Consider the following 114,157-nt stretch of genomic DNA (forward strand, 5'->3'; position numbering starts at 1 on the left):
CATGTCTAGGTTAAAATTAAGTTGGGCCATTTTCCATTCCTCCAAATGTTTATCGTGGTTGAAAACATTTTATCACAAGGGATGGAAAAGGCCTTTTCCTATTTACACAATTATATGGACTTAATCTGGCATCCTGGTTGCAACCGCTCATACTTCCTCGCAAGCGATCATAACTTCAGACAAACGCTCATATTTCTTTACTAGCGATCATAACTCCAGACAAACGCTCATACTTCTTCGCAAGTGATCATAACTTCGAACAAACGATCATATTTCTACGCAAGCGATCATAACTCCGAGCAACCTCATACTTCTTCGCAAGCGATCATAACTTCGAGCATCCGTTCATATTTGACACCATGATGGATTTGGCCCTTCTTTTATCGGGGAGCATTTGGGAATTTCTGTAATTGCACTTTTCTAGTACCGTGAAAACAATAGTTACTGCTTTTTTCCGCAATAGGCGCAATGTTAAAATGTTAACCTACCGATAAACAGGTCACTTTCCTATATATCGATAAATAGGACCACCGGCTTTCCTTTTAGTGGAATATTCGCACCTGTTAAGAGTCTATTCCTCCTGTAATTTTAAAGTGGTTGAGCATTATTAATATCATTCGCATAAAACTCCCACTACTTTTCTCATCTTTCTGAAAATTTGATTTATGGTAGATTGAATATACCTACTAAGTTAGGTGCTTGTCTATCATAATAATTGGAGGGAATTAGATGAAGAAGTTTTCGAAGTTGCTTTTGTCTTTACTTGTGGCTGTGGCTTTCGTATTTTTGCCTGCTTCGGCGAATGCTGCTCCACCGAATCAGCAAGCCTCGCAAGCTATGGACAATCAAATCGTTAAAAAGATTGATAAAGAACAGATTTATGATCATGTGCATAAGTTATCTGTGGACATCGGTATTCGCGTTGCTGGGACGGAAGGAGAAAGACAAGCTGTTGACTATGTCGTATCCCAGTATGAATCATATGGCTTGGATGTGGAGATTCAGCCTTTCGAATTTCAAAGACGGATTGATGGTGAGCTCGTAACATTTACGTCCCATAATGTCATTGCGACTAAAAAACCACATAAAAATCACGCAACAGGGGAAATTCTTTATCTTGGTTCCCACCACGACTCCGTTCCTGGATCACCTGGCGCAAGTGATAATGCGTCCGGTGTTGGAGTGAATCTTGAGATTGCTCGAGTCATCAGTAACATGCCAACAACAACAGAGATTCGCTTCTTGACGTTCGGTGCCGAGGAATTTGGTTTATTAGGATCCAGACATTATGTATCCACCTTAACTGAAGATGAAAAGTCGCGCTCGGTAGGTATGTTTAACTTTGACATGGTTGGCAGTAAAAATGCAGGCGAAATGATTATGTTTACTGTGGATGGCGAAAGAAATATCATTACCAATACAGGCGCATCCGCGAGTTTAAGAGTTTACGACCTACTGACTTACGGGAAGGTTGGTCGAAGCGATCATCAACCGTTCCATGATGCCGGCATTCCGTCAGCTGTGTTTTCCTACGCACCGCTTGAGCCGGACTACCACAAACCAACAGATACTATCGATAAAATCAGCAAAGAAAGAATGGAAAACGTTGCGAAAACTGTGTCCGCTGCTCTTTATCAACTTGCACGGAAACAGACACCAGCCCTTGAAAACTCAAATGTCGCGCCGCAACCCGTAGAACCACCATTTGAAAACCGACCGTTGTAATTAAATTGCTAATTAAAGTGCCAGGCACCCAAACAAACATGAATGTTCGGGTGCCTGGCACCTATTTTGATACAGCCTTCAATTTCTCTTCCGTTTTTTTGATCCCGACCGGTGCGTCATTATGCCGGTCGAACCCCAGCCCATTGAACGTATGACTTACCTTTTCCAATAGCCTCTCCCCCTTGCCGATCGCCGCTGCCAAAGGGCCCGCCTCTTCCGTCGTCAGTTTCTGATACCAGGTCCCTTCCGGATAGACGATGACGGTCGGCGCGTCTTTGCACCGGCCTTGGCATCTTGTCCGCGCCGTATGCACCCGGTCGTCCAATCCTTGCTCCGTCAAAGCTTCCCGGATGGCTACTGTCATTTCTTCCCCCTGCTTCTTCAAACAACTCGAACCGTTGCAAATTAACACATGTGCGCAGGTTGTCGATAAATCCCATGTTGCCATTTTCATTTCCTCCCCGTAATTCATCTATCTTGCCACTAGGATAAAAGACCTTACTTGCAAGCAAATCGAGTTTTGTGCAAATATCCTTCAAGCGAATGCAGCCAAACAGTCCATGAGCGCAAGCAATTCCGTCTTATATGCAAGCAAACTGCAGCCGGCCGCAATCAACCGCTCTAAAACGTCTCCAACGACTTTCCGACCAAACAAAAAAACCCTATTCCTCCATCGGAAAAGGGCCTGCCAAACGAACCTATACACTTTTGCACAGATAATAATCCATGCCTGCAAAACAGGATCGTCCCGACTCTCACCCCCCGGAGATTGGAATCTTCGAGATGTCAGGTAGGTCTCCTGACTTGTGCTTCTTCCTACTTTGAGCCCTTCCCATGCAACGCGGCACAGTGGGTGATCCTCATTTCGTCGACACTTACAGTTGCGGGGACAGTTCCGGCATTGAACCGGATTCCCTATTAAGCTATGGATTAGCGCCTGACATCTCTTTATTATTCAATTTTTAATGGGTCTCGATGAATTGGATTTATTATAGCCGTATTGTTTATAAAAACGCAAGCTTCATTTTTTTGGTATTGACAATTGATCCACAGTTATGAATACTGTTGATAGATTGCCAAACCGAATAAACGATATGGGAAAAGGTACACGATCATCGTGTTTAAAAGGGAAGCCCGGTGTAAAACCGGCACGGTCCCGCCACTGTAATTTGGCCGTTTTCCGCAACATCCACTGTCTGTCAAGATGGGAAGGAGCGGAAAGCCATGGCCATAAGTCAGGAGACCTGCCTTTTCTAGCGACACTGCTTGACCTACGGGAAATGGGGAAGTGTTAGAAAGCTAATTTGCTAACCATTCTTTTTGCATGGATAAATTTGCGCTTCTAACCCTTTTTCGGTTAGAGGCGTTTTTTATTTCCTCTGGTACGTGATCTTTCATTGCGGCAATTGCAGAACAGAACAAGGAGACTACAAGGATGAAAAAATTAAGTATTTTAGGATTGCTGCTATTGCTGCTGGTTGGCGGCTGTGTGGATAAGGAATCCGCTTCCGCCAAACAAGAGTCGCTTTCCATCGAAAATAACGGGGTAGCGCTCCCGATCGGCGAGGTTCCGCAACGAGCGATCACGCTTAACCAGCATGTCACGGAAATCATGTTGGCACTCGGGCTGGAGGATCATATGGTCGGAACGGCTTACCTCGATGATGAAATTTTGCCCGAATACCAAGCGGCTTATGAAAAGATCGAAGTTCTTTCGGATACCTATCCTTCCAAAGAGGTGTTTGTCGGAGCAGATCCTGATTTTGCTTATGCCGGCTGGGCCAGTGCATTCAAAGAAGATAGCCTAGGGACACAAGCAGAATTATTGGACCAAGGGATCATTCCTTACTTGCACCAATCTTCTACCATCGTTGGTCCTACTTTGGATGATATTTTCACAGACATTGAAAATATCGGGAAGATCTTCCGCGTCGAGGATCGCTCTGCTCAGTTGATTGCCGATATGAAGCAACAAATTGACGACATTAAGAAAACCATCCCTCCTTCCGATGACAAGAAACGCGTTTTTGTATTCGATAGCGGAGACACTTCGGCGTTCACCGTCGGACAGAATTTCTTGAACGAACTGATTACGATGGCGGGCGGCACCAATATTTTTAACGACCTCGACAAGAATTGGGGCGAAGTCAGTTGGGAAAAAGTCGTGGAACGGAATCCCGAAATTATTGTCATCATCGACTATGGCGATACATCCGTCGATCAGAAAATCGACTTTTTGAACAGTGTATCCATGTTGGCCGACACGACTGCCATCCAAAATCAGCACTTCGTCATCGTCCCCCTTTCTGCAGCCGCGGAAGGAGTACGGATTCCAATGGCACTCGACACACTAGTCAAAGGATTTTACCATCAATCAAACTAAGCAGGATAGAACCGGATAGGAGCGAGTCCCATGTTACAAGAGAATCGCCTTAAAAAAGGAGGGTGCCAAAAGACCGTCGCCGTCGTGCCGATCTTTGTCGTCCTTTTCTTGCTCATGCTCGTCTCCATCACCTTCGCCGTCATTATCGGACCAGTTTCCATCCACCCTCTGACTGTATGGAAGATTGTGCTGAATCAATTGCCACTCCCCTCCCCATTATTTGATATAGACTGGGGTCGTCCCGAAGAACGGATTATCTGGGATATCCGCCTCCCCCGTGTGCTACTTGGCGCAGTCGTAGGAGCCGGGCTTGCGGTAGTCGGAGTCGGAATTCAAGCACTCGTCCGAAATTCCTTGGCAGACCCTTATATATTGGGCGTTTCCTCGGGCGCTTCAGTCGGGGCCACTGTCGTTATTTTATTCGGGGCGTTTAGCATCTTTGGCCAATATGCACTTTCTATAGCCGCTTTCGGCGGCGCCTTACTCTCCATCATTTTCGTTTATTTCATCGCGCATGTGGGAGGCCGCCTGACAACGACCCGACTCCTCTTGGCCGGGGTGGTTGTCTCGATGATTTTATCAGCGGTGACCAGTTTCATCGTCATTTCTGCACCCAATGAACAAGGGATCCGGAATGCGATGTTCTGGATGATGGGGAGTCTGGCAGGAGCCAAATGGAGTTATTTATTCATCCCGACTACGGCAGTCCTTGTCGGTCTACTATACTTATTGACCCGGTTTCGCGCCCTCAACTTATTGTTGCTCGGTGAAGAAACAGCAGGCACACTTGGAATCAGCGTACATCGGTTCAGGAAAGAGCTGATCGTGGTGACGGCCCTATTGACGGGAGTTATCGTTGCAGTCAGCGGAGCAATCGGCTTTGTCGGATTAATGATTCCGCACCTCGTCCGGCTGGTCATTGGAGCGGATCATCGGAAAGTGTTGCCGGTCAGCGCATTGGTGGGCGCCATCTTCATCATCTGGGCAGATGTGTTTGCCCGGATAGCGGTTGCGCCCGAAGAACTACCGATCGGCATCATTACAGCGGTATGTGGCGGACCTTTCTTCATCTGGCTATTGAGAAAAAGTGATTATTCCTTTGGAGGTGATGGATCATGACTGTTCTTTTAGATAATTTGACAACCTGTATCAATCAAGTCCCAATTACCCGTCACATTTCGATAGACGTCCAAGAGGGCGAATTCGTCGGCATCATTGGTCCGAATGGCAGCGGGAAATCCACGATCTTGAAATCGATTTATCGCGCCCTCCCCCATCAAAGCGGAAATATTAGCATCGATGACCGGGATATTTCCTCCCTATCGGCAAGAGGCTTGGCAAAGCAAATGGCGGTAGTCAGCCAAGAAGGAGCATTGTCATTCGACTTTACCGTCGAGGAAATGGTGCTGATGGGAAGGGCTCCCCATAAAAAATGGTTCGACTTGGATAGCCGGTCGGATAAGGACATCGTCGATCATGCACTGATGCAAGTCGGGCTTATCGATAAAAGAGAACGGGGATTTGCCACACTATCGGGTGGAGAGAAGCAGCGCGTCCTCATCGCCAGAGCCATTTCCCAGCAAGCCAAAATCTTAATCTTGGATGAACCGACCAACCATCTCGACATTCATCACCAACTGCAAGTGATGGATTTGGCCAAAAGCCTTCAGTTGACCGTAATTGCTGCTTTACATGATTTAAATATCGCTGCTACATATTGCAATCGTATTTACGTGGTGCATGATGGACAAATCGTCCGTTTCGGGACGCCCAAAGAAGTGTTGACCAAAGAAATGTTAGCTACGGTTTTTCAAGTGAATGCGGAAATTGAACGGCATGCGAAGACCGGCCACATCCGCATCACCTACCTTTCTGCATTTCCGACCCGCTGCGTTTAATTTCCTAAGGTAGGTTGACAATTGCGATAAAGTTATGAATACTGGTTATAGTTTACAAGTTCACTAAATTTCATATGAACGGGAAAAGGTGCGCCTTAGTTGCGCTTAAAAGGGAAGTCCGGTGAAAATCCGGCACGGTCCCGCCACTGTAATTTGGTAGTTTTCCGCAGAATCCACTGTCTCAGACGGGAAGGAGCGGAAAACGATGACCATAAGTCAGGAGACCTGCCTTTTCTAACAGCACTGCTAGACCTACGGGGAGATGGGGAAGTGTTAGATCTGCACGGTTTCGCACTGTCCATCTGTCGAAAACGAAAGCATTTCTAACCTTTTCCGGTTAGAAATGCTTTTTTTGTTTCTTTTATTCACAAAGGAGGATGCAATATGAAGAAAGGTAAGTTGATAGCAATCGGTTTTGGCCCTGGTCATGAGCTCCATATGACACAGCGGGCACGGGATGCTTTTGCGGAATGCGATATTATTATCGGCTATAAGACGTACGTCGAGCTGATCCGCCATCTGCTGACGCCCGATCAGAAAATTGTCAGTACTGGAATGACGGAAGAAGTGGGACGCGCACAGGAAGCCGTGAAATTGGCGGAAGCGGGCCATACCGTCGCGGTCATATCGAGCGGGGATGCCGGGGTCTATGGCATGGCTGGCCTCATTTACGAAGTGCTCGTCGAACAAGGATGGAACGAAGAGACCGGCGTCGAACTGGAAGTTGTCCCGGGCGTTTCTGCAATCCAAGCATGCGCTTCCCTTCTCGGCGCACCGGTCATGCATGATTCATGCACGATTAGCCTCAGCGACCATTTGACACCTTGGGAATGGATTAAAAAACGGGTGGAAGCAGCAGCGATGGCTGACTTTGTCATTGCCCTCTACAATCCGAAAAGCGGAAGAAGGACACGGCAGATCGAAGAAACTCAAAAAATCCTGTTGCAATACCGGTCGCCCCAGACCCCCGTCGGCCTTGTCAAAAGTGCTTACCGGGAGCGGCAAGACATTGTGATTACAGACTTGGAACATATGCTAGAACATGATATTGGCATGTTGACGACCGTCATCATTGGCAACAGCACGACCTTCCTGTATGACGGGAAAATCATCACGCCGCGCGGATACCAACGCAAATATACGCTAGGTGAAGAAAAACAGCCGTTGAAACCACACCAACGCCTGAAAGAAGAGAACGAGCCATGGGCGCTGCACGGCGGCGAAAAAGAGGAAGCCCCTATCCTAGAAGAAAAAAAAACTGAAATCATTCAAACCGAACCGGAAATCAACAACGTTTTGGAATTGGCCGAGCAAGCACTCGCTCAATTGGACGGAACGACACCGGATAAAGTCAGCTCCCTTTTCCAAGAACACCGCCTTTTCGAATTCACCGTATCACCCGGCGTGGCCAATAAAAAAATGTCTCCAAGCCAGCTCACCGCTTTGGCAGCAATTGTCGGTGAGGCGGGAGAAATCGAATATACTCCGGATCATGAATTCAAAATTTCATTGCAAACGGAAAACCCGGAAGAGATCACATCCAAATTAAAAAAAGAAGGATGGCTGCTCGCCCCTGCCGGTAATGTTGTGAAAGTGAAAGCTTGCGATTTTTGTGACGGAGACAAGCAAGACCCGATTCCCTACGCAGTAGAATTACGCGACAAGCTCGGCGGACTCAGTGTTCCCAAAGAATTGAAAATCGGATTCAACGGCTGCGGCATGGCGTGCTACGGAGCCGTGGCAGAAGATATCGGCATCGTCTATCGTCGGAAGAAGTTCGATGTCTTTCTCGGAGCGAAAGCGATGGGACGCAATGCGCATACAGGCGTTCCAGTTGTCGAAGGATTGGAGCCTGAAAAGCTCGTCCCTCTCATCGTGGCCATCGTCGAACAATTCCGGAACGAAGGATTGCCGAACGAGCGATTCTATAAATTCTTTAAGCGTGTACAAAATATCCAAGGATACCCGTACCAGGAAGTACCAACATTAGTCGTCCTGGAACCGGATCTTTGTTAACGGAGGAAAACAATATGAAAGCAATCTTATTTGTCGGTCATGGCAGCAAGGATCCAAATGGAAATGAGGAAATCCGCCAATTTGTGGATCAAATCAAACCTCGCTTCTCGGAACCGATCATCGAAACTTGTTATCTGGAATTTGCAGCGCCGGACATTTCACAAGGCATTGACCGCTGCATCGAGCGCGGAGCGACTTCCGTCAGCCTCATTCCAATGATGTTCTTGGCTGCGGGCCATTCGAAACTGCATATCCCAGCTGCCATCGATGAAGCGAAAGTCAAATATCCGGCTGTTACATTCACTTATGGACGCCCTGTCGGCATTCATAACCGGATTATCGACATGTTGGAAAACAGTTTGCGTGAGCAAGGGCTGACGAACGAAGTGGAAGATGCCATCATCCTGCTCATCGGCCGCGGTTCCAGCGATTCCGATGCCAACAGTGATTTATATAAAATCGGACGCTTATTATCCGAGCGTTTTGAGCACTTACCCGTCGAATCGGCTTTTATTGGTGTGACAAAACCGACCGTGGAAGAAGGCGTTGCCCGGTCCATTGCTTTAGGGGCTAAACAGGTTTTCCTTGTCCCTTATTTATTTTTCACAGGTGTCCTGATGAATCGGATGCACGATAAGTTTGCTGCACTGAAAGAACATTATCCATCCCATCAGCTGCATATGACCGATTATTTCGGCTTCCGGGACGAAGTGAAAGATGTGTTCCAAGACCGTGCCGAAGAAGCGTTGCTTGGCGCAGCCAAATTGAACTGTGATGTCTGCGAGTTCCGTCTACACGCGCTAGAGCATATGGACGTTCATCATCACCACCATCACGACCATGATCATGACCATGGACATGGACATCATCACCATCATCATGTCCACGAGGAGGTCACCCCTTGATCCTGTTTTTAGCGGGAACGAGTGATGCCCGGGAATTGGCGATCGAACTGAAAGAAAAAGGTTATGATCCCCTCACAACGATAGTGACGGAAAATGCAAGTTACGCCCTCTTGGAAGCGGGTCTCCGTGTCCATATCGGAAGGCTGACTGCTGATGAGATGGTCGCGATTATCCAGAAGGAACATATGAAAGCCATCGTAGACGCCAGCCACCCTTTCGCGGAAGAGGCTTCTAAAAACGCGATGGCGGCTGCGACAAACGCAGAAGTCCCCTACTTCCGATATGAACGCGAACAAATCGATCAGTATGATGATCGGGTTATCTCCGTTGCATCTTACGAGGAAGCAGCCGAAGTCGCATTAGAGAGAAAAGGCAACATCATGCTCACTACGGGAAGCAAAACGCTGGCGACATTCACTGAGAAATTGGTCGGTGTGGACGGTGTCCGCCTCATCGCTCGGATGCTCCCCCGTTTGGACAATATGGAAAAATGCGCAGCGCTAGGCGTCGAACAAAAAAACATCGTCGCCATCCAAGGCCCTTTCTCTTATGAATTGAACCGGGCGCTCTATCAACAATTCGACGTGACCTTGATGGTGACGAAAGAAAGCGGAAAAGTCGGGTCGGTGGATGAAAAGGTGGAAGCTGCCCTAGAACTTGGCATTCCCGTCATCATGATCCGCCGTCCGAAAATTGATTATGGCCAAGTCTATTCTTCATTCGACCCGCTTATGGAACAGCTACAAACGACATTGGAGGAGAGTTAAATGGATTTTCAAACAGAATTTAAACCGGTGACGATCCAACCGCGGGAAATTGAGGAATTGAGCTTTCAAATGATAACGGACGAACTTGGGGAGCACCCTTTTACACCGGAGCAATACCCAGTCGTCCAACGTGTCATCCATGCTTCTGCCGATTTCGAATTGGGAAGAAGCCTTGTATTCCATCCAGATGCGATCCGTGCCGGCATCGAAGCGATTCGAAATGGGAAACCGCTGGTCGCGGATGTCCAGATGGTGCAAGTCGGCGTGAGCAAACCGCGGATTGAGAAATATGGCGGAGATGTCCGTGTCTATATTTCGGATCCGGATGTCATGGCAGAAGCAAAAAAACAGAACTTGACCCGGGCGATCATCTCCATGCAGAAAGCGGTGAAAGAAGCGGAAGGCGGCATTTTTGCTATCGGCAATGCCCCGACTGCCCTGCTGGAATTAATTCGTCTCGTGAAAAATGGAGAAGCGCGCCCCGGACTTGTCGTCGGAATGCCCGTCGGCTTTGTATCTGCCGAAGAATCCAAAGCCGAATTGGCGAAACTCGATATCCCATTCATTACGAACATTGGTCGAAAAGGCGGCAGCCCTGTCACCGTTGCGGCGGTCAATGCCATTTCGCTCATGGCGACCCAACTCGATTGACATGAAGAAGCAAACGGAAGAGAAGAAAGAACTTCGGCACGGCTATACGACCGGTACCAATTCCACGGCAGCGACGAAAGCAGCTCTTCTTTCCCTCATTCTTCAGGAGCCAATTCTAAAGGTGACTGTCACCCTGCCGATTGGCGATACGGTCCCTTTTACGATGGATAAACTCTCGCTCGGCACGCAATCGGTTTCTGCGGAAATTATCAAAGATGCCGGAGACGACCCGGATGCAACGCATCTCGCCCGGATCATTTCAACCGTTTCCTGGAATGACGCACCCGGCATCGAACTGGACGGCGGAATCGGTGTCGGACGAGTGACGAAGCCAGGCCTCCCCGTTCCCGTAGGAGAAGCGGCCATCAACCCCGTTCCAAGACGGATGATTCTTCGGGCCGCACAGGAAATTTTAGATGAATACGGAATCGAACGGGGCATCAAAATCGTCATTTCCGTTCCGGACGGCGAGGAAATTGCCAAAAAAACATTGAATAGCCGGCTCGGTATCATTGGCGGCATTTCCATTCTCGGAACACGGGGAACCGTCGTCCCCTTTTCGACGGCCGCTTTCCGTGCCAGCATCGCTCAAGCGATTAATGTTGCAAAAGAAAACGGCTGTACGGAAGTCGTTGCTTGTACCGGAGGCAGAAGTGAAAATTTCGCTATTGAATTCCATCCCCATTTACAAGAAGACGCGTTTATCGAAATGGGTGATTTCATCGGCTTCACGATGAAGCAATGCAAAGCCCGGAAGATGAAAAAAGTGACGCTCGTCGGGATGATGGGGAAATTTTCAAAGGTGGCGCAAGGGGTCATGATGGTTCATTCCAAAAGTGCACCCGTCGATTTTAACTTTTTAGCCGATCTTGTGGAACAAGCGGGCTTGCCGCCGGAACTTGTCGAAGAGGCTCGCCATGCAAACACTGCGTCCCAAGTCGGAGACATCGTCAAGGCAGCAGGCAATACGAAATTCTTCACTTTATTGCTCCAGCGCATCGCGAAACATTGCTATGACGAAGTAGGCGGTGGTTTGGAAGTGGAAGTGATTGTCATTTCGATGAAGAAAGAAATTTTAGGAAGGGAGAGTTATCGTGGCGAAGAAAGCGATTAAAGTGATCGGCATTGGCGAGGCAGGACAAGACTCCCTATTGCCTATCTACAAAACATGGATCGAACAAAGTGAACGGCTCGTCGGCGGAGACCGGCAACTCGCCTTCTTCCCCGACTATGCAGGAGAGAAGTTATCCGTAACCGGCGGGCTTTCCACGGTGGTTGCCAATTTGCAGAAGGACGACAAAGAAACCGTCGTCTTGGCATCCGGTGATCCATTATTTTATGGGATCGGCGGTTACTTGGCGAATAAACTCGAGCACATCGAGATCTATCCGGCGTTAAGTTCCATTCAGGAAGCGTTCAGCCGCATGGGAGAATCTTGGCAAGACAGCCTTTTCCTCAGCGTTCATGGTCGTCCGATGACAGGCCTTGCCCAGAAAATCGATGGCCAGCCGAAAGTATGCCTGTTGACGGACCACAATAACAGTCCGCAAGCGATCGCCCGTTATCTCCTCTCGTTCGGAATGGATGAGTATGTTGCATTCGTTGCGGAAGCGGTTGGCGGACCCGATGAAAAAGTCGGCTGGTTTGATTTACATGAACTTCTCGACTATGAAGCGAATCCGCTGAACGTCGTCATTCTAAAGCGTGTAAAAGAAGCCCCTGTCTGGCCGCTCGGCATTCCGGATACCGAATTCAAACAACGGAAACCCGATAAAGGATTGATTACAAAAAAAGAGATCCGGGTGCTTAGTATCGGAGAACTGCAACTGACGCGGGAGAGCACCGTTTGGGATATCGGCGCCTGCACTGGTTCCGTTTCAATTGAAGCGGCGAAAATTTGCCGAGATGGCGCCGTCTTTGCCATTGAGAAAAATGAAGCCGACATGGACAATTGTCGGGAAAACTTCTCGAAATTCCGCACCGATGTCACACTGGTCCACGGAAAAGCGCCGGAGCGTCTCGATGAATTCCCCAATCCGGATGCCGTTTTCATCGGCGGCTCGGGTGGCGAGATGAACGAACTGCTCCACATCTGTTGCAACCGGCTGAAAGCGGATGGCACCATCGTCCTGAATGCGGTGACAATCGAAAACCTGCACAACGCGGTGAAGGCGTTCGAATCGGAAGGATTTGCCGTCAACATCACACTTGCGCAAATTTCACGCAGCAAACCGATTTTACATATGACACGCTTTGAGGGATTGAACCCTGTCTATATTATTCAAGCAAAGCGGAAGGAGACAGCACAATGCTAGGAAAAGTAATTGGTGTCGGCGTAGGTCCCGGCGATCCGGAACTCATTACCGTCAAAGCCTATCGGGTGATGAAAGAGGCCGATATTGTCGCATTCCCGAAGGCACGGAGAGGCAGCAAGAGCTATGCCCAGCAAATCATCGACCACTATATCAATCCGGCCGAAAAGGAAATGCTCCCCCTCGTCTTCCCAATGACCCGGGAACAGGACATTTTGGAGACGGAATGGACAAACGTTGCCAATCAAGTGTACGAAAAGGTCAAGGAAGGAAAAGACGTGGCGTTCGTGACGGAAGGCGACACGATGCTGTATAGCACATTCATGCACCTCATGCGCCGGATGGGACAGTTGTATCCGGAGGTGGAGTGCATCTCCGTCCCTGGCATTTCGTCCGTTAACGCAGCAGCTTCCCGTTTCAAGATGCCGTTGGCGGACGGCGATGAATGGTTTGCCATCATCCCCGCGACCGAAGACCGCGAGCAGATGAGAAAAGCACTACTCGACCATGATGCCGTCGCCTTTTTGAAAGTAGCAAAAGTGCTGCCGGAAATGATTGACCTGCTGGAAGAAATGGACTTAGTCGATAAAGCCGTTGTCACAACAAAAGTGACATCGAGCGAAGAACATGTCTGGCATGATGTCCGTGAATTAAAAACAGCCGAACTAAACTACCTATCGCTCATGCTCGTTCGGAAGTAAGGAGGGAATCCATTTGAATATCGAATCGAAAGTCTATTTTATCGGTGCTGGACCGGGAGACCCCGAATTGATCACCGTAAAAGGTCTGAAGTTACTGCAAACCGCGGATGTCGTCCTGTTCACCGACTCACTCGTTAATGAAAAGCTCATGGACGAAACGAAAGATGGCGCCCTCGTACTGAAAAGTGCCGGCATGGCGTTAGAGGAACAGATTGATATCATGGCGGGCGCCGTCGAGGAAGGAAAAAGCGTAGCTCGCATCCATACGGGAGATCCCGCCATTTACGGGGCGATCTTGGAACAGATGAGCAAACTGTTTCACCGTGATGTTTCATATGAAGTGATTCCAGGCGTCAGTTCCGTATTCGCATCGGCTGCACGTGCGGGTGTCGAGCTCACCGTGCCAGAACTGACGCAGACGGTCATCTTGACACGTGCAGAAGGACGGACACCGGTTCCGGAAAAAGAACAGCTCGTTGACTTGGCGAAGCACCATTGCACCGTCTCTTTATTCCTCAGCGCCACACTTATCAAGAAAGTCGTCAAATCCTTCTATGAAGCCGGCTGGGCGGAGGATGCCCCGGTGCTCGTCGTCTACAAAGCGACGTGGCCGGATGAAATCATTATCCGGACGACGCTCGACAAAGTCGATGAAGACATGCGCGCCAACCGGATCACCAAGCAGGCGATGGTCATTATCAGCCCAGCGGTCGATCCGAAACTCGTAGAGCAAGGCGGCTATGAATCAAAGCTGTATGATAAAACCTTTACGCACGGATTCCGCAAAGGAGTGGTGGTTGATGGATAATGTCGTCCTCGTCGCCATCACGAAACATGGCGTCCAGCTGATCCGGGAATTGAAAGAGAAAATGCCCACAGCCGATGTATATTATATGAGGAAATTCGCTTACGGAGATGAAGAGGAAAAAGGTTTCACTTTATTTGACGGCTCGATCCGCCTTTTATTGCCGGACATGTTCGCCAAATATGACGGCATCGTCTCGGTCATTTCCTTAGGTGCGATGGTGCGGATGATCGGACCCATCATGAAAAATAAAAAAGTCGATCCAGCCGTTGTCTGCGTCGACGACCGGGGCCAATTTGCAATCAGCGTTCTCTCCGGTCACGTCGGCGGTGCGAATGATCTAACGAATATTGTGGCGGAAAAACTCGGCGCCCTGCCCATCATCACGACTGCTTCCGACGTCCAAAAGACAATTCCTGTCGATATTTTCGGACGGGATTTCGGTTGGAAGATCGAGGACGAAACCCATATCGTCACCGCCAGTGCGTCTGTTGTGAATGAAGAGCCGCTTGTCGTGGTCCAAGAGGCTGGAGAACAGAATTGGTGGAAACATGAGCGGGCGATTCCTACGCATATCCAAATCGTCGACTCCTGTGAAGAGGCGTTGACAAAGGAATTCAAGGGAGCGCTCGTTATTACGGACCGGATCATCCCGGAACATATCGCTTCTCCCCTCTTACAAAATGGCGTCGTCTATCGGCCGAAGTCTCTTCACCTTGGAATTGGCTGTAATCGGGGGACGTCCGCCGAGGAAATTGAGGAAGTGATTTTATCTACCTTACAGGAACTTCAGCTTTCCATCCAATCCGTCAAAGGGATTTCGACCATTGATTTGAAAAAGGATGAAGTGGGACTGTTGGAAGTCTGCAAGAAATACGGCTTTGAATTCACCTACTATACACCAGAAGAATTGAATGCCGTTCCAATCGAAAATCCGTCCGAAACGGTGTTTAAATTTACGGGCGCGTATGGCGTCAGTGAACCCGCGGCGAAGCAGTCGGCCAAAGCGGATACATTGATCTTGGAAAAGAAGAAAAGCGGCAATGTCACGATATCGATTGCTCGGCAAACATTTGATGGGAGGGAACCGAAATGGCAACAGGACAAGTCTATCTCGTCGGCGCAGGACCCGGCCATGTCAAACTGATCACGGTACGCGGACTGGAATGTATTCAGCAAGCGGATGTCATTGTTTACGATCGATTGGCGAACGCGAAGTTACTGGAGCATGCGAAACCGGACGCGGAGCTTATTTATTGCGGAAAGCTGCCGAAACACCACACGTTACGGCAAGAGGAAATCAATGACTTACTTGTTGAAAAAGCCGCACAGGGACTGACCGTCACTCGGCTAAAAGGCGGTGATCCCGCTGTTTTCGGACGGGTCGGCGAAGAAGCCGCCGTTTTGAAACAAGCCGGGATTCCTTATGAAATCGTTCCCGGTGTCACTGCAGGAATCGCAGCCCCAATGTTCGCGGGCATTCCCGTGACCCACCGGGAACATGGCTCTTCATTCGCTATGATCACCGGCCATCTGCACGAAGGCAATTTTGTAGAGGAAAAATGGAAAGCCTATGCAACGGGGATTGACACGCTAGTCTTCTATATGGGTGTGCAAAATCTGTCCTATATTTGTGGTCAGCTGGTCGAGCACGGAAAAGATAGAACAACGCCAGTAGCCCTCATTGAATGGGGAACGTTGGAAAAGCAGCGCACCGTGACGGGGACATTGGAAACGATCGAAGCCATCGCCGTGGAAGCAGCCATTACCCACCCTGCCATCATCGTCGTCGGCACCGTCGTCAATTTGCGCGACACGATCCAATGGTTTGAAACCGAATCAGAAAAAGCCGTCCACTGAGGGCGGCTTTTTGCATTCTTCATAGCTTGATGACGAATATCCTTCACTTCTTATGAGTTATCCGTCACTTTCTTGGATTTATCCGTCACTTCGGGAAGGATATCCGTCAAGTTCACTATTTTATTCTCAATTCGGGACTTTGGGATCAAACCTGGTTGCCAAGCAACCCCTTATCGAATGAAATCCATAGTTCAATAATGAAAAAAAGACCGTCTCTAGATTCATTTAAGACAGTCTGTTATATGAGTTACTTTGCTACGACGCGATTCAATCCAGAAATGACACCCGCATGTACACCTTCATGCCATACGGTAAATTGGACGAGCGCATCGACCGTTTCCATCTTATGGTCGCGAATTTGCACTGGTTCAGGTAACGCATCGTTCAACTTTCCTTCCAACGCGGAAGTCACCCGCTGCTCCTGCTCTTTCAACGCATCCCATAATTCCTTATTGGATGGCGCTTCCGTCTCCCATTTCGCCGGACTAGACCCCGGTACAAATAATGGAAGCCACTCCGGATGGACAATTTCATAGCCAGGAACCGCTTTGGAAATGAAGCTCTCCATCACTGCGTAGATATGGCCGATGTTCCAGCGGATCGTATTGCTGAATCCTTCCGGTTGGACATCCCATGACGCTTCGGGCGATGCCTTGATTTGACCCAACGTATACATTCTGGCAAAGCTCAATTGTTTTAAAGTAGACATTTGAATCTTCCCCCTTTTCTTACTATCACTTTATCGCAAGTTGGGAGAGAATAAAAGCAAATGGCGCTTTGTCGCGTAGTTCTATTCAAGTTGGGCGAAATCATCGGTCCATTACCCAAAATGCCAGGCTACAGACTCTATTCGCGATCTTTGCGAATTGTAGCTGTACCTGGCATCACGGTTTCATTATCCAGCTAGCAAATTAACCGGAAATAAGATTACTTCTGGCAAATATGTAATAATCAGCAAGATAATGATAAGTATAATGATCTGTGGAACAAGATATTTGAACATTTTAGGGACGGTTATTTTACCTATGGAGGCAGTAACAAACAAACAGACTCCTAGTGGAGGTGTAACCATTCCAATCGTCAAGTTCACAGCAAGAATGATTCCAAAATGAATTGGGTCAATACCTGCTGCCAAAACTAATGGTAAAAATAGTGGTGTAAAAATAGAAACAGCACTAATTGTATCAATAAATGTTCCTGCAATTAATAAGATGACGTTAATGATCAGCAACAGTAGAATTGGATTTTCTGAAATTCCACCTAGCAAGTCAATCATCTGGTTCGGGATGCTATTAAATGATAGGAACCATACGAACAATGCGGCATTTCCAATTAAGAAAATAATGGTCGCAGTTGTTTTCGCCGTGCTTAGTAAAATACTCCATAAATCTTTGAATTCTAGTTCTTTATAGACGAATTTACCGATAATCAGTGCATATAACACTGCGATAACTCCGGATTCCGTAGCAGTGAACACACCCGAAATGATTCCACCAATAATGATCAAAGGCATAATCAAAGCTAAAACAGCATCTTTTGCTCCAACAAGGACTTCTTTAAAAGAGGCCCTTTCGGCTCTCGATCGATAGTTATTCTTCTTTCCGACATAATAACTATAAATCATTAATCCGATACCCATTAGTACCCCTGGGAATACACCTGCAATGAATAAGTCTCCTATGGAAACACTTGCTATGACCCCATATAGGATAAGGACAATACTGGGTGGGATAATTGGCCCTATTGTTGATGATGTAGCAACAAGACTTGTAGAAAATCGGATATCGTATCCTTCTTTATTCATAGCTGGAATCATCATTCCACCGATTGCTGCTGCCGCTGCAATGGCGGTTCCAGTGAGTGCCGAGAAGAACATACTTGCCAAGACAACTACCAATGCAAGACCGCCTGGAAGGTGACCGACCAGTGTTTGCGAGAATCTAATAAGTCTTTTAGAAATCCCGCCTTGTGTCATTAATTCCCCTGCCAATATGAATAGAGGTACAGCCACAAGGGTAAAACTATCAATTCCATTAAACATCCTTCGAGGAATATTGATCAAAAGATTTGGATCAGTCAACATAATCCCAAAAAACGATACAAAACTTAGAGCATATGCGATAGGGACCCTACATAATATCAGTACAAATAATAGGACTATTAACCAAGCCATTTGAACACCTTCTTAACATGGTAATACAACATGAACAAACTGCTAATTGGCAGCGCCATGTAGACATACCCTTTCTTAATCGGCAGAAAGCCTAAAATTTGGCCTGATTTTAAGTTATCCGAGACAAGCACAAATCCATAATAAATGAACACGACGATCATGGTGAGGACGACAGTATACGATAGAATATTTAACGCTTTCTGCATGTGAGCTTTCGCATTTTCAAATACGTCGACCGTTAAATGTTCAGAGTTCTTGAACGCCAATGCCGCACCGAACAGGATGCTATATACGAAGCTGATCATGACAACCTCTTGGGACCAACTTAACGGTTGTTTCAGTACGAACCTAAAGAAAACTTGTAAAAGTGTCAGACTAACTGTGATTGACAGACAAAACGTAATGATGAACTCTAGCAACTTCTCAATAAAATAATCCACTTTTTTAAGAAGCATAAGCTCACCTGCCTTTCCCGTTACTAGTTCTTATCGTCTTATTTTGCCGACATTTCTTCGATTAAATCTGATGGAACTTGATTTTCCAATGCTTTTTTCACATCTATTGTTGCTTCTTTAAATGCAGCACGATCCGGCTCTGTAAAGACAACGCCTTTTTCTTGCAATTCGGAGATGATTTCCTCATCTTGTTTCGTTAAGAAATCTCTTTGATATGTTGCTGCCTCGGCTACCGCTTCTTCTACCACTTTCTGTTGTTCCTCATTTAGCCCATTCCAAGCTTTATTGCTCATAATGACAACTGCTGGTGTGTAGTTATGGCCTGTTAAAGAGATATAGTTTTGAACTTCGTAAAATTTCATCGAATAAATGGATGCGAGCGGATTTTCCTGTCCGTCTACTAAACCTTGGTCCAAAGCAGAATATAACTCGGAAAATGAAACAGGGGTCGCATTTGCTCCCAATGCTTTCATATGCGCCTCCCAGACTGGAGCAGGCTGCACGCGGATTTTCATCCCTTTTAAGTCGGACGGCACATTCACTTCTTTTTTGTTATTCGTCAAGTGTCTGAATCCAACTTCCCAAAACCCAAGGCCCTTCATGTTTTTATCATCGAGTAATCCTAAAAGTTTTGCACCGGACTCACCATCTAATTTGCTGTAAACATGTTCTCTATCTTCAAATACATACGGAAGACCAAATAAGTTCATCTCTGGTACTGTATTAGCTAGCGAGCTATCTGCAGCAACGACTGTCATTTCAATCGTTCCATCCATAACTTGTTCGATAGCTTCCGCTTCATTACCGAGTGTAGAGTTTCCATGAACTTCGACTTTCATTGTTCCTTCCGACTTCTGTTCCACTAGATCAGCAAACTCTTTTGCACCAATTTGGTACTGGTGACTATCTGAGCCCGTGTGAGCCAATTTCAAAGTGATAGAATCCTTGCCCTTTGCCTCCCCATCGGTTGAGGATGATCCACCGGAACATGCTGTAACGATGGATAATACTAGCAGTAATGAAAATGTCATAATAAGTTTCTTCATCTAATATGCCCCCTTAAAGTCCTTGTTTGTATAAATGAGGTACTCGACTTGTAAATACCGGTACTTGTTTTCTTACACTCTTTACTTCTTCCACGTCAATCGCGACGGATAGGGATTCCTCATTTGTCGAGCCTTCAATTAATGTCTCGCCCCAAGGGTTGATAACCATCGAATTTCCGCCAAAAGTATCATTGCCGTGTGTCCCGACATTATTGCAGGATACAACGAACATCTGGTTTTCAATTGCCCGTGTAACCTGTATGTTTTTCCAATGGTGAAGGCGTGAAATCGGCCATTCTGCAACAACGAACAATACTTCTGCACCTTCCAACGCCAAAGGACGGATAATTTCTGAAAACCTTAAGTCATAACAAATAATGAGACCCATTTTAATACCATCGATTTCAAACACTTCGGGAACCTTCTTCCCACCCGCTAAATATTCCGGCTCATTTAACATAGGCACCAAATGCACCTTGTCATATTGATAAACGACTTCGCCAGCACGATCAATGACGACTGCCGTATTATAAACGTCCCCATCCACCTTAGTAGCGAATGACCCTCCGACGATGTTGATATTGTGAGCTTTCGCTAAATCTTGAAGGAATGGAATAACCGTTTTGCCGTCCTGATCTGCTTGTTGGTGAATTTCTTCTAGCGTATAAGAAGTTGTCCACATTTCCGGTAGAACAATTACATCCGGTTTAGTGTTCTCCACTTCTTTCTGGGTCCATTCTTTTACTTTCTGCATATTCCCTTCCGGATTCCCCGGAATGATCTCCATTTGATAAACTGATACTTTCATCTATTATCACTCCATCTCTAATCGACTAATGGCATATTCAGCATGGATTTCACTATTTCTTGTTTCATCAATAAATGACATTTTGAAGCCGGTTCCATATTTAAACCCATCCAAAAGTGGCACCGTTCCTGAGAAAACCACACTATTTTTCATAGCAGCCCCTTTTTTGCTTAGGAAATCCTTTATTTCATTCAGGGGGATGATTTCATTAATTTTGGCTCTCTGGTAATCAACCCATTCGTCGTTGACCATCACTTGCGAAGTAAGAATCAAATCGTCCCAGTGATTGACAACGTCCTTTAAATTCCAAGCTTTTTGCGCAAGTGGTTTATCGCAAATTTGTTTGGACTTATTAATATCAACTGTTTCTAATGAACGGTCAGTATGATCACTGCCGACAGTTATGTATACTTCATCCTCCGAATCCCCAAAAACTAAAACAATTTCAGCTTCACCGCTGGATTCGTTTCCTAACACTTGAATTTCTCCAGATTGATTTAAACTATTCCTACGCACTGGATAGAGCGTCGGAACCTCTTCAGGCCGTGGAATTCCTATTTTTTCAAGTTCGATAATATGTTCCATCGTCTTCTCTAGACTGCGTCCCGCGTATCCAATGCAGTACACATGGTCAATTTTCACTTGAGTTTCTGATCCTTCAACATTGAGTGGTAATAGTATGCTTTTCATAATTTCCTCCTATTGCGTTTGGCAACGCTTTCATCCAAACGACACATTATTTCCCTTCAACAACAACAATAGAATCGCTAGTTTTTAATAAATGATCCGTCATATATTGCTGCGCCAATGCCATGTCCTTGTTTTCTAGTGCATTAATAATTTGAAGGTGCTCCTCTACTACTTCTTCCATTCTTCCACTTTTGCCTAACGCCTGGTGACCAATTAACCTAGATAGGTCATAGATATTCAACAAAATATCGGCCAAAAGGTGCTGCTCCGAAAAATAAATAATTTTCCGATGAAATTTCTGATCCATTTCTATGAACTTTATTCGATCATTCTCTTCCATCGACTCTTTCTGTTTTTCAACGATGTCCTTTAAATAACTGATTTGAGCAGCTGTTATGTTTGGGAGCAATCTTCTTATGCCTTCTTTTTCAATAGTACGTCTTAGATAAATAATTTGCTCTTTTTCGCTCGGTGTGATTTCACGTACTTTTAACCCTTTTCTCGGTACAGACACTAATAGACCCTCTTTGAGCAAATCTCCGACTGCTTCACGGACGGGCGTTCTGGAAGTGTTGAGGGATTGGGCCAACATTGTCTCGGTTAGCAACTCATCCTTCTTGACGTCTCCATTGAAAATCGCAGTTTTTATTTGTTCATAGACAACCTCTTTCGTTGTTTTTACCCTTTCAATAGGGGAAATATTTAAATTGTTTTTCATAATGTCTCTCCTCTGTGTAATGTATACACTATACATAATACATTACACAGAGAGTATTGAACTGTCAATCTATTTATTCAATTCGGAGGCATCGCTATAATATAAAACTCCAGAAAAAAACGCCATTTCGTCTGAAAATAAACGAAATAGCGCTTTTTTAGAGGTAAGTGTACCTTAGCAATATGAATTTTTTATTGCCGCTTTTCACGGATTTGTATTTAGTCTCTGACTGGGTTTTCTTTCGGATTCAAATCATTCCATTTTTTGTGGACATCTTTATTGAATGTGTATGACGGCTGTTCCATCCCGAATTCCACAGACAGGTTGGGCTGACCCATTTCCTTGACCGATTCTTTTTTATTTTCATTGAATGCGGAAGGCTTGTTGGCACCAGTTTTCGTCAACTCATTTTTACGGAATACGTCCGAAACGTTCGAGTCAGAAGGATCCGAAAGCGGAAGTTCTCCGGAACGCACAATGCCTCTTGGCTCATAGTCCTCTTTGTTCGGATACTTATCTTTGTTCGTAATCATCCAACATTCCTCCTTTTCGAACGGCGAACCAAATTTCATCGATTTCGCCTTTCACATACTTTTCCTATTGTTTACTTTTCCCGTTTTTCTTCATTCCTAAACCTCTTTTTCGAAAAAAAGGTCATTTGAAACAAAAATAGCCCCTAATCGTCCTTTTACATAACTTGGGAGGTGCATTGAATGAAAAAAATAGCCGCTTTTGGATTGCCTTTTGCCAATATAGCCATCCTATTGTGGATTGAACAAGGGCTCCAGATTTCCTATGGTTGGAAAACGGCCGCCAAAATTGTTCTTTTCCTACTCATACCATTCTTCCTATTCCGACCGACGCGCCTTCCCTTTTTGCAGTTCAGTAAAATTGACCGAAAAAGCATCCTGATTTCCAGCGGGGCGGGAATCGGGATGCTTGCCATCATCGTTGGGACATTTAACCTACTACAACCCTTCATCGACCTCGAATCCTTGCGACTCGATTTAGAAGACCATGGTGTGAATAGTTTGATATTTCCCATTATAGCATTTTATATCTTGTTAGGGAACTCCTTTATTGAAGAATTTTTCTTCCGGGGGATTTTAACGGATCTACTACGGCAATCACGTTACCGTCTGTTATTGCCCTCCTTCTTTTTTGCCGTTTATCATATTGCCATTTTTCTCCCGTGGTTCACCCCACCACTTCTGGCGCTAGCCGTCGGTGGACTTTGGGCAGGGGGAATCATTTTTCAATTGCTGAATGAAAAGAGCGGGACCATCCTTCCCTCCTGGATTGTCCATATGTGGGCCGATGCCGGCATTTTGCTCATCGGTACGTACCTATTCTATTTTAAATGAAAAACGCGTTTGCCCATCCAAGCGGCAAACGCGTAGCCTATTAACTTACAACGGCAGCGCAGGAACCGTTACCGTCACTTTGAATAAATCCCCGTCAACCTCAATTTTCATTGTCCCCCCATGCAGATCGACAATCGATTGTGCAATGGCAAGACCAAGGCCCGAACCTTCCGTATGACGGGAGGTGTCCGCCCGTTTGAAACGCTCGAATAATTCATCCACATTTTCACCGAGCTCGTATTTCGTCACATTTTTCACGATAAACTCGGCATCGCTTCCCACTTTCCGGAGCGAAATATACACACGGGTGCCCGGCAACGTATATTTTATCGCATTGACAATCAGATTATCCAATACCCGCCACCATCGTTGCCCATCAACAGAGGCAATCAGAGGAAATTCCGGCAATGTCGTCCGGAAGTCCAATCCGGAATCTTCAATTTCAGCGGCATGTTCCGCGAGTGCCTGCTGCAGCAACTGTGTCAAATCCACACGCTGTTTCGCAAGCTCCAAATTTCCGCTCGCCATCTTCGACACGTCGAATAAATCCTCAATCAACGTTTTTAATCTCTGTGACTTCTTATCCAGAATGTCAACATATTTCATTCGTTCCTCGGAAGACAGCTCTTCATTTTTCAAAAGATCTGTATACGTAATAATAGAAGTAAGCGGCGTTCTCAAATCATGGCTCACATTCGTAATGAGCTCTGTCTTTAGCCGTTCGCTTTTCGCCTGTTCGCTCATGGAAATCCGGACGCCTTCCCGAACGTTGTTCAAATTGGCGGCATGTTTCGCCAGCGGGGATTTGCCCTCCACCTCGATTTCCTTCTGGAGCCTCCCCTCCGCCATCGCTTCTGTAGCGATCATGATTCTGTTCAGATAAGCGGCTCTCCGGACGTATATATAAATAAAAGGAAGACCCGCAAACAACACTAGCGGAATGTATACAACTAACAAGTACGGTGCAATCATCACACAGACGAAGCCGATCCCCGCAAGGAAAAAGCCGATCAGCAACAGGAACATTTGTGTACCGATTTTCCAGTTTACAAACATTTCTTGGAATGCCCTCAGGAACTTGGCGGTGTAACTGTTTGTCAGCTCCCGTTCGAGGGCCCCTTCCACTTTCAACTGTTCCCATATGGCGACGAGCTGAAAAGCGGCAGTTGCTAAAATTAGAATACAAAAAGCGATGATGATACCTAAGTTGATGATATTTCCTATGCCTAGACGATAAAAGAACCAGGAATAACGACTTTGAAAAATCTCCAACAAAATGGGGAGGAAAAGGATGGTGAACAGAAGAAGCCCCACTCGGAAGTCAATCTTCAACGCATTGTACCGATCAATTAGCCGACTCTTCGTGACCCATTCCTTTTTGAATCGGAGAAAAGTACCTACCGCAATCAAGGCCAGCACACCAAGGGTCCATAATATATACATCCCAATCTTCGTCCGGTTAAAATGCTGTACATCCCTTCCCAGATCGCCTTTCGTCAATGCGCTTTTCGGAACGATCACCGTCCCTTCGAACAAGCGGACAGGGGTTTTTGTCTGCGGCTGCGTGTCCATCGCCCTAGTTGCCGATGATGTAGAAACCTCATTCCGGAATGGACTGACTGCATACTCCCGAACTACTTCGGTTTGCTCTCCATACCTATTATTATCATAAGAAACGGTGCCCTTTTCATCCAGCTGGAAACCCTCTGCTTTGAAATATCCATTCTCCTCCATGAAGTCTCTTTGATAGGCGGCCGGGGCATTCATATCCCCCGCGGAGAATACTTCCCCCGTTTCAACGTCCTTCAATTCATAAGCGACCGGAAACGGCGGTCGACTTTCCAGGTTATTGAGATAATCCCTTAAATAGGATTCCAGCTCTGCTTCCTTCTCGGCGCGAACTTTCGCTTCCACATGGACATCATCCTCAAAATTTTGACGGATGTCCTCAATCTTTGCATCCCGTTCCTTCTCCAAAGTCTCTTTCAGTTTTTCGCTTTTGCCTGCTTCTGCATCGACAATTCGACCTTCATACTGCATTTCAATATTCTCGATCTGCTCGCTCAATGTGCCGTATCGGTGGCGATGCTCCTCAATTTCCGCTTTAGAAACGGAAATTCGCTTCTTCTCCGCTTCGATATTAATCGGATTCAAGACAATCGCCCCAAGACGTTTGTAAAAATCGTCCATTCTTATTTGGAAATCATCCTGGTCAAGATAACTTTTTCCGAGATATTGTGAGCCTACTTGGAAGTAGGTTAAGAGCGCTAGCAAGACAACAGCAACGGACGCCGACCACAGCAACAGGGCAATACCATTATTTTTCTTCATCATTACATACTCCCTTTGACTAAACGTGTAAAATAGGCAATGATCCGGGTTGTACGCTCAACGCCATCACTAACCAGGTCTATTATATGGGAAGAGCAATAGCCGATACTGAGCAGCGCAATAAAAATCGCAACGAGCGACCAGAACATGGCGCGATCATTTTTCGATTTTGTAACCAATGCCCCACACCACCTTCACGTATCTCGGATTTTTCGGATCTGCTTCAATCTTTTCACGGATTTTACGTATATGAACCGCCACGATATTTTCCGCATTGTACGCCTCTTCATTCCAGACGCGTTCGTATATCTCATTTATAGAGAAGACTCGCCCTGCATGTTTCATAAGCAATTCTGTAATTTTATATTCGATCGGCGTCAGTTTCACCGGTTTCCCATCCACGGTGACTTCCTTCGACTCTTCATCCAGAACAAGCCCATCAATTTCTATCTTCCGCCGCCCATCGTATGTACCCAACTGGACATAGCGCCGTAATTGCGACTTGACCCGTGCCATCAATTCCATCGGATGGAATGGCTTCGTCACATAATCATCCGCTCCTACCGACAGGCCATGGATTTTATCGGAGTCCTCCGCCTTCGCACTCAGCATGATGATCGGGATGTTCCGCGCCTCCCTAATTTTGAATGTCGCTGTAATCCCGTCCATATTCGGCATCATAATATCGAGGATCAGCAGATGGACTTCATAGGACGACAGCAGGTCCAATGCCTCTTTTCCATCCGCCGCTTTCAATACGTGATAGCCTTCGTTCTTCAAGTAAATTTCTATGCCGTCGCGGATATCCTGATCGTCATCCGCCACGAGCACTGTAAATGTTGTCATCCTCCGCACCTCGCTTTTCTCTTATGATACCAATTGTAATCGACGAATCTTAACTTTCCCCCATTGGAATTATGAAGAAATTCTTAAGAAGGACATTCACCCATCTTCAGACATATTTTAAGAATAAACCATAGGATGCTATAATGAGAGGAATTGAGAAAGTTCGGGGAAATGAAAGGAGAGTGCAAGATGCGGCCTTTAATTTTTTGGGTGGCACTCGGTCTCATCGGTTTAAGCTGGATCGCCAATTCCTTTTATGCCCATGCTCAGAAGCTGAATGAACCGATATTCCTGGAACAATATACAAAAGTGGAGGCGACCGAGGGGATGCCAGCCCTTGTCTTTTATTATCTGACCAATAAAGATGACAGAAGTTCCGCATCCGCCGTCAATATCGGAGGGGTGGGCGCGCATGTAAACGGAACCCATTTTTCTGATGAGCAGGACCGTTCCGACCTGAACATGCAAACGTTCACACACCATGCGCTGCGCAAGATGGAAGTGGAACTTCCCGATTATGTATTGGATCAATTGATAAAGGACGGAACGTGTACCTTTACAAAGATGACTGTCTATTTTTCAACGGGAGGGCAAATGGAGGCACCGATCGGGGCAATCATTCTGCAAGAACCCGGAGAAGAAACGGAACCCCTGTTGCATATGTCATCAGGCATTAATTCGGAATGGCGAGATGATCAGTTTCAAGCGGCGGAGCCACTTGTCATCGAGAAGTTTGAGATCATTCCCTTTGTGGAGGGGGAGACCATGATCAAGGTGGACCGAAACGTCCCATCCCAGAGTTCGGCTTTTGAATGGGAGCAACTGCCGGGAGTGAATGTTCAGCACTTGGAACTGCCACTTTCAATGGAGGCGGGTGACAACCTCTACGTGTATGCAAAAAGGTTGAATGGTTATATGGAACCGCTACTTTCCATTTCAGGAACCACCGACTCTGGGGAAGAATTCCATACCGGCATGTACAGCAGTTTTGCGCCACAACCCTACCTCACACAGGAGCAAGTCGATCAAATCATCCAGGAGAAGAGCAAAAAGGAGGCGCCTGCATCATGATCAAAAAAGCGATGCGAACCCTGTTCTGGGGCTATCTCTTCATCTTTTTCCGCGTGCAGATCGGCATCGATTGGCTAGCCGATCCAATCGGCTATATTTTAATCGCGTCGGCTTGTTTCAAGCTGTCCGAGTCGTATCCTGTTGCCAAGAAAGCGGGGATTTGGGCAACGATCGGCATTTTCATTTCATTGCCGGGAGTTTTCGTCAATCTATCGGAATCGCAAGTTGGACTTTGGGAACTTTATGCGTATGGATTGCTCGTCCTGAAAACGATTGTCGCCTATTATTTGTTCACCGCTCTTATAAGCATCGTAAAAACCTTTGATAACACATCTTTATTAAACAGGACGAACACCGTTTTCAAATTCCATATAGGCACTCATCTCGCTGTACTGGCCCTTGGCTCCTTTTCGATGAATGTCAACGGAGATTATTGGGTGACGGCAACAATCTTTCTGGGCCTACTTTTAATCGTCATGGATATCGCATTCCTTCTTCTCGTCGGCGCCGTCCGACGTACGGCCCCTCTTCGCCCTGTATTTTTAGCAGAGACGTAAATACGCGCTGATCAAGTCGGAGTTTCCGAATCAGCGCGCCCTTTCAAGGTCAGCACGAGAATACCTCCAAGCAACATGGAAATACCAATCCAAGATGTGATATCGAGCCGTTCACCGACGACTAACACACTTAAAACCGCTGCGGTGAGCGGTTCTGCTAGCGAAAGAGTGACAGCGGAAGAGGACGGGATGTGTTGTAACCCTTTTGAAAAAAGAATATAGGCGATTGTCGTCGTTGCAATGCCCAAGTAAACTACCGTCGCCACCCCGCGACCCGTCAAAAGCCCCTCTGTTTCGAAAATAAATAGAAAAGGCAGCAACATGGCCGCACTGACGGAAAAAATGACCGCAACCGAGGCAACGGCTTCCTCTTTTTCTAGGACGTCTTTATTGAAATACGTATAAAGCGCAAACAGGAGTCCCGCGCACAAAGAAAGGGAGACGCCGATCGGGTTGACGACCATCCCTTCATTATTAGAAAACAATAAAATGCAGCCCACGATGGCGAGCCCGGTCGCCATGACCCACACTCTGTTCGGATGGCGCTTCAATAACAACCATTCGATGATGCCCGAAAACATCGGCGCACTGCCGATCGCCACGACCGTTCCGATGGCCACGCCTGTCAACCGAATGGATGTGAAGAAGCATAGCTGGAAAATGGCCATCGCCAACGCCGCTAGGATGGTCGCTTTCCAAGGCCACTGGCGGAATCGAATTTTACGCATAAGCAATAGGATGATCAATAAAGTGAAGCCGCCAACTGCGAGTCGGGACGCTCCGACCGCCAAAGGATGAACGGTTTGAGGCATGAAGGTCTGTGCCGTTCCTGTCGTTCCCCAAAGAATTGCCCCGAGCAACACCGCAACGTACGAAATCCGTTGTGACAATGTCCTTTCCCCCTCTCTCCTATACTTAGAACATATCACATATATAGCCTGTCTGAGTAGGTGAATTCCCTTAGGATGCTCCGCGGAATGCACTCACAAGCAGAAAGTCTTAGTTTGCAAGCAAGCAGGCGGTGAGTGCAAGCAAACCAAGGTTTGGCGCAAGCAACTTATCCTATCTAGCAAGCAAATGGCGACCAAGTGCAAGCAAATCCAGACTACACGAAAAAACAGATCATCCACGAACGTTTCCGTCCGGTTGATCTGTTTTTCATTCAGGGAATTAAGCATCCGCCACAGTCTTATGGTAAAACGCGATAAAGTTCTGGACAACCTTGTCCAGAAAATCTACGGTTGCTTGATCCGTCATTTCCCCTGCTTCATTCATCTTATCCTTCACTGAGCCGATGAACACTTCATTGCCCGGTAAAATCAACGGGGCAAGCATAGGGTTTGTCAAGATTTGTCTCAAGTGGAGCTGTGCACGGACTGTGCCTAAAACGCCTGTTGAAGCTCCGATGAGAAAGGCCGGTTTCCCTTGCAGCACCAAGTCCCCTCGAGAACACCAGTCAATCGCATTTTTCAATGCTCCAGGAATAGAATAATTGTATTCCGGCACTGCGAATAAAACCGCATCTGAATCCTTTACGTTCGCTTTGAATGTTTGGACAGCAGGAGGCGGCTCATTTTCAATATCGATGGAAAACATGTCAAGATCGTTGATGAAGACAGGTGTAATCTCCAATTGCTCTGCATACCTCTTCCTCATAAACTCGACTACTTTCAAGTTGTATGACGTGGAACTTGTACTACCGATAATGGCTTTTATTTTGATAGTCATACTGCATACTCCTTTTATTCGTCATAGGAAATATCGTCCTTTATCCTTATCTTGCCCGGTTTCAAACAAAATACGCTTACACTTGGCGCTGTTCCAATAAAAGCAAATGTTCCTTCATGTCCAGTCCACCTCTGAAGCCGGCGAGCTTTCCGCTTTTCGCAATCACCCGATGGCATGGTACTGGAATCATGACGGGATTCGCCCCGATCGCCGATGCCACGGCCCGGACTGCGCTCGGTTTCTGGAGTCGCTCCGCCACCTGCGTGTAGGTGACAGTTTCTCCAAACGGAATTTGTTGCAAAGCATGCCAAACGGATTGCTGAAAAGCCGTTCCATGCAAATCGATAGGCAAAGCAAACACTGTTCGCTGTCCATCCAAATACTCCTTCAATTCGGTCACGTATGGCTCCAGTTCATTCGCTGCCTCCACTAGGTCATAGTGGGGCAAACGTTTATTCACCCATGCCGCCAACTCTTCAAGCGGTGCATCGGGGGAACCCACATAACAAAGCCCTTTTTCCGTAGCGGCGATGTGAAGCTTCCATCGGTCGTGCTGTAACAGTGTCCAAACTATTCTTTCCACATTTTCCATCCACTTTCCCTCCAAAAGATAGTAGTAACTGTAATGACTTGTGTTTTTGAAATCAAATCATATAAAGATTGTTTCTTTTTCGTGAAAATGGTAGTCAAAATATAAGCAAACATAAGTACATATATGAATACACCGACGAGGTAATAATGGATCGGAACCTCTCCAGCACCTACGTAAATCAGTCTGTACACAAGGTAATGTGACAATTCCCAAGGTAAAAACTTCAGGGCGGTGCGAAATATCATGCGAGGTACGGAGGGGGCATTCCCTTTTTTATCGACCACACGGATTCTCATTTTCTTCTTCCCGAACGACTGTCCACCTATCACTGAATCACTAATGATAAAGTAGAGAGAAACCGGCAATGTCACCATTACAAATCCTGCGAATTGAGCAGCAACCAGTGATCCTGTAAAGAGTTGCTGAAGGGATGGAAAGAGGAATACACTCACGAGAAATAGTGCAACTAAATAAACAAAAATGAGTATGTAATCAATCATGAAAGCTTTGAAACGTAGTAATAATGTGGCGTTCATTGGATGACCCCATCTCTGTTGAGTTTCATTCTGTTCCAATAAGCAACTTTCAAAATTGACCACAGCGCGAATGTGCACCTACATTCTTCCCGAAAATCAAAGCTTCAGAGATAAGTGTATTTAACCATTCCCATGTGTTTACAATCCAGAGGCTAATGCATTATCCAGTTCGTTCGTATTTGCTCTCTTGGTTACCGTTTGTATTTTTTACTGACATCCAATATAGAATCCCACCCAGCATCCAAAAGGGTTCCCAAAAAATCAGACGCCACATCGTTGCATAGCTACTTAAATCAAAGTCCAATATGTTCAAAGCTGCAAGTGAAATTGTAATGAAATTTAAGAAGCCATATAAGAACAGGAAAGCACCTGCTATGCGAATGACAATAGTAAAGATCTTTTCTAATCTATCATTTTTCCAAGGGTATAATAAGGAGAATAGCAATAGACAGCCCCCTAATTTCACAAAGCCTGTTAACCAGACAATTGGAACAAGCGAAGGATCTTTTTCTAGTGCCATTTTATATATTTGCCCCCCTAATGATCTAACCCCAACCATTCCACCTGTTGCCCAGTAGAAGCTCATCCCTGCGAAAATAAGTGTCCAGGCAATTCCAATATAAATATAGACTTTTCGTTTCTCAAGCAATTCAACACCTCAACTATCTGTTAAACTTTTTAACTAACTTTATTCTAAATTAACTGAACTCCTCGTAAATTGCTATTTTTATCCTTCGAGAACAACTGGATCTAACAATTCGAGCTGAAAAATTTAAAGAGTGACGTGAAAGTTTTTTTATAAATACACAATGATTACACATGAGTTATAATGAACTTGCAAACCCTATATCATATGGGGTTTCGAGACGTGGTTCGAAACCATCCCACGATAAAAAACTAGGAGGAACTATATAATGAAAGTCAAGACCTTAGCAACGAGCGGGATCATCGCTGCGTTGTATGTCGCTGTCACGTTTTTGGTGGCGCCATTTGGATTCACCAATATCCAATTTCGCGTTTCCGAGATGTTTAACCATCTCGTCGTCTTCAATAAAAAATACATTTTCGGTATTGTCCTCGGAGTCTTTGTCGCCAATATGTTATTTTCCGATTTGGGGCCAATCGACTTAGTGTTCGGTGTCGGCCATTCTATCCTCTCGCTGACCATTACCATTTTGGCCGGCCGCTATATCGCCAGCCATGGGAAACGGATGATTATCAATACACTCGTGTTCACTTTCACGATGTTCATCATCGCATTCGAATTACATCTCGTGCTCGGTTTCCCATTCCTTCTCACTTGGCTATTTGTTGCAGTCGGAGAATTTGTCGTCATGGCAGTGGGAATCCCGATTATGCTGGCGCTCAATAAACGATTGCAATTTGAAAAGTTGATCTAAATTCGCCCTGTGAAGGAGTCAATTCCTATGTATAAGACCATTTCAGAAACCGCCGAATACTTGGGTATGCCCGCCGAGCAAGTCGAAAAGTATATTTTGGACGGTCGGATTCGTGCAGTCCATGACGGTGAACAATTTCTCGTCAGTCAATCCCAGTTCTGCCAGTATTTCGAGCAGCTGGAAACAGCGAAGCAAATGATCGAAGACTATTGGAATGAACCACTTCCGCCTGACCTCGATATAAAGGACGAAGATTAAAGAAAGGGCTATCCGTGACGGCGGATAGCCCCTTTCCTTTTATTCTCGACTAATTTATTGTCTTACACGGAAATTAGGGCTTCTGCAACACTATTGTTACAATCCGCCATAATGCTTCTGTTCCTCCCTGCATTCTTTGCTTCATACAGACAGCCATCCGCGATTTCAATTAAACTCATAATATGCTCGGCATGCTCTGGATAGCTTGCGATCCCCGAAGAAATAGTCACTACTTCACCACAAGGACTAATAGTCGTCTCTAATTTCTTCCGTAATTGTTCTGCCACTTCGAAAGCCTCAAATTTTAAAGTGTTGGGCAAGAGTAATACGAATTCTTCTCCTCCAAACCGGCAACACACATCCTGTTCACGCGCTACAGCACGTATTTCTTTCGCCAAATATTTTAAAACTTCGTCTCCGACAGCATGCCCGTATGTATCATTTACTCTTTTAAAACGGTCAATGTCGAATAAGATGATGGAAAAAGATAGGTCTTCGGCAACCCATTTCTTTGTTTTTTCATCCATTGCTCGTCTATTGACTAACCCTGTCAACGGATCAACAGTTGATTGATGGATATAAAAGTTTACTTTGTCTTTGAAAAAGACAAGGCTCTTTACCAGTGCATTTTCCAATTGAATCGCTTCGTAATACCATGCTCTTACATTTTGAATTTCTTGAAGCTCGTTCTCCTGAGTGCTCGACTTCGCGTATTCCGCCAGTCTTTGCAACGGTGCGGAAATGAAGCGTGCCATTAAAAAAATGAGACCAATGGATATCAATAGCATCGGCAGCGTTTTAAAAATCATTTGATTTCGCAAATCGTTTGATGGCGCCAATGCCGCTTCCGTCGGCCGCTGGGAAATCACCCCCCACTTCGTTGTCGGCATATAGGCATATCCTGCGAGCATTTCTATGTTTTCCGTATTCGAAACCGCCTTCGCTCCACTTTTTCCATTCATAATGTCACTGACAACAGCGTTTTGTGGAACAACATCTCCAATTCGATCCTTGTTCGGATGGTAAAGGATTCGTCCCTTTTCGTCTACCACAAACACATAAGATCCATCCTGATAAAAATGTTCACCTAGTAATTCATTTAAAATATTTTTTTCTAATAAGTAAATGGATCCTCCTACATACCCTTGGTAAGTACCTTCACCGTCAAAAATCGGGTATGAAAGAAAGACGATCAGACGGTTCGTCATGGAGTTAAACGGCATAGAAATCATAGGTTTTTTCTCTGCCAAAGCTTGTCTACCGCCTGGCGAAGTCACTTGCTTTCCGACCACATCCAAGGTTTCCGGAGAGGCGGCAATAATTTCACCCATTGCTGAAGTGATGATAACCGAGTTGAATATATCCAATTGTTCAAACAACCGTTTCGCTTCATCCGCTAAGAGTGTACGGGCGTCACTTTGCTCTAAATAGTTCGCAATGTCTTTCGAACTATATTCTAATATTTGAAGTGTAGATTTCATATGATTATCCGTTGTTGTCGCAAGTTTTTGAGCATATACACGGTTCGTTTCCAATGTATTATCAATTAATATCTGCTGATTCACTTTATATCCTGAAGAAATACTGCTAAATAGGGTCAAAGCAACTGAGAATAAGGCAACGAGCAGAATTAAATACTTTAATGAGATTTTCACTTTTAGGTCTCCTCCATATAGTGAGAACGGCTACTCAATCTTTCTAGGGGAAATCATTTTCATTCCAATAGATGGTTTTTCTGGTTGTAAAGGAGTTTTGCATGTTCCCGAGTTTTACACATGACAAGTAACCCATTCCAGACTTGAAATGAGTACGATAACGTTACATCAGAGCTACCTACAACAATTGTGTCACGTTGCCAATGCGATCAATTAACTCATCACCTTTTTACAGTTTTATGAACCCTATTTACTATAACATAGTTATTTATTAGGTCAATACTCTCTACTTAAATTTTACAATATATAAGAACATAAGATATTTATAAAACTAAACTCCTGCCAATAACCGTATTTTACCTTTACTAGTATACATCTGGTTTAACATAAGATATTCACCTGACCTCAATTTTTAAAAGACGATGATGAAAAGGGGCTATCCGTGACAGCGGATAGCCCCTTTTCATCTTCATATAGATAATTCGTTGCCAAACCCTCAAAGGGTTGAACAGGTCGAACAGATTGTCGAACCGACGCTCGCTTGCGGGGAGAATCCTATTTTTCTGCCCGGTGTTATACCTCCATTTTGCCTTGTTTACTTAACAGCTGGGCTGTTGCCGATACTTGTTCAAGCATCGAATGGAATTCCTGGACACTTGCCGTATATTCCTCTGTTTGTGCGGCCACGTCTTGGACGGAATTATTGATCTTCAGTATATCTTGTTCCGTCAGCTGTAGCTGCTTTTGAATATCCTCTGCGGCGGTATTGCTATTGGCCGCCATTTTACGGATTTCGTCGGCCACGACGGCAAACCCTTTCCCGCTTTCTCCCGATCGGGCGGCTTCGATGGCTGCATTTAACCCGAGAATGTTCGACTTTTGGGCGATGCCTTTTACGTGCTCAATGATCCGTTCGATGTTTTTCATATTATCCTTCATCGTTTCAGATTGCTGGGACAACTCTTGCAACCTAGCGGCGGAAGTATCTGTCGCTTTCGTGATTTCTTCGGAGAAAGCCGTCATTTGCTCAATGACCTTGCTTAATTCATCCGCGCTTTTTCGTAGATCCTCAATCTTTTCATTGGAAGTGACCGCTGCCAAAGCACCAATTAATTGTCCATTTTCAAACAAGGGGATACAGGATGAAATATACGGAATCCCTAAGAAATTGGCGGGCACTTCCTCTCGAAGCTTTTTTCCGCTCTGCAACACCTTATACGTGGCGGCTCCCTTGTACTTCTCCATCTTTTCGCCGACTTTTAATTTCAAGTCAATTCTTTCTCCTGGCATATATCCGATGATCGTGTCTTTGTTACATAAAATCATACATGTGTCCTCTGGATAGGTTTGTTGAAAATAGGGCAGATTGTTTTTGATTTCTTCTAAAATCTGCGACACGTTTCTCCCCCCTTTAGTATGTTGAATAAATTTAGTTGTGCCACATTTCCTTATAAACTCTTTATCTGGTCCAATGAACGGCTTAGCATATCTTTAGCATCCCGTACCATTCCGTCCAATAGCTCTTTGACGGTTGGAATATCGGTAATAAGCCCTGAGACTTGTCCGCCATTAATAAACCCTTGCTTCATATCCCCGTCAATTGCACCTTGAATATGTTGTTTCTCTGTAGTCAGTTCATTAAATTGTTCCAATGTTAGCCCTTCATGTTCCCGCTTGAACAACTCTTCTGCGTACTCGTTTTTCAGCACTCGACGAACCCGTCCGACATTGCGGCCGATGATCATCGTTTCCGTGTCCGTCGCGTCGATCAGCCGTTGCTTGTAGACATCATGAACCTGCATTTCCTCTGTCGCGATGAGACGGGTACCCATTTGTACGCCGGAAGCACCTAAGACAAATGCTGCGGCCAGCCCTTTTCCATCTCCGATTCCTCCTGCTGCGACAACCGGGACCTTTACGTTCGCCGCAATTTGAGGAATCAATGTCAAAGTGGTCAACTCCAGGTTTGAATTAATGCCCGCCGCTTCAAATCCTTCTGCCACCAACACATCCGCTCCAGCTTGTTCCGCTTTTTTTGCATGTTTGACGGATGCCACAATGGCAATGACCTTGATACCGTTTTCATGAAGAAGCGGTATGTAGGGTGATGGATTGCCAGCCGATAATGATACGACCGGCACTCTACGTTTGATGACCAAATTGATCAGCTCATCCGTATGGGGCGTCACGCCGATGGCAATATTGACCGCAAAGTTTTTGGAAGTGCCGTTTTTGATTTCAACAATCTTCGCTTCAACCTCTTCAACTTCCGACGTACCGCAACCAATTGTCCCAAGTCCTCCTGCTTCCGAAACAGCAATTGCCAGTTTTGCGTTGCTAATATTACCCATCCCTCCTTGAAGAATTGGGTATTGGATGGATAGCAATGTACAGAGTTCATTCATATTAAAAAGCTCTCCTCTCTTAAGATCTTAGAAATGTGTTAGAATAGAATGATAAAATGCTTTTCTAGCAAACGGAGGTAATAGTGATGATTATTCCTTATAACGGTAAAGAAGCGGATGTACATCCAACTGTATTCGTCGCCCCAGGTGCCTACCTGATTGGTGACGTGACCATCGGGGAAGAGTCCACCATCTGGTTCAATTCAGTATTACGCGGAGATGAGGGCTCAATTACGATCGGGAAACGATGCAGCATCCAAGATAACTCTACCATTCATTTATATGAAGGCGCACCTGTGTTGATCGAAGATGAAGTGACAGTCGGCCACAACGTCATTCTTCATGGATGCACGGTAAGAAAGCGCTCTATTATCGGAATGGGATCTACCATTCTCGACAATGCGGAAATTGGAGAGGAATGTATCATCGGTGCTAATACCCTCATCCCTTCCGGAAAAGTCATCCCCCCTCGATCATTGGTTGTCGGTTCGCCTGGTAAAGTCGTCCGTGAACTGACGCAGGAGGATCTGGACCTAATCCAACTTTCCATCGATACCTATGTCCAAAAAGGCTATGACTTCAATGAAATACTAGGAACTGAAACAAAACAAGATTAACGAAAAAACCGGCAGCTGTATAAAGCTCCCGGTTTTTTCATCTCCCACTTTAAAGATGCGACAGCCCCGAAAGCGTGAGAGGTTATCCAGCCAGGCGTTGCCTTTAAGGCCATCCTATCGGACAATCATCGGATGATCGACCGCATCGTAAGATTCGTCTTTATGGCTGAGGTCATTATCTTTGCGAAAAACATCTTCGAAGAAACGGCTTGCGGGTTGGGCAAGCAGTTTATAATATTGACCGAATAATAGCGCTGCGTGGTTCCCGTTCCACATATCGGGAAGAAGTTCTTTCGGAAGGCCCGGATCTGTAAAGAGAAATTTTCGATATTCGTGAACAAGATTCGTTCTTTCGACGAAACATTGAGCATCCGTCATTTGACCGCTCTCCATTTTACTATTCGAGATGATATATTTTTTGCTGTACGTCGAGATGAACTCCTCGTACTTTTCCTCAATCTCTTCTAGCGGCCAACTTCGCTCCACGAGAGATCGGTCGGTTTGTGGGCCTTTATGCTCCGAAACAAAGAAATCGACATATTCGCTAATCTCATATTTCTCGATTAAAAGATTTACTTCCTTTTCCAGATTGTTTGGGGAAATCCAACAACCATTGGAAAAGCTTCCGAATCCGCTCCACAACAATTCCTTCCGGAGTTCATCCCGGATTTGACGCTTTTCTTCCGGAATAGTGTACATGAGCATCCGCCATTTCCCGTCCCACGCATGTGGATCCAACTTAAAGATACGAGACGCCGCTTCATCCATACGGGCTACTCCACGAGGGGTCAGGTAATAATAGCTCTTTTTCCCTTGCCTTTCGGTATTGAACCATCCCAATTTCATCATACGCGAAACAGCAACCCGCACGGACTGTTCATTATGACCAAATTCCTTCATCAGCCTGATTAAACTACCAATCCATATTTTGTTTCCATAATGACGAATATAGTCACCGAATATGGTGAATATCATTGATTGTGTATTTGAAATGGAACTAACCACGCTTTCTTCTGTTATTCTCCGTGTGTTTCCCTTCCATTATAACAATGCGGAAGATCGGTAGACAAGATTATCTACCCGTAAACACAGGCTTCCTCTTTTCGCTGAAGGCGTGAAGAGCTTCCATCCGGTCTTCTGTCGGAATGGTCAATTCATATGCTTTTGACTCAATCGCCAAGCCCGTCCGTAAGTCCGTATTCATTCCTTCGTTAATCGCGTATTTAGCCTGTTTAATGGCAACCGGTCCATTTTTCAAAATATTTTTAGCGAGCTCCTCGCAGCTGGAGAGCAGATTTTCCTTCTCTACCACTTGTAAGAGAAGGCCGAGTTCGTAGGCTTCGTCTGCAGTGAGTCGTTTTGCGGTAAAAATCAATTCTTTCGCTTTCATCTCACCGATTAGACGCGGTAAACGTTGAGTGCCGCCAGCTCCCGGGATAATTGCCCAGCTTGTTTCCGTCAATCCTAGCGTTGCCTCTTTTACTGCAATCGGGAAGTCACACGCCACCATCAATTCAAAACCGCCGCCGAGGGCATACCCATTGACAGCTGCGATTGTCGGTTGCGGCAATTCAGCAATGCTGTTGAAGACATCACGGATTGCTTTTACATTTCGTCTCACTTCTGTCTCGTTCAAGGTTTTCCGTTCTTTCAGGTCTGCACCTGCACTAAAAGCCTTTTCTCCGGCGCCAGTGAAAATGACGACTCGCACTTCCGGATCGATGGCGATGGAATCGGTCACCTCTTGCAGTTTTTGAAGCGTTTCATAGTTAAAGCAATTTAGCGCTTCTTCCCGATTGATCGTGACATAAGCGATATTATCTTTTTTTTCAAACAGAACAGGTTCCATGTTTCCACTCCTTATTAGAAAGAAGGGCTTTTCATTGGAAAAGCCCTTCAATGAAATAATTTATCTTATTCTACATCAGTATGCAGATTACCCACCGTTGATTTCCGCTCCAAATTTCATTTGCGACGAAAGCGCAGCGACAGGAGCAGGCGGACGCTTTCCGCGGGCGTTGCCTCAGCCAATCGAACAGCGAAGGGTTCGATTTGCCGTATTTCTGCGCACTTTGCAGAAATTTAGGCATCCTGCCGCCAAACGCTACGCTTTTTTGGCGCAAAGGCCGTTCTTCGTAACGACCTTCGCAGGAGTCGCCGCCTTCCACTCCAATCAACTAGTGTTGCTCTTACTCATAGGTCTTCTTTTGAATTAGATTATTCTTACACTTTCTCAACAATCGTAGCAATACCTTGACCGACACCAATACACATTGTCGCCAAACCATATTTCGTATCCCGTTTATTCATTTCATAAATCAGGGTTGTTAAAATACGGGCGCCACTTGCACCAAGTGGGTGTCCGAATGCGATAGCCCCGCCGTTCACATTGACTTTCTCCGTATCCAATTCCAATTGACGAATGCACTCCAATGATTGGGAAGCGAAGGCTTCGTTCAGTTCCACTAGGCCGATGTCATCCACTGTCAACCCGGCGCGTTGCATTGCTTTCTGGGAGGCATAGATCGGACCTAGGCCCATGACAGCAGGCTCCAGTCCCGCTGTAGCGCCGACTACGTATTTCGCTAACGGTTTCAAACCGAGTTCTTTTGCTTTGTCCGCACTCATGACGAGTAGAGCTGCAGCGCCGTCGTTCACTCCCGAAGCGTTGCCGGCTGTCACCGTGCCGCCTTCGAAAATAGGACGGAGTTTGCTCAATGTTTCCAAGCTCGTGTCTGGACGTGGATGTTCGTCCGTGTCCACGACGATTTCATTTCCTTTACGATCTTTATAGACGACCGGTACGATTTCATCTTTGAACGCATTTTCTTCCATCGCTTTTTTCGCACGGCGTTGGCTTTCTAAAGCGAATGCATCCTGTTCTTCCCGAGTAATATTGAAACGCTCCGCCACGTTCTCAGCCGTCTTCGGCATCGTGTCAGATCCGTACATCGCTTCCAATTTTTTGTTCGTGAAGCGCCAGCCGATAGTCGTATCGAACATTTTCATATCGCCGCGTGGAAAATCAGTTTCCGGTTTCCCCATGACAAACGGCGCGCGCGTCATGCTCTCCGTTCCACCTGCGATGAAAATATCCCCTTCATTCGCCATAATGGCCCGGGCAGCATACATAACAGCATCTAGGCCCGACCCGCATAAGCGATTGACTGTCGTTCCGCCGACTTCGATTGGAAGTCCAGCTAGCAACGCCGACATTCTGGCAACGTTCCGGTTATCTTCTCCAGCCTGATTGGCATTTCCAAAAACGACTTCTTCGATTTGTTCCGGCGGGAGATTCGGGTTACGATCTAACAATGCTTTAATGACGACAGCGCCCAAATCATCCGGCCTTATGGATTTCAATGCGCCTTTATATCTGCCGAACGGTGTACGGACAGCATCTACGATAACGACTTCTCTCATTTGTCACCCTTCTCCTTTTGTGTGTAATCATAGACCCCTTTGCCACTTTTCCGGCCTAGGCGACCCGCTTTGACATATTGCTCCAACAGTGGTGCAGGGCGATATTTTTCACCCAGTTTTTCGTGCATATATCTCAAGTTATTCAGACGCGCATCCAAGCCGACCAAGTCAACAAGCTCAAAAGGTCCCATCGGATAATTCAGACCTAATTTAATTGCCTTATCGATTTCTTCTGGAGTTCCGAGTCCTTCTTGCAGCATGTAAAACGCTTCATTTCCAACAAGCGCACTGATTCGGCTCGTGACGAATCCTGGGAACTCATTAATGACAACTGTCTCTTTACCCATTTGAATCGCGACTTGCTTAATCACTTCAGCAGTTTCATCGCTTGTCTCTAATCCACGGACGATTTCGACTAACGGCATTCTATGTACAGGATTGAAGAAATGCATCGCAATCGTCATTTCCGGGCGTTTCGCATAAGATGCAATTTCCGTCGGGCTCATCGTGGATGTGTTTGTTGCAAAATAGCAATGTGCCGGAGCATTCGCTTCAATTGTTTCAAATACAGCCTTTTTAATATCCGCAATTTCAGGAACTGCTTCAATGACAAGATCCGCTGTTTTGGCAGCTTCAGCCAGATCCGTTGCATAGTGGAGATTTTCACGGGCTTGGTTTGCCGCTTCAGTTGTAATCTTGCCGCGTTCTAATCCTTTGTCAAAAATCAGACCGATTTCCTTTTCGGCATTTTGCAAAGCATCTTGATTGATATCAACCATCGTGACGGAGTAACCGCCTGTTGCGCCGACGTAAGCGATACCTCTTCCCATGACGCCGGATCCGACAACTACAATATTCTTGATCATCAGTTTTCCCCCTATGTGTTGAATGAGCAAGGAACAGGTGACCAATCGGTCCCTGTTCCTTATCGCCCATTATAGTCCGAACGGATTTAGTGGACGTGCTCCATAATATGACATGATGCTCTTTGTTTCTGAATATAGGTCAAGTGTTTCAATGGCTAGTTCGCGTCCGAAACCGGATTGTTTATATCCGCCGAAAGGCGTGCCAGGGAACGCGGAGAATGGGCAGTTAACCATGACAATGCCCGCCTCGATCTGATTCGCCACGCGTGTGCATCTTGCCCCGTCTTTCGACCAGATGGCAGAGCCAAGACCGAATTCCGTGTCGTTCGCCAATTTGATCGCTTCTTTCTCATCGGAGAATTTCGAAACGACGACAACTGGTCCGAAGATTTCCTCGCGAACGACTTTCATGTCTTGTGTCACGTTGCCGATGATAGTTGGCGCATACCAGAAGCCATTTTCAAAGCCTTCCGGATGAAGTTGCTTTCCACCAGCAAGGATTTCAGCACCTTCATCGATCGCAGACTGAACATAGTATTTCACTGTATCCAATTGACTTTGGTCGATCAACGAACCAACATGTGTCTCTGGGCTCATCGGATCGGCTAGGACGATTCGATTTGTTTTTTCGATGAATTTCTCCATGAACTCATCATAGACGCTTTCGTGGATGTACAGACGTGATCTTGCTTCACAAGATTGTCCAGTGTTATTGAAGATACCGTAAATGGAGCCGTCTACAGCTGCATCGATATCCGCGTCTTCGAAAACGAGGTTCGGAGATTTTCCGCCAAGCTCTAGTGTGACGCGTTTCAATGTGCTGGAAGCACGCGCCATGATATCTTTACCGATTGGTGTAGAACCTGTGAATGCCACTTTATTCACTAGCTCATGTTCTACAAGGAAGTTCCCGATTTCAGAACCAGATCCAGGGACGATGTTAACGACACCTTCCGGAACGCCTGCTTCATGACAAATCTCACCTAGGATGATTGCTGTCAATGGAGTCAGAGATGCTGGTTTGATGATTACAGAACATCCTGCTGCGATTGCCGGTGCCACTTTCCAAGCAGCCATCATCAATGGATAGTTCCAAGGGATGATTTGGGCACAAACGCCAACCGGCTCTTTTTCCGTGTAGTTGTGGAATTGGCCAGGAACGTTATTGACAGAACCGCGGTGGCCAACGATTGCACCTGCGTAGAATTCGAAGTCTTCTATCGCTTGGTTGATTTGTCCTTGTGCCGCACCGATCGATTTACCTGTATTTAAAACTTCCAGTTCTACGAGTTCATTGAAGCGGCTGCGCATGATTGCTGCGATTTTGTTCAATACGCGTGCGCGGCGTCCTGTAGGAGTACGTTTCCATTTTCCGTTGTCAAATGCTGCTCTTGCTGCTTCTACAGCGCGTTGTGCATCCTCTTTCGTCGCTTTCGCAACTTCCGCGATCACTTCCCCAGTAGCCGGGTTGACGACTTTCGTACGTCCGCCGTCGCTAGCTTCCACTTGCTCTCCGTTGATGAAAAGCTTGTAAAAATCACGTTTCATGGATTGAGTTTCAACTGCTGTTTCTTGTGTCTTTGTCATGAAAAGTTCCTCCTCTTATTTTCCTTTATATACAGGTTTCCGTTTTTCCAAAAATGCCGTGACACCTTCACGATGATCTTCCGTCAGCCCTGCAATTCGTTGACCTTCCGCTTCCCTTTCCAAGAACGTTTCGAATGGAAGCGTCTCAGCATCTTTCAGACCGCGTTTAATTAAGCCAATTGCTTTCGTTGGCAGCGTTGCAATGCGTGCTGCAAAAGCAGTAACTTCTTCTTCCCAAGCTTCCTCGGCAATCTTACGGTTGGCCAGACCCCATTCAACAGCTTGGTCGGCCGTCACTTTCTCTCCAAGAACCGAAAGTTCTGTCGCTTTCGCTGGTCCAACCAAACGTGTTAGATAATACAAATTCCCCGAGTCTGGAATCAAACCGACATGAATGAAGGCATTCACTAAACTGGCACGCTCAGAAATCAGACGGAAATCGCAAGCAAGTGCGAGACTGAATCCAGCTCCTGCTGCCACCCCGTTAATCGCAGCGATAATCGGTTTTTCGCATTTTTCGATTTGCAAAATCATCGGTCCGTAATGGTCCCGCAATACCTGTCCCAAGTCCATGTCTTCGGTCACTTCCGAAAGATCCTGGCCAGAACAAAATGCACGGCCCTCTCCCGTCAGAACAATACAACGCACCGTATCGTCCTGAGAAGCCGACCGAATGGCATCTTTGATTTCATGGTTCATCTGGGCGATAAATGCGTTCAATTTGTCCGGCCGGTTCATTGTGAGCCATGCTACACCGTCTTTTATTTCATACGAAATCGTTTCAAACACGAAGCCGCACCTCCGTCATTTCCCTTTGTAATTCGGTTTTCTCTTTTCAATGAAAGCGTTCATGCCTTCTTTTTGATCTTCTGAAGAAAATAATAAATAGAAGTTCTTCCGCTCGTATTGCATTCCTTCATATAGTGAATAGTCAACGGCCTTATTCACCGAGTCTTTGATCAACCGAAGGGAAAGCGGTGGCATCTTCGCGATCCGGTTTGTGAATCGCAGAGCTTCTTCCCGCAGCAACTCCGGTGAAACGATCCGATTGATAGCTCCATATTTCAGCAGTTCTTCGGCTGGAATCCGTTCTCCCGTCCATAACCATTCGATGGCTTTCGCTCGGCCCACCAGCTTTGTCAACCGTTGTGTCCCCCCTGCTCCAGGCATGACCCCAAGGCTCACTTCCGGGAATGAAAACTCCGTTCCTCGTGCCGCGATAAGGACATCACAACAAAGGGCCAATTCAAATCCACCGCCAAATACGAAACCATGCACCGCACCGACGACAGGCTTTTTAATTAGCGCCAAACGATCCCAGTCTTCGAATTGGTTCAACAGCTCGAGACTCATGGAATCGGCTTCGGCCATCTCATCGATATCAGCACCTGCGGAAAAAGCTTTTCCTTTTCCTGCAATCAGGATGACGCGAACGTCGTCATCCCGATCAAATGATTGCATGGCACTCAAAATTTCACTTACCATTTTGCGATTTAATGAATTATATTGACGCGGCCGGTTGAGTTCAATGACACCAGTCATATTGTCAATCGACGTCTCTATGAACTCATAACCGCTCATTAGCTGTCCTCACCAATCATTAATGTTACTAGTTTCCCTGCAAAGCCCATCAAGTCTTTACCGGAAGCTTTTCCTTCGTCCGAACGAAGCCCTGCCTGAAGTGATTCCATATCATCGTAAATCATTTCGCACATTAAATAGTAGGGAGCTTCTCCACCCATTGGAGAACCGGTGAATTTTGTAACTTTCATTTCACGCAATCCCGGAATTTTTGCCGTGATCGGTCCGTGAACGTTGAAATAGTGTTCGTCGAATTCTTCCGTGTTTTCTGGATGTTTGTAAAGAGCAATCAGTTTAGCCATTTTTTCTCCTCCGTTTTACATTAATGTTGAAACAGGTTTCATCGCCTCGAAAGGGGTTTTGCAGCTTTTGCAATATAAAATGCTTCTGCAAGCAGTCGGGCCGAAAATATTGTCCATCGTCACATACGTCGATTCGCAATAAGGGCAATCCACATGCCAGGAACCATCTTCTTCGATGTGACGTGGCGGGGCAGCAATTCCAAACTCTTTCAACCCCGCGCGTCCTTGCTCCGTAACCCTGTCTGAAGTCCATGGCGGACTGTAAATGAAGTCTACGGTCACTTCATCCACTTCAGGAAGTTCTAAAACAGCTTTTCTAGTGTTTTCCCGAATGATCTCAAGTGCTGGACAGCCTAAAAATGTGGGCAACAAAATCACGGTTACGTGCTTGTTCTCCGTTTCGATCTTCTCTACCATTCCTAGATCCACAATGCTTACCGTATCAATTTCCGGGTCTTTGACGTTTCCGAGAATTTCTAGCACGGACTCAACCTTCGGATTTGTAGATAGTACCATTACGGACACCTCTTTCTAAGTTTGAAATTACCAAGCAGTCGCAGTGTCCAAACGATAGACTTCGGATAGAGTCGCGATAGCATCTTCCAAGTCTTTTGTATGCTCGCCATTACGGCCGTTCATTTCCGGTTTCTCAGGAATTGTCGGTAGAGCAATACCCAATTTTTCGAAAACAGGAGTAAGCGCAGCAATCCAGTTAGCTTTCAATTCTTCTTCCGATGCAATAAATCCTGCATTTACGATGTTTTCTTTTTGATCACCATAAGAAAACACATCGCCGAAATCCGGTACGACCAATTCAATGGCAGCCAGCATTCTTTTCTTCGCTTCTTCTGTCGAGCTTAACAATTGTTCGAACCATAGTTTCCAGTGCATCAAGTGGTAGTAAAGCTCCATATTTGCTTTGACGGCTACTTCCGCCAACGGCTCATAAGAACTTGAGCGCAAGGAATCGATTTTCACTTTTTTCGCTTGTGTGTAGAAATAGCTTCTTACCACGGTATAAGCCCAATCGTATTGTGGTGTATCCATGTAATACCCTTCTCCGTTCACACGCTCCACCAATACACTGTTGCTTCTCTCGCCGGCAGGACGTAGGTGAGCCAGGTCATCCGCTTTGCCTGCGCCAAGGTCTTCTAGTAATTTATAGAACATGGCGGCATGCCCCATTGTATCCTGTGTAATAGATGAGGAAGCTACGTCTTCCTCAATATGCGGAGCAAGGCCTAACCATTCAGATGCACGATATGAAAATAAGAAATCATCATCAGCCAGTTGGAATAGAAGCGCTTTCAACGCGTCATTTTCTTGTGCTGTCAGTACTTTTTCTGTATTACTCATTTCTTTCTTCCTCCCGCCCATGACAGTATTTCCTTCTCGTCTAACATGCCTTGTTCGTACTCACGCCATTTTTTACGAAGGTAGCCGTACCCTTTCGTTGTCCGGTAATCTTTATTATCTAATCGTTGAAGTGATAATCTTTCCTCTGGATTCATGGTGCGCACGTGCTTTTTATTGACTACCCAAATATCTACTACTGGCTCCCGGCGCATGAAGTTCTCTTGCGCCATCATGAGAGCCATGTCTTCATTTGGGGCCAATAAGTCGAATTGGTGTTGAAAATGGGATGTCGGCGTTCTTTTGCTGAACACTTCAAATTCTTGGTAAAATGTTTTCTCTGACATAGTCATCGTTCCTCCCTTAACGTCCTGTTAGTTTACTACCGCGGCTAACGCTTCGCGTACCCATGCGTTATTTTGATACGAAGAGCGTCGCAGGTTCAGGCGGGCTTGTGATCTTGGCCCTTGGTTGTTGATAATTTTCTTGAACTCTGCCCAGTCTGGCTGTTGATAGATCCACTCATTTTTCTCTTCGTCAAAACGGATTGTCGGGTCAGGAATAGTCAAACCAAGAGACAGGATCCGTGGAACATATTTATCTAGGAAGCTTTGGCGTAATTCTTCGTTCGTATTGATACGGATTTTAAATTTAACCATTGTGTCTTGTTTCGAGCTGCCTGTCGTCTCTTTGCTTGCAGGTCCAAAGAACATGAGAAGTGATGGCCACCAGCGGTTTAACGCATCTTGGATCATCGCCTTTTGCTCTTCTGTTCCTTCAGCGAGCGCCATGATGATTGCTTCACCGTGCTGCGCGTGGAAAACTTCTTCTGCACAGATTCGCTGTAATGCTTTTGCGTATGGTCCGTAAGAAGCACCTAACATGTTCGTTTGAGTAATAATAGCTGCGCCATCGACAAGCCAGCCAATTAATCCCGCATCTGCCCACGTTTTCGTATCCATATGGAAGACGTTATGGAATTTCAGATCTTCATTGAAAAGATCCTGCATAAGGTCGCCACGTGTTTTCCCGTAAGGTTTTAGCAAATCTTCCGCTACACGTAATAGAAGCTGGCCATGGCCCATCTCATCTTGAACTTTTGCCATGATGCCGAGTTTGCGGTAAAGGGAAGGTGCTTTTGGAACCCATTCTTTTTCCGGAAGCGCTCCCATAATTTCGCTGATACCGTGCATGGAAATCAATTTGATGAGTGCATTACGGTACTCATCCGGCATCCAATCATCCGCTTCAATCTTCTCTCCCGCTTCAAGACGCTCCATAAAGCGTTCCAATTTCTCTTCTTCTGTCATCGCCGTCAATGTAACCATTTTTCTTTTCCTCCTTCATATTGATTGTTTTCAATATGCCCTCACTTGGTATAACAACAATCAAACGACAGAGCTGCATATCGTTATATATAAGTTTAGTATAGTACATACAACCGCATAAAGCAAATGTATTCTGACAAATATACCGCCCATATTCTGTAATGCTTTCCAATCCGCCAGATAGAGATAAACCTAGATACTTAGTAGGTTCTCCAATGCTTTTCTCCCTTCCTGAAAGGTTATAGGGAGAGAAAAAGAGCATAGGAATCCCGCCTCTTTTTCAAAAGGCGGGTCCCAAGCCTAATTCATATTTCAAGAATCGCATTATTTATTAATTTCCAGTTATGGTTGCTTGCTTACACTTCTTCTAAAACAATCGGATGTTCTGCCACTTTAATAGAATCTGTCGGGCAGCCCTCTACTGCATCCTCCAGATCATCATAAAGATCCTCATCAACTTCGGCTGTCCCTTCGTTGTTGTCAAGATGCACGAATGCGAAGCCTTCATCGTCATATTCGAAAATATCCGGCGCACTCGCACCGCAAGCTCCGCAAGCGATACAAGTGGATTGATCTACAACTGTATATTTAGCCATATGGCCATATCCTCCTTTTTATGTGGAAAATGGATTATTGTCCGACTTTCACTTTTTTGTCTTCTTTTTGTTCCATAAGCGTTGTACTGTGAGTCGCTTGAACTTTGGCTGTCGGGTCAATGTAGACCTTCGCATTGCTTACCGCTGTTGGCGCTTCACCAAACCCACTAGCAATCAATTTAACTTTTCCTTCATACGTACAAATATCGCCCGCCGCGTAGATCCCTTCGATGTTTGTCTCCATTTTGGAATTCACGACGATGCTGTTCTTTTCAATTTCAAGGCCCCAATTGGCAATCGGTCCAAGAGATGAGACGAACCCATAGTTGACGATGACATCATCCACTTCCACTTCCTCTTTAAGCCCCTCTTTCACCTTCTCCAGGACGACTTTCTCAATTTTGTCTTCTCCGACAAATTCAACTGGAACGTAAGGAGTTTTTACTTCGACTTTCGAATTCATCAAGTTTTCGACACTCGCTTCATGCGCACGGAACTTATCGCGGCGGTGAATCAATGTTACTTTTTCCGCAATCGGCTCAAGCATGAGCGACCAGTCCACAGCTGAGTCTCCTCCGCCATAAACGTGGACGTTTTTGCCTGCAAACGAATTCAAATCTTTAATGAAGTAATGAAGATTCTTCCCTTCGTATTTCTCGGAATCCTCTAGACCCAGTTTACGAGGTTGGAACGCTCCATTTCCTGCCGTAATGATAATTGCCTTAGAATAATGGATTTCACGATTAGTCGTTAATTTAAATACACCATTTTCCAGTTTCTCTACTTCTTGAACATCTTGCTCAAGAGTGATAGTTGGCTCAAATTGTGACATTTGCTCGACCAGATTATCGATTAGATCTTGCCCACTGATTTTTGGGAAGCCAGCGATATCGTAAATGAATTTCTCAGGGTATAGAGCTGAAAGCTGTCCGCCCAATTGCGGTAGGCTTTCTATCAAGTTGACTGACATTTTTCGCATCCCAGCGTAAAAAGCCGTAAATAATCCGACCGGACCTCCTCCGATAACCGTTACATCGAAGATCTGTTCTTCCTGCATGAGAGAATCCCTCTTTTCAAAATTTTTGGTTTATAATCGTATCCTTTATTTACCCACGTATAACACAATTTAAACGATACGTTCATTTCTTGTGATATAAAGTATTTTAAACTATTCTTTCTTTACTGTCAACAATAGTTTCTGAAAACTCTCTGACATATTTATTTATTCCCTTCCTTATAAAGGGGTAGTTATTAAATGTCTTTATTTATGTGATTTAGATTAATTGACAGAATCTTATTCACTTTGGGAATTATTTGTGGTACGGTTTTAGAGTATAATATATCTATTTTCCTCCCGGCCGTTCAATTTATGTAGTGTATTATACGCTTGAAAAATAAGGAAGTGGGGTGTTTTATTTTTAAAAAATGGTATCGCTTACAATGATTCATATTATAAAAAGATAGGACGTGTATAAAATGACAAAACGGATAGATGAAACAGAGGTACATGAACTGCATTATGAGGAAATTCGAACCGTTCTTGAACAGGAACCGTATGCACAATATTTGGGTATGAAGCTGGTTGACTTTGGCCTCGGAACGGCGACTGCCGAGCTAGTGCCGACCAAAGATATGCTCAATGCACATAATACCGTTCATGGAGCAGTCCTATTCTCATTGGCCGATTATGTTTTTGCAGTGGCAAGTAATTCATACGGAAAAACTGCTGTCGGTGTAACCACGACAATGAATTTCATGTCTGCCGCCCTTGCCGGAGAAAAGATTACCGCAACGGCCCGTGAAGACAAGCGCAATCATCGTCTCGCTTGGTATACGATCGAAATCACCAATGGAAAAGACCTAATCGCCACAATGCAAGCGATGGTCTACCGGAAAAGTGAATATTTTGTTCCAGTGGAAGACTAATTTATTGCCCCTTGCCAGCAAGGGGTATCTTATTTTAAATAAGTTCCTTCTATTATAATAGGGGTTGTCCGAGAGAAGAATTCGAATGTAAATCTACTCGTAAGTCGGACTCCTGCTCATAAAACCGGGCAAGTGATCATATTTCCTGCCCAACGCTCATATCTTCCCGCATGCGATCATATTCCCTACCCAACGCCCACAATTCCCCGCTAGCGATCATATCTACTGCTCAACGCTCATATTCCCTCACGAGCGCTCATACCCATTCCAAAAAACGACTGTTTTCCCCAAATTAAAAACGAGGCGCTCGTTAAAGCGCCTCGCTTTTTTCACTTGATTGAATTACTCAAGAAAAGTCCACTTTCCGTCTTTGACAACTGCCATGACCAAACTGTCTGCTGTCAAACCGTTATGGTCTTGATCGGAGAAGTTGAATACGCCTGTCGTTCCAACCCAGTCTTTAACATTTGTTTCCAAGTAATCGCGGATGGATTCACGATCAGTTGCACCGTTCTTCAACGCTTCGACCACAAGCATGATATTATCATAGCCGTAAGAACCGAAGTTCGTTGGTTCGCTGCTATACTTCGCAGTGTACTCTTCGTAGAATGCGGAAATGACATCATATTGAACATCATCTGCTGGAATCTGGCTCGGGAATAGAAGTTTACCTGTCGGGATAACAACGCCTTCCGCTGCAGCTTCCGCCAATGTGATGAAGTTTTGGTTGGCAATTCCGTGGCTTCCGATGATCGGAAGTTTGACGCCTAGATCACGCGCGTTTTTCGCAATAACTGCCGGTCCAGGATTTGTTCCCCACACGATGATTGCTTCTGCACCCGATCCGTTGATCTTTGTCAACTGCGCACTCATGTCCGGATCTTGTGTGTTGTAGCTTTCTTTTGCAACAAGCTCAATTTTGTACTCATCTGCCATCGCTTCCATTTGCTCAAGGCCGCTGGAACCGAATGCGTTAGAGTCTGTAATTGTACCTACTTTGCTGATGCCTTGTTCATTCAAGTAAATGTAAACCCGCTCAACAGCGTGTCGGTCGGATTGAGGTGTTTTGAATACCCATTTCGACTCTTCTACTGGCTCGACAACATGTGTACTTGCTGCAGCCGAAACCATAGGTACTTGTAACTGCATGGCAATCCCTTTCATCGCCAAGCTTTCACCACTACCGGAAGAACCTAGAATCGCTAGAACTTTTTCGTCATTGATCAGACGATTGGCTTCTTGTGTCGCTTTTTCTTGGCTTGACTCGTCATCAGCAAGAATGATTTTGATCGGCACGCCGTTGATGCCGCCATCTGCATTGATTTTTTCTTCAATCAGTTTTGTTGCATTCCACTCGGGCTCGCCAAGCGGGCTATTTGGACCCGTTTTGGAATAAATCGCACCAATTTTGTATTCAGTAACTTCTCCGCCGCCTTCGCTGCCGCCTGTTGAACCGCCTTCTTCTTTCTCTTTACCGGCGCTTGAATCGTCTCCACTACATGCTGCGAGGAGCAAAGCAGTCAGGATAGCCATCAAAAATGGCAATAACAATTTTTTCATTCAAAATCCCCCATTTTAATGTACTGTGTGACCAAGATACGCTTCTTTAACTTCAGGATCATTTAACAATTCAGTGGATTTCCCGCTTTTGACAATCTCGCCATGTGAAATGACATAGCCTCTGTCGGCAATTTTTAGGGAAGCGTTCACGTTTTGCTCAATCAGCAGAACCGTCGTGCCAAATTCATCCCTTAAATCGCGAACCAGTTCTAACACGTCTTTTGCAATGATCGGAGCGAGTCCTAGTGTGGGCTCATCCAGCAAAAGCAGTTCCGGTTCAGCCATTACACCCCGTGCAATAGCAAGCATTTGTTGCTGACCGCCCGACATCGTTCCCCCAAGCTGGTCTTTCCTGTCTTTCAAAATTGGGAATAAATCAAAAACTTTCTCGATATTTTGCTCGATTTTCTTCATTTTTGATTTTTTACGGTGATGGTAGGCGCCAAGGTACAGATTGTCCAACACCGTCATCGTAGAAAACACTTGACGATGTTCAGGTACATGCACTAGGTGCTTTTCCACGACTTTTTCAGCTTCCATCCCCGTAATATCCGTGCCTTGATAAATCACCTTTCCGCCGGTTGGCTTCAAGAGTCCTGAAATCGTTTGCAATAATGTGGTTTTGCCAGCCCCATTCGCCCCTAACAGAGCCACAATCTCCCCTTTGTTGACAGATAGGGATACCTTGTCCAATGCTTGGATGGGTCCGTAACTAACCGAAAGATCAATGACTTCCATCAATTTTTCGCCGCTCATATCGCCTCCCCCACCTTTTCAGCTTCAGATTCATCTATATCAGCACCTAAATAGGCAGTGATAACCGCTTCATTCTCCTGTATCTCTTTCGGTGTCCCTTCGGCAATTTTCACGCCTTGATCCAGCACCACAAGCTTGTCACAGATGCTCATCACCAAATCCATGTCATGCTCTACGACGAGGACGGTAACACCCGAATCACGGACTTTTTTAATCAGTTCGCTCATTTCCAATGTTTCCTTATGATTCAATCCCGCCGCAATCTCATCGAGCAATAGAAGCTTCGGCTCCGTCGCAAACGCTCTAGCGAATTCCAAAAGCCTCAACTTCCCAAGAGATAGACTTGCCGCCTTTTGGTCATAGAGGTCTTCAAGGCCGAAAAACTCTAAATAACTCATCGCTTCGTCATACACTTTCCGTTCCCTTTTCGTCAAACCAAGCAACATGGAAGCCATTCCGAGTAGATCAGTTTTTGTTTTCATATGCTGACCAACCATCACATTTTCAATGACCGTCATATTTTTGAAGACCTGCAAGTTTTGGAAAGTACGTGAAATGCCCAATGGTGCAACCTGGAATGAAGGCAGCTTCTCAATCCGCTGTCCCTTGAAAGTAATCGTTCCTTCCGTAGGCGGAAAAACGGACGAGATCATATTGAACATTGTACTTTTCCCAGCACCATTCGGACCGATTAGTCCGACAATCTGTCCTTCCTGAACTGAAAAAGTCACATCACTATTCGCCACGACCCCACCGAATCTTTTTGTAATAGATTCCACTTGTAACAATTAAGACCGCCTCACTTTCAATCAAATACACTCTGACATCATTTCAATCGCCACTTACTAATCACGACTTTAGTAACCTTCCAATGCAGAGGAGTAGGGGAGAATAATCCTCCCCCTACTTTCCTCTATTTTAAAAAATCAATTTACAATTCTCGTTTTGCCGCTGCGACTTTAATCATTGATTTCTTACTGGATCGTTTAATCGCCAACGATTCAAACCAGTCAGCAATCGTAGGGAATAGACCACGTGGCAAGAAAATAACAACAAGCATCAAAATCAGACCGTAAATGACATGTTCGAAGTCACTTGTGATAAAAGGAAACTTTTCTCCAAGTGCGTGAACGACTATTCCGACTACTCTAATAAGCAAGGTCCCGATCAAAGCTCCCCAAACACTGCCACTTCCACCGAGAACGACCATTGCCAAGAATAAGATAGACGCATCAATCGTAAAGGCTGCAGGAGAAATACTATAACTCATATGAGCAAATAGCCATCCGGCTAGACCGGCAAACATCGCACTTAAAATGAAAATTTGCATCTTGTACTTGCCCGTGTTCACACCCATCGCACTGGAAGCAATTTCACTATCATGTATCGAACGGAGCGCGCGACCTACTCGCGAATGAACGATATTTAATGAAAGAACTAATACTACTAAGACAAAGAACCAAACTAGATAATAGTAAGGAACCCCTTGAGTAATGGACGTACCGAACAAATTAAGTTGTGGAATCCCGAAGAATCCCGATGCCCCCTTAGTTACCCCGCGCCATTCAACCAATAAAGTATGGACGATAATCCCCAAGGCAAGAGTCGCCATCGCTAGATAATATCCGCTCAAGCGAGACATCGTATAACCCATGATGAAGGCCAAAACGGCTGGCAGTAATAGAGCGACAGGCAAACTGATCCAAGGACTCCATCCCATCGTTGCCGTCAGTACCGATGTTGTATAAGCACCGATTCCGTAAAAAGCGGCTTGTCCCAACGAAATTTGTCCAGCGTACCCCATCAAGAGACCAAGCCCTATCGCGATAATGGCATAGATACCTGCAAAGGTCGCTTGGGTCAGATAGAAGGATTGCTTCACTACCATCGGGAAGACGAGGATTGCCAAAGCGAAAATGAGCACGCCTGACCATTTGGTCTGTTGAACACCACGAAGCTTCATTACAATCCTCCTTTTCCGACACTTTTTTCACCAAGAATTCCGCTTGGACGGATTAACAAGATCAATAGGATGGCCGAGAACGTAATTGCGTCTTTCATACCCGAGCTAATATACCCAGCTCCTAACGATTCCAACAAACCGATCAACAAGCCACCGACTACAGCTCCAGGTGCACTTCCAAGACCTCCAAGGATGGCTGCTGAAAACCCTTTGATACCCAACATGGCACCCATGTCATATGCAGGGAACATGATGGGAGCGATCGCAAGACCCGCCAATGCACCAAGCGCGGCACTTAATGTAAATGAAAGCGATGACATCCTTATCGGACTGACACCCATTAAACGAGCTGCCAACGGATTTACCGAAGAAGCTTGGAACGCTTTTCCAACCATTGTTTTATCAATTAGAATATAAAGAAGGAATACAACTAGCAACATGATCAAGACAACCCACATCGCTTGAGGAGTAATTGTCGCTCCTGCGACATTGATCGGCGTGTTTTCCGTGAAGGGAGCAACCCGTAATTGGTCCTTCCCCCACACCACACTCGCAATCCCGCGAATAAAAATAGACGCACCGATTGTCAGAATGATCAAACTGATTGCATCTGCGCCCTTTGCCCGTCTAATTAATATGAATTCCATAATCCAACCGAGAATGAGTACAAAGAAAATAGTGATGAAAAAAGCAAGCCAATAAGGAATGCCAGCCGTTGTCAAGGAGAACATCGTCAATCCGCCCAGCATGACAAATTCACCCTGCGCCAGATTAATCACTTTCGTAACACTATATATCGTTACGAAGCCGAGAGCGACAATGGCATAAATGCTGCCTATTGTCACTCCAGTCAACGTAAACTGTAGAAGATCCCCCATTTAATACACTCCTTTTTCTAAGGTGTCCTAATTAGACACCAATCGGGTTAGATTCCCGCTTATCAACTAAACGAATGGCCTTTCCTTCAGAGCGCGGAATTGTTTTTGGTGCATTAACGACTACATCCACGGAGATGAGGCATGTCGATTTCATTTGATGTTGTATTTTTTTCTTCAACGCAGCAATCAACGCATGATTTAGGTCTTCCTCTACCGTGGCATATAGAGTTGCGTCGCACTCGACATGTAGCTCGATGCCTTCCATAACCCCTTTTTGAATGCGGTGAATTTGATAAACAGGGAATAGTCCTTCAATTTTGAGTAGTTCTCTTTCCATTTCTGAAGGGAAAACGTTTACACCACGGACAATGAGCATATCATCCGTACGTCCTTTGACACGTGACATACGAGTCGTCGTTCTGCCACATTTACATTTTTCACGTGTAATGGAAGCAATGTCACCCGTACGGTAACGGATCACTGGCAACGCTTCCTTTTGAAGGCTCGTAAAGACGACCTCTCCACTTTCACCATCTGGCACCGGTTGAAGTGTATCCGGATCGATGATTTCAATAAAGAAGTGATCTTCCGCAATATGAAGACCATCTTGTGCTTCATGGCATTCCACTGCTACGCCAGGTCCCATAATTTCACTTAAGCCGTAAATATCAACAGCTTTGATATCCAATTTTTCCTCAAGTTTTGCACGCATTTCTTCCGACCAAGCCTCAGCACCGAAAATACCATATTTCAGCTCTGTCTCACGCGGGTTAATGCCCATGTCTTCCATTTTCTCGACAATACTTAAAATATAGGATGGTGTTCCGCAAATTCCTCTTGGTTTCAGGTCGTTGATCAACGTGATTTGACGCTCTGTATTCCCACCGGAGATTGGAACCGTTGCCACACCTAGCTCGTCTGCTCCTTGGTGAAGACCCAATCCGCCTGTAAACAAGCCATAACCGTATGCGTTATGGAATACATCGGACTTTTTTCCACCTGCCGCCACGATAGCTCGCGCCACAATAATTCCCCAGTTTTTCAAATCCTTTTCGGTATAGCCGACTATTGTAGGCTTGCCACTTGTCCCGGAAGAGCCGTGAATACGTGTAACTTCTTCAATAGGAACGGCGAATAACCCGTATGGGTACTGATCGCGGAAATCCTTCTTGATAGTGAAAGGTAGTTTTACAATATCATCTATAGTTTGAATGTCTTCTGGTTTAACACCTAGCTCATCAAATTTTTGTCTGTAGAACTCCACATTGTCATACACATTTTTCACCGTTGTCTTTAGACCGCTCAACTGCCACTCTTCCATTTGAGCGCGTGAGGCCGATTCAATTTCTGGATTGTACATAATAGCCTTTCCTCCCAATTGCATAGTAGTTTGGTCGCAATAAATATAACGAATAATAAACGAATTCGCTTTTGTCTGTAATATAAACATTAGATTAATACATAGTTTAGACAAAGTCAATACCAATTTCAGATAATTCTTTATTGGAAGTTATAGAGTGAAAGCACTTTCAAAGAGTTTCTAACTTTCTCTTTCCTGTTTAGTGGCTTGCTAGTATTGAGCATAAGTCCAAACGACCCTATAGCAACTTTATCAAGTATGTAGTTCTTTTAATCTGTTTTATAAAAATACGAAGTATATTCAAATAGTATTTTTCTAGTAAATAAAACGAAAACAAAAAGCGATTTCGAATGGGAAATCGCTTCTAGGATGAGGATGAGGATTATGCTTTTACAGCTGTAGCATTTTCAATTGCTTGTTTCAAATCGGCAATAATATCGTCTGCCGACTCCAATCCAACGGAGAGGCGGATGAGTTCTTCCGTTACACCGGAAGTTTCCAAATCTTCCGCACTGAGTTGCTGGTGTGTTGTCGAAGCCGGGTGTATAATGAGTGATTTTGCATCACCCACATTGGCTACATGGGACCAGATATTCACGTTATCAATGACTTTTCGGCCTGCTTCACGGCCGCCTTTGATGCCGAATACAATAATAGAGCCTTCACCGTGCTTCAAGTATTTTTTCGCAGCTTCATAAGACGGATGATCTTCCAGTCCTGTGTAAGTCACCCATTCGACGGCCGGATGCTCTTGCAAGAATTTCGCGACCTTCAGTGCATTTTCATTATGTCTCGTCACGCGTAGATGAAGTGTCTCCAGCCCTTGTAGGAAGTTGAATGCACTGTCCGGATCTAGGCAAGGTCCGAAGTCGCGTAGTAACTGGACACGTAGCTTCGTTGCAAATGCGGCGCCTGCCGTATCAATACCGTAGCGGAGTCCATGGTAGGTTTCATCCGGTTCTGTGAAACCTGGGAATTTTCCTCTTGTCCAGTCGAACTTACCCGCATCTACCGCTACACCGCCAATTGTCGTGCCATGGCCACCAATCCATTTCGTTGCGGAATGAATGACAACATCTGCACCGAACTCGATTGGATTACAACCATAAGGAGAAGCGAATGTATTATCTATTAAGAGTGGAATATCATTTTCATGGGCGACATTTGCGACCGCTTCAATATCAAGCACATGGAGGCTTGGATTTCCGATCGTTTCCGCAAACAACGCTTTTGTTTTCTCTGTAATGGCAGCACGGAAGTTCTCAGGGTCAGTCGCATCGACAAACTTTACATGGATGCCATAACGCGGCAAAGTGACAGCGAATAGATTATAAGTACCGCCATACAGATTGCCGGCCGCCACGATTTCATCTCCCGCACCCGCAATATTCAGAATGGAAAATGCGATGGCCGCCATGCCTGAAGATAGCGCGACAGCAGCAGTGCCGCCTTCCAAAAGGGCAATCCTCTCTTCAAATACCGAAACAGTCGGATTTGTAATACGTGTATAAATATTGCCCGCTTCTTGAAGGGCAAATAAATTTTGAGCATGTTCCGTATCACGGAATACAAAAGAAGTCGTACGATGGATCGGCACTGCTCGTGACCCTGTAACAGGATCAGGCTTCTGGCCTCCATGTAATAAGAGAGTTTCAGGTTGTAAATTTGACATCATTGATTACCTCCAAAATTGTAGTGGTTTAGATGGAATTACGGAGGCGGTAGGGGTAAGAAATAGAACAAAAACCCCCTTCGCTTAAGAAGAGGGTATGCTTTCGCTATTCCTCCCCTTATCTTTCAGACCGTTTGCACGAATCTGTAGGAAGTAGCACCTTTGCAAGTTGGCCTTGCCGGTTGCCGGGCATCGCAGGGCCTAGTCCCTCCGCCGCTCTTGATAAGAGTTGTGTATGTTTCAGTTTTCCATCTTGTGAAACAGTATAGAGGTTGTCCGCTTTCATTGTCAAGGGTTTATTTCAAATTTCTGAAACTTGCAATTGCTTAGAGATGGTATACTTTAGTTATTCGGATGATGGGGGAATGTTTATGGGAATTTGGCTATTCGGCATCTTGTTATGGGGGTATGCGATCGGGTGCTTGCATGGATCGGTCGTGGCTCAGAAACTATCCGGAGTTAATTTAAAAGAGACTGGCGTTAAAAATGCAGGCGCCTCCAACGCCACTATTGTACTAGGCAAAAAATTCGGCGCACTTGTCGCTTTGATCGATATTGGAAAGGGCGTTGTGGCCGTGTTGTTAGCGGGATGGGCCATCGGGATTGCCGATTTATCCGCGGGCGCCGGCTCCGCCTTGTTGTTCCTTGCTGGTGTGGCAGCGGTCCTTGGCCATGTCTTTCCGTTCCATATGGGATTCAATGGTGGGAAAGGGACCGCCACACTTATCGGGATTCTCCTCGCCCTTGATTGGAAAATGGGACTTATTGGTCTGCTTCTGTTCATCGTCGTCACTTTCATAACGGATTTCATTGTCTTCGGAGTATTGACGTTATACGTAGTACTTCTTTTTACCGCTTATTGGCTTGGTGGCGCTTGGACAGTCGGCTTGGCCATGTTGCTATTCGTCTTGGCCATTTGGAAGCATATCGAAAATTTCAAACGGCTGCGAAATGGAACGGAAAACCGGGTTTCAGCCGTATTTAAAAAGAAAAAAACAACATAGAAACCGATTCTACCTCGTGTTTTCAGGAGCGATTGTCTTATTAGGGCTTGAAATAACGAAATTAGTATGTTAGGTTTGAAAACAGAAAATTTATTAGAACTCTGTTAACATGTATAACCTCAATAATATGGTTTGAGGGTCTCTACCAGGAACCGTTAAATCCTGACTACATAAATAAATTGTAGTCGGGGTTTTTTTATGCCTAAAAATTTAACTACAGAGCATCTTACATAATATAGGAGCTGTTTCTCATGAATTTTAAAGTTTTCATACTGGCAGCATCCGCTATAACTGTAGGGTTGGTGGAATTGATTGTAGGTGGGATCTTACCTGTCATCGCGGAGGATTTACAGGTGTCCCTTCATACCGCTGGCCAACTTATTACCGTTTTCGCTCTTGTGTATGCCATTTCCGGTCCTGTCCTTTTATCGTTAACTGTAAAAATAGAGCGGAAGAAGTTGTATCTTATAGCGTTGACAGTATTTTTCTTCGGAAATCTAATGACTTATTTCAGTCCTACTTTTTCACTCATCATGGTTGCTAGGATCATTACAGCCATGAGTGCATCTTTAGTTATCATACTTTCACTGACCATTACATCTAGGATTGTAGAGCCGGTGCATCGGGCCAAATCTCTGGGCATTATCTATATGGGGATCAGCTCCTCGCTCGTGTTGGGAGTGCCGATAGGAATTGTCGTGACCGATGCGTTTGGCTGGCGTACCGTTTTTCTAGGGATAGCTGTTCTGTCGATCGGTTCCGCTGTATTGGTTTATACACTTTTGGAGAAAGTCCTCCCGGGTAAAATCTTACCGATATCCGCGCAGGTAAAATCCCTTGGTAATTTAAAAATCATGGGAGCACATTTAGCGATGATGTTCATGTTAGCCGGCCACTATACTGTATATGCTTATTTTACACCTTTTTTAGAAACCACTTTGCATTTCAATCCGTATTGGATCAGCATTAGCTATCTTCTTTTTGGAGTCGCAGCGGTAAGCGGCGGCGCACTAGGAGGAGCACTGGCTGATCAAATCGGATCGCCGAAAAGTATATTGATTGTTATTAGTTCTTTTGCTTTCATACTTGTTGCGCTTCCCTACTCTACGTTTTCCCATGCTGTATTTTTTGGTGTGATGATGGTGTGGGGCGCATTGAGTTGGTCTTTGGCGCCTCCTATGCAGAATTATCTTATCAGTACCGATCCCGATTCTTCCGATATACACCAGAGCTTAAATAACTCTGCCCTTCAGATTGGGATTGCCCTAGGCTCGGGTATCGGTGGAGCGGTATTGGAGCACACAGGTTCAGTTGTTCATACAGCCAGCGTAGGTGCTGGTGTCGTGGTAGTCTCACTCGTATTCGCTATTTTTTCGTTAGCTTTGCCTTCTTCAAAGAAAGCAAACGAAAGCTCCTCCATCCATTGATTGGACAACTACCAATCAATCCATATTTAGGAAAATAGATAAGGGCTGGCATAGAAATTTAGTTTTCACTAATTCTCTGTCAGCCCTCGTTCATTAAAAATCCATCCATATCTTGATAGCCGTTCCCAAGATGAGAACCGCTAAAATCCCTTGCAATACTTTCGTATTCATTTTCTGGCCGGCTTTCGCTCCGAGTGGCGCAGCTAAGACACTGGCAACAATCATGACAGCGGCAGGGCCATACAATACTTGATCGGTCACCACTTTCCCGATCGTCGAACCGATGGAGGAGATGAACGTGATTGCTAGCGAGGTGGCAATCGTCATGCGTGTCGGGATTTTCAATACGACCAACATGATCGGCACGAGGATGAATGCTCCGGCCGCCCCAACAATCCCTGCCCCGATTCCGACAAGGAACGATAGTGATGTCGCAAGCCATTTATTAAACGTCACTTCATCCGCAGGAATATCATCCAACCCTTTTTTCGGAACGAACATCATGACGGCCGCAATGGTCGCCAACATACCATAGACCAGATTGACCATGTTCTCCGACAACAAGTTCGAGCCGAATCCGCCGATAAAACTCCCGATCAGAACGCTGCTTCCCATGTAAAGGAGGAGTGTTTTATTGATCAACCCGCTTTTCCGATACGCCCAGACACCGGAAATCGTTGCAAAGAATACTTGGATTGCGCTGATCCCCGACACTTCATGGGCTGTGAAAGCCACCATTCCGAGCAAGGGTGGAATATAAAGCAGCATCGGGTACTTGATGATCGATCCGCCGATTCCTACCATTCCGGAAATGAAGGAACCGATAAACCCGATGAGAAAGATGGTGGTGATTAAAGCGAAATCCACTTCAAACTCCTCCTTTCATATGGTACAAAAAGTTGATCAGCCTTTTTGGATCCAAAACTTAAAGATGCCGCCCTCTTCGGATTGCTCCAGCAATTGGTGACCGCCCGATTTAGACCAGGCAGTCAAATCCGCCACCGACCCTTTATCCGTCGTATGGATTTCCAAGATGTCACCTTCCGCCATTTCCTTCATCGCCTTTCTGGCACGGACCACCGGCATTGGGCAAGCTAGCCCTTTTGCATCTAGAAATGTTGTTGAATTCATTTGTGTTCTCTCCTCTTCGTTTTTTATCGTACGGCACAGCGATTCGGGCCGATTTCCATTTCACGTTGCGTCTCCTCGTCAGGCGTGATTTTGCCCATATTCGTCTTCCGGATTTCCTGATATGCATTCGGCTGAGGAGGCAAGTTCTCCGTCACTAGCTTCCTAAACTCTGTTTCATTTTCGATATTCAATCCATGATTCTTTTCAAATAATGTGCCCAATCTCTCTGCGACACTTCCGTCATCATTCAATTCCTCGATAATCATGAAATGGGCAGGAAGGACGATGAGTTCTTCGGACAACTCCCTATACCGTTTATAGAGGGACTCCCGCAGATCACCGACCCAGTCTTCCGCCAATCCCGCAAGATCTGGACGCCCGATGGAATCGATGAACAGAATATCGCCTGACAACAAATACTTGTCATCTACCACGAACGAAGTGGAGCCAATTGTATGTCCTGGCGAATAAAGAGGTTGGATGGAGATCGTCGTTTTACCGATCAGAATATCACGGCCTTCTTCGAGCGGTTCATAGGCAAATGTCACTTCGCCCGCATCCTTTGGAGGAAGCCAATACGTACCGCCTACTTGCTCTGCAATTTTACGTCCTCCCGAAATATGGTCGGCATGCAAATGCGTATCAAGTACATGAGTGATCTTCGATTTCAATTTCTCCGCAAAGCTTGTAAACACATCAGTCATCCGTGTTGCATCGACGATTGCTGCTTCCCCGTTGGAGACGATCATATAGGAAAGACAACCTTTACCGATTCGGACAAATTGATACAATTCACCGCCATCCGTCAAATCACCGACTTTGACCGGTTGCAGATGTTCGCTCCAAGCCTTCATACCACCTTCCAAATAGAATGCTGTCCGTCCTTGTTCCGCAATCATCTCCGCTACCATGATGGAAGAACCCTCTTTGGCACAGACGACTACGATGTCCAAATCGGGCGAAAGCTGATCCATGATCCCTTCCACGCCATCCAGGAGATCAAAGTATGGGATATTGAGATGCCGGATTCCCTCCCCTTCGATTTTCCAATCTGCGAATGCGGCTGCATTCCGGACATCGAGAATGAAAACCGGCTCTTTATTTATAATTTTTCTCGCCATCTCACTTGTCGTCATAGGTTTAATTGACATATTTATATACCCCCTGTTGTATTGGATTATTGAATGGATTTTTCGATCGGACCGCTCCATGCAGTCATGCCGGGAAGAACGTTTTTCACATCTGTGAAGCCGGCTTCTGTCAATTTTTGCGCAGCCAAGTCGCTGCGGTTTCCTGTCCGGCAGACGACATAGAGCGTCTCTTCCTTCGGCAGCTTTAATGAAGCGGTCTCAAGGTCGCCCAATGGAATTGATAGGGCCCCCGGAATATGGCTGAACGCGTACTCGACTGATTCACGGACATCCAGGATGACAGGGCGATTGTTATTTTTCAAAATGGCTTGGAGTTCTTCATTTGACACGGTATGCGGATGACGCTGCTCCATCTTTTCTTCCTCACTCGATTTGCGAATATAGTGCTTCAAATGGCCATCTTCTTCGATGGTGCCTAAATAATGATGTCCTGAGCTCTCCGCCCAAGCTTTTAAATCCGCTATCGACCCTTTATCCGTCGCCTGAACCTCGATCACTTCCCCAGGTTCCATGCCTTTGACCGCTTTTCTCGTCTTCACGATCGGCATCGGACATGCCAACCCTTTTGCATCGAGGACTGCATTTGATTGAATCATTTCATCTTCTCCTTTAGGTATGCCCGTATGGGTATGTTGTAAATTAAAAAAATTTTTGTTTAAATAAATAGGTTGATGTTTCCGTCCTGCGCGTTGGCAAGATAGGCGGCAACCCCCGCGTATTCAATGCCGTCCATCAATTCTTGTTGATCCAAACCAAGAAGATCCATCGTCATCGTACACGCCACCAGTTTAATATCTTGTTCTTGCGCCAGCTCGATCAACTGCGGTAGCGTCATGGCATTATGCTTTTTTATGACATGTTTGATCATCTTCGGACCCATGCCCGCAAAATTCATTTTGGAAATCCCCATCTTATCTGCCCCGCGCGGCATCATTTTTCCAAACATCTTTTCCAAGAAACCTTTTGTTACAGGCATGGGCTCCTCTTTCCGCAGGGCATTCAATCCCCAGAACGTATGGAAAATTGTCACTTCATGATCATAAGCAGCCGCTCCATTTGCAATGATATAGGCAGCCATCGCCTTGTCATAATCCCCGCTAAACAATATGATGGTCGTCTTTTTCGTTTCTTCCAACCTGATCCTCTCCTCTATCTCAATTACCCCTATGGGTATATAGTTTTGTAAAAAAGAAAGAGTCTTCAGCGACTCTTTACTAAAAGATCTACTGCTTCCTTTACAATGTCCTCTTGGGTCCTCGCGTCAGCCTCATCCATATTTTGAATGCAGGAAATTAAATTTGAACTGACGATCACGCCAATCGTACGATCAATTGCCGAACGGGAAGCTGATAATTGTGTAATAACATCTTTACAATCTTTGTTTTCTTCCATCATCCGCAAGATGCCTTTGATTTGGCCCTCGATCCGTTTCAACCGATTCTTCACCTGATCGCTATATTCCATGTTATCAGCTCCTTTCTTCAGGTTCATGCCTTTATAGTATACCCCTCTAGGTATAATGTCAACTACAACGTTTGAGGCTGGGAATAGTTTTTCGATGAAAATTCGACCGGGGCATGCAGTTCCGGGGAAAGGCCATGACAGTTGCACAGTTTGTCTTCTGCCCCCCTGCTAATTCTACAAATAATACGGAATAACCTATCGGAGTTTTCTGCATTATTTTTCGGATTACTCAAACTATGGTATAATAATAGTTGACAACTTCCACAAATGGACTATGTTGTTGCCATCTTTCATGGTTTAGGGTTTGCCCCGGCCTTTTTTGCTAAAGATGAGATTAGACATTAGGGGGTATATGAATGGCCTTTCCACGCAAGGAAAAGGAAGTTTGCGATTTTGTAGCTGCACGCGAAATCGATGAAAAGATTTCATTCGTCCGTAATGATCATAAGGTTTTTGGCAAGATTTTCAAAATTTTGGAGAACTCCGTTATAGTCGAAATTTCGACGAACGATGCTGAACTGATCGGTGCCGCCTCCAATTTGACCGTTGTTTCCCATAAGAACTATTCTGTCGTTTCATGAAGAATTGAAGAGCCCGTCCGCTAAGTCGGACAGGCTCTTTTTTAGTTCCCTAACTATGGGTATGCTCATATTAAAACAAAAACCGGATGAATCCATACTCGATTGCTACCAAAATGATCGTTCCGCCCAATCCGGCGATGAGCGGCTTCATGCCCGCCCGCTTGAAGGCTTCCAATTTGACATTCAAACCGAGGCCTGCCATAGCCATCGCCATTAATACATAGGACAATGACACAAGCATCGAAGCGATTTGCTCCGGTACGATTCCCGTTGAATAGAATGCACTCATGGCCAGGAAACCGAAAATGAACCAAGGAATCGGCAGCTTTTTGATATTAAAAGTCTCTCCCTCTTGCCGATGCTTTTTTGTCATCCAGATGCCGACGCAAGCCGCCACGACAACTAGCAAAATGACACGCGTCAATTTGACGACTAATGCCAAATCGAGCGCCGCGGCGCCTCCCACGTCCCCTGCCGCCACAACATTGGCGATTTCATGGAGCGTGCCGCCTGCAAACATTCCATAAGCTTCACTGGATAGCCCTAACACTTGATAAAAGACCGAATAAAGGAAGGTGAAGAGCATTCCGAGAAGCGAGATAATCGCCACACTCACCGCTGTCTGTTCCGCTTTTGCCTTCATTTGGGACGAAACAGCCACAATGGCTGCGGCTCCACAAATTCCTGTTCCGCAAGCTGTCAAGAAACCGATCGTGTTATCGACTTTAAGCAATTTCGCCATGCCATACACCGCCCCGATTCCGATGATGACACTGCTCGTCGCCAATAAAAAGGCGGGCCATCCTGCCGCTGCGATATCACTTAGATTCAACCGCATTCCAAGCAAAATGATCCCCGCTCGCAATAAGATTTTTGATGAAAAATGAATCCCCGGCTCCCAAACTGTCCGGACCGGAAAAAAAGTATTCCATACAATTCCGATTAAAATTGCAAAGACTAACGGGCCGATCAATGATAAAAAAGGAAGCGAAGTGGCCAATTTTGCGATTACCGCAATGATCAGCGTCAGGCCGATACCTGTCCAATAACCTCTATTCATAGTAACCTCTCCTTCCCTTCCATGATAAAATGAATTCAATCATCAGTAAAATGAGTATTAGTGATAGAATCAATCAGCTATCCTGATAAAAGGAGGGCCCTCAATTTGCTGTTAGAAGAATTAAAAACCTTTATTACCGTTGTAGAACATCAAAACTTCACGAAAGCGGGAAAGGAGTTGAATTTGGCACAGCCGACTGTCAGTCTGCATATTAAAAATCTGGAACGCGAATTGAACGTCACCTTGCTCGTTCGCTCCAATAAAACCTTCCATGTTACACCAGAGGGCGAATTACTATATGAGCGCGCTATTCAACTGTTAAAACTGGCGGAGAAAACAAAAGAGGAAATCTGGTGGAAGCATTATGAAGTGAGCGGTCAACTCCGGATCGCTGCCAGCTATACAATTGGAGAATACTTATTGCCCGAAGTATTGACAAAGTTACACCAGAAATTTCCCCATCTGCAAGTCGAAGTGACCATTGAAAATACGGAGGATGTGGAGTCGGCTGTCCGTGAATTGCGATGCGATATCGGCTGCATCGAAGGAAGTGTGCCCGCTAGAGAATTGATCATCAAGCCGTTCATGTATGATGAGCTGATTCTTGTAGCGGTGAACACGCATCCACTGGCCAAACGGGAGCACGTCGATCTGGCAGATCTACAAACAGCCCATTGGGTGATGCGTGAAAAAGGGTCCGGTACACGGCAATTTACAGACTTTCTACTTCGCTCCATTGGACAAGTCAATCCATCGTGCACCATTTTCAGTTCCAATGAAGGGGTCAAACAGGCAGTCCTGAGCGGTCTCGGAATTGCCGCCATTTCGGTCTATACCGCAAAAAGGGCACTGGAACGAGGCGAACTCGTCCCACTCAAAGTAGATGTCGCCCCGCAAAAAAGAGTGTTCTCCACTTTACATTCTCCATTAATGGTTGAAAAACGACATGTCGAGGTGTTTGTTAAAGAACTGAAAGCGATGTATGGCGACTGAACCGATGAATTCTTTGCAGGATTTTCCTGCTATTTTCCGAAGCTCAAATGAATTGAGAAGGAGTTCAAATGAGCCGGAAATTGTTGTTGTACGCGGCACAGCTATCCGTTGCCGCGGGTAATGGTAGCCAAGTCGTCATATATTCCGTGAAGAGAAAGAATCTGATAACATAGAGGAATCATAATAATTTCAACAAAGGAGGAATGCAGCTATGAAAGAACAGCTGATTGAGCGGCTGATTCGATATGCCGAAATGGATACACAATCGGATGCGGATAGCCAGACGACCCCTTCTACACCGGGGCAATGGGATTTGCTGCACGAACTGGAGAAAGAATTGGTAGCCATCGGCATGCAGGACATCACCTTGGACGAGAACGGTTATCTATTTGCCACCCTTCCTGCCAATACGGAGAAGGAAGTGCCCGTCGCTGGATTTCTCGCACATGTGGATACCGCCACCGATTACACGGGAAAAAATGTGAATCCTCAACGGATAGACCAATACGATGGGACAGATATCCATTTGAATGAAAACACAATCATGAAGGTCTCTGATTTTCCCGAGCTTTCCCAATATATCGGGCATACATTGATTACCACAGACGGAACTACCCTTTTGGGTGCGGATAATAAAGCAGGGATTGCGGAAATTATTACGGCGATGGAATACTTGATTCAACATCCGGAGATTAAGCACGGAAAAATACGGGTGGCGTTTACGCCTGACGAAGAAATCGGACGGGGACCGCATAGATTTGATGTGGAAGCTTTTGGTGCGGAGTTCGCGTATACGATGGATGGCGGACCGCTCGGAGAATTGCAGTATGAGAGTTTCAATGCAGCCGGAGCGAAAGTCACCTTCCATGGGACGAATATCCATCCAGGATCCGCCAAAGGCAAGATGGTCAATTCACTGTTGATTGCCCATGAATTCCAAGCGGCGATGCCTGCGGATGAAATCCCCCAGGCGACGGAAGGGTATGAAGGGTTTATTCATCTCATGGAAGTGGAGGGAACGGTCGAGGAAACGACACTTCACTATATCATCCGCTATTTTGACCGCGAGCAATTCGAAGCAAGGAAACAACTCTTTGTAGATACGGTGAAAGAACTACAAGGGCGCTATGGAGAGCAGGCCGTATCCCTCGAATTGACAGATCAATACTTTAATATGCGCGAGAAGATTGAGCCGGTCATGGAAATCGTCGACATCATTGCGGAGGCGTTCAAGAAACTGGATATTGAGCCGAATATCATTCCAATCCGCGGCGGGACGGATGGCTCCCAGCTTTCTTATATGGGCATGCCGACGCCGAATATTTTTACGGGCGGCGAAAACTATCACGGGAAATACGAATATATCTCTGCTGATAATATGGTGAAGGCGACCCAGGTCATCATTGAAGCCGTAAAGCTTTTCGAAGCACGTTCCTAAGGGAGAGCAAATGAAAGCCATCTGGATTGGAATTTTGTCTTCCCTCTTCTTCGCGGTCACCTTTGTCTTGAACCGATCGATGGAATTGTCAGGCGGTAGCTGGCTCTGGAGCTCTTCGCTCCGCTACTTCTTCATGGTTCCTTTCTTGCTTGCGATCGTAGCGTATCGGAAAGGGTTAGGCGATGTCAAAAAGGAGATGTTTGCAAAACCCGCTCCATTTTTCTTATGGAGCTTCGTGGCATTCGTTCTCTTCTATGCGCCACTCACCTTTTCCGCTGCCTATAGTCCAGGATGGCTGCTCGCTGGAACTTGGCAATTGACAATTGTGGCCGGAGTCCTTCTAGCGCCGCTATTTACGATTGTAGTACGAACCAGTCAGGGAGAACGAAAAATCCGGCAACGCATCCCGATAGTGTCGCTCGGCATTTCGTCCATCATCTTTATCGGTGTCGTAATCATTCAGATTCCGAATGCGCAAACTGTGGAGGCACAGGCGCTATGGCTCGGGACCTTGCCTTTATTGATAGCCGCCTTCGCCTACCCGCTAGGAAACCGGAAAATGATGGACCTGCTCGGCGGACGGCTCGACATGTTCCAACGGGTGCTCTCCATGACGCTCATGACGCTGCCGGTCTGGATAGGATTTGCCATTTACGCCTTATTGACAGTAGGTCCGCCATCTTGGGGACAAGTGAGTCAATCCCTTATTGTCGCGGTAAGCTCGGGTGTCATTGCGACATCGCTGTTCTTCATGGCAACCGATCTCGTACGGAATGACCAAGGGAAATTGGCGGCTGTGGAAGCGACACAATCCACAGAGCTCATCTTCGCCATGATCGGGGAAATGCTTCTCCTCAGTCTCCCCCTGCCCGGCCCTGTATCGTTGGTCGGCATTTTCGTTATCATCATCGGCATGGGATTACATAGTTACCACACCTCCGTTGCGAAAAAGAAACAACCCGTCGTTGATGTGCACCCCGAAAGTTAGAGTCAAAATCTAACTTTCGGGGTGTTTTATTATGGTTAAATATGCAGATGATTTTAAAGCGATGGTGGTGCGTGAATATCTCGGAGGAACAATTGGATATAAGAGGCTGGCGGAAAAACATGGTGTAAAGTCGAAGAGACAGGTCATTGATTGGGTAAACGCATATAAGAAGTTCGGTATGGAGGGATTAATTCGTAAGAAAAGGGACGCGGTTTATTCTGTTCAATTCAAGCTGGATGTATTAAGCTTTATGAAAAGGACAGGCGCTTCGCTGGCAGAGACGGCACTTCACTTCGGATTGACGAATCCTTCGCTGATAAGGGATTGGAAGAAGAAATTCCTTAAAGGTGGTGCGGAAGCCCTGGACAACCCGAAAGGACGGCCATCCATGTCTGATAAAGCGAAAAACGTCAAGAAGAATCAGAAGCCAATACAACAGGATGAAATGACGCGTGAACAGAAATTAGAACGGGAAAATGAACTTCTCCGCTTGGAGGTAGAATACCTAAAAAAGTTGCGAGCTTTTCAGATGGATCCGGACGGCTATCTAGAAAAGCACAAGCGGCGCTATCATTCGAGCTCAAAGAAGAATTCCCACTGAAGGATATACTTCAGATTGTCGGCATTCCTGAGTCGTCCTACCACTATCATGTAAAACAAATAAAACGGGAAAATCCTAACCGAGGATTGGAGGAAACGATTCAATCCATATTTGATGAACACAACGAAAATTATGGGTATCGCAGAATTCAACTAGAATTGAAGAATCGTGGACTCGTAGTGAATCACAAAAAAGTGCAGCGCATTATGCGAAAGCTAGGATTGAAAGGAAATAAGTTCACCCGGAAATCACGTCGTTATAGTTCGTATAAGGGAACCATCGGTACAGTGGTGAAAAACCGGATTAACCGCCGGTTCAATACTACGATCCCATGTCAGAAACTGACCACGGATATTACAGAATTCAAGTGTTCAGATGGCCTAAAACTCTATCTTAGTCCAATGATGGATATGTATAATGGGGAAATTCTTTCGTATGGCATCAGTATGCGTCCAACGCTTGACTTTGTGATGAAACCCTTAGAGGAATCCCTTGAAATCGTAAAGAATACAAAATACCGGACTACGACCCACTCGGATCAGGGCTGGCACTACCAGCATGGAAAATGGGTTGCGACCTTAAAAGAACACAAAGTTTTCCAGAGCATGTCACGGAAGGGGAATTGTCTGGACAACGCCCCCATGGAAAATTTCTTTGGATTACTGAAGCAGGAGATGTATTATGGTGAACCGCTGCGGACATATGAGGAATTGAAAAGGGCTATTGAGGCTTATATTCAATACTACAACAACAAACGGATCAAACAGAAATTGGCTGGCATGAGTCCGGTTCAATACCGTCTTCACACCAGCCAACTAGCTGCGTAATCTAAAACTCTAACTTTTAGGGGTCACATCACGTTTAGATGCGCGCCGGTTGTTTCTTTTTGAATTAACCGTTAGTTTTCCCGGGAACTGTCATGGTTCCAGAGGAAACTGTCATGGCCAGCCAAACTGTCATGGCAATCTCCCAAACTGTAAGGACAATCCCGGGAACTGTCATCGCTCAGGTGGAAACTGTCATGGCTCCGGAGGAAACTGTCATGGCCCGGTCAAACTGTCATGGCATTCCACCATATAAAAAAAGAAAAGACCCCTTTGACAGGGGCCTTCCGTCGCTCAACCAGGTAACCTCCCCCCTGATACACTCTAGATGGTTTGCCCGACTTTCCAGGCAGGGAGCATATGATTCAATGGCTTATCTTCCCGGTACCCTAATACGTATTCAGCCTGCATAATCGTATGAATTTCACGTGTCCCTTCATAGATTACCGGCGCTTTTGAATTCCGCAAGAAACGCTCCACCGGATATTCATCTGAATAACCATATGCCCCGTGTATTTGTACTGCATCATCCGCTGCTTGATTGGCAAAATCGCAAGCTTGCCATTTGGCGAGTGAGGTTTCTCGAGTGTTACGCTTGCCCGCATTCTTTAATTCGCCCGCGCGGTATACAAGCAATCTACTCATCTGATAACCGGCTTCCATCTTCGCAATCATCTGCTGTACTAGCTGATGCTTGCCAATCTCTTTACCGAACGTTTCGCGCTCATGACAGTAATTCACGCTCGCTTCCAGGCAGGCCATAATTTGGCCGACAGCTCCCGCTGCAACAGTGAAACGGCCGTTGTCCAAGGCAGCCATGGCAATCTTGAATCCTTCCCCTTCTTTACCAAGCAAATTCTCTTTCGGCACTTTCACATCTTCAAAAAAGAGTTCTCCGGTATTTCCGGCACGGATTCCCAGCTTCCCTTTAATCGCTTTTGATGAGAACCCCTCCCAACTACGTTCTACGATAAACGCCGAAATCCCTTTATGCTTTTCCGAACGATCGCCCGTGTACGCAAAAACAATAAAATTGTCTGCAATGTCACAGAGGGAAATCCATGTTTTCTGACCATTGAGTATATAATAATCTCCCTCTCGTTTCGCGGTCGTTTCCATAGCCGCCACATCCGAACCGGCCCCGGGTTCCGTCAGACCGAAAGCCCCGATTTTCTCTCCCTTTGATTGAGGAATCAAATAGTTCCTTTTTTGCTCCTCCGTCCCCCATTGCAATAACGTCATGCTATTCAATCCCGTATGAACGGAAACAGCCGTCCGGAAAGCGGTATCCCCCCGTTCCAATTCCTCACAAACGATGGCTAATGAATTATAGTCCATTCCGCTCCCGCCATACTCTTCGGGAATACAAACCCCCATTAAGCCAAGTTCAGCGAGCTTTTTGAAAATCGCCGGATCGGATTGGCCTGCGCGATCCCATTCGCTGATATGCGGCATGATCTCCTTATCTACAAATCCCCGTACCGTGTTACGCAACATCTTCTGCTCTTCTGTAAATGTGAAATCCATATCCATTCTCCCTTTCGTTTTTCGGAAATGTAAAAAGCCAATTCAAATAGACTACAGGCATGCTGGAGTCAAAATGAACTGGCTTCATGTCTACGTTTCAAACCCCGGCTAAGGGCTTTTGCAGACTAGGCAGAATTTGGCTTTTTAAATTTCTCTTAGTGATCATGCGTAATGAACGTGGCTGCGTTTCTGCATGATTAGTTATTACTCATGTTAGTACAACCAAGTTCATTTGTAAATACATAAATCTGATTTATTCAAACATTTCGTTTTTAATGTTTATGATTCTCGTATTGTTTATGTAAATCTTTCAAGGCCGAAACTAAGGCATTGGTCGCCTTGCCCAAGTAATGACTTTTTATATCCTTAATCGGCTTTTCAATACCATCCTGCAAGCTATGCCCTCTCAATATTTGTTGAAAAAAATCCCTTCCATGGTGCGTTGCCAATGTGCAGCTTGCCGTCACAATCACGCCGTATTTCTTATCAATTTCTGCTGTAATCGTGAGTGTTTCATACATATTTTGAGCCGCCATCCCAGAGGGAAGTCTCGCATGTCCAGCTATAAAAACTGTATTCATTTCCATCATCCCTTTCTCTATCTCTAAAATTATAACATCCCGATATCTGAAAATACTGTAATTATGCTCTAAATAAAGAAATGCCATGATCCAACCGATATTCTGGCTGGATCATGGCTTATTTCATTCATACACCCCTAGTATTTCAACGGCCTCTTCAGCTAAAGACGTGTCGACCGCTTTGTCAAAATCAATCTCTCCTCGGATTGCCCCGTTTGCCTTATAGGTTTCGTATTGCTTTTTGATGTCATCCACGAACATCCTGCCATTGGCATCGAGTCCTGTGACATTCACTTGATCCCATAAAGCCGGATCTTTCAAGGCTGTATGCTTCACCATGATCTCGACGACTTCTTCCTTGCCGATGCCTTTGAAGAACGCATCGTTATAATCCCGGACACCCTTCAAATAGGCAGCCATGAAGCGCAACGACACGGAATCATTGTCCATGAACTTCGGTGAAGCGAGAACCATCGCGATTTGCGATTCAGGTGCATAATCTGTTGCATCCTTGAATCGATGGTGGAACCCTTTCGCGACTCCTTGTGCGATGAGCGGCTCAATATTGAGGGCTGCATCGATCGTTCCGGATTCAATCGCGCCCAACATTGCCCCAAAGTCCGCGATATGGACATATTCGACGTCTTCTTCTGTCAGGCCGGCATGTTTCAACATCTCTTCGTAAATATATCCATCAATGGAGTTACGGGAGGATACCCCGATCTTCTTCCCTTTGAAGTCTGGATAATCCTTGATCTCATCAACCATATGATTCCCAATGACGAAAGTGAAATAGGATTTCCCCGGCATATTATGTCCTTTATCCGCTATGATGCGTACGTCGATTCCTTGGGCGATGGCGTTGAAGAAAGATGCGGTCGACACGCCGCCTGCGATATCCACTTCTCCTGCAGCAAGGGCTGGCAACATATCATCACTATTCGCGAAATCAGCAAAATCCACTTCGATATTCATTTCCTCAAAATAGCCTTTTTCCTTCGCGATATAGAATCCCGCACCCGATGCTGCCCCGTCTTCTGCAATCAGGATTTTCACTCGCTCTTCCAACGGTGTCAGTTCACCCGATGCTGGATCCTTAGCCGGCGTTTCCTGCGGCGGTGCAGGGTCAGGTGTTGCTGGTTTCGGTTGAGGCTCCTTCTGCGTACAGGCCCCTAGGATCAGAATCAACCCGACAACCATTGTCAACCATCCATGTTTCAACCACTTTGTCACGTCATCTCTCCTCTTCACGCTTTTTCTCGTCTTGACCGTTGCACTTCATCTTGTAAATGTTGCCAAATATCAACAAATCGGCCGGCCATCACCGGATCTTTTCGAATATCCTCCATCTTACGGGGGCGAGGCAGATCAATCTTAATTTCCTCCACAATCCGGCCTGGCTGTGAACTCATCAACAGGATTCGATCGCTGAGCAGCAATGCCTCGTCAATGCTGTGAGTGATGAACAGCACCGTTTTCCCGGTTTCAGCCCAAATCGACAATAATTCTTCCTGCAAAATGAATTTGTTTTGCTCATCCAATGCAGCAAACGGTTCATCCATAAGCAGAATTTCAGGATCATTGGCGAATGCCCGCGCGATGCTGACCCGCTGTTTCATCCCACCTGAAAGTTCTTTCGGATAAAGGGAAGAAAATTTTTGTAACCCCGTCTTTTTGAGATAATAGTCCGTCCGTTCTCGTATGAGCTTCTTCGGCAAATGGCGCATTTTCAGACCGAATGCTACATTTTCTTCTACGGTGAGCCATGGGATGATCCCCCGTTCCTGGAACACCATGGATTGGAGCGGCCGATCCTCGCCTGCCGTGGCAATGGAAAAATCTCCAATGCTTGGATTTTCCAAACCCGCCAAGATCCGCAGCAGCGTCGTTTTGCCACAGCCGCTCGGACCGACGAGACAGACGAATTCTCCTTCATCAATCGTCAGGTTGATGTTATCAAGGGCTGTGACACTCCCCTGCTTTTTATAGAAGGCCTTGGTCAAATTCCGTATTTCAATCTTTGGTTTCCTTCCCATCCGCTCACCTCCATGGCAAGATCTTTTTCTGAATTCCCCGAAGAATTAATGAAAACAAATACCCGAAAAACGAAATTAGAATGAGGCCCACATACATTTCCTGGAGAAGGAATGCTTTATACGACACCCATATCAAATAACCGATCCCCGAAGTCGCCCCCATCATTTCTGCGGCTACAATGGTCAGAAGCGCAATTGCCTGCCCCATCTGAATCCCTTCCAGCATGACCGGCATGGCGCCAGGCAGCGCAATTTTCCAGAAAAAGCTCCACCGGCCGGCCCCGTAGTTTTGAGCCACATCCAAGTAGATCTTGTCGATGTTAATAACACCAGCCGCTGTATTGATGACCACCGGAAAAAACACACTCCCCGCAATCGTCACGACTTTTGACAAGTCACCGATGCCGAATAAAATGATGATAATGGGAAGCAACGCCAGGGTGGGGATGGGCATGAGTGCCATGACAATGGGGGAAACAAAATGCCGGATTGGCGAATACAATCCCATCAGCAATCCAATGATTACGCCAGGAATGACGCCAGCCAGGAACCCGGCAAAGATCCGGTACAGCGAGACCCCGATATGGCCGACCATTTCGCCACTTGTCAACATCTGCAAAAAAGTGCTCAATATTGCGGATGGCGGCGGGAAAAAGCGGATATCAATCAAGCCGGTCCTCGACAAAAACTCCCATAACAACAGGAGAAAAATGGGAGAGGCAATCGTCAACATCCGTTTTAACCGCTCTTTCGTTTGCTTTTGTTTCCACTCCCGCTGTTCGATTTCAAATGGATCATATCGCACAGCCATCTTCTCTTTTTTCAACGTTCACCACCTCTTCATATAAATTGTATGTATATGCCTAGCGAAGTGTGTTGGGCACTACCGCAGAGACGAGCGATTTCGACAGGATTTTAATATGTTTTGGCGTGTTGGTTGGACGACATTTTTTAGTTTGTTGGACAACTCGAGGGGTTCGTTGCACACCAAGTGCGATTCGTTGAACATCTCCGACACTTCGTTGGAAATGAATCCCTATTTCATTTCCACCAAAAAAGCCGTTCCCCGGCCAGCAGAACTGACTGGGGAACGACTTCCCTCTTTACGATTATCCGCGCCACGCACTCATGCCGCCTTTGACATTTGTGACTTTGACAAAGCCCGCTTTTTTCAAGACACCCGCGGCTTGGGAACTGCGCATGCCGCTTTGGCAAATGACGACAACTTCTTTCTCTTTGTCCAAACTGCCCAATTGCGATTTCAATGCTTGGAGCGGGATGTTTTTAAACTCTTTAATATGCCGCCCCTTGTATTCCGTCGGTGTCCGTACATCGACAAACTGCTTCGTTTTGTCTTTAAGTATCTCTTTCAGCTCGTCGGTGGATAAAGTCCGGACGCCTTTGGTCGGCATCATCCGCCAGGCGAAAAAGCCGATGATGAGCAATATGAAAATCCATTCCATCCGTAGTTTCCCCCTCTCTTATTGCACAACCGGCATGCCGGCTGTTACGTACGCGTTATAGCCACCCGCCATATGTTTGACCGTGTAAAATCCGCGCGCTTTCAACACACTGGCCGCAATTGCGGAACGGGCTCCGCTTTGACAATGAACCAACAACTTCCGATCATCCGGCACATCGAGTGTACGCAATTTTCCTAGGAATAAATGCGTCGCCTCAGCCAGATGGCCTGCTTGCCATTCCGCATCATTGCGGACATCGATGACGAACGCATCGGAATCCTTCCTCTCTCCGACGAACTCATCGACCGACAACGTTTCGTAAGTCGTTAATTCCATCCCCTCTAAAGCAGCAGGATCGACAAACGCTTCGATTTGATCCAACCCGACGGATTGCAATGCTTGTTTCACGTCGGAACGTGTCTTTTCATCTGCAATGACGAGAAGTGCTTCATCGTATTTCACAAGCCAACCTGCCCAATTCGTGAATGATTTATTGAACGGGATGTTGATAGAACCTTTCACTAAGCCTTGTGCTGCCACATCCCCTGCCCGCGTATCCAAAATCAAGCTATTTTCCCCAATAGCTTGCTGTAAAGAGACCAAATCGGAAATTACTTTCGGTTCTTCTCCATCCAGAATAGCCGGACCGATTTTATTCACCTTTTTCATCTGTGCAAAGTAAACTGGAGCTTCCGGTTGGTCTTTCAATAATGCTTTTACAAATGTCTCTTCATCCTCAATTTGCATCGCCCAATTGAAATTTTTCTCATAGCCGACCGTCGAAATCGGCACGGCGCCAAGCGATTTTCCACAAGCCGAGCCCGCTCCGTGCCCAGGCCAGACGATCAAATGATCCGGCAATTGTTTGAATCGTTGTACCGATTTAAACATATCCCGAGCACCGCTATCCGCCGTACCCTCCATGCCAGCCGCTTCTTCCAGTAAATCCGGCCGACCGACATCTCCTACGAACACAAAATCTCCTGTAAACATGCCCATCGGCCCTGTCGCTCCTCCACCGCGATCTGTTAGGAGAAATGAAATACTCTCCGGGGTATGTCCAGACGTATGCCATACTTCAAAATCAACGTTCCCGATGGAGAAGGTGGAACCCTCTTTCACCAGTTCGGCATCAATGCCATCTGTGTATTCATATTTCCAATTGGCGTCACCTTCATCGGACAAGTACAGTTTGACCCCGTGCTCCACCGCCAACTGACGCGCGCCAGAAACATAGTCCGCGTGAATATGCGTATCCGTTGCCGCCGTCACACGAAGTCCTTCATCCGCTGCGGCCTCCAAAATATGACCGAACTCGCGTGGCGGATCAATAATGATCGCCTCTCCCGTCCTTTGACAACCGACCAAATATGAGTTTTGTGCCAAGTTCTTATCTGTAAATGATGTAAAAAACATATATACCCCTCCCGGTTTCTTTTTCTTACACACAATATACCATAGGGGGTATATATCCGCAAGTAGTATTACAATCTTAGCCATATGTTCATGTTTTCCGATGGGGCTATTAACTTTTGACGAACTCATTTTCCACGCAACCATTTTAACACCTGTCAACCGATCATATTTCTACGCAAGCGATCATAACTTCTAACAACCGCTCATATTTCCACACAAGCGACCATAACTCCTCACAACCGCTTATATTCCCCCACAAGCGATTATAACTCCTCACAACCGCTTATATTTCCACGCCACCGCCCATAACTTCTAACAACTGCTCATATTCCCCCACCAAAATAAAAAAAGCATCCCATTACAGGATGCTGTTCAAATCAAAAACCCATTCTTTTTCGCTTCAAACGTCAACTCTTCGCGGAACTTCGGGTGAGCTATCGCAATTAATGCTTTGGCCCGCTCAGATAGGGACTTGCCATAAAGCCGGGCGATCCCGTATTCCGTCACAATATTATCCACGTCATTTTTAGAAGTAGTCACAACCGAGCCAGGCGCTAGGAAGGGCTTGATCCGTGAAATCGTATCGTTTTTCACAGTCGAATGCATGCACACATACCCCTTGCCGTATTTGGAGAACCGCACCGCCCGGGCAAAGTCAGCTTGTCCCCCAGTTGACGAATAATAGCGGCCGCCAACTGTTTCCGAAGCACATTGGCCATACATGTCCACTTCTGTCGTCGCATTAATAGAAACCAAATTCTCTTCTTTCGCAACTTCCCGTGGGTCATTCAACATGCCGACCGGCAAAAATTCGACCGATGGATTATTATGGATAAAATCGTACAGCTGCTGTGTCCCATATGCAAAAGTGGCTACGATTTTCCCTCTATTGGTGAATTTCCGAGTCCCATCCACTGCTCCTGCCGCTACCAGATCAATGATGCCATCTGTCAACATCTCGGTATGGATGCCCAAGTGCCTGCGATCCTTCAACATCTTCATGACCGCATTCGGGATAGCACCGATCCCGATCTGCAATGTATCACCGTCTTTAATATCCGCTGTCACAAATTCTGCAATTTTTCGGTCTTTCTCTTCGATGGGAGGTGATTTTGCTTCCTGTAGTATTTCGTCATGTTCCACAAACCCTGCAATTTGGCTGATATGGATCTGGTTTTCCCCAAACGTCCGTGGCATATGCTTGTTGACCTCTAATATAAATGGCACTTTTCCGATAAAATCGGCTACATAATCTGCTTGAGTTCCTAACGAGAAATACCCATGCTCGTCCATCGGAGAAGCTACCGCCATGACCATGGACAGCTTTGTCGTCTTCTTTAAGATGCGAGGCATTTCATGGAACACATTCGGCACTAGCTCAATTGTGCCTTGTTCATAAGGCTTCCGATTCACACCACTTAAGAAGTATGATACATGTGACAAATGGTTTTTCATCTCGCCCCACATATAATCCCGTTGGCGAATGGGCAACATCTGATGAACTCTTACATTGTCCAACTTGCGATAATTTTTCTCTAATATATCCAATAAAAGAACTGGTTCCCCTGCCGCTAAAGGAAGGATGACATCCGCCTCTTTGTCAATTAACCCGATCACTTCTTCCACATTCAATCGCTTCGTCATTACCTTACCTCCTTACCGTATATTCTTTATTATACACCAGACTGAGCGCTCGCTCAACTTGTTCTTCTTGTTTTCCCCGCCTATAATAAGAGTATGACAATTCTTACAACCGACCAACTGAGACAACTGAATATGTATAGCATCTACATTGAAGAACCGGAACATCCTTTGTTTTCAATGCAATCTCTGCTGAATGCGGAGCAGACCGGGAACATTATGGACGTGATCCAAACTGTGAGTCAAAGCCCCAACCGCACGGTGGCTGCATCGTATTTCATGCGGCGGCTTGGCATGTTCATTGCCATGCAGTTTACCAATTTGGCTTCTTACGATGAAGTATGGAATGGCGACTTGGAGCGGTTGCGTTTCGGCGCCAAGGTAGAATATGGGAAGTTGGCAGTGAGCATGTTTGCAGTTGCGGAAGACTGGCAGGACGTAGACGACGAAAATCGCGAAGGAGCCATTCGAAATATCCTCGAATTTGCCGATTCCGCGATACGCCAAACCCGCTCCGTATCCTCCGTTTCCCCGTTAATCCTTTGGGAGAACATCTTCGGCTTCCTTCTTTGGCAATATCATGTGTTGCTATCGAATCCCGGAACAGCCGAGGAAGCGAGGAATGACCTTAATCTATTGAAGGATGATTCTTTGTGGTCCGGAATCGCATCCCGCTCTTTATTTGCCACGTATTTGCGGGGATGCGAACCTTCCGCACTCCTCAATACGGAAGTGCGGACAACGTGCTGCTTGTCAAAGGACATACCGGGACTCATGCAGTGCGGGTTTTGCCCATTAAAAAAGGGCGGATGAAGGACATCCTGCTGTCCTGTCCTCTCCGCTCCGCTCCTTATTCAATTGGCCCTGTAGGCCTGGAAGGAGTTATTGAAGGAATAGATTACTCCAATGGCTGCTCCAGCGTAGAAGAATCCCATGAAAATACCGGCAGCCAAGTTATCGGGATGACTGATGAAGATCGAAAGGAACAAGCCGATCACCGTCGCAATGGTCGAAAACCAAGCAACAGACAATTTGAAAAACAAGCGGATGATAAACAGCGCCAGCAAAATGACAGGCACAGCCCAGAAGGCATCCCATATATTCGTATGGATCACAGGGAACTCGGGTAACATCGAAATCAGTCCTTTTTTAGGGATAGCATGTTTCGTTTTGTGCGAATTATACGTCCATCAAAGGCTATATCTGAAGTTCAGATAAAAAGCCCGTTAAGAGAGCAGTCTCCTAACGGGCAATCGAATTGCACGAAATAATCAGCTTGGCAGATGACGATGGGCGAACACAAGAATCCCGCAACTGATCATCCAAGGTTTGAAAGAGCCTTAAGCGTTGAACGTTCAACTTTATAGCATGAAGAGCTTTAAGTCGTAAGGTTTATAACTTTGAGATGTAAGGTTTGATCTTTTATCTCAGTAGTATCGACTAAAATTAGTAGTGGAGCCGGTTTTACTTTTCACCCAAAGAAAAGCCGGCAAAAGAAGGGTCTTGTGGATATCGTTTTCGATTACTCATGCAATCCATCGGGGTTACACAGTGATTTGGGTGATGGCGTTGGATTCGGATAAAACGGCATCGACTTCGGCTTTGAAGTTTGACACCTTCTCTTCCAATTCCTCAATCCGCTTGTCGAGATGCAGTGGATCGATAAGGACATATTCGTTCCGCTCCATGAACGATTTGGTATGGAGCTCCACTTCCTCTTTTTTGCATGTTCTTTATTGCCTAATATAGCGGTCAAATACTCTTCCAATCGTCTAGGAAGAGACTCGTTTTCTTTCGTCAATCTGTTAATGGCTGTTCTGCGGGCTTCCACCATTGACGCTAGCAGGTTCTCTTCATTCTGGATGGACGTTTTCCGCTCGATCGCTTTGGCCACCGTCATCGTTTCACCAGCCACCACCACTTCCGTGACGGCATTGGATTGGACGATGGCATCTTTAATACGATTGCGCCGCTCGATTAAGGAAACGGCCTTGTCAAAGCCGGCTTGTATCGTTTTTTCATACTCATCTATGGAAAGACCATTGAATTTCTGGGCCGATTTCCGATCCGTTGCGATGAAATCCGCTTCTCGGATCGCCTTGGCGATTCGATCGTTCAAGGTTTTCAGTTCGGATAAAGCACGGTGAATTGACATCGTTCGAGTAGTGGTCATCTGAATTCCTCCAATCGCTATCTTCCAATTTTACCATTTACAAAGAAAGGGTGCTAGATTTGTTAATCAAAGGACAAGAAGTACGAGGCACCGATGTGGACGAGGAAACGCGTTGTGCCCATTATCATTCCGAAATCGATCGGATAGCGATCAAGTTCTATTGCTGCCAGACGTACTATCCTTGTTATGAATGCCATTTGGAAACGGGGTGTGGGCGTCCGGAAGTGTGGCCAAAGAAGAAATTCGATGAACAGGCGATCCTGTGCGGAGCTTGTGGTCATGAGCTAACTATTCGGGAGTATCTGGAGTGCCGATCGGAATGCCCCCACTGTTCCGCTGATTTCAATCCAGGATGCAGCCTGCACCGGAATTTGTATTTTGAAACATAAAAGAGGCTTCTCCACCAGGGAGTGAGCCTCTTTTAATTTCCGCTAATCATGTCAAATCCGGCTTCTTCCCCATTGACCTGTAACCGGATCGTGTCATAAGGGCGATCGGTTTGAATCCGGTAAAGCACTATAGATTTCGGCTCGGTCTCCAAAGAATTTACAGAAACTTGGCTCTCTTGGAAGGATAAGATCAGGTCATCTTGCCGGACATCCATTGTCAAATTAGAGAAATGAGTGACCGTTTCTTCAAGGCCGCCAATACTGCCATTGAGGAAGAGGTAATACGTGTCCTTCCCGTCCATGTAAAGATAGTAGCCGTTGTCCTTCCGAACGGTCTGGACGAAATCCTGGACGTCTGCATTGGCGTCTTGGATTGCCACTTCCCTATGGGATAGTTCTTTACTGCATCCCGTCAATAGGAGAAGTAGAAGACCAAAAACAAGTACATATTTTTTCATATTCCTAAACCGTCTTCGTCGCGGCTTGCTTAATCTCTTTCCGGCGGGCGTAGATGTTTTTCACGATGGCTTTGCCGACCGCGTATGTCGGGATGGCCAGGATGATGCCAAGGAAGCCGGCTATATTCCCCGCTGCCAAGATAACAGTGATGACGGTCAATGGGTGGATGTCCAGCGTTTTCCCCATGACATTCGGGGTAATCAGATTGCTCTCCACTTGCTGGGCAATTAGTGTGACGATAGCTACACCAATTACCAGTTTCGGCTCTTGGATCATGGCAATGACTAACGCTGGGGCGACTCCTATCCATGGACCGATGAAAGGAATCAAGTTCATGAATAAATTGAAGATCGCTAACAATAAGGCATATTCCAATCCGATGATCAAATATCCGACAAATATCAAAATCGCCAATAATGTGCTGATCAGAAATTGTCCTTGGATATACGAGCGTAGCACATGGTCAATGTCATGCAAGGTTTTACGAACCCATTCCCGTCGTTCCCCCGAGAAAAAGTTGTATATAAACGGCGCCAGTTTCTCGTGATCCTTCAACATGAAGATAAAGAAAAACGGGACGAGTACTAGTAGGAACATCGCCTGGAAGAAGGATTGCAAGAATTGGACAATCCATTTCCCGAACTTGACGGCGACCGATTGAACCGAATCGGCTGCACTGTTAATTGACTCCTGTAAATTCGGAGGCAAGTCTTCCTTTTGTTGCAATGCCACATCTTTGATATGTTCGACCTCTTTGGCAATTGCCGGTGCATTTTCCACCAACGTGTTCACCTGTTGTGTAACGGGAGGTCCTATGATGGCGATGAAACCCCAGATGATAAGTGCCAACCCGACCAAAATGGATAAAATACTTGCCCACCGAGGCACTTTTTTATTTTCCAAAAACCGTTGGATCGGCTCGGTCACATAATACAGAACCCCACCAAGCAATAGCGGCAAGAAAATCGCTTTTGCAATAATGACGATCGGTGCGAAAATCCCCATGATTTCCATGAAATATTTAATGATGAGCAAGGCCAGCAAAATTCCGACCCCGACCTGGAACCATAATTTCTTCGTCACTGTTTCACTTCCTTCACTGCATACACATCTTTTACATTTACGAATTAAGCTAAGATTGGTTTCAGAATTCTGAAGTCACAGCCGCAGAAGAATCTGATTCCCCGACGGATCCTCTACACAATACCCATTACTGACCGGCTTCACTTCATTCCCCGCCTCTTGGACTTGATCGATTGAGGCGAGCAGCGTTTCTTCGTCCGGATAAATCAGCGTATAGGCCCGCATGCCTGCACTCAATGCGGATGGGCGCGGTGCACCGGCTCCATTCCACGTATTCACCGCAATATGATGATGGTATTTGCCATTCGACATAAAAAGGGCTTGTGGATAGTGGCTGACGACTTCGAAGCCGAGGGTCTTGTAAAAAGTTTCGGCTTCTTGCAAATCCGCGACATGCAAATGGATATGCCCCATGATCGTACCAACCGGCATACCTTCCCATGAACCGGCTCCCCCTGCGGCCAATACGTCTTCATACTGGAGAGGATCGGTCCGCATGACGACATGTCCATTCTCCCATTGCCATTCGTCCGGATGACGATCGACATAGACTTCGATCCCATTCCCGTCCGGGTCAGATAAATAAAGGGCCTCGCTCACAATATGATCGGATGCCCCCAACTGGACGTTCCGTTCGATAAAATGGTTCAAAATCCGTCCTAAATCCGCGCGAGTTGGCACTAAAATGGCAAAATGAAATAAACCGGACCGCCGCGGTTCTATCGCTGTAACATTCTCTGGCTGCTCTAATTGAACGAGCGGTGTTTTTCCATCGGCCGTTAAAACGGCTTTTACTTCCGTCCGTTCTAATTCCTGCAGACCTATCACTCCCGTATAGAACTCAAGCGACCTCTCCAAATTTGTGACGTTCAAGTACACTTCTCCTGGATAAATGCAAGGGGCTTCATGAAAATGCAATCGTCTTCCTCTCCTTCACTTTTTAGGTTCCTTAATGCCGCTATCAAAATATGGTACAATAATTCTGTCAATCAAACAGAAGGGGGTTCCCCCATCAACATGAAACTTGTAAAATATGCACTTCAAATTTTCATATTATTCGCCTTTTTCTCAATCGGCAAGGGACTTCAATCCGTTCTACATATTCCGTTGCCGGGAAGCATCCTAGGTCTATTGCTTTTGTGGATCGCTTTAATGTTGAAATTGATTCCGCTGAAATGGGTGGAAGGCGGTTCTTACCTATTCCTATCCGTGTTACCAATCTTTTTCATACCGGCAACCGTCGGCGTTATGAACTTCGGCTCTTTCTTTCTAAGCCGTGAAGTCGTTCTAATTCCGATAACGATCATTACTACATTTTTGACCATGTGGGTGGCGGGATTTGTCGGACAAACTATCGCGACCAGAATGGCCAATCGAAAGGACGAGACGCAATGCAAATAGTCGCGCTGACTCTCCTATTTATCACATTGACCGTCGTATTGTATACCCTGACGACTTTCTTATACGTAAAATATTCCAACCCGTTGCTGATTCCCATGTTCACGACAACCCTTTCCATCATCCTGGTGCTGGTCCTGTTTCAAGTCGATTATGACACGTACATGATCGGCGGAAAATGGATTGACTTGCTGTTAGGACCTGCAATCGTTTCCTTAGCCATCCCCTTATATAAACAACGGGAATTGTTACGGAAGCATCTGTTGCCTGTTCTCGGGGGGGTTATTGTCGGCAGCTTGGTTGGCATGGTCAGCGGTATTTTATTCGCCAAACTCCTGCGTTTTTCCGACGTGCTATCCTTAACGATCTTACCGAAAGCGATTACGACACCGATCGCTATGGAAATTGCTGCAGGATTGGGCGGAAATCCCACATTGGCAGTTGTCTTTGTCATCACAGCCGGATTGACAGGAATGATGTTCGGCCACCTCTTACTAGCCTTCGGACGGATTGATACTCCGCTCGGCCGCGGTCTCGGTTTAGGCGTGGCATCGCATGCGCTTGGTACATCAAAAGCGATTGATTTTGGCGAACAGGAGGCTTCCATGAGTTCCGTTGCGATGACATTGTCTGCTATTACCGGTTCCATTTTTGGACCACTGATTGCATGGCTATTTCAACTGCTCTAAAAGATATTTCCACCTGTTCCCTAATGGTAAACAGTACTTGAAACTCCTGCAACTTTCTGCTCCATGTCGGACGGCTGAATTTGTTTACTTCAAAAGAAATCGGGAAAACAGGCGATAAGCATTTCATTTCTTAACAAACGAGGAGGAAGTTCTGATGAGGAAAAAGATGGCCTTGACTGCACTTGGACTGGGTGCTGCCTATCTTATGCGCAATAAAGAAGCACGCGATAAGCTGTCCAGTCAATTTGATACGTTTTCCGGCAACGCGGCCGGGAATCGGAATATGAATACTATGGACTCCCGTTCCACCCATACAACCGGGCGTCGAAGAGGACTGCTCGGCAACTTATTCAGCTGATGTTTGAAAGAACCCCTGTCCCCAAAGTCGGAAACGGCTTCGGGGACAGTTTTTTATACTCCACTACCCTTTCAGGCAGTTTTCATTTTCATTCTTCGTAGCCGGATCATGGCAACATACACGACCGGCAAGATCGCCGTGAATAGAACGAGACCGTTCCAACCGAACATCGTCCAGAGCGGACTGAGGAACGTACTGCCGATTGTCACTCCGACGTAATAGGAAACGAGGTACAGACTGGAGGCACTCCCTTTGTGATGTGCTGCCTCTTTACCTACAGAAGCGGCGGTCAAGGAGTGTGCGCTAAAAAACCCGAGACACACAACACAAAGTCCGGTAACGATAAGTGCCAAAGAGGATCCCATCGTCAGCAGGAGTCCTGCCGAAAGTGTCAGGACGCCCGCTATCCGCACTGTCCGCAATCCAAATAACCCGGCCAGCCACCCGGCGAGCGGGGCTCCGATGACTCCGAAACCGTACGCAAAATATGTATAGGAGATGGCATCCAAAGACAAGGAGTACGGCGGTTCGATCAGATGGAACGGGAGGAATGTCCACATCCCGGTGAATGATAATTGCAAGACGACGCCAAGTCCAAAAACAACAACTAACTTCGGATTTTTCAAGTGGAATAAAAATCCTTGGATATCTTTCGAGAAACCTTCCTGGCTCGCAACAAAGTTCCTCGATTTTGGCAATGTCAGGAGAATTGCGGTAAAGATGACAATCCCGGTGAATCCGAGAATGTAAAATGACAATTGCCACGAGAAATGTTCGCTCATATACCCCGTTACAAACCGCCCGATCATTCCGCCGATACTGTTGCAAGAGATATAAAGTGCCGTAGTGACACTCGTAAACTGCCTATGTACTTCTTCACTAATATAAGCGAGCGCGGCGGCCGGAACACCAGCAAGCGCGAATCCTTGGATGAACCGCAGAATTACAATCCACACAAACGAATCTGAAATCGCCATCAGGAAGAATGGAAAAGTCGACCCGATCAGGGACAGTTTAATATAAATTGCCCTTCCGTTCCGATCCGAGAAAAATCCGAGGATGATCAAACCTAAGATGAGCCCGACTGTCGTCATCGACATCGACATACTTGCATAAGAAACCGAAATGGAGAACTCTTCTTTAAATAAAGGAAGTAGAGGTTGGAATCCATACATAGCCGCAAATATATACATCGAAGCAAACCCTAAGCTTAAAACAATCCACCAAAACTGAGCATCTTTCATTGAATAGCCTTCATGAGCCATGTTGCCACATCCAGTCGTTTATCAAATACTCCTCCGTATCATTGCGTCCGGAGGTCTGACTTAATTCAGCAATAGTTTCGAACACTCCTATTCATCCCACCACTCGAACAAGTCAAACTATTAATCTAGTATAGCATGAGTCCATAGCAGTCCTGCCGATATTTTTGGAACATGCACAAATAGGGTCATAACATGTAAAATATAGGTATTCAAATTAAAAACCGGAACCACTATCCGGTTCCGGCCTTACTCTGCAATGGCTTTGCGTTGTTCAGAAAAAATGACAAGGAAAATGCTCGCTTCATAAAGCAATACCATCGGGATCATCACGATCAATTGACTGATGAAATCTGGAGGGGTGATTAATGCCGAAATAACTGCGATTGCCAAATAGGACCATCTTCGGACTTTTTTCATCGACGCCGCTGTTAATAAGCCAATCGCGGATAAAAATAATGTTACGATCGGCAATTCAAACAGCACGCCAATCGGCATTGTCGTCATCAAAAGAAAGCGAACATATTCCTGGGCGGAAACCATGACATTGAAATTCACGGCTCCGAGGGACAGAAGGAAATGATAACTGAGTGGATTGACCACAAAATACCCAAACGCAATTCCCACGAGAAATAACACAAGCATCACCGGCGAATACAAACTGAGAAACCGACTTTCTCTTTCATTCAGCCCCGGCTTTACGAATTGCCAGACGAAATGGCAGAGAAACGGTAATGACAGACCGAATGCAAGTGCCGTCGAAATAGACATATAAAACTTGACGACTTCCAAGGGGCCTAAGATGATCAATTGGTTGCCGCGAGTGATGAAAGGAAACCATAGATTAATCGTTGAAAAGACAGTAATAAAAAAGAACAAGAAGATACCTATGCTTTTCAACAACTGCTTGCGTAGATCCGTCAGATGTTCGACTAAAGGCTGTTCTTCTTGCTCTTCCTCCTTCAACACCACAATAGTAGCTTTTTCCTCATCGGCGATGGGCTTGATACGAGTGACCACTTTTTGTCCGTCTTGCCCATCTATCCGAAATTTTTTCTCCGAATCCATTAGGACAATTCCTTTTTCTTCGTGTCCTTCTGTTCCGGCGACTCCTCATCATCCATAATGTCCCTTGCCGATTTCTTAAACTCTGCTAGGGTCTTGCCGACCGCCGATCCGACTTCAGGCAATTTGCGAGGACCAAATAAAATTAACACAATCACCAGGATGATGATCAATCCCGGCACACCGATACTTCCGATTCCACCCATTGCGATGCCTCCTTTATTTTGTCATTCTCTTCGGAATCTACCGTCGCGACCTCTCGCACAACGGTTTGAAAGCATTCTTCCCCCGTTTCTTTGCCGCCATACCTGAGCAAAATATTTACAGTGGACGCACTTGGTGAACAACTCTCATATTTCCTTATATTAGGACGATATAAAGAATAAATGGAGGAAAGGAGGAAACGAAGCTTGCTAGGGAAATGGAATGCAACCGGACTGAATATTCTCCGGAACATGAGTATCCAGCAAAATCACATTGCCCTTTCGATGGAGCGCCTGTCTTCCGGCAAACGGATCAACCGGGCGGCGGATGACCCCGCCGGCCTGGCCATTTCGGAAAAGATGCGTGCACAAATCCGGGGGCTGCAGGTCGCCCAGCGGAATATACAGGACAGCATTTCCATGTTCCAGACGGCAGAAGGGGCGCTGAATGAAACCCATGCGTTGCTGCAACGGATGCGGGAGTTGAGCGTCCAAGCGGCGAACGACACGCTGACGAACGACGATCGCAGATTATTGGAGCTTGAATTTCAGGAATTGAAAAAAGAAATCCAACGAAATTCGAAAGATACGGAATTCAATACGATGCCCTTGTTGGATGGAACCCGCACTTCATTCAAAACGCAGGCCGGGGCGAATGCGGGGCAAGTGATTGAGTTTTCTATCGGGGATATGGGGGAAAGCGCACTCGGCATCTCAAACGCTTCTATCGCAACACGGGAAGATGCCGACAAGGCCATTTCTAAATTGGACAAGGCCATCCAAACTGTCTCTTCCGAACGCTCCCGCATGGGGGCTTACGTCAATCGATTGGAACATGCCTATTCGAATGCGCTGACGATGGAAGAGAACCTGACGGCTGCCGAGTCGCGAATCCGGGATGTCGATATCGCCAAAGAGATGATGGCCTTGACGAAAGCGAACATTTTGTATCAGGCTGGCCAATATGTCCTTTCTTTGCATATGCAGCAAGCCCAATCTGTCCTCCAGCTGTTAAAGCAATAGTTGTTTTATTTACATCCTCTTCGGGTAAGAAATAGATACCAGCTTTAGAAGGAGGAGTTTGTATGAAAGACAACGGATTTTCAGACAAAATGAAAAGTGCGGTTAGCAAAACGAAAGGCGAGCTGAAGGACCAGATCGGCAATGCCACGAATGATACTTCCCTCCAGGCAGAAGGAAAAATGGACAAACTTAAAGGAGAAGCACAGGAAAAAATCGGCGAGTTGAAAGATCGCTTCAGTGACACGGAATAAAAAAAGATGAACTGCCCGGGACACGATCAGTTCTGGGCAGTTCATTCTTTTTATAAATTCGTCGTATCAATCCGGGGAACCGTATTTTCATTCAGATATACTTTTCCCTCATCCCGTTGGCCGTCCAGAGGCTCGCCACTGATTCCTCTTTCCATTTGGCTGTCCATCATCTCGTCCGTTGCGGGGCCGTTCCAACGAGCTTCGATGAATAGTGCCACTCCCCCTTCTTTCAATTCATCAAAGTACAAAAGGGCTTCCTGTTCCGAAAACCCCATCTCCTCGAACACTTGCAACATCCGGTGTTTCCCGATGAACAATTCCTTCGTATGGTCCAAGAGATTCCGATTCTCCACAACGAGCAAATTCAATTCTGCGTCTGCCCGGAGCATGTCAAAATTATCCTGGACATTGCTGACCGCATAGATATCTTTTTTCGGGTATCCTTGCGCCTCCAATTCCGTTATTTTGTACAGAACGTTATCAACCGAGTGGAACGTGCCGACATGTTTCATTTTCTCCATGCGCCGTACTCTCCTTCCTTGTTTTTTCATATTACTACTGTACCCGTTCAACCCGCCTCACACACCTGTTTCGGAACTCCGTCGGCAAACGGAATGTTTAAGTTCATTCAAAAAAGTCAATTATAGTAGTACTACGTCAAGGGAGTGTATTGCATGGGCATGAAGGATGAAGTCCAAAAAGAATTGAATCAATTGGATGCGGAAAAGAAAGATGATATTTTAGAGAACTTCAACCGATTCAAACAATACTTGTCGGAAAAAGTGAGCAAAGGCGAAAGTCTGGGGCTCAGCGAAGAACAATTAGCAAAAACAGCAGAAATAGCAGCCAATTATTTAGCGGAGAATGAAGAGCCACGCAACCGGGAACAACATTTATTGAAAGAGCTATGGAAAGTTGGAAATAAAGAGGAGCAACATATGCTTGCCCATATGCTGGTGAAATTGGCGCGTGATGCGTAATATCCGAAAGGAGTGGATCCCTATGGATAAGAAAAAGCCTTTCACAGAGCGCGATCGAAAAGACGCGGAAGGCCCATACATGGATAACCCCGAACATCTGCGGACGGACAAGGAAAGCATATACGACATGCACGAAGATATGCAGACTGTGGATACTGTCTCGATGGAAGATGCGCGGATGGAATGGGAAGAGGAAAAGCGGCACCATGACACAAAAAGCAACTCTTCGACTGAAGAAAAGTACCAAGGGAAATATTGAGCGGGAACACAAAAACGGTTGGCAGAATAATACTGTCAACCGTTTTTGTGCAGAGGAGCCCGGTGGCCGCCTCCGCGTAAAAGTTTTGCTTCCATCAATCGATTTTCATTAAATCCAGCGGAGTGACGATGCCAAGAAGCTTCTCATGAGGCTCGCCGTTCTCCGTGATAAGCAGGGCCTCCAGACGGTTCCCGCTCTCCACCGCCCTCTTGAAATACTCTTCCGCTTGATAGACAGAGAGGGCCATTGGGATAAATCGGCAAGTCTTCTTTTGCTTTTCATGTTGAAGGATGTCGAGAAGAGTCGGTATTTCCCGGGAAATGTTTTCCCCTGTCGCCTGATCTGCAAGCCAATATGTAATGCCCGTTGCAGTGACAAGGCCGATAAAATCACCGCGTTCATAAATGGGAATCTGGTTGAACCGCTTTTCGCGAATCAGCTTCAGTCCCTTCTCCAACGTATCGGAAGCATGCAGCGTGTACACTTTCCGGGTGAAATAGTCCGCCACCGTCTTCGGCTTGGATAGCTCCCTCTCGATATACTCCATCAGTTCCACCACATCATCATGCGGCTCAGCAATCGCATAATGGAAATCGGTCCGATGATGGACAATGGCATTCCGCAAGTCCCCGTACTCACGCAGGTCCTGTTCGAACTTGCGGATGATCGGACTTGATTTTTTGGATTTATCAATTAATCGAGAAAACGGCATATAGCCGTTGCTCCCCGAAAGCTTTTCCATTGCTTTTTCGATTCGGTTGTACGCAATGATGAAACGGTCAGAATTTCGTGCTGTCATTTTGCACTCCCCCATGCAACTGGAATAATAGGATTATAGCATAGGAGATGGCAAACCGGACCCAAATCCCGGTCCACTCGTTCCAATGGTTGATAAACGGCTATCGCCCCAGAATCAGACTGCCGTTTTGGCGGCATTGCGCTTGGTCATCCAAATGCCAAATGCCATCAGCAGACCTATCAGCAGGATTGCAACCCCGATACTGCCCCATAGCCCGCTCTGATCCGCATCCTGATCGAACCAATACGCCGCATACGCTCCGATTTTCCCCGGAGAAACGGTCCAATATGCACCAATCAAGGAGTCCAATACCGGGTACAGCAAGACAAGGACGACGGACAATCCAGCGGCTCCGCCCGTCGGGAGCCAGGCACTCAAGGCGAGTACCACTGTCACGACAAGGAGGATCCATACACTGTATGTTGCGATAAAAGCAAATACAGCACCAGCGTCCACCTGATTAAACAAAATATCGATATAGTACCAGGCAGCGATAAAGCCGCTCCAGACACTAAGCAGTACGATGCCGCTCACAACGAGCCACTTGCTGAGAAAGTAGCTTGCAAAAGAGATCGGGCGTACATAAAGCAACGTAGCATTGCCGCTTTTCCGTTCACCTGCTATCGAGCCCATGAAAGCGAGCACGATGACAAGGACACCGATGAATTGATATTGGCCGAGCAACGAAACGAAAATGTCCTCCCCCCGGAACTCCGGCCATGGAAACTCCGCCCCTTCCGGAAGGTTTCCAACGCTTTTCATGATCTCCGGCAGGAAATGATTCGTCACGGGCTCCAGCATGCCGAAAATGATAAAGACGAGCGGAATCCACAGTACTTTGAAATTCCGGATATGCTCCCGCCATTCCTTTTGTACGAGCACTGTAAATCCTTTCATTCCGCCAACGCCACCTTCATGAAGATTTCTTCCAAACTCGCTTTCTGCAACTCCACCTTCAAGACGGAAAATGAACCCCGATTGAGTACCGATAGGACACTCGACATATCTGCCTTTTGCGACATGACATCAATTGTCGCCACACATCCTGACATCGCCATTTGCCAAGGGGCCTCTTCCGCAAAACGTCGCATGTCGTTAGCGGTTTCGAACTCGATAACAATCCGCGGATCTGCATACGTATCCCGTACTGCAGACAGCGAACCTTGTTCCACAAGCAAGCCTTTGCGGAGGAATAACAGCTGATCCGTCATTTCTTCCGCATCATTCAGAATATGTGTGGAATACAAGATTGTGGTTTCCTGCTGTAATTCCTTCAGCAAGTTCATTACTTGACGGCGGCCGACTGGGTCCAACGCAGATACCGGCTCATCGAGCAGAAGTAATTTCGGTTTATGGACAATTGCCTGCGCCAGTCCCAGCCGCTGCTTCATCCCCCCTGAGAAAACACCTGCCTTTTTGTTCAGCGCATCCCCAAGGCCTACGAATTCCAATGTCTTTTGAGCCTCCATCCTAGCCCGTCGCACTTCCATTCCACTTAATCGGGCTGTCATTTCAGTGAACTCCAGACCGGAAAGCCATGGGAAAAATTTTGGATACTGGGGGAGGAAGCCAATATACGGCCTGAGATCCTGCCGAGACCCTTCCAGCAACCGGAGCGTTCCGGATGAAGGCGACACCAAACCCGCCAACATCGACAAAGTAGTCGTCTTCCCTGCCCCATTCGGCCCGATCAGCGCTGTGGAAGTATGTTCTTCCAGTTCAAAAGATAGGTTTTCCGCAGCGTGATGTGCTCCATATCTTTTCGTCAATCGATCCACTTGCAATAAAACCGTCATGCCTGCCGCCTCCCTAACACAAAATACAGGATCGGCCCAACTAGATTCACAAAAATAATAATAAAGATCCACATCACATAAGGGCCGTTCGTCTTTTTATGGCGGAAGACATCTACCAGCGCAATCACCATCAAGATGAGTTGAAGGACAATTAAAGGCATTATTAATTTCCAAGGTATGTTCGCGAGCTCTGACATCATAATCACAGCCTCCTTTTTGTTCTATACCATCTATAACAACTATACCACCTTTGTTATACATTGTATATAACAAGAAGGCAAAAATTCATTTTTTAAGTTTGGCGTGCGGATGCCCAAAAATCGGCTGCCTGCTCCCCGGGGGTTACAAGGATTGGATATTTGCTTGCACCCCCACGCTTTTTGCTTGCACTCCCCACAAGTTTGGTTGCACCCCAGCATGATTTCCTTGCACCAACCGAACCTTTTCTAGCACTCGTTGCTTTGCTAATAGATTCCAACAACAATAAAAAGCTGCCCCCTTGCCGTGTAACGGCTTCGGGGACAGCTTTTTCCAACTCAATGACCCAAATATGCTTTTTGGATTGTATCGTCTTGTAAGAGGTCTTTCGCTTTTCCACTTGCGACGACCCGGCCTGTTTCCAATACATAGGCGTAATCTGCAATTTTCAAAGCTTGCCGTGCATTTTGTTCCACAAGCAGAACGGTCGTGCCGGCTTCATTGATCTCTTTAATGATATTGAAGATGTCCGCAACGATTAATGGCGCAAGTCCCATGGAGGGTTCATCCAATAGGAGAAGCTTTGGACGGGACATGATCGCCCGCGCGATGGTGAGCATTTGCTGCTGACCGCCCGACATCGTTCCACCTAGCTGGTCTTTCCGCTCTTCCAAGATAGGGAATCGCTCCATCACTTTCTTTAAATCAGCTTCCACTTCGTTATCATTCCGGTGGTAGGCGCCCATCTCCAAGTTTTCCATAACAGTCATGGTCGATAGGATGCCACGGCCTTCTGGAACGAGGGCGAGTCCTTTCCGCAGTAATTGATCAGGTCGATGATTGGTGACGTCTTGGTCCAAGTAGTGGATCGACCCTTCTCTTGCTTTCAGAAGGCCCGCAATCGTATTCATTGTCGTCGTTTTCCCGGCTCCATTGGCTCCGAGAATTGTGACAATCGATCCTTGTTCCACTTCAATATCGATGCCTTTTAGCGCTTGGATTTTGTCGTAGTATGTGCTGACGTTTTTTAACTTAAGCAATGTCATCCTCCTCCTCGACACCAAGGTAGGCCTCTATTACCTCTTTATTGGTACGGATCTCTTCCGGTGTCCCTTCGGCAATCTTTTTCCCGAAGTTCAACACCACGATCCGATCACAGATTTTCATGACAAGTGGCATATCATGCTCGATTAGCAATACGGTAATATTCAAGGATTGGATTTTTTTAATCAAATCAAAGAGATCTTTCGTTTCCTTTTCGTTCATGCCCGCAGCTGGTTCATCGAGCAAAATCAGTTGAGGATCGCTCGCCAGCGCCCGGCCGATTTCAAGTCGCCGTTGCTGACCGTAGGAAAGGTTTTTGGCAATGGAGTCTTTGAACTCTGAAAGACCGACGATCTCCAAAATCTCATCCGCCTTGCGATTCACCGCAGCCTCTTCTTGCTTTTGCGATTTCGTGCGGAATACACTGCGCCATACACCTGTTGTCAAACGGCAATGGTTGCCGACCATGACATTTTCATGAACAGTCATATCTGCGAACAGACGAATGTTTTGGAAGGTACGGCAAATCCCTTTTTCCGTGATTTGATGCGGCTTCAAGCCAGTCAACGAATCGTCTTTGAATGATATTTCACCCGAAGAGGGAGGAAACATAGCGGTGATCATATTGAACATCGTTGTTTTCCCGGCACCGTTCGGACCGATTAGACCGAGCACTTCTCCTTCTTTAATGGAAAATGACACATCTGTCAATGCTTGGATTCCACCGAAGTTTTTGCTAATCTTGTTCACATTAAGAACCATGTTCTCCCTCCTTCTTTTTCTTTTTGCGTTTAAAACGGTTCAACATATTGACGTCGATGATCCCTTGTGGACGGAAAGCCATCATGAGAACGAGCAATGCACCGTAGATCATGAAACGGTACTCACTGACAGCGCGCAAAAATTCCGGTGCTGCAGAAAGGAATACGGCTCCAAAGATAGGACCCCAAATGACTTCGCTTCCTCCGAAAATCGCGAATATCAAAATCTCGACAGCCCGGTGATAGTCGAAATCAGACGGGCTGATATATGCCGTCAAGTGGGCATAGAGACCACCTGCAAATCCTGCAAGGAGAGCCCCTTGTCCAAAAGCTAGGATTTTATAATAGGTAATATTGATTCCCATCGCTTCGGACGCCTGCTCGTCCATTTTAATAGACGCAAAGGCCCGGCCGACCCTTGAATTGTTTTGGCGGATAAAAAACCAAATGACAACTATAGCAATGATCAACAAAACTAGAAATACGGAAAGACTGGTAAACTGGTTATTTTTCAGACCGAGAACACCGGGATCGAAGCCAATGTCCTTACTGAATTGAAGGATTTCACGCCCCATATGTGGAATTTTAGCAATTCCAACAGCACCGTTCGTCAAACCTTCCCAGTTGATAAATAAAACCCGGATCACTTCACCGAAGCCAAGCGTCGCAATGGCCAGATAAACGCCCTGTAGTCGTAACGCAGGAAAGCCAATCAACACACCTACAAGTCCTGTAAGTAAAGCTGCGATCAGCAGACCAAGCACAATCGGGACATTATAATTCAATGTCAGAATGGCGGACGTATAGGCACCGATACTCATAAAACCTGCATGACCCAGTGACAATTGACCTGTCGCAAGCGTTATGTAAATACTGACTCCCAGAATAATATTGATCAATATGAAAGATGCAACTTGTAAATAATACGGATTTACGATATCTCCTAGCATATAGTTACAGATCCTAGTCACAGGAAGTCCACATTAGATATCTCTTTTATGTGGAAGGAATGTGATAAGTCTATTTCCACCCTTTCTATGAATATCCATCAAAGCATTCGTGCTTGTTGCTTTGACCTTCCTAATTCTTATTTTCAACTATCTTCCTACCAGGGAAGGACGTGCATTCCCCAACCACCATTCATCACTTCGCACCTTCTGTCGACTTCCCGAAAATTCCTTGAGGTCGAACAATCAAGATAACGATAATGGCTAGAAATGCAATGGCATCACGATAGCCTGAATCACCATATGCTACAACGAACGTTTCGGATAACCCAAGGATCAGCCCACCAACCATGGCACCTCTTACGTTCCCGAGTCCACCTAGTATGATAATGGCCAGCCCTTTCAAACCAAAGGATAATCCCATTTGCGGGTTCACCGAGTTAAAAGCGATACCAACGAGAATACCCGCAATCCCTCCCATGGCGGAAGCGATAATGACGGTACTCGTAATCATTTTCTTAGTATCAACACCCAACAAGCTAGCCACGTCCAAGTTTTCAGCACTTGCACGCAAAGCCTTTCCTGCTTTCGTTTTAGATAGCCAGAAAATTAAACCGACCATGAGGATGATCGAAATAACGAAAATGAGAATTTGAACATAATAGATGGTAGTGGAACCGATTGTCACTTTTAATTCTGATAGAGATGTCCGGAACGGATGGTTCCCGGCTCCAAAGAGTTGATGTGCGAGGTTTTCAAGAAATATGGAAACACCGATCGTACTAATAAGGGGGGCAAGGTGTGAAACTCCCTCTTTACCTCTTAAAGGCCGTAATGCAAAACGCTCCAGAAAATATCCTAATATTGCCGTCACGATAATAGCGACAATAAACGCGATATATAGAGGCCAACCTAATATATTGGTCACCGCAACGCCCATGAAGGCACCGAACATGAAAATTTCCCCATGCCCCATGTTGACGATATTTAACACACCGAACACAAGCGTATAACCTAAAGCAACAATGGCATAAATGCTCCCTAACGTCAGGCCATTAATAATTTGTTCAACTAGCACGTTTCACCCTCCTTATCTTTATATTTATATTAATCTTATAAAAGTTGAATATTGTTAAAAAACTATAGCAATCAGGTCAAGGACTGTCACTCAACCTGATTGCTCTGTAGAATCATGCAACTAAAATCAATTACCCCACGGCGTAATTGCGTCTGGATTTTGAATTGCGAATCGAACAGCGAAGGGTTCGATTTGCCGTATTTTTGTGTTCCTTGCAGAAATTAAGGCATTTTCAGGAAGTCGCGCCTTTAGACTGCCTTCCTAGTTCAAAATCCGTGACATCCGCCGGTGGCCTAACTTGACTTAGCTGTCGTATTTATTTGTACCCGAAGCGTAGCTTCTAGGTACCAGGAGTTTTTACTGCCTGCCGAGCCAAGTTAATTACTCAAATACGACATACTCATTGTCTTTGATAATTAACACAGTCGGCTCCATCACAATATCCCCTTCTTCGTCAAAGGACATGGTTCCAAGGACGCCATTGAAGTCTCTGATTTCAGCCATCGCGTCACGGATCGCATCACGATCTGCTTCGCCCGCATTTTTCACAGCTTCTGCCACTAGGTATAGACCATCGTATGCTTGCGCAGCAAATTGATCCGGCTCCATGCCGTATTCCGCTTTGTAAGCTTCTACGAATTTCTTAACTTTCTCATCGTCTTTTTTGCCGAACCAAGGTGTAGCAACGATCAAGCCATTTGATGCATCTCCCGCAATTTTAATAACTTCAGGAGAGTTAAATCCGTTGCCTCCAACAACTGGCACGTCGATACCCATTTTACGAGCTTGGTCCAGAATAACGGAACCTTCATTGTATAGAGCTGAACACAAGATAAGATCCGGATTCATGTTTTTGATTTTAGTCAATTGTGCTTTGTAGTCAGATTGACCCAATTGAAATGTTTCCGTTGTAACGACTTCTAAGCCCATATCTTCCGCAACTTGCTTCATGACGTCATAGCCAGCTTTTGTGAATACATCGTCGTTACCATAAAGAATTGCTACTTTTTTCACGTCATACTCGTCCACTGCTTTTTGAACAGAAGCAGGAATCGCCATAGATTCTGGAATGGAGTTACGGAAAACATAGTCACCAATCTGCGGAATACCAGCCGCAGTAGTGGAAGTACCGATGATTGTCACACCGTTCAAATCAGCTTCTGGTGCCACGACCTGCATTTCCGTACTTAGCGTCGGCCCCACGATGATATCGACATTTTCAGAGTTCATCAATTTTTGTGCAGCAGACAATGCTTCTTCCTGCTTACCCGCAGAGTCTTCGATTTTCAGCTCAAGTTCTACTTCCCCAGCTTCTGTAATTTCTTTGTTTGCTAGTTTTAGACCGTTGGTAATCGCTTCACCGTAACTAGCTCCTGGGCCTGTCAGATAAGAAATGACGCCGACTTTGGCTTTTACCACTTCACCCGTGTCTTTTGACCCTTCATCCGCCGAGCCGGAAGTACCGGAGTTACTCTCCTCTTTCGTGTCACTTGAGCTACCGCCACCACATGCGGCCAAAACAACAAGCGCGAACGCCATCATTAGTGAAAATACTAATTGTAGTTTTTTGTTCATTTTTTTTCCCCCTTTTTCTATCTTCCAAATTATTAGACTAGCATAATTACTATACAACAAAAACTGAATAATGGGAACCGCATAATTTATTTGTATTCCTTTATTTTTTTCATTAGTATAATTCTTCTTTAATTTGCAAATCAGGTTTTTAGGTGTCAATTCCCATTTGGTTAGGATGACTTCCTTCCCCCTGCTCTTTTTCATAGGCAACCGTGCTATAATTAATGGATGAACAGGAGGAATAGCGACCATGAAACAATGGATGTATCCCCTATTTGTCATCATCGGTGCAAGTAGTTATGGAATTCTATCGACCATTATTAAACTCGCCATTCTGGACGGCTACACGGCAGCAGAGGCCGTCACGAGCCAATACTTCATCGGTTTTGTCCTCGCCCTCCTAATTTTTGCTGTCACCCATCGAAGCATTCCTAAATTTGGCGGTGGGTGGACGCTCGTGCTTGCCGGGCTACTCACTGCTATCACGGGGACAGTTTATGGACAAGCGGTTTCCTATATGCCCGCATCGCTCGCTGTCGTCATGCTTTTCCAATTCACATGGATCGGTATGCTATTTGACTGTGTGGCGAACCGCCGATTGCCGAAGCGCATCGAAGTCATTTCCTTGTTCTTTCTATTTGGCGGCACCATTTTGGCTGCAGGAGTCATTGACGCGGATATTAGCGCCATCCCTTGGCAAGGTTGGGCATGGGGCATGGCAGCGGCCGTCTCCTTCGCCTCTTTCATCATGGTGAATCAGCGGCAAGTGACCGGAATGGATACGATTACAAGACTATTTTTCATGTCTTTCTTCGCAGCAATCGCCACGGCATTCTTGCAAACCCCGGAAATTGTATGGAATGGCACTTTATTGAGCGGTTTGTGGACTTACGGCTTGATTCTAGGGGCGTTCGGAATTGTATTGCCGATTTTCCTATTTTCAATTGGCGTGCCAAGAGTAGGGACGGGGACAGCGGCGATCTTAAGTGCTGTAGAATTACCGGTTGCCGTGACAGCTTCCGTCATTTTATTGCATGAAGCACTGACACTTTTACAGGTGGCCGGGATTATTATTATTCTGGGAGGTATGATCTTGCCAAGCGTCACCCAACGGCGGTTGGGAATGAGGAAGTCCCATCCAAGGCGGTAGCAATTAACAAATATCCGGATATAAATGGAGAGAGATGTAACAAACGAATTGCATAGAGAGGAGAAGTGAATAAATTGAAAAAGCGTTCCTTTCCCATTCTCATTGTTGTCACGGCATTCGTAATCATCTTGTTAACGTTATTGACAGAGCCTGGCATGGCGTTCCTTCAAGAACTCCAGGATCGTTTTCCTTTCAAGAAAGAAATTACACAATCCATTGAAGGAACCGAGGAAAAGACCGATGTTCATGTAAAGGAAGGGACCCATGCCGATTATGTTATTTATTTGGATGAAACACGCTATCAGCTAACGCAAGGGGCCGATTCTGATATAATTTCTCCGATCGATCCGCTACCTGAGAAATACCCGGAAGTTTCAATGGAAATCAAGCATTTGGCAAATGACAATCCAGAGCAATTGGTCGAGCAATATCAAATCGATTTGGAAAAGGACTTTCCAGACATATCGCCGATTCCTATACAAACCGTCATCGTACCGGTTCAGGGGTATTGGCTGCATGGCGCGGAAGGAAATGAGTGGGATAGTAAAATCATTGATATCTATGTCGTGCCTGATGGAAAAGAGGGAAGTTTCCGGATTACCGCCACCTATTTCCTCGAGGCCGCGGAAGGCCATGGCACTAGGTTCTATCACATGTTGGAGAGCTTTGAAGTAATCCCATAACAATCTAATTTGACGGAAAATTCAAATCCGACTTTCAATTAATCTAACCTAATTACCAAAGGAGAGCAGCGAGATGACAGTAACGACAGAACAAATTGTCCAATCATTACAAAATGCACTGACCGAAAGCCAAGTGACGGTGAACCAGACGGTACGGGAACTTCACGGGAGGGACGAATCCTATCACACACCGAGTCTTCCCGACATCGTTGTGTTTCCCGAGTCGACTCAAGACGTCAGTGAAGTGATGAAAATCGCGCAACAATTCGGAGTTCCCGTTGTACCGTTCGGTCTTGGATCCAGCTTGGAAGGGCATGTCATCCCATACGACCACGGAATTACAATTGATTTTTCATCGATGAATAAAGTGCTGGAGATTAAGGAGAATGACTTGCTCGTTAAAGTACAGCCAGGCGTCACCCGCTCCCAGCTGAACCAGGAATTGAAAAAATATGGTTTGTTCTTCTCCGTTGACCCAGGGGCAGATGCGACACTCGGCGGCATGGCTGCCACAAACGCGAGTGGAACGACTTCCGTGAAATATGGCGTCATGCGGGACCAAGTGCGCAATATGGAAGTCGTACTGGCGGATGGAACGGTGATTCAAACCGGGAGCCTTGCTGCCAAATCGTCTTCAGGCTACCATCTGAACGGTCTTTTTGTCGGGTCGGAAGGGACACTCGGCTGTTTTACTGAATTGACACTTCGCGTATACGGAATTCCCGAACATATCGTCGCAGCAAGAGCCTCATTTTCTACGATGAAAGACGCCGTTGAAGCGGTCGTCTCCATTTTGCAAGCCGGGATTCCGATTGCACGTGTGGAGCTTGTAGATGAAGCATCTATGAGACAGGCGAATATTCATAGTGAAACAGATTATGAGGAAGTGCCGACGCTGTTCATGGAGTTCCACGGAAACGAAGCAGGCTTGAAGCAAGACATTGAATTCATGCGAGATATTGTAGAAGACCATAACTGCAGCCGGATTGATTTTGAAAAGGATAATGCAGCACGGAATAAGCTGTGGGAAGCGCGCCATGCATTGGCATATGCTTATATCCACGGGTATCCAGGTAAGAAGATGATGGTAACGGATGTCTGTGTACCGATTTCCGAGCTGGCAAATGCGGTTTTATTCGCACGGGAACAATTGAATGAAGCTGGATTACCAGGCGGGTTGGTCGGCCATGTCGGGGATGGGAACTTCCACACACTCGTCATGATTGACATGGACAATGCCGAAGAAGTCGCAATGGCGGACCGGTTCAATGAGAAGATCGTCATGTATGCACTTGAACGGGGAGGCACCTGTACCGGCGAACACGGCGTCGGTATCGGGAAACAGAAGTACCAAGCACTGGAACACGGCGAGGCCTTCCACGTCATGGAAAAAATCAAAACCGCCCTTGACCCGAATAATCTCTTAAACCCGGGCAAGATTGTTAATGTAAAATAAAAATAACCTCCCGGCGGAAAAAAGCTGGGAGGCTTTTGACTTTATTCCAGTCCTTATTCTTTTAAAATGGGAGCTATAAGATCAATACGATTCGTCCATATCCCCCCGGAATAATTATTAGGAAGGCGTTCTAAGTCTTGCTCTTTATCAAAACCTTCTGACCAACCGCCATTACCTGCAACGAGGATGACTCTTGTGTTGGCATCCTCCATTCTGTTTAGAAATTTGTTTGGAAATCCCCACATATAGGGAGCATATTTTTCCGGAATATGCAATTGCGTGTTTTGGCACGACGATGGAACATGCCCTGTCCACCCAACTCCTATATAAGGAAACAAGCAACTTTTTATCGTTTCCAATGACATCACTCGCATATTAGGCAGCTTTTCTTTCAAAGAAGCAATCGGCTTGTCACCACCATAAACAGATAGCTTTTCCAACCTGCTATTTGGAAATTCGGCTAGATATTCAGCCAAATGCTCCCCTTCATTCGGGTCATTGCTTTTAATATGAATTAAAAAGGATTGCTCCGGAAAATGCGACAATACCTCATCGAGGGTCGGCATTAACCCAACTCCTTTGCCACGGAAAGGATACGTTACTCCGTTATTTGCCGTATAGCCATAACCAATGTCTAATTGTTTCAGTTCTTGCATCTTGTGGTCTCTAATTTGTCCTTTGCCATCGGTTCTGCACTCTAGTGTCCAATCATGAAAAACGGCAAACTCTCCGTCTTTTGTGAGTTGAACATCAAATTCTACAATATCTGCCCCAGCCTCAAAAGCAGCTTTCATTGAAAGTATGGTGTTTTCTAAAAATGGATGGTCAGGTTCGTAAATTCTCTCCGCTGTACATGTTTCACCAGTAATTCCCTCCATATGGAAAGTCTGTGCCAATCCACGATGAGCCAGCAATAAAGGTTCTCTGTTACTATCTTTTGCGAATAATGATGTATTATTTAAGTACATAAAACCTGCTAAAAGAAATAAAAAGATAAGAAACCTTTTGACGTTTCGCTTTACCCTCTTCATCCTTGCCCTCCAAATGCCACATTTACCATTCTCTCAATACTTATTTTAACATTAATCCCAAAATCCCTATGATAAATATAAAAAAGATAAATCAAGCGTCACTCTCTTGATTTATCTTACATAATAAATGTCATCAATTATCCAAAATACTCCACCACGATCTGCATAATGAGAAGGACCGTGACAATCCGAAGAATCGGTTTCACCTGCTCTTTTTTCAACTTGCGCGCAATCCGGACACCGAGTTGTGCACCACTGATCGATCCAAGCATCAAGGCAAGGGTCAATGGCCAAATGATTTTCCCTGTGGCAATATAACTGATCGAAGCCCCGAAACAACTCGAGAAAATCATGATTCGTGACAGGCCGACCGACCGTATGTAGGAGAGTTTCATCCGAGCGTACAAATACAACGCCAATGTGCCGCTACCCGGTCCAAAAACACCGTCGTAAATACCAATGCCATATAAAGATGCCGCACTTTTCTTCGTGGCACGAAAAGCTTCTTCCCCTTCAAAATCCGTGCCCCCGAGAAATGAAGTAATGAAAGCAAACGACAGCAGAATGATGGCAATGACAATCATCCATTCTTCTTTTGTGAACGAAGCCAGTACGCCGCCCGTTATCCCGCCCGCCAGACTGATAGGTATGACGGTCAGGGCTTCCTTCACTGTAATCTCTTTATTTTTATAAATCACATAAAAACTGGACAAGGAGCTGACAGTATTGGACACTTTATTTGCTCCAATCGCTGAATGCACAGGCAACCCTAACAATAACATAGCGGGTAAACTGATCAGCCCCCCGCCTCCTGCCAATGTACCAAGTGTCGTGGCCGCAAATCCGATGAAATAGAGCATGATGAATTCCATTTGACATCCCACACTTTCGGTAGCTTCTATCCTTCTATTATATTCCTAATCTTGGTATAATAAAATTCAATTGATTAAATGAATAGTCATTTGTTTTACTTATATAAAAAAAGAGCCCAAAAACGGGGCTCTTTCAAATTAATTTACTATCCTTTGCTGCATATTGCCACGACAGGAGGCTCCAGGCACTAGTTTAGTACAGCGGAATTCTCCATTCACTTTCAACCGGATAATATCGCTTTACTGACATAAGGTGCAGAACGGCTTTTTCTGGAATGGATTTTAACCCATACACCCTTAATTCCAAAGTGGTTTCACGACGGCCGCTGTCATCGGTCGGATTTAATAGGGAGCCGCTTCCATAGACAGGATAGGTATCTCCTTTATCATCTGTCAGTATCCAATGGCCCAGTTCAGCCCCGTCTATTTCTTTATATCCTTCTATTTCAATTAGAATGGATGTTTTTTTCTCTATAGGATTCCACGATTTCCGCAGTCCGAATTCATGATCCTTCGTCATTTTTTTTATAGACAGGGAGTTGCCCTCATAGTCAAACGATACCGGTTCTTTCTTCAGCTCTTTTGGATGGAATGAAATCGAAAAATCCGACGGCTCCGCCTTATAGACACCTTCCAATACAAACGTCAGGCGTGAAAGATCTTTTTTAGGAATAAACGAGTCATTCCAATCAACATGCCCGAGTTTTTCCAATGATTGGCCCATAGACTGCAATGCGCTAGTTCCGTTGTCTTCGTCCAACGTATTCCAACGATAGATTATATTCTTTTCTTCATCTTCAATATGATAAGCCATAGCCGTATCTGTATGGATATAAGGAATATCCCCAGTTCCTTTGAATTTCTCTTTCATGTTCTTCACTTGCCCGTCAATCCTCAATTGCTCTTTTTGAGTCAGCATCGTTTCGTACTTTAATTCATTCGATGATGGTGCTTCTTGCCACTTCTTCAATTGGATTGTGACGCCGCTAACCTCTGTTTTTTCTTTATCCAATTCGATTGTTTTCGTAAGTTCACTGTTTTCTCGCAAATCTACCGGAATTTCGAGTTGCCAGTTCCCCTGCTTGCCGTTCATTTCACTGATATCGAAGGAGATAGTAACTTGTTCCACATTTTCATATTCCCTCAGTGAAAATTCTAACTGGCCATAATCGCTGTCATCTCGCCAGCCGCCACTGAAAGATTGGATTGGGTTTCCGTTTTGATCGGTAACCGTTACTATGTTAGGCGGATTGGGAAAATTCAAGTAGGCATTCAGCGCTTTTCCATTTTGGTTGAGGATCAGATAAGAAAGCGACACGCGCGAAGAATCAGCAATGACATCTTCCACTTTAAAAGTGAGCCCTTGGTCCGTCACGGACATATCAACGCGTTCGCGTTTTATCGTAGCTCTCATTTTCTTCTTTGCCCGATGCAGTTTATTGCGGACGGTCGATACCGGAACATCAGCCAAATGACTAATTTCGTCGTAGCTCAATTCATTCACATAACGTAAAAGAATGATAAGGCGTTCGTCTTCTGGCAATGTTGCGATTAACCGTTCCAGCTGTCGGCTTTTTTCCTTCTTTAAAAACACGAGTTCTGGATGTTGAGGATTGACGACTCGCTCTTCATCAATCGGATTGGAACTCGTTTGATAGTACTTCTTGCGATATTGGTCCAGACAATGGTTGATAGCCACCCGGTACAGCCAACTGGAAAAAGATCCTGTTTCCTTGAACTGATCCAACCGTTCATACACTTTGATAAATGCTTCCTGGACGAAATCCTGGGCATCTTGCGGATTTTTCGTCATACGTAAAATAGTGGCATATAACGGATTTTTATATTTATTAATAATATGGGCATACGCTTGTTTATTGCCCGCAAGCACCTCTCGAATCCACTGCAACTCCTCTTCCATGGGAACCTCCCCTTCGTAAACGATCATGCGCATGTGTCGTTTTCATACTTCACTTAGTATAACGGGTTTACAAATGGATTCATTTCACTAAAATTAAAAAAACGCCCCTCTCAAGGGACGTTTTGATTTGTAAAGGTGAAAGGCACCCGTTTTACTATTTTTAATCCATCCACGGAACTTCAATCAGCGTACGGCCGATCCATTCACGCAGGACTTCATTGGTTGGACCCATAAGTGCTCCCGCGCGTCCATCACGTAAGAATTTCTCGACTTGGCCCGTCAAGTAGCCGCGGCCTCCCGATACTTGCAATGCCGCATTGGTTACAGTAATAACCATATCTGCAGCATGCGTTTTCAGTTGCCATAACGGATATAGGCATTCGGAAAGCTCCAACCCTTTTTCCGCGCACTCATCCATCGCTTGGGCTGTCCGGTAAAGCATGCTTCGAGCACTGTCAATCAAAATTTGGGATTTGGCTAGTTCATGACGGATGACCTGGTAACCCGCCACGGATGATCCAGTATCCGCATGCACTTTCTTTTTCGCGCCGTCAATCGCCGCATTCAACGCGCCTTGCGCAATGCCGATCCAGCAGGCCGCAGTTCCTAGCAAGAAGAGCGGATCGACCGTGTTGTCATTGTAATAACCCGCTCCACCTTCCCCGCCAATCCGATTCTCGAGCGGCACTTTCACATTTTTGAACTTCATCGGACCGCTCGCGTTTCCGCGCAGACCCATAGCGGAGAATGGGAACGATTCGATGCCTTCCTGATCTTTCTCGACAAGTAAATACATTAAATTGTCCTGATCCTTCGTGTCAGGAGAGGACGTTGCTACGATATAAAAATCTGCTTCTCCGCCGCTCGTCACAAACGACTTGTCCGCATTCAATAAGTAAACGCTTTCTTTTCGCGGCGCTTCACTGACAACATTCCAGAAATGCCCGCCCGTTGCCGGCTCACTGAAGGCAAGAGCGCCGACATCGCCTTTTAAAATGCCAGGAATATAACGCTTCCGTTGTTCCTCGGTGCCCGCTTCGTATAGTGTGTGAACAGTTGTCGTATGCATGACCCAGCACATCGTGGAAGATGGGCAATATTGGGCAAAACTTTCCGAGAGCACGGAAAAAGCCGTAAAGCCATTCTCCAAGCCGCCTGCTTCCATCGGAATGGTAACAGCCCCATAACCGGCCTTCGCAATCTCTTTCAAGCTTTCCCGCGGATATTGTCCCTCTTGGTCCGAAATAATAGCCCGTGGAAGAAGCTCATTCTCCCCCAGTAAGTGGGCCAGCTTTTGCAGCTCTTGAAACCCCTCCGGACAAGTCCACCATGTCGGAACCTCCATAATTCCTTCTTTTTCTTGTACTGTGACTTTGCTTGTGACCAATGCGCTTTCACTCCAAATTATTTAGTACCTACTTCCGCTAAAATAATTGATTGAAAACAGTAAGGATGGGTATTTGCAAATGTAGTAGGATTGAACCTACCATTTGTTAATTGGCACTAGATATTTCTAGTAAAATGCGGAATATTAGTGGAAAAAAAGATAAGAAACGTACGCAGATTAACATTGCAAAAAAGTAAATATAACCCCATATTGTTGAAGTAAAAACTCTTAACAAAAGTAGGCCTACTAAACATGCTAACACATCTGGTGGAAATGTCAAAATTGACTGTCACTTAAATTAAATTAGTTGTTTAAACAAACACGATTGTTTGAACAAACATGATATTTTAACTTCCCCTTTTGTTTGGTTAACTATCACTGCGGGAGACTGCCTGACTTGCGGAAATAGTAGGACATTTTCTCCTAGTTAATTATTTCAATAAAACATTCAATTTCTGAAGAAAGTTATATATACTAGGTCTATGCATAAAAAGGCTGTTAATTTACAGAATATTGAATAGTATATTCTACAAGAGAAGGAGTCTGACCATGAAAACGAAGAGAAGGGGATTTTTTCAAAAATTCCTAGATATCATCGAAAAAACTGGGAACCGTTTACCGCATCCAGTTACACTATTTGCAGTATTAGCATTGGTTGTCATTATTTTATCCGCAGTGGTTGCCTCATTCGGAATTACTGTTGCCCACCCAGGAAAAGAAGGGGAGATGCTAGAGGTTAAAAACCTTCTTAGCGGGGAAGGGCTTCACTATATCATTACGAATATGACCGCGAACTTCATCGGATTCGCACCACTCGGCGTTGTGTTAATCACCATGCTTGGAATCGGACTTGCGGAAGGCTCTGGGCTGATCAGTGCATTGCTCCGCGGATTCGTCATGTCTGTGCCAAAACGGCTCATCACTCTCGGGCTCGTCTTCGCCGGTGTCATGTCCAGTGTGGCTTCTGATGCAGGCTATGTTGTCTTGCCACCACTTGGTGCGGTTATCTTCGCGGCGCTTGGTCGCCATCCGCTTGCCGGACTTGCCGCGGCGTTTGCCGGGGTCTCCGGGGGATTCAGCGCCAACTTGCTCTTATCCGGTACGGATGCCCTGCTCGGTGAAATGACAATCATGTCGGCAGCCATCATTAATCCTGCATACGCGGATGGCATGAACATTGCGATGAACTATTACTTCATTGCGATTTCTGTATTCGTTCTGACGATTGTCGGAGCTTGGGTAACAGAAAAAATTATTGAGCCACGCCTCGGGGAATACAACGGGGAATACCGTGAAAAGGTAGAGAAATTAAATGCAATTGAGAAGAAAGGACTTGTGTGGGCAGGCGTTTCGGTCGTAGTCGCAGGTATCCTGGTTGCCCTTCTTGTGCTTCTGCCAGGGGCGCCGCTGCGTGGAGATGAAGCGGACATGCCGATTATTAAGTCGCCGTTCATGAAATCACTCGTGCCAATCATCGCCTTCCTGTTTTTCGTGCCAGGTCTGGTTTATGGAAAAGTGACGAAATCGATCCGGGATGATAAGGATGTCGCCAATATGATGTCCAGCACAATGGCAGCCATGGGGATGTTCATCGTATTGTCCTTCACCGCAAGCCAATTTGTTGCGTTCTTCTCCGAATCGAATATGGGTCTGGTACTTGGGGTGTACGGTGCCCAGTTCCTCGAAAGCATCAATTTGACGGGAATACCGCTAATCCTTTTGTTTATCTTGATTGCGGCATTTATTAACCTGTTCATCGGAAGTGCTTCCGCAAAATGGGCCATGATGGCACCTGTATTTGTACCGATCATGATGCAGCTTGGTTATTCACCAGAATTAACGCAAATGGCGTATCGCGTGGCCGACTCATCAACAAATATCATCTCGCCGTTGATGACATATTTCGCTATCATTATCGCCTTTGCACAAAAATATGATAAAAAGATGGGTATTGGAACGCTCGTTTCCGTCATGTTCCCTTACTCCATGTTCTTCCTCGTATTCTGGACTCTCACGTTGATTGTCTGGATGCTACTAGGCATCGATCTTGGTCCAGGCTCTCCGATTTATTACCAACCATAAGAAAACCGGCCCTTCCTTTGAAAAAAGGAGGGCCGGTTTTTTTGCGGTGCCTGGCACTACCAAAAAAACTGTCCCGCAAGTCGATTGACTTGCGGGACAGCCTCGCAAAGCTTTTATGCCAACTTTTCTTCTCCTGCAAAGTACGTATCTTCCTTCTCCTTATCAAATCGGCCTTCCCATTTCGACATGACAACCGTAGCAAGTGCGTTACCGACAACATTCACTACAGTACGCGCCATGTCAAGTAGTCGGTCGATCCCTGCGATAAACGCCAAGCCTTCCAATGGAATACCCACAGTTCCCAATGTGGCAAGCAGTACAACAAACGAAACGCCCGGTACACCGGCAATCCCTTTGGATGTTACCATCAAGACCAATACTAATGTAATCTGTTGTGTAATACTCAAGTCTATTCCGTACATTTGCGCAATGAAAATGGCGGCAAGTGCTTGATACAACGTTGAGCCATCCAAGTTAAAGGAGTAACCCGTCGGTACAACGAACGACACAACATCTTTCGGGCAGCCGAATTTCTCCATTTTCTCCATAACTTTTGGTAGAACTGTTTCTGAGCTAGAAGTGGAATACGCCAGAATTAGCTCATCCTTCAACACTTTCATGAGTTGGAATACGCTTGTACCTACTAATTTTGCAATGCCACCAAGAACAACTATGACGAAGAAAATCATCGTAGCATAGACAAGTATCATTAGCTTTCCAAGAGGAATCAGTGATTCCAATCCAAACTTAGATACCGTAACTCCAATCAATGCAAATACGCCAAATGGAGCAAATTTCATAATTAAATTCGTTACCCAGAACATAGCATCCGCGGTTCCTTGGAAAAACGCAAGAACCGGTTTTCCCCGTTCTCCGATCGCTGCGACCCCTAATCCAAATAACACAGAGAAGAAGATAATCGCAAGCATATCGCCCGCCGCCATCGACTGAATAATATTACTTGGCACAATTCCGACAATGACGTCCATGATCCCATTGTTTTGAACTTCTTCAGTCGTCTGGACGTATTGATCGATATCGCCCTTAGAGAGTGACGAAATATCCAAGCCCTCTCCCGGTTTAAAGATATTGGCAGCCATCAACCCGACGATAATCGCGATGGTCGTCACAATTTCAAAATAGATTAACGTCTTTCCACCAAGTTTCCCCAATTGTTTCAGGTCACCGGTACCCGCAACGCCGAGAATTAACGTTGAAATAATAATCGGTACCACGATCATTTTAATCATATTGATAAAGATCTTACCGATCGGCTGTAAATATGTTTCTACAGCAGGATTTCCGTAAAAAATAGCACCGACAGCAATCCCGAGGATTAACCCGACCAGGATTTGATATGCTAAAGTAAATTTAAATTTCTTCTTCATGACAGAACCTCCTACCCTTTTCCATTGTAAACGCTTTCTTAAGGAATAGTGTATGGAGGACCTACAAAAACCGACAGCTTCCGACAGTTCTATTTTAAATTGTCTTTAATTCCCTTTGTATTTCTCGACCGTTTCCAAGAATAATACATGAAGGAACTTTTTCGTATTCACTTTTACGCTTTTCATTTCGAATGAATCCTCTTGAATTTGCTTCATCCGATAGCTAATTTCCTGAAAATCAAAAAAGCGCGGGGCATAATATTCAAAATCCGGGTTGGTGTAATCAATAGCACCTAACGAAGCGATATGATCGATCGCCGTTAAAATGGAACGGCGGATTCGCTGTTCAATCGCCTTACTTTCCTTCGCTACATCCGCTGCTCCCATTTTACGAGCAGCCGCCTCGTACAATTCTTTTAAAGGCGGTAGTGGAATAGCTCCTTCCTCGCGTTCCATTAATACTTCGATCATGGAGACGATTTCTTCACTTCCCATGATTCCCATGCTATTTAATATCGACAATACAATATCTCGCACAGTCCGCGGCTTTTTCTTTTGTTCCACAGCACCGATTTGAGCGAGGGATTCTCGAATCGTCAGCAAAGAGTTCTTTAAACGAACTTGTTCCATTGTCTTTTGTAACACGCTTTGCACTTCAATTCGATTGATCGGTTTATGTATAAAAAATTCCACCCCGACTTGATAGGCTTCCCCTACCATTTCTTTACTAACGACTTGTGAAATCATAATGAATTGACCGACGAATCCTTGTATGCGCAAATGCTGTATTGTTTCAATCCCATCCAGTTCAGGCATTAGCAGATCAATGAGGACAATATCCGGCTCCATAGCCAATATCGGAGACAATGACTTTACTCCGCTATCCGCCTCACCAATGACAATACCTAAATTACCATCAGTAATGATGTTTTTGAGCATGGATCTACTAGCTCGGTCGTCATCTACAATAAAATACCTCAGAACGTTCCAACTCACTTTCGTATGTTTTTTGTCGGAATGCGCACTTGGAATCGGGTTCCTATTTCCATGCTCCCCATTTGAATATGACCTTCCAAAGATTCAACAATTGCCATAACGTGGGACAAGCCAATTCCTGTAGATGCCACCCCTTGCTCGTTAAACTTTGTCGTGTAGCCCGGTTCGAAAATAAGATTGTTATCCTCAAGGGGTATTCCCTTACCTGAATCGGAAATGGTAAATATCGTATCTTCTACTTCCTCCGAAATTTCAATCGTGATATCCCCTTCTCTATCAATTGACTCAATTGCATTCGTCGTCAAATTATTAAGTAGAGCAAGTAATGGAATATGTTGATCTGTTTCAAAATTGGTGTCCATTCCGGTTTGAATCCGGCAATTCTTTTGCAGTAATTCGCTGTATTTAGTATTGGCCGAGACAACGATCTCCAGAAGTTCGGACAGATAGAACGCATCGGTTTTTTCCTGCTTGGTTAGTTTGGAAAGTCCCGAAAGAATCCGCTGGGAATCCTTTTTAACTTCATGAATTTCTTGGGCAATGGAAAGAGCTTGTCTACTTAACTTACCTAAATTCTCTTTTTTTAACTGACGATATAAATCATGACTGGATGCTGTAATTTGCTCAATATGATTCATCGATTTCTGCAAATACAAAGTTTCGGCGTATAATTCAGAGCCAATCCCCAACATTTCCTGCATTTGACGCTTTTGCTCTGAAATTGTGATGGAGCTATATAAGCCGACCGTAAAAAAACTACGAAGAACAGCGACTCCCAACAATAGGGCCAAATCCCGAGTTTCCAATGGGTTATTTTGTAAGAACCATCGAGTAATATGCTCGGCCCCATTTCCCACAAATTCAAAAAGAACCGCCCACGCCCCTAGCAGCAAAGGAAAGGTTTTATACTTCTCCACCTGGATCAGATGCAGGCCGACTGCAAATAAAAAGTAAAACAAAAAAGCTGGCCCATGATTCCTCATACTATCCGATAGAATGTCCGCGCCCAGCACCAGATCCTCCACTAATCGAAAGCCAACAACCGTCAATCCTGTTACAAAACCTGTCCGGAGAAGCGAAGTTGGAGAGTATATTAAAATCATTAGAAAGAATGCAATGCTACCGAACCCAAAGCGAAACGTCTCACCCGAAAAAGGGATAACTTTTATTTCCCCTGCAATCGCAGTGATTATGGCAATCAAAGCCACCACTACCACTTCTGAACGATACAATTTTTGTTTTCGTTGTTTTGTCAGCATCTGACTCTCCTATTTTTGACGGTGCCAGTCACCAAAACATTTATGTTAATTAAAATAAACATGATTGTTTCAACAAACACGATTTTTTAAACTTTCACGTTTGCTTGGGTGCCTGGCACCAATCATGATAAAGATAAACATGAAAAACGCGACAAGAATAGATATATTATCTATGAAAAATGAACTGATATTGTACCTTTCAATTAACAACAAACCTTTATTACTTTCACGCCCAGGAATGCCATAAAAAATGCAATAAACTATGTTGAGACCCCAATGAATCCCCGTAGTCATCCAGATGGATCCTGATTTCAGAAACACATATCCTAAGGATAAACCAAGAATAATGGAGAAAAGGGTATTATGTATACTAAAACCTTCATACCATAAAT

General features: G+C 45.7%; 125 protein-coding genes and 6 riboswitches (1 of these 131 cut by a window edge). Of the genes, 43 read left to right on the forward strand and 82 right to left on the reverse strand.

Annotation, left to right across the window (positions count from 1 at the left end):
• Positions 1-729 precede the first annotated feature (729 nt).
• Positions 730-1,725, forward strand: coding sequence for a M28 family peptidase (locus AB1K83_RS14305; RefSeq protein ID WP_413058890.1), 996 nt, complete (start codon positions 730-732; stop codon positions 1,723-1,725).
• A gap of 61 nt (positions 1,726-1,786) precedes the next feature.
• Here AB1K83_RS14305 and AB1K83_RS14310 read toward each other — a convergent pair whose 3' ends face one another.
• The gene (locus tag AB1K83_RS14310; RefSeq protein WP_413058891.1) at positions 1,787-2,173 is read right to left on the reverse strand and encodes a (2Fe-2S) ferredoxin domain-containing protein; all 387 of its coding nucleotides are present in this window, start codon (positions 2,171-2,173) and stop codon (positions 1,787-1,789) included.
• A 323-nt stretch (positions 2,174-2,496) separates the two neighbouring features.
• Positions 2,497-2,681, reverse strand: a riboswitch (cobalamin riboswitch).
• 129 nt (positions 2,682-2,810) lie between these two features.
• Positions 2,811-2,992, forward strand: a riboswitch (cobalamin riboswitch).
• A gap of 168 nt (positions 2,993-3,160) precedes the next feature.
• Between AB1K83_RS14310 and AB1K83_RS14315 the strand changes: the two genes are divergently transcribed.
• From AB1K83_RS14315 to cobA, 13 genes are all read left to right on the forward strand, one after another.
• The gene (locus AB1K83_RS14315; protein WP_413058892.1) at positions 3,161-4,108 is read left to right on the forward strand and encodes an ABC transporter substrate-binding protein; all 948 of its coding nucleotides are present in this window, start codon (positions 3,161-3,163) and stop codon (positions 4,106-4,108) included.
• A 30-nt stretch (positions 4,109-4,138) separates the two neighbouring features.
• A complete protein-coding gene (locus tag AB1K83_RS14320; protein WP_413058893.1) occupies positions 4,139-5,227 on the forward strand; it encodes a FecCD family ABC transporter permease in 1,089 nt (362 codons plus the stop codon).
• Entirely contained in the window at positions 5,224-6,006 is a 783-nt protein-coding gene (locus tag AB1K83_RS14325) for an ABC transporter ATP-binding protein (protein WP_413058894.1), read from the forward strand. The genes AB1K83_RS14320 and AB1K83_RS14325 overlap by 4 nt, the downstream gene beginning before the upstream one ends.
• A gap of 69 nt (positions 6,007-6,075) precedes the next feature.
• A riboswitch (cobalamin riboswitch) is annotated at positions 6,076-6,254 on the forward strand.
• A 136-nt stretch (positions 6,255-6,390) separates the two neighbouring features.
• Positions 6,391-8,022 carry a precorrin-3B C(17)-methyltransferase gene (cobJ, locus tag AB1K83_RS14330; RefSeq protein WP_413058895.1) on the forward strand — a complete coding sequence of 544 codons (1,632 nt, stop codon included), beginning with the start codon at positions 6,391-6,393 and terminating at the stop codon, positions 8,020-8,022.
• A 14-nt stretch (positions 8,023-8,036) separates the two neighbouring features.
• Entirely contained in the window at positions 8,037-8,927 is an 891-nt protein-coding gene (locus AB1K83_RS14335; protein ID WP_413058896.1) for a sirohydrochlorin chelatase, read from the forward strand.
• On the forward strand, positions 8,924-9,694 hold the full coding sequence (gene cobK / locus AB1K83_RS14340; RefSeq protein WP_413058897.1) for a precorrin-6A reductase: 771 nt from the start codon (positions 8,924-8,926) through the stop codon (positions 9,692-9,694). The genes AB1K83_RS14335 and cobK overlap by 4 nt, the downstream gene beginning before the upstream one ends.
• Positions 9,695-10,345, forward strand: a complete 651-nt coding sequence (locus AB1K83_RS14345) for a precorrin-8X methylmutase (protein ID WP_413058898.1) — start codon at positions 9,695-9,697, stop codon at positions 10,343-10,345. It begins immediately after the preceding gene.
• The gene (locus AB1K83_RS14350) at positions 10,311-11,459 is read left to right on the forward strand and encodes a cobalt-precorrin-5B (C(1))-methyltransferase (RefSeq protein WP_413058899.1); all 1,149 of its coding nucleotides are present in this window, start codon (positions 10,311-10,313) and stop codon (positions 11,457-11,459) included. Before AB1K83_RS14345 ends, AB1K83_RS14350 begins: the two co-directional genes overlap by 35 nt.
• The gene (gene cbiE / locus AB1K83_RS14355; RefSeq protein ID WP_413058900.1) at positions 11,440-12,660 is read left to right on the forward strand and encodes a precorrin-6y C5,15-methyltransferase (decarboxylating) subunit CbiE; all 1,221 of its coding nucleotides are present in this window, start codon (positions 11,440-11,442) and stop codon (positions 12,658-12,660) included. The genes AB1K83_RS14350 and cbiE overlap by 20 nt, the downstream gene beginning before the upstream one ends.
• Positions 12,654-13,358 (forward strand): precorrin-2 C(20)-methyltransferase, encoded by a 705-nt coding sequence (cobI, locus tag AB1K83_RS14360; RefSeq protein ID WP_413058901.1) that lies wholly within the window; start codon positions 12,654-12,656, stop codon positions 13,356-13,358. The genes cbiE and cobI overlap by 7 nt, the downstream gene beginning before the upstream one ends.
• 13 nt (positions 13,359-13,371) lie before the next feature.
• Positions 13,372-14,166 carry a precorrin-4 C(11)-methyltransferase gene (cobM, locus tag AB1K83_RS14365; protein ID WP_413058902.1) on the forward strand — a complete coding sequence of 265 codons (795 nt, stop codon included), beginning with the start codon at positions 13,372-13,374 and terminating at the stop codon, positions 14,164-14,166.
• Complete coding sequence (locus AB1K83_RS14370; RefSeq protein WP_413058903.1) at positions 14,159-15,310, forward strand: cobalt-precorrin 5A hydrolase; 1,152 nt, start codon at positions 14,159-14,161, stop codon at positions 15,308-15,310. Before cobM ends, AB1K83_RS14370 begins: the two co-directional genes overlap by 8 nt.
• Positions 15,256-16,023, forward strand: coding sequence for a uroporphyrinogen-III C-methyltransferase (gene cobA / locus AB1K83_RS14375; RefSeq protein WP_413058904.1), 768 nt, complete (start codon positions 15,256-15,258; stop codon positions 16,021-16,023). The genes AB1K83_RS14370 and cobA overlap by 55 nt, the downstream gene beginning before the upstream one ends.
• Positions 16,024-16,270: 247 nt before the next feature.
• Here cobA and AB1K83_RS14380 read toward each other — a convergent pair whose 3' ends face one another.
• The 8 genes from AB1K83_RS14380 to AB1K83_RS14415 all read right to left on the reverse strand — a co-directional run bounded on the left by AB1K83_RS14380 (position 16,271) and on the right by AB1K83_RS14415 (position 22,446).
• Positions 16,271-16,732 (reverse strand): DinB family protein, encoded by a 462-nt coding sequence (locus AB1K83_RS14380; protein WP_413058905.1) that lies wholly within the window; start codon positions 16,730-16,732, stop codon positions 16,271-16,273.
• A gap of 186 nt (positions 16,733-16,918) precedes the next feature.
• A complete protein-coding gene (locus AB1K83_RS14385) occupies positions 16,919-18,196 on the reverse strand; it encodes a TRAP transporter large permease (protein WP_413058906.1) in 1,278 nt (425 codons plus the stop codon).
• Positions 18,184-18,651: a TRAP transporter small permease gene (locus tag AB1K83_RS14390; RefSeq protein ID WP_413058907.1), complete on the reverse strand. Its 468-nt coding sequence runs from the start codon at positions 18,649-18,651 to the stop codon at positions 18,184-18,186. Before AB1K83_RS14390 ends, AB1K83_RS14385 begins: the two co-directional genes overlap by 13 nt.
• Positions 18,652-18,689: 38 nt before the next feature.
• Complete coding sequence (locus AB1K83_RS14395) at positions 18,690-19,697, reverse strand: DctP family TRAP transporter solute-binding subunit (protein WP_413058908.1); 1,008 nt, start codon at positions 19,695-19,697, stop codon at positions 18,690-18,692.
• Between the two features lie 13 nt (positions 19,698-19,710).
• Positions 19,711-20,505 carry a carbon-nitrogen family hydrolase gene (locus AB1K83_RS14400; protein ID WP_413058909.1) on the reverse strand — a complete coding sequence of 265 codons (795 nt, stop codon included), beginning with the start codon at positions 20,503-20,505 and terminating at the stop codon, positions 19,711-19,713.
• Positions 20,506-20,511: 6 nt separating this feature from the next.
• Positions 20,512-21,195, reverse strand: a complete 684-nt coding sequence (locus AB1K83_RS14405) for a DUF2848 family protein (protein WP_413058910.1) — start codon at positions 21,193-21,195, stop codon at positions 20,512-20,514.
• Between the two features lie 46 nt (positions 21,196-21,241).
• Positions 21,242-21,913 carry a GntR family transcriptional regulator gene (locus AB1K83_RS14410; protein WP_413058911.1) on the reverse strand — a complete coding sequence of 224 codons (672 nt, stop codon included), beginning with the start codon at positions 21,911-21,913 and terminating at the stop codon, positions 21,242-21,244.
• Between the two features lie 218 nt (positions 21,914-22,131).
• Complete coding sequence (locus AB1K83_RS14415; protein ID WP_413058912.1) at positions 22,132-22,446, reverse strand: hypothetical protein; 315 nt, start codon at positions 22,444-22,446, stop codon at positions 22,132-22,134.
• A 180-nt stretch (positions 22,447-22,626) separates the two neighbouring features.
• On the opposite strand from AB1K83_RS14415, the gene AB1K83_RS14420 reads away from it, so the two are divergent.
• Positions 22,627-23,277 (forward strand): CPBP family intramembrane glutamic endopeptidase, encoded by a 651-nt coding sequence (locus AB1K83_RS14420; protein WP_413058913.1) that lies wholly within the window; start codon positions 22,627-22,629, stop codon positions 23,275-23,277.
• Between the two features lie 45 nt (positions 23,278-23,322).
• Here the strand turns inward: AB1K83_RS14420 and AB1K83_RS14425 are convergent, their stop codons facing one another.
• From AB1K83_RS14425 to AB1K83_RS14435, 3 genes are read right to left on the reverse strand one after another with little or no spacing between them, the layout of a single operon-like run.
• Complete coding sequence (locus AB1K83_RS14425; RefSeq protein WP_413058914.1) at positions 23,323-25,611, reverse strand: sensor histidine kinase; 2,289 nt, start codon at positions 25,609-25,611, stop codon at positions 23,323-23,325.
• On the reverse strand, positions 25,611-25,787 hold the full coding sequence (locus AB1K83_RS14430) for a hypothetical protein (RefSeq protein WP_413058915.1): 177 nt from the start codon (positions 25,785-25,787) through the stop codon (positions 25,611-25,613). The genes AB1K83_RS14425 and AB1K83_RS14430 overlap by 1 nt, the downstream gene beginning before the upstream one ends.
• Positions 25,765-26,454, reverse strand: a complete 690-nt coding sequence (locus AB1K83_RS14435; protein ID WP_413058916.1) for a response regulator transcription factor — start codon at positions 26,452-26,454, stop codon at positions 25,765-25,767. Before AB1K83_RS14435 ends, AB1K83_RS14430 begins: the two co-directional genes overlap by 23 nt.
• A gap of 189 nt (positions 26,455-26,643) precedes the next feature.
• On the opposite strand from AB1K83_RS14435, the gene AB1K83_RS14440 reads away from it, so the two are divergent.
• Positions 26,644-27,525 (forward strand): hypothetical protein, encoded by an 882-nt coding sequence (locus AB1K83_RS14440; RefSeq protein ID WP_413058917.1) that lies wholly within the window; start codon positions 26,644-26,646, stop codon positions 27,523-27,525.
• Positions 27,522-28,082 (forward strand): hypothetical protein, encoded by a 561-nt coding sequence (locus AB1K83_RS14445; protein ID WP_413058918.1) that lies wholly within the window; start codon positions 27,522-27,524, stop codon positions 28,080-28,082. The genes AB1K83_RS14440 and AB1K83_RS14445 overlap by 4 nt, the downstream gene beginning before the upstream one ends.
• Positions 28,083-28,093: 11 nt before the next feature.
• Here the strand turns inward: AB1K83_RS14445 and AB1K83_RS14450 are convergent, their stop codons facing one another.
• From AB1K83_RS14450 to AB1K83_RS14470, 5 genes are all read right to left on the reverse strand, one after another.
• The gene (locus AB1K83_RS14450) at positions 28,094-28,972 is read right to left on the reverse strand and encodes a DMT family transporter (protein ID WP_413058919.1); all 879 of its coding nucleotides are present in this window, start codon (positions 28,970-28,972) and stop codon (positions 28,094-28,096) included.
• Between the two features lie 280 nt (positions 28,973-29,252).
• Positions 29,253-29,810 carry an NADPH-dependent FMN reductase gene (locus tag AB1K83_RS14455; protein WP_413058920.1) on the reverse strand — a complete coding sequence of 186 codons (558 nt, stop codon included), beginning with the start codon at positions 29,808-29,810 and terminating at the stop codon, positions 29,253-29,255.
• Between the two features lie 76 nt (positions 29,811-29,886).
• Complete coding sequence (locus AB1K83_RS14460) at positions 29,887-30,402, reverse strand: methylated-DNA--[protein]-cysteine S-methyltransferase (protein WP_413058921.1); 516 nt, start codon at positions 30,400-30,402, stop codon at positions 29,887-29,889.
• Positions 30,381-30,938 carry an RDD family protein gene (locus AB1K83_RS14465; RefSeq protein WP_413058922.1) on the reverse strand — a complete coding sequence of 186 codons (558 nt, stop codon included), beginning with the start codon at positions 30,936-30,938 and terminating at the stop codon, positions 30,381-30,383. The genes AB1K83_RS14460 and AB1K83_RS14465 overlap by 22 nt, the downstream gene beginning before the upstream one ends.
• Before the next feature lie 160 nt (positions 30,939-31,098).
• Positions 31,099-31,587, reverse strand: coding sequence for a DUF3995 domain-containing protein (locus AB1K83_RS14470; RefSeq protein WP_413058923.1), 489 nt, complete (start codon positions 31,585-31,587; stop codon positions 31,099-31,101).
• 213 nt (positions 31,588-31,800) lie between these two features.
• Positions 31,801-31,845, forward strand: a riboswitch (PreQ1 riboswitch).
• Positions 31,846-31,852: 7 nt separating this feature from the next.
• Here AB1K83_RS14470 and AB1K83_RS14475 point away from each other — a divergent pair.
• Together AB1K83_RS14475 and AB1K83_RS14480 are read left to right on the forward strand one after the other, a co-directional pair.
• Positions 31,853-32,338, forward strand: a complete 486-nt coding sequence (locus AB1K83_RS14475; protein WP_413058924.1) for a QueT transporter family protein — start codon at positions 31,853-31,855, stop codon at positions 32,336-32,338.
• Between the two features lie 27 nt (positions 32,339-32,365).
• Complete coding sequence (locus AB1K83_RS14480) at positions 32,366-32,596, forward strand: excisionase family DNA-binding protein (protein ID WP_413058925.1); 231 nt, start codon at positions 32,366-32,368, stop codon at positions 32,594-32,596.
• A 62-nt stretch (positions 32,597-32,658) separates the two neighbouring features.
• On the opposite strand, the gene AB1K83_RS14485 is transcribed toward AB1K83_RS14480, so the two are convergent.
• The 3 genes from AB1K83_RS14485 to AB1K83_RS14495 form a co-directional block, all read right to left on the reverse strand.
• Positions 32,659-34,251 carry a sensor domain-containing diguanylate cyclase gene (locus tag AB1K83_RS14485; protein WP_413058926.1) on the reverse strand — a complete coding sequence of 531 codons (1,593 nt, stop codon included), beginning with the start codon at positions 34,249-34,251 and terminating at the stop codon, positions 32,659-32,661.
• A gap of 573 nt (positions 34,252-34,824) precedes the next feature.
• Complete coding sequence (locus AB1K83_RS14490) at positions 34,825-35,649, reverse strand: methyl-accepting chemotaxis protein (protein WP_413058927.1); 825 nt, start codon at positions 35,647-35,649, stop codon at positions 34,825-34,827.
• Between the two features lie 50 nt (positions 35,650-35,699).
• A complete protein-coding gene (locus AB1K83_RS14495; RefSeq protein WP_413058928.1) occupies positions 35,700-36,656 on the reverse strand; it encodes an NAD(P)H-dependent flavin oxidoreductase in 957 nt (318 codons plus the stop codon).
• 86 nt (positions 36,657-36,742) lie between these two features.
• Between AB1K83_RS14495 and AB1K83_RS14500 the strand changes: the two genes are divergently transcribed.
• Positions 36,743-37,273 (forward strand): gamma carbonic anhydrase family protein, encoded by a 531-nt coding sequence (locus tag AB1K83_RS14500; RefSeq protein ID WP_413058929.1) that lies wholly within the window; start codon positions 36,743-36,745, stop codon positions 37,271-37,273.
• Between the two features lie 114 nt (positions 37,274-37,387).
• Here the strand turns inward: AB1K83_RS14500 and paaX are convergent, their stop codons facing one another.
• Both paaX and AB1K83_RS14510 read right to left on the reverse strand, forming a co-directional pair.
• On the reverse strand, positions 37,388-38,248 hold the full coding sequence (paaX, locus tag AB1K83_RS14505) for a phenylacetic acid degradation operon negative regulatory protein PaaX (RefSeq protein ID WP_413059015.1): 861 nt from the start codon (positions 38,246-38,248) through the stop codon (positions 37,388-37,390).
• 97 nt (positions 38,249-38,345) lie between these two features.
• On the reverse strand, positions 38,346-39,122 hold the full coding sequence (locus AB1K83_RS14510; RefSeq protein WP_413058930.1) for an enoyl-CoA hydratase-related protein: 777 nt from the start codon (positions 39,120-39,122) through the stop codon (positions 38,346-38,348).
• A gap of 34 nt (positions 39,123-39,156) precedes the next feature.
• Between AB1K83_RS14510 and AB1K83_RS14515 the strand changes: the two genes are divergently transcribed.
• On the forward strand, positions 39,157-39,489 hold the full coding sequence (locus AB1K83_RS14515) for a hypothetical protein (RefSeq protein WP_413058931.1): 333 nt from the start codon (positions 39,157-39,159) through the stop codon (positions 39,487-39,489).
• 7 nt (positions 39,490-39,496) lie between these two features.
• Here AB1K83_RS14515 and AB1K83_RS14520 read toward each other — a convergent pair whose 3' ends face one another.
• The 12 genes from AB1K83_RS14520 to AB1K83_RS14575 form a co-directional block, all read right to left on the reverse strand.
• Positions 39,497-40,696: a thiolase family protein gene (locus AB1K83_RS14520; protein WP_413058932.1), complete on the reverse strand. Its 1,200-nt coding sequence runs from the start codon at positions 40,694-40,696 to the stop codon at positions 39,497-39,499.
• The gene (locus AB1K83_RS14525) at positions 40,693-41,562 is read right to left on the reverse strand and encodes a 3-hydroxyacyl-CoA dehydrogenase (protein ID WP_413058933.1); all 870 of its coding nucleotides are present in this window, start codon (positions 41,560-41,562) and stop codon (positions 40,693-40,695) included. The genes AB1K83_RS14520 and AB1K83_RS14525 overlap by 4 nt, the downstream gene beginning before the upstream one ends.
• 69 nt (positions 41,563-41,631) lie before the next feature.
• On the reverse strand, positions 41,632-43,149 hold the full coding sequence (locus tag AB1K83_RS14530; protein ID WP_413058934.1) for an aldehyde dehydrogenase family protein: 1,518 nt from the start codon (positions 43,147-43,149) through the stop codon (positions 41,632-41,634).
• A 15-nt stretch (positions 43,150-43,164) separates the two neighbouring features.
• Positions 43,165-43,938, reverse strand: a complete 774-nt coding sequence (locus AB1K83_RS14535) for an enoyl-CoA hydratase-related protein (RefSeq protein ID WP_413058935.1) — start codon at positions 43,936-43,938, stop codon at positions 43,165-43,167.
• 15 nt (positions 43,939-43,953) lie between these two features.
• The gene (locus AB1K83_RS14540; RefSeq protein ID WP_413058936.1) at positions 43,954-44,730 is read right to left on the reverse strand and encodes an enoyl-CoA hydratase/isomerase family protein; all 777 of its coding nucleotides are present in this window, start codon (positions 44,728-44,730) and stop codon (positions 43,954-43,956) included.
• Positions 44,730-45,032 (reverse strand): EthD family reductase, encoded by a 303-nt coding sequence (locus AB1K83_RS14545; protein ID WP_413058937.1) that lies wholly within the window; start codon positions 45,030-45,032, stop codon positions 44,730-44,732. The genes AB1K83_RS14540 and AB1K83_RS14545 overlap by 1 nt, the downstream gene beginning before the upstream one ends.
• 15 nt (positions 45,033-45,047) lie before the next feature.
• Complete coding sequence (gene paaD / locus AB1K83_RS14550) at positions 45,048-45,548, reverse strand: 1,2-phenylacetyl-CoA epoxidase subunit PaaD (protein ID WP_413058938.1); 501 nt, start codon at positions 45,546-45,548, stop codon at positions 45,048-45,050.
• 27 nt (positions 45,549-45,575) lie between these two features.
• On the reverse strand, positions 45,576-46,388 hold the full coding sequence (gene paaC, locus AB1K83_RS14555) for a 1,2-phenylacetyl-CoA epoxidase subunit PaaC (protein ID WP_413058939.1): 813 nt from the start codon (positions 46,386-46,388) through the stop codon (positions 45,576-45,578).
• Positions 46,385-46,732 (reverse strand): 1,2-phenylacetyl-CoA epoxidase subunit PaaB, encoded by a 348-nt coding sequence (paaB, locus tag AB1K83_RS14560; RefSeq protein ID WP_413058940.1) that lies wholly within the window; start codon positions 46,730-46,732, stop codon positions 46,385-46,387. Before paaB ends, paaC begins: the two co-directional genes overlap by 4 nt.
• 27 nt (positions 46,733-46,759) lie before the next feature.
• Positions 46,760-47,713, reverse strand: coding sequence for a 1,2-phenylacetyl-CoA epoxidase subunit PaaA (gene paaA, locus AB1K83_RS14565; RefSeq protein WP_413058941.1), 954 nt, complete (start codon positions 47,711-47,713; stop codon positions 46,760-46,762).
• A 356-nt stretch (positions 47,714-48,069) separates the two neighbouring features.
• A complete protein-coding gene (locus AB1K83_RS14570; RefSeq protein WP_413058942.1) occupies positions 48,070-48,309 on the reverse strand; it encodes a ferredoxin in 240 nt (79 codons plus the stop codon).
• A gap of 34 nt (positions 48,310-48,343) precedes the next feature.
• Positions 48,344-49,366, reverse strand: coding sequence for an NAD(P)/FAD-dependent oxidoreductase (locus AB1K83_RS14575; protein ID WP_413058943.1), 1,023 nt, complete (start codon positions 49,364-49,366; stop codon positions 48,344-48,346).
• A gap of 419 nt (positions 49,367-49,785) precedes the next feature.
• Here AB1K83_RS14575 and AB1K83_RS14580 point away from each other — a divergent pair, with 419 nt between their 5' ends.
• On the forward strand, positions 49,786-50,235 hold the full coding sequence (locus AB1K83_RS14580) for a PaaI family thioesterase (RefSeq protein ID WP_413058944.1): 450 nt from the start codon (positions 49,786-49,788) through the stop codon (positions 50,233-50,235).
• Between the two features lie 342 nt (positions 50,236-50,577).
• On the opposite strand, the gene AB1K83_RS14585 is transcribed toward AB1K83_RS14580, so the two are convergent.
• From AB1K83_RS14585 to AB1K83_RS14615, 7 genes are all read right to left on the reverse strand, one after another.
• The gene (locus AB1K83_RS14585) at positions 50,578-51,795 is read right to left on the reverse strand and encodes an ABC transporter substrate-binding protein (protein ID WP_413058945.1); all 1,218 of its coding nucleotides are present in this window, start codon (positions 51,793-51,795) and stop codon (positions 50,578-50,580) included.
• 15 nt (positions 51,796-51,810) lie between these two features.
• Positions 51,811-52,551, reverse strand: a complete 741-nt coding sequence (locus AB1K83_RS14590) for an ABC transporter ATP-binding protein (protein WP_413058946.1) — start codon at positions 52,549-52,551, stop codon at positions 51,811-51,813.
• Complete coding sequence (locus AB1K83_RS14595; protein ID WP_413058947.1) at positions 52,548-53,339, reverse strand: ABC transporter ATP-binding protein; 792 nt, start codon at positions 53,337-53,339, stop codon at positions 52,548-52,550. The genes AB1K83_RS14590 and AB1K83_RS14595 overlap by 4 nt, the downstream gene beginning before the upstream one ends.
• 143 nt (positions 53,340-53,482) lie before the next feature.
• Positions 53,483-54,514, reverse strand: coding sequence for a branched-chain amino acid ABC transporter permease (locus AB1K83_RS14600; protein WP_413058948.1), 1,032 nt, complete (start codon positions 54,512-54,514; stop codon positions 53,483-53,485).
• Positions 54,514-55,392, reverse strand: a complete 879-nt coding sequence (locus AB1K83_RS14605) for a branched-chain amino acid ABC transporter permease (RefSeq protein WP_413058949.1) — start codon at positions 55,390-55,392, stop codon at positions 54,514-54,516. Before AB1K83_RS14605 ends, AB1K83_RS14600 begins: the two co-directional genes overlap by 1 nt.
• Before the next feature lie 31 nt (positions 55,393-55,423).
• Positions 55,424-56,752: a phenylacetate--CoA ligase family protein gene (locus tag AB1K83_RS14610; protein ID WP_413058950.1), complete on the reverse strand. Its 1,329-nt coding sequence runs from the start codon at positions 56,750-56,752 to the stop codon at positions 55,424-55,426.
• A 382-nt stretch (positions 56,753-57,134) separates the two neighbouring features.
• The gene (locus AB1K83_RS14615) at positions 57,135-58,424 is read right to left on the reverse strand and encodes an O-acetylhomoserine aminocarboxypropyltransferase/cysteine synthase family protein (protein WP_413059016.1); all 1,290 of its coding nucleotides are present in this window, start codon (positions 58,422-58,424) and stop codon (positions 57,135-57,137) included.
• A gap of 115 nt (positions 58,425-58,539) precedes the next feature.
• Positions 58,540-58,653: riboswitch (SAM riboswitch) on the reverse strand.
• Between the two features lie 142 nt (positions 58,654-58,795).
• On the opposite strand from AB1K83_RS14615, the gene AB1K83_RS14620 reads away from it, so the two are divergent.
• Together AB1K83_RS14620 and AB1K83_RS14625 are read left to right on the forward strand one after the other, a co-directional pair.
• Complete coding sequence (locus tag AB1K83_RS14620) at positions 58,796-59,428, forward strand: glycerol-3-phosphate acyltransferase (protein ID WP_413058951.1); 633 nt, start codon at positions 58,796-58,798, stop codon at positions 59,426-59,428.
• A gap of 89 nt (positions 59,429-59,517) precedes the next feature.
• A riboswitch (purine riboswitch) is annotated at positions 59,518-59,617 on the forward strand.
• Between the two features lie 62 nt (positions 59,618-59,679).
• Positions 59,680-60,855 (forward strand): MFS transporter, encoded by a 1,176-nt coding sequence (locus AB1K83_RS14625; RefSeq protein WP_413058952.1) that lies wholly within the window; start codon positions 59,680-59,682, stop codon positions 60,853-60,855.
• A gap of 93 nt (positions 60,856-60,948) precedes the next feature.
• Here the strand turns inward: AB1K83_RS14625 and AB1K83_RS14630 are convergent, their stop codons facing one another.
• From AB1K83_RS14630 to AB1K83_RS14655, 6 genes are all read right to left on the reverse strand, one after another.
• Complete coding sequence (locus AB1K83_RS14630) at positions 60,949-61,722, reverse strand: sulfite exporter TauE/SafE family protein (protein ID WP_413058953.1); 774 nt, start codon at positions 61,720-61,722, stop codon at positions 60,949-60,951.
• 36 nt (positions 61,723-61,758) lie between these two features.
• A complete protein-coding gene (locus AB1K83_RS14635; protein WP_413058954.1) occupies positions 61,759-61,986 on the reverse strand; it encodes a sulfurtransferase TusA family protein in 228 nt (75 codons plus the stop codon).
• Positions 61,987-62,009: 23 nt separating this feature from the next.
• A complete protein-coding gene (locus tag AB1K83_RS14640; RefSeq protein ID WP_413058955.1) occupies positions 62,010-63,137 on the reverse strand; it encodes an MBL fold metallo-hydrolase in 1,128 nt (375 codons plus the stop codon).
• 26 nt (positions 63,138-63,163) lie between these two features.
• Positions 63,164-63,733: a sulfurtransferase TusA family protein gene (locus AB1K83_RS14645; protein ID WP_413058956.1), complete on the reverse strand. Its 570-nt coding sequence runs from the start codon at positions 63,731-63,733 to the stop codon at positions 63,164-63,166.
• Between the two features lie 59 nt (positions 63,734-63,792).
• Positions 63,793-64,272: a DsrE/DsrF/DrsH-like family protein gene (locus AB1K83_RS14650; protein WP_413058957.1), complete on the reverse strand. Its 480-nt coding sequence runs from the start codon at positions 64,270-64,272 to the stop codon at positions 63,793-63,795.
• A 65-nt stretch (positions 64,273-64,337) separates the two neighbouring features.
• Positions 64,338-64,601, reverse strand: a complete 264-nt coding sequence (locus AB1K83_RS14655) for a metal-sensitive transcriptional regulator (RefSeq protein ID WP_413058958.1) — start codon at positions 64,599-64,601, stop codon at positions 64,338-64,340.
• Positions 64,602-64,957: 356 nt separating this feature from the next.
• Here AB1K83_RS14655 and AB1K83_RS14660 point away from each other — a divergent pair, with 356 nt between their 5' ends.
• On the forward strand, positions 64,958-65,182 hold the full coding sequence (locus AB1K83_RS14660) for a DUF2187 family protein (RefSeq protein WP_413058959.1): 225 nt from the start codon (positions 64,958-64,960) through the stop codon (positions 65,180-65,182).
• 70 nt (positions 65,183-65,252) lie between these two features.
• Here the strand turns inward: AB1K83_RS14660 and AB1K83_RS14665 are convergent, their stop codons facing one another.
• The gene (locus AB1K83_RS14665; RefSeq protein WP_413058960.1) at positions 65,253-66,242 is read right to left on the reverse strand and encodes a YeiH family protein; all 990 of its coding nucleotides are present in this window, start codon (positions 66,240-66,242) and stop codon (positions 65,253-65,255) included.
• A gap of 105 nt (positions 66,243-66,347) precedes the next feature.
• Between AB1K83_RS14665 and AB1K83_RS14670 the strand changes: the two genes are divergently transcribed.
• The 5 genes from AB1K83_RS14670 (at position 66,348) to AB1K83_RS14690 (ending at position 71,089) form a co-directional block, all read left to right on the forward strand.
• Positions 66,348-67,235, forward strand: coding sequence for a LysR substrate-binding domain-containing protein (locus AB1K83_RS14670; RefSeq protein WP_413058961.1), 888 nt, complete (start codon positions 66,348-66,350; stop codon positions 67,233-67,235).
• Positions 67,236-67,446: 211 nt separating this feature from the next.
• A complete protein-coding gene (pepT, locus tag AB1K83_RS14675) occupies positions 67,447-68,673 on the forward strand; it encodes a peptidase T (protein ID WP_413058962.1) in 1,227 nt (408 codons plus the stop codon).
• A gap of 10 nt (positions 68,674-68,683) precedes the next feature.
• Entirely contained in the window at positions 68,684-69,661 is a 978-nt protein-coding gene (locus AB1K83_RS14680) for a multidrug resistance efflux transporter family protein (RefSeq protein WP_413058963.1), read from the forward strand.
• 31 nt (positions 69,662-69,692) lie between these two features.
• Positions 69,693-70,262 (forward strand): helix-turn-helix domain-containing protein, encoded by a 570-nt coding sequence (locus AB1K83_RS14685; protein WP_413058964.1) that lies wholly within the window; start codon positions 69,693-69,695, stop codon positions 70,260-70,262.
• Positions 70,163-71,089 (forward strand): IS3 family transposase, encoded by a 927-nt coding sequence (locus AB1K83_RS14690; RefSeq protein WP_413059017.1) that lies wholly within the window; start codon positions 70,163-70,165, stop codon positions 71,087-71,089. Before AB1K83_RS14685 ends, AB1K83_RS14690 begins: the two co-directional genes overlap by 100 nt.
• A gap of 321 nt (positions 71,090-71,410) precedes the next feature.
• On the opposite strand, the gene AB1K83_RS14695 is transcribed toward AB1K83_RS14690, so the two are convergent.
• The 8 genes from AB1K83_RS14695 to AB1K83_RS14730 all read right to left on the reverse strand — a co-directional run bounded on the left by AB1K83_RS14695 (position 71,411) and on the right by AB1K83_RS14730 (position 79,753).
• Complete coding sequence (locus AB1K83_RS14695) at positions 71,411-72,613, reverse strand: acyl-CoA dehydrogenase family protein (RefSeq protein ID WP_413058965.1); 1,203 nt, start codon at positions 72,611-72,613, stop codon at positions 71,411-71,413.
• Between the two features lie 272 nt (positions 72,614-72,885).
• Entirely contained in the window at positions 72,886-73,194 is a 309-nt protein-coding gene (locus AB1K83_RS14700; protein ID WP_413058966.1) for a DUF3870 domain-containing protein, read from the reverse strand.
• 123 nt (positions 73,195-73,317) lie between these two features.
• Positions 73,318-74,394: an ABC transporter substrate-binding protein gene (locus AB1K83_RS14705; RefSeq protein ID WP_413059018.1), complete on the reverse strand. Its 1,077-nt coding sequence runs from the start codon at positions 74,392-74,394 to the stop codon at positions 73,318-73,320.
• A 47-nt stretch (positions 74,395-74,441) separates the two neighbouring features.
• On the reverse strand, positions 74,442-75,230 hold the full coding sequence (locus tag AB1K83_RS14710) for an ABC transporter ATP-binding protein (protein WP_413058967.1): 789 nt from the start codon (positions 75,228-75,230) through the stop codon (positions 74,442-74,444).
• A gap of 4 nt (positions 75,231-75,234) precedes the next feature.
• Positions 75,235-76,041, reverse strand: a complete 807-nt coding sequence (locus tag AB1K83_RS14715) for an ABC transporter permease (RefSeq protein WP_413059019.1) — start codon at positions 76,039-76,041, stop codon at positions 75,235-75,237.
• Positions 76,042-76,339: 298 nt separating this feature from the next.
• Positions 76,340-76,693: a rhodanese-like domain-containing protein gene (locus AB1K83_RS14720; RefSeq protein WP_413058968.1), complete on the reverse strand. Its 354-nt coding sequence runs from the start codon at positions 76,691-76,693 to the stop codon at positions 76,340-76,342.
• A gap of 18 nt (positions 76,694-76,711) precedes the next feature.
• Positions 76,712-78,109 carry an MBL fold metallo-hydrolase gene (locus AB1K83_RS14725; protein WP_413058969.1) on the reverse strand — a complete coding sequence of 466 codons (1,398 nt, stop codon included), beginning with the start codon at positions 78,107-78,109 and terminating at the stop codon, positions 76,712-76,714.
• 372 nt (positions 78,110-78,481) lie between these two features.
• A complete protein-coding gene (locus AB1K83_RS14730; protein ID WP_413058970.1) occupies positions 78,482-79,753 on the reverse strand; it encodes an acetyl-CoA hydrolase/transferase family protein in 1,272 nt (423 codons plus the stop codon).
• A 93-nt stretch (positions 79,754-79,846) separates the two neighbouring features.
• Here AB1K83_RS14730 and AB1K83_RS14735 point away from each other — a divergent pair, with 93 nt between their 5' ends.
• Positions 79,847-80,563 (forward strand): hypothetical protein, encoded by a 717-nt coding sequence (locus AB1K83_RS14735; RefSeq protein WP_413058971.1) that lies wholly within the window; start codon positions 79,847-79,849, stop codon positions 80,561-80,563.
• A gap of 41 nt (positions 80,564-80,604) precedes the next feature.
• On the opposite strand, the gene AB1K83_RS14740 is transcribed toward AB1K83_RS14735, so the two are convergent.
• Positions 80,605-80,883 carry a hypothetical protein gene (locus AB1K83_RS14740; RefSeq protein ID WP_413058972.1) on the reverse strand — a complete coding sequence of 93 codons (279 nt, stop codon included), beginning with the start codon at positions 80,881-80,883 and terminating at the stop codon, positions 80,605-80,607.
• Between the two features lie 389 nt (positions 80,884-81,272).
• Positions 81,273-81,923: a hypothetical protein gene (locus AB1K83_RS14745; RefSeq protein WP_413058973.1), complete on the reverse strand. Its 651-nt coding sequence runs from the start codon at positions 81,921-81,923 to the stop codon at positions 81,273-81,275.
• A 59-nt stretch (positions 81,924-81,982) separates the two neighbouring features.
• Between AB1K83_RS14745 and AB1K83_RS14750 the strand changes: the two genes are divergently transcribed.
• The gene (locus AB1K83_RS14750) at positions 81,983-82,312 is read left to right on the forward strand and encodes a CHY zinc finger protein (protein WP_413058974.1); all 330 of its coding nucleotides are present in this window, start codon (positions 81,983-81,985) and stop codon (positions 82,310-82,312) included.
• 32 nt (positions 82,313-82,344) lie between these two features.
• Here AB1K83_RS14750 and AB1K83_RS14755 read toward each other — a convergent pair whose 3' ends face one another.
• The 3 genes from AB1K83_RS14755 to AB1K83_RS14765 all read right to left on the reverse strand — a co-directional run bounded on the left by AB1K83_RS14755 (position 82,345) and on the right by AB1K83_RS14765 (position 84,772).
• A complete protein-coding gene (locus AB1K83_RS14755; protein ID WP_413058975.1) occupies positions 82,345-82,770 on the reverse strand; it encodes a hypothetical protein in 426 nt (141 codons plus the stop codon).
• Positions 82,771-82,774: 4 nt separating this feature from the next.
• Positions 82,775-83,854, reverse strand: a complete 1,080-nt coding sequence (locus AB1K83_RS14760) for an AI-2E family transporter (RefSeq protein ID WP_413058976.1) — start codon at positions 83,852-83,854, stop codon at positions 82,775-82,777.
• Positions 83,855-83,929: 75 nt separating this feature from the next.
• On the reverse strand, positions 83,930-84,772 hold the full coding sequence (locus AB1K83_RS14765; protein ID WP_413058977.1) for a VOC family protein: 843 nt from the start codon (positions 84,770-84,772) through the stop codon (positions 83,930-83,932).
• Positions 84,773-84,871: 99 nt separating this feature from the next.
• On the opposite strand from AB1K83_RS14765, the gene AB1K83_RS14770 reads away from it, so the two are divergent.
• From AB1K83_RS14770 to AB1K83_RS14780, 3 genes are all read left to right on the forward strand, one after another.
• On the forward strand, positions 84,872-85,255 hold the full coding sequence (locus tag AB1K83_RS14770; RefSeq protein ID WP_413058978.1) for a CidA/LrgA family holin-like protein: 384 nt from the start codon (positions 84,872-84,874) through the stop codon (positions 85,253-85,255).
• Complete coding sequence (locus AB1K83_RS14775; RefSeq protein WP_413058979.1) at positions 85,246-85,941, forward strand: LrgB family protein; 696 nt, start codon at positions 85,246-85,248, stop codon at positions 85,939-85,941. The genes AB1K83_RS14770 and AB1K83_RS14775 overlap by 10 nt, the downstream gene beginning before the upstream one ends.
• Positions 85,942-86,095: 154 nt before the next feature.
• Positions 86,096-86,299, forward strand: a complete 204-nt coding sequence (locus AB1K83_RS14780) for a hypothetical protein (RefSeq protein WP_413058980.1) — start codon at positions 86,096-86,098, stop codon at positions 86,297-86,299.
• A gap of 71 nt (positions 86,300-86,370) precedes the next feature.
• Here the strand turns inward: AB1K83_RS14780 and AB1K83_RS14785 are convergent, their stop codons facing one another.
• The 3 genes from AB1K83_RS14785 to tatA form a co-directional block, all read right to left on the reverse strand.
• On the reverse strand, positions 86,371-87,564 hold the full coding sequence (locus tag AB1K83_RS14785; protein WP_413058981.1) for an MFS transporter: 1,194 nt from the start codon (positions 87,562-87,564) through the stop codon (positions 86,371-86,373).
• A gap of 246 nt (positions 87,565-87,810) precedes the next feature.
• Positions 87,811-88,629, reverse strand: coding sequence for a twin-arginine translocase subunit TatC (gene tatC / locus AB1K83_RS14790; protein WP_413058982.1), 819 nt, complete (start codon positions 88,627-88,629; stop codon positions 87,811-87,813).
• Complete coding sequence (gene tatA, locus AB1K83_RS14795) at positions 88,629-88,832, reverse strand: twin-arginine translocase TatA/TatE family subunit (protein WP_413058983.1); 204 nt, start codon at positions 88,830-88,832, stop codon at positions 88,629-88,631. The genes tatC and tatA overlap by 1 nt, the downstream gene beginning before the upstream one ends.
• 204 nt (positions 88,833-89,036) lie before the next feature.
• Between tatA and AB1K83_RS14800 the strand changes: the two genes are divergently transcribed.
• Both AB1K83_RS14800 and AB1K83_RS14805 read left to right on the forward strand, forming a co-directional pair.
• On the forward strand, positions 89,037-89,852 hold the full coding sequence (locus AB1K83_RS14800; RefSeq protein ID WP_413058984.1) for a flagellin: 816 nt from the start codon (positions 89,037-89,039) through the stop codon (positions 89,850-89,852).
• A 62-nt stretch (positions 89,853-89,914) separates the two neighbouring features.
• Complete coding sequence (locus AB1K83_RS14805; protein WP_413058985.1) at positions 89,915-90,103, forward strand: CsbD family protein; 189 nt, start codon at positions 89,915-89,917, stop codon at positions 90,101-90,103.
• Between the two features lie 50 nt (positions 90,104-90,153).
• Here AB1K83_RS14805 and AB1K83_RS14810 read toward each other — a convergent pair whose 3' ends face one another.
• Positions 90,154-90,624: a general stress protein gene (locus AB1K83_RS14810; RefSeq protein ID WP_413058986.1), complete on the reverse strand. Its 471-nt coding sequence runs from the start codon at positions 90,622-90,624 to the stop codon at positions 90,154-90,156.
• Between the two features lie 153 nt (positions 90,625-90,777).
• On the opposite strand from AB1K83_RS14810, the gene AB1K83_RS14815 reads away from it, so the two are divergent.
• Positions 90,778-91,083, forward strand: a complete 306-nt coding sequence (locus AB1K83_RS14815; RefSeq protein WP_413058987.1) for a DUF3243 domain-containing protein — start codon at positions 90,778-90,780, stop codon at positions 91,081-91,083.
• A 22-nt stretch (positions 91,084-91,105) separates the two neighbouring features.
• On the forward strand, positions 91,106-91,342 hold the full coding sequence (locus tag AB1K83_RS14820) for a hypothetical protein (RefSeq protein ID WP_413058988.1): 237 nt from the start codon (positions 91,106-91,108) through the stop codon (positions 91,340-91,342).
• A 94-nt stretch (positions 91,343-91,436) separates the two neighbouring features.
• Here the strand turns inward: AB1K83_RS14820 and AB1K83_RS14825 are convergent, their stop codons facing one another.
• From AB1K83_RS14825 to AB1K83_RS14865, 9 genes are all read right to left on the reverse strand, one after another.
• On the reverse strand, positions 91,437-92,141 hold the full coding sequence (locus AB1K83_RS14825; RefSeq protein WP_413058989.1) for a CBS domain-containing protein: 705 nt from the start codon (positions 92,139-92,141) through the stop codon (positions 91,437-91,439).
• Between the two features lie 114 nt (positions 92,142-92,255).
• A complete protein-coding gene (locus tag AB1K83_RS14830) occupies positions 92,256-93,038 on the reverse strand; it encodes an ABC transporter permease (protein ID WP_413058990.1) in 783 nt (260 codons plus the stop codon).
• A complete protein-coding gene (locus AB1K83_RS14835; protein WP_413058991.1) occupies positions 93,035-93,937 on the reverse strand; it encodes an ATP-binding cassette domain-containing protein in 903 nt (300 codons plus the stop codon). The genes AB1K83_RS14830 and AB1K83_RS14835 overlap by 4 nt, the downstream gene beginning before the upstream one ends.
• Positions 93,934-94,137 (reverse strand): PLDc N-terminal domain-containing protein, encoded by a 204-nt coding sequence (locus AB1K83_RS14840; protein ID WP_413058992.1) that lies wholly within the window; start codon positions 94,135-94,137, stop codon positions 93,934-93,936. The genes AB1K83_RS14835 and AB1K83_RS14840 overlap by 4 nt, the downstream gene beginning before the upstream one ends.
• Positions 94,138-94,473: 336 nt before the next feature.
• Positions 94,474-95,175, reverse strand: coding sequence for an ABC transporter ATP-binding protein (locus AB1K83_RS14845; protein ID WP_413058993.1), 702 nt, complete (start codon positions 95,173-95,175; stop codon positions 94,474-94,476).
• On the reverse strand, positions 95,168-95,941 hold the full coding sequence (locus AB1K83_RS14850; protein ID WP_413058994.1) for an ABC transporter ATP-binding protein: 774 nt from the start codon (positions 95,939-95,941) through the stop codon (positions 95,168-95,170). The genes AB1K83_RS14845 and AB1K83_RS14850 overlap by 8 nt, the downstream gene beginning before the upstream one ends.
• Complete coding sequence (locus AB1K83_RS14855; RefSeq protein WP_413059020.1) at positions 95,931-96,890, reverse strand: branched-chain amino acid ABC transporter permease; 960 nt, start codon at positions 96,888-96,890, stop codon at positions 95,931-95,933. Before AB1K83_RS14855 ends, AB1K83_RS14850 begins: the two co-directional genes overlap by 11 nt.
• A 193-nt stretch (positions 96,891-97,083) precedes the next feature.
• Entirely contained in the window at positions 97,084-97,965 is an 882-nt protein-coding gene (locus AB1K83_RS14860) for a branched-chain amino acid ABC transporter permease (RefSeq protein ID WP_413058995.1), read from the reverse strand.
• 381 nt (positions 97,966-98,346) lie between these two features.
• Positions 98,347-99,540, reverse strand: a complete 1,194-nt coding sequence (locus AB1K83_RS14865) for an ABC transporter substrate-binding protein (RefSeq protein WP_413058996.1) — start codon at positions 99,538-99,540, stop codon at positions 98,347-98,349.
• 250 nt (positions 99,541-99,790) lie between these two features.
• On the opposite strand from AB1K83_RS14865, the gene AB1K83_RS14870 reads away from it, so the two are divergent.
• From AB1K83_RS14870 to AB1K83_RS14880, 3 genes are all read left to right on the forward strand, one after another.
• Positions 99,791-100,690 carry an EamA family transporter gene (locus AB1K83_RS14870; protein WP_413058997.1) on the forward strand — a complete coding sequence of 300 codons (900 nt, stop codon included), beginning with the start codon at positions 99,791-99,793 and terminating at the stop codon, positions 100,688-100,690.
• Positions 100,691-100,755: 65 nt separating this feature from the next.
• Positions 100,756-101,373, forward strand: coding sequence for a hypothetical protein (locus AB1K83_RS14875; RefSeq protein ID WP_413058998.1), 618 nt, complete (start codon positions 100,756-100,758; stop codon positions 101,371-101,373).
• Positions 101,374-101,446: 73 nt separating this feature from the next.
• Complete coding sequence (locus AB1K83_RS14880; protein ID WP_413058999.1) at positions 101,447-102,829, forward strand: FAD-binding oxidoreductase; 1,383 nt, start codon at positions 101,447-101,449, stop codon at positions 102,827-102,829.
• Between the two features lie 53 nt (positions 102,830-102,882).
• On the opposite strand, the gene AB1K83_RS14885 is transcribed toward AB1K83_RS14880, so the two are convergent.
• From AB1K83_RS14885 to AB1K83_RS14900, 4 genes are all read right to left on the reverse strand, one after another.
• A complete protein-coding gene (locus AB1K83_RS14885; protein WP_413059000.1) occupies positions 102,883-103,860 on the reverse strand; it encodes a glycerophosphodiester phosphodiesterase family protein in 978 nt (325 codons plus the stop codon).
• Positions 103,861-103,997: 137 nt separating this feature from the next.
• A complete protein-coding gene (locus AB1K83_RS14890) occupies positions 103,998-104,732 on the reverse strand; it encodes a sulfite exporter TauE/SafE family protein (RefSeq protein ID WP_413059001.1) in 735 nt (244 codons plus the stop codon).
• Positions 104,733-104,925: 193 nt separating this feature from the next.
• Positions 104,926-106,653, reverse strand: a complete 1,728-nt coding sequence (locus AB1K83_RS14895; RefSeq protein ID WP_413059002.1) for a sigma-70 family RNA polymerase sigma factor — start codon at positions 106,651-106,653, stop codon at positions 104,926-104,928.
• Between the two features lie 160 nt (positions 106,654-106,813).
• Entirely contained in the window at positions 106,814-108,040 is a 1,227-nt protein-coding gene (locus AB1K83_RS14900) for an acyl-CoA dehydrogenase family protein (protein ID WP_413059003.1), read from the reverse strand.
• A 549-nt stretch (positions 108,041-108,589) separates the two neighbouring features.
• Here AB1K83_RS14900 and AB1K83_RS14905 point away from each other — a divergent pair.
• Positions 108,590-110,122 carry an AbgT family transporter gene (locus AB1K83_RS14905; protein WP_413059004.1) on the forward strand — a complete coding sequence of 511 codons (1,533 nt, stop codon included), beginning with the start codon at positions 108,590-108,592 and terminating at the stop codon, positions 110,120-110,122.
• Between the two features lie 113 nt (positions 110,123-110,235).
• On the opposite strand, the gene AB1K83_RS14910 is transcribed toward AB1K83_RS14905, so the two are convergent.
• The 4 genes from AB1K83_RS14910 to AB1K83_RS14925 all read right to left on the reverse strand — a co-directional run.
• A complete protein-coding gene (locus AB1K83_RS14910; RefSeq protein ID WP_413059005.1) occupies positions 110,236-111,510 on the reverse strand; it encodes a cation:dicarboxylate symporter family transporter in 1,275 nt (424 codons plus the stop codon).
• 105 nt (positions 111,511-111,615) lie between these two features.
• A complete protein-coding gene (locus AB1K83_RS14915; protein ID WP_413059021.1) occupies positions 111,616-112,491 on the reverse strand; it encodes a response regulator in 876 nt (291 codons plus the stop codon).
• 11 nt (positions 112,492-112,502) lie between these two features.
• A complete protein-coding gene (locus AB1K83_RS14920) occupies positions 112,503-113,765 on the reverse strand; it encodes an ATP-binding protein (protein WP_413059006.1) in 1,263 nt (420 codons plus the stop codon).
• A 69-nt stretch (positions 113,766-113,834) separates the two neighbouring features.
• Positions 113,835-114,157 carry the 3' end of a CPBP family intramembrane glutamic endopeptidase gene (locus AB1K83_RS14925; protein WP_413059007.1) on the reverse strand. 466 nt of this gene lie beyond the right edge of the window, so 323 of the gene's 789 nt are visible here — the last part of the coding sequence; its start codon lies off the right edge, out of view — the gene reads right to left on this strand; it ends in the stop codon at positions 113,835-113,837.

Origin of the sequence: Sporosarcina sp. 179-K 3D1 HS, assembly GCF_047228905.1 — a bacterium.
Classification (GTDB): domain Bacteria; phylum Bacillota; class Bacilli; order Bacillales_A; family Planococcaceae; genus Sporosarcina.

Bases quoted from the DNA above. Each gene is read 5' to 3' on its own strand.
- AB1K83_RS14715 (WP_413059019.1), bottom strand. From the start codon at position 76,041: ATGGCTGTGCGATATGATCCATTTGAAATCGAACAGCGGGAGTGGAAA.
- AB1K83_RS14725 (WP_413058969.1), bottom strand. From the start codon at position 78,109: ATGTTTTTTACATCATTTACAGATAAGAACTTGGCACAAAACTCATAT.
- AB1K83_RS14345 (WP_413058898.1), top strand. From the start codon at position 9,695: ATGGATTTTCAAACAGAATTTAAACCGGTGACGATCCAACCGCGGGAA.
- AB1K83_RS14755 (WP_413058975.1), bottom strand. From the start codon at position 82,770: ATGAAAAAATATGTACTTGTTTTTGGTCTTCTACTTCTCCTATTGACG.
- AB1K83_RS14745 (WP_413058973.1), bottom strand. From the start codon at position 81,923: ATGACCACTACTCGAACGATGTCAATTCACCGTGCTTTATCCGAACTG.
- paaB (WP_413058940.1), bottom strand. From the start codon at position 46,732: ATGTCAGAGAAAACATTTTACCAAGAATTTGAAGTGTTCAGCAAAAGA.
- AB1K83_RS14635 (WP_413058954.1), bottom strand. From the start codon at position 61,986: ATGAATTCAACAACATTTCTAGATGCAAAAGGGCTAGCTTGCCCAATG.
- AB1K83_RS14645 (WP_413058956.1), bottom strand. From the start codon at position 63,733: ATGATTCAATCAAATGCAGTCCTCGATGCAAAAGGGTTGGCATGTCCG.
- AB1K83_RS14570 (WP_413058942.1), bottom strand. From the start codon at position 48,309: ATGGCTAAATATACAGTTGTAGATCAATCCACTTGTATCGCTTGCGGA.
- AB1K83_RS14640 (WP_413058955.1), bottom strand. From the start codon at position 63,137: ATGTCAATTAAACCTATGACGACAAGTGAGATGGCGAGAAAAATTATA.
- AB1K83_RS14540 (WP_413058936.1), bottom strand. From the start codon at position 44,730: ATGAGCGGTTATGAGTTCATAGAGACGTCGATTGACAATATGACTGGT.
- AB1K83_RS14380 (WP_413058905.1), bottom strand. From the start codon at position 16,732: ATGTCTACTTTAAAACAATTGAGCTTTGCCAGAATGTATACGTTGGGT.
- AB1K83_RS14460 (WP_413058921.1), bottom strand. From the start codon at position 30,402: ATGGAAAATGTGGAAAGAATAGTTTGGACACTGTTACAGCACGACCGA.
- AB1K83_RS14885 (WP_413059000.1), bottom strand. From the start codon at position 103,860: ATGAAGAGGGTAAAGCGAAACGTCAAAAGGTTTCTTATCTTTTTATTT.
- AB1K83_RS14520 (WP_413058932.1), bottom strand. From the start codon at position 40,696: ATGAGAGAAGTCGTTATCGTAGATGCTGTCCGTACACCGTTCGGCAGA.
- AB1K83_RS14695 (WP_413058965.1), bottom strand. From the start codon at position 72,613: ATGGATTTCACATTTACAGAAGAGCAGAAGATGTTGCGTAACACGGTA.
- AB1K83_RS14395 (WP_413058908.1), bottom strand. From the start codon at position 19,697: ATGAAGAAACTTATTATGACATTTTCATTACTGCTAGTATTATCCATC.
- AB1K83_RS14855 (WP_413059020.1), bottom strand. From the start codon at position 96,890: ATGCTAGGAGATATCGTAAATCCGTATTATTTACAAGTTGCATCTTTC.
- cobI (WP_413058901.1), top strand. From the start codon at position 12,654: ATGCTAGGAAAAGTAATTGGTGTCGGCGTAGGTCCCGGCGATCCGGAA.
- AB1K83_RS14840 (WP_413058992.1), bottom strand. From the start codon at position 94,137: ATGATGTCAGAGCTCGCGAACATACCTTGGAAATTAATAATGCCTTTA.
- AB1K83_RS14910 (WP_413059005.1), bottom strand. From the start codon at position 111,510: ATGAAGAAGAAATTTAAATTTACTTTAGCATATCAAATCCTGGTCGGG.
- AB1K83_RS14880 (WP_413058999.1), top strand. From the start codon at position 101,447: ATGACAGTAACGACAGAACAAATTGTCCAATCATTACAAAATGCACTG.
- AB1K83_RS14830 (WP_413058990.1), bottom strand. From the start codon at position 93,038: ATGAAAGGATTTACAGTGCTCGTACAAAAGGAATGGCGGGAGCATATC.
- AB1K83_RS14785 (WP_413058981.1), bottom strand. From the start codon at position 87,564: ATGGCTCATGAAGGCTATTCAATGAAAGATGCTCAGTTTTGGTGGATT.
- AB1K83_RS14895 (WP_413059002.1), bottom strand. From the start codon at position 106,653: ATGGAAGAGGAGTTGCAGTGGATTCGAGAGGTGCTTGCGGGCAATAAA.
- AB1K83_RS14820 (WP_413058988.1), top strand. From the start codon at position 91,106: ATGGATAAGAAAAAGCCTTTCACAGAGCGCGATCGAAAAGACGCGGAA.
- pepT (WP_413058962.1), top strand. From the start codon at position 67,447: ATGAAAGAACAGCTGATTGAGCGGCTGATTCGATATGCCGAAATGGAT.
- AB1K83_RS14825 (WP_413058989.1), bottom strand. From the start codon at position 92,141: ATGACAGCACGAAATTCTGACCGTTTCATCATTGCGTACAACCGAATC.
- tatC (WP_413058982.1), bottom strand. From the start codon at position 88,629: ATGGATTCGGAGAAAAAATTTCGGATAGATGGGCAAGACGGACAAAAA.
- AB1K83_RS14835 (WP_413058991.1), bottom strand. From the start codon at position 93,937: ATGACGGTTTTATTGCAAGTGGATCGATTGACGAAAAGATATGGAGCA.
- AB1K83_RS14585 (WP_413058945.1), bottom strand. From the start codon at position 51,795: ATGAAAAAATTGTTATTGCCATTTTTGATGGCTATCCTGACTGCTTTG.
- AB1K83_RS14870 (WP_413058997.1), top strand. From the start codon at position 99,791: ATGAAACAATGGATGTATCCCCTATTTGTCATCATCGGTGCAAGTAGT.
- paaX (WP_413059015.1), bottom strand. From the start codon at position 38,248: ATGATATTCACCATATTCGGTGACTATATTCGTCATTATGGAAACAAA.
- AB1K83_RS14315 (WP_413058892.1), top strand. From the start codon at position 3,161: ATGAAAAAATTAAGTATTTTAGGATTGCTGCTATTGCTGCTGGTTGGC.
- AB1K83_RS14730 (WP_413058970.1), bottom strand. From the start codon at position 79,753: ATGACGAAGCGATTGAATGTGGAAGAAGTGATCGGGTTAATTGACAAA.
- AB1K83_RS14575 (WP_413058943.1), bottom strand. From the start codon at position 49,366: ATGCAGGAAGAACAGATCTTCGATGTAACGGTTATCGGAGGAGGTCCG.
- AB1K83_RS14740 (WP_413058972.1), bottom strand. From the start codon at position 80,883: ATGTTACCCGAGTTCCCTGTGATCCATACGAATATATGGGATGCCTTC.
- AB1K83_RS14905 (WP_413059004.1), top strand. From the start codon at position 108,590: ATGAAAACGAAGAGAAGGGGATTTTTTCAAAAATTCCTAGATATCATC.
- paaA (WP_413058941.1), bottom strand. From the start codon at position 47,713: ATGGTTACATTGACGGCGATGACAGAAGAAGAGAAATTGGAACGCTTT.
- AB1K83_RS14385 (WP_413058906.1), bottom strand. From the start codon at position 18,196: ATGGCTTGGTTAATAGTCCTATTATTTGTACTGATATTATGTAGGGTC.
- AB1K83_RS14890 (WP_413059001.1), bottom strand. From the start codon at position 104,732: ATGGAATTCATCATGCTCTATTTCATCGGATTTGCGGCCACGACACTT.
- paaC (WP_413058939.1), bottom strand. From the start codon at position 46,388: ATGAGTAATACAGAAAAAGTACTGACAGCACAAGAAAATGACGCGTTG.
- paaD (WP_413058938.1), bottom strand. From the start codon at position 45,548: ATGGTACTATCTACAAATCCGAAGGTTGAGTCCGTGCTAGAAATTCTC.
- AB1K83_RS14770 (WP_413058978.1), top strand. From the start codon at position 84,872: ATGAAACTTGTAAAATATGCACTTCAAATTTTCATATTATTCGCCTTT.
- AB1K83_RS14545 (WP_413058937.1), bottom strand. From the start codon at position 45,032: ATGGCTAAACTGATTGCTCTTTACAAACATCCAGAAAACACGGAAGAA.
- AB1K83_RS14320 (WP_413058893.1), top strand. From the start codon at position 4,139: ATGTTACAAGAGAATCGCCTTAAAAAAGGAGGGTGCCAAAAGACCGTC.
- AB1K83_RS14920 (WP_413059006.1), bottom strand. From the start codon at position 113,765: ATGCTGACAAAACAACGAAAACAAAAATTGTATCGTTCAGAAGTGGTA.
- AB1K83_RS14655 (WP_413058958.1), bottom strand. From the start codon at position 64,601: ATGGAATATAGCGATCAGGTGAAGAATCGGTTGAAACGGATCGAGGGC.
- AB1K83_RS14610 (WP_413058950.1), bottom strand. From the start codon at position 56,752: ATGTACAATCCAGAAATTGAATCGGCCTCACGCGCTCAAATGGAAGAG.
- AB1K83_RS14710 (WP_413058967.1), bottom strand. From the start codon at position 75,230: ATGGGAAGGAAACCAAAGATTGAAATACGGAATTTGACCAAGGCCTTC.
- AB1K83_RS14705 (WP_413059018.1), bottom strand. From the start codon at position 74,394: ATGGTTGTCGGGTTGATTCTGATCCTAGGGGCCTGTACGCAGAAGGAG.
- AB1K83_RS14685 (WP_413058964.1), top strand. From the start codon at position 69,693: ATGGTTAAATATGCAGATGATTTTAAAGCGATGGTGGTGCGTGAATAT.
- AB1K83_RS14625 (WP_413058952.1), top strand. From the start codon at position 59,680: ATGAATTTTAAAGTTTTCATACTGGCAGCATCCGCTATAACTGTAGGG.
- AB1K83_RS14815 (WP_413058987.1), top strand. From the start codon at position 90,778: ATGGGCATGAAGGATGAAGTCCAAAAAGAATTGAATCAATTGGATGCG.
- AB1K83_RS14410 (WP_413058911.1), bottom strand. From the start codon at position 21,913: ATGAAAAACAATTTAAATATTTCCCCTATTGAAAGGGTAAAAACAACG.
- AB1K83_RS14435 (WP_413058916.1), bottom strand. From the start codon at position 26,454: ATGACAACATTTACAGTGCTCGTGGCGGATGACGATCAGGATATCCGC.
- AB1K83_RS14310 (WP_413058891.1), bottom strand. From the start codon at position 2,173: ATGGCAACATGGGATTTATCGACAACCTGCGCACATGTGTTAATTTGC.
- AB1K83_RS14665 (WP_413058960.1), bottom strand. From the start codon at position 66,242: ATGAATAGAGGTTATTGGACAGGTATCGGCCTGACGCTGATCATTGCG.
- AB1K83_RS14660 (WP_413058959.1), top strand. From the start codon at position 64,958: ATGGCCTTTCCACGCAAGGAAAAGGAAGTTTGCGATTTTGTAGCTGCA.
- AB1K83_RS14735 (WP_413058971.1), top strand. From the start codon at position 79,847: ATGACAATTCTTACAACCGACCAACTGAGACAACTGAATATGTATAGC.
- AB1K83_RS14500 (WP_413058929.1), top strand. From the start codon at position 36,743: ATGATTATTCCTTATAACGGTAAAGAAGCGGATGTACATCCAACTGTA.
- AB1K83_RS14480 (WP_413058925.1), top strand. From the start codon at position 32,366: ATGTATAAGACCATTTCAGAAACCGCCGAATACTTGGGTATGCCCGCC.
- AB1K83_RS14590 (WP_413058946.1), bottom strand. From the start codon at position 52,551: ATGAGCGGCGAAAAATTGATGGAAGTCATTGATCTTTCGGTTAGTTAC.
- AB1K83_RS14600 (WP_413058948.1), bottom strand. From the start codon at position 54,514: ATGAAGCTTCGTGGTGTTCAACAGACCAAATGGTCAGGCGTGCTCATT.
- cobA (WP_413058904.1), top strand. From the start codon at position 15,256: ATGGCAACAGGACAAGTCTATCTCGTCGGCGCAGGACCCGGCCATGTC.
- AB1K83_RS14440 (WP_413058917.1), top strand. From the start codon at position 26,644: ATGCGGCCTTTAATTTTTTGGGTGGCACTCGGTCTCATCGGTTTAAGC.
- AB1K83_RS14700 (WP_413058966.1), bottom strand. From the start codon at position 73,194: ATGAATACAGTTTTTATAGCTGGACATGCGAGACTTCCCTCTGGGATG.
- AB1K83_RS14465 (WP_413058922.1), bottom strand. From the start codon at position 30,938: ATGAACGCCACATTATTACTACGTTTCAAAGCTTTCATGATTGATTAC.
- AB1K83_RS14810 (WP_413058986.1), bottom strand. From the start codon at position 90,624: ATGGAGAAAATGAAACATGTCGGCACGTTCCACTCGGTTGATAACGTT.
- AB1K83_RS14350 (WP_413058899.1), top strand. From the start codon at position 10,311: ATGCCATTTCGCTCATGGCGACCCAACTCGATTGACATGAAGAAGCAA.
- AB1K83_RS14850 (WP_413058994.1), bottom strand. From the start codon at position 95,941: ATGGTTCTTAATGTGAACAAGATTAGCAAAAACTTCGGTGGAATCCAA.
- AB1K83_RS14720 (WP_413058968.1), bottom strand. From the start codon at position 76,693: ATGGAATGGATTTTCATATTGCTCATCATCGGCTTTTTCGCCTGGCGG.
- AB1K83_RS14775 (WP_413058979.1), top strand. From the start codon at position 85,246: ATGCAAATAGTCGCGCTGACTCTCCTATTTATCACATTGACCGTCGTA.
- AB1K83_RS14475 (WP_413058924.1), top strand. From the start codon at position 31,853: ATGAAAGTCAAGACCTTAGCAACGAGCGGGATCATCGCTGCGTTGTAT.
- AB1K83_RS14580 (WP_413058944.1), top strand. From the start codon at position 49,786: ATGACAAAACGGATAGATGAAACAGAGGTACATGAACTGCATTATGAG.
- AB1K83_RS14400 (WP_413058909.1), bottom strand. From the start codon at position 20,505: ATGAAAGTATCAGTTTATCAAATGGAGATCATTCCGGGGAATCCGGAA.
- AB1K83_RS14455 (WP_413058920.1), bottom strand. From the start codon at position 29,810: ATGACTATCAAAATAAAAGCCATTATCGGTAGTACAAGTTCCACGTCA.
- AB1K83_RS14510 (WP_413058930.1), bottom strand. From the start codon at position 39,122: ATGGAACCTGTTCTGTTTGAAAAAAAAGATAATATCGCTTATGTCACG.
- AB1K83_RS14620 (WP_413058951.1), top strand. From the start codon at position 58,796: ATGGGAATTTGGCTATTCGGCATCTTGTTATGGGGGTATGCGATCGGG.
- AB1K83_RS14605 (WP_413058949.1), bottom strand. From the start codon at position 55,392: ATGGGGGATCTTCTACAGTTTACGTTGACTGGAGTGACAATAGGCAGC.
- cobJ (WP_413058895.1), top strand. From the start codon at position 6,391: ATGAAGAAAGGTAAGTTGATAGCAATCGGTTTTGGCCCTGGTCATGAG.
- AB1K83_RS14495 (WP_413058928.1), bottom strand. From the start codon at position 36,656: ATGAATGAACTCTGTACATTGCTATCCATCCAATACCCAATTCTTCAA.
- tatA (WP_413058983.1), bottom strand. From the start codon at position 88,832: ATGGGTGGAATCGGAAGTATCGGTGTGCCGGGATTGATCATCATCCTG.
- AB1K83_RS14370 (WP_413058903.1), top strand. From the start codon at position 14,159: ATGGATAATGTCGTCCTCGTCGCCATCACGAAACATGGCGTCCAGCTG.
- AB1K83_RS14780 (WP_413058980.1), top strand. From the start codon at position 86,096: ATGAGGAAAAAGATGGCCTTGACTGCACTTGGACTGGGTGCTGCCTAT.
- AB1K83_RS14530 (WP_413058934.1), bottom strand. From the start codon at position 43,149: ATGACAAAGACACAAGAAACAGCAGTTGAAACTCAATCCATGAAACGT.
- AB1K83_RS14445 (WP_413058918.1), top strand. From the start codon at position 27,522: ATGATCAAAAAAGCGATGCGAACCCTGTTCTGGGGCTATCTCTTCATC.
- AB1K83_RS14525 (WP_413058933.1), bottom strand. From the start codon at position 41,562: ATGATCAAGAATATTGTAGTTGTCGGATCCGGCGTCATGGGAAGAGGT.
- AB1K83_RS14405 (WP_413058910.1), bottom strand. From the start codon at position 21,195: ATGAAAAGCATACTATTACCACTCAATGTTGAAGGATCAGAAACTCAA.
- AB1K83_RS14615 (WP_413059016.1), bottom strand. From the start codon at position 58,424: ATGTCAAATTTACAACCTGAAACTCTCTTATTACATGGAGGCCAGAAG.
- AB1K83_RS14805 (WP_413058985.1), top strand. From the start codon at position 89,915: ATGAAAGACAACGGATTTTCAGACAAAATGAAAAGTGCGGTTAGCAAA.
- AB1K83_RS14680 (WP_413058963.1), top strand. From the start codon at position 68,684: ATGAAAGCCATCTGGATTGGAATTTTGTCTTCCCTCTTCTTCGCGGTC.
- AB1K83_RS14305 (WP_413058890.1), top strand. From the start codon at position 730: ATGAAGAAGTTTTCGAAGTTGCTTTTGTCTTTACTTGTGGCTGTGGCT.
- AB1K83_RS14420 (WP_413058913.1), top strand. From the start codon at position 22,627: ATGAAAAAAATAGCCGCTTTTGGATTGCCTTTTGCCAATATAGCCATC.
- AB1K83_RS14335 (WP_413058896.1), top strand. From the start codon at position 8,037: ATGAAAGCAATCTTATTTGTCGGTCATGGCAGCAAGGATCCAAATGGA.
- AB1K83_RS14390 (WP_413058907.1), bottom strand. From the start codon at position 18,651: ATGCTTCTTAAAAAAGTGGATTATTTTATTGAGAAGTTGCTAGAGTTC.
- AB1K83_RS14325 (WP_413058894.1), top strand. From the start codon at position 5,224: ATGACTGTTCTTTTAGATAATTTGACAACCTGTATCAATCAAGTCCCA.
- AB1K83_RS14425 (WP_413058914.1), bottom strand. From the start codon at position 25,611: ATGATGAAGAAAAATAATGGTATTGCCCTGTTGCTGTGGTCGGCGTCC.
- AB1K83_RS14415 (WP_413058912.1), bottom strand. From the start codon at position 22,446: ATGATTACGAACAAAGATAAGTATCCGAACAAAGAGGACTATGAGCCA.
- AB1K83_RS14865 (WP_413058996.1), bottom strand. From the start codon at position 99,540: ATGAACAAAAAACTACAATTAGTATTTTCACTAATGATGGCGTTCGCG.